This window comes from Streptomyces sp. NPDC051018, assembly GCF_044456085.1.
In the GTDB taxonomy this organism is placed as follows: domain Bacteria; phylum Actinomycetota; class Actinomycetes; order Streptomycetales; family Streptomycetaceae; genus Streptomyces.
Genome location: NZ_JBITFN010000001.1, coordinates 173015 through 288047 on the forward strand (window position 1 = coordinate 173015; position 115033 = coordinate 288047).

At 72.1% G+C, this 115033-nt stretch carries 95 protein-coding genes, 1 tRNA gene, 1 pseudogene and 1 riboswitch (1 of these 98 only partly in view); of the genes and pseudogenes, 42 read left to right on the forward strand and 55 right to left on the reverse strand.

The window, feature by feature from the left end; translation table 11 throughout:
• Positions 1-704: the 3' portion of an ABC transporter ATP-binding protein gene (locus tag ACIBCM_RS00650; protein WP_399238601.1), read on the forward strand. The gene continues 13 nt to the left of window position 1, outside the view; only the last 704 of its 717 coding nucleotides appear in the window; the start codon falls outside the window, past its left edge; the stop codon is at positions 702-704.
• A complete protein-coding gene (locus ACIBCM_RS00655; protein WP_399238603.1) occupies positions 701-3028 on the forward strand; it encodes an FtsX-like permease family protein in 2328 nt (775 codons plus the stop codon). The genes ACIBCM_RS00650 and ACIBCM_RS00655 overlap by 4 nt, the downstream gene beginning before the upstream one ends.
• Positions 3029-3423: 395 nt before the next feature.
• Here the strand turns inward: ACIBCM_RS00655 and fabF are convergent, their stop codons facing one another.
• The 5 genes from fabF to ACIBCM_RS00680 all read right to left on the reverse strand — a co-directional run bounded on the left by fabF (position 3424) and on the right by ACIBCM_RS00680 (position 8338).
• Positions 3424-4692: a beta-ketoacyl-ACP synthase II gene (gene fabF / locus ACIBCM_RS00660; RefSeq protein ID WP_399238605.1), complete on the reverse strand. Its 1269-nt coding sequence runs from the start codon at positions 4690-4692 to the stop codon at positions 3424-3426.
• An 87-nt stretch (positions 4693-4779) separates the two neighbouring features.
• Positions 4780-5034, reverse strand: a complete 255-nt coding sequence (locus ACIBCM_RS00665; RefSeq protein WP_389263962.1) for an acyl carrier protein — start codon at positions 5032-5034, stop codon at positions 4780-4782.
• 76 nt (positions 5035-5110) lie between these two features.
• On the reverse strand, positions 5111-6112 hold the full coding sequence (locus ACIBCM_RS00670) for a ketoacyl-ACP synthase III (protein ID WP_399238607.1): 1002 nt from the start codon (positions 6110-6112) through the stop codon (positions 5111-5113).
• A 28-nt stretch (positions 6113-6140) separates the two neighbouring features.
• The gene (locus tag ACIBCM_RS00675) at positions 6141-7064 is read right to left on the reverse strand and encodes an ACP S-malonyltransferase (RefSeq protein ID WP_399239775.1); all 924 of its coding nucleotides are present in this window, start codon (positions 7062-7064) and stop codon (positions 6141-6143) included.
• A gap of 89 nt (positions 7065-7153) precedes the next feature.
• Positions 7154-8338 carry a PucR family transcriptional regulator gene (locus ACIBCM_RS00680; RefSeq protein ID WP_399238609.1) on the reverse strand — a complete coding sequence of 395 codons (1185 nt, stop codon included), beginning with the start codon at positions 8336-8338 and terminating at the stop codon, positions 7154-7156.
• A gap of 602 nt (positions 8339-8940) precedes the next feature.
• On the opposite strand from ACIBCM_RS00680, the gene ACIBCM_RS00685 reads away from it, so the two are divergent.
• Complete coding sequence (locus ACIBCM_RS00685) at positions 8941-9600, forward strand: pirin family protein (protein WP_399238611.1); 660 nt, start codon at positions 8941-8943, stop codon at positions 9598-9600.
• On the opposite strand, the gene ACIBCM_RS00690 is transcribed toward ACIBCM_RS00685, so the two are convergent.
• Positions 9592-10413, reverse strand: a complete 822-nt coding sequence (locus ACIBCM_RS00690) for a serine hydrolase domain-containing protein (RefSeq protein ID WP_399238613.1) — start codon at positions 10411-10413, stop codon at positions 9592-9594. The genes ACIBCM_RS00685 and ACIBCM_RS00690 overlap by 9 nt on opposite strands.
• A 31-nt stretch (positions 10414-10444) precedes the next feature.
• Positions 10445-10906 carry a GNAT family N-acetyltransferase gene (locus ACIBCM_RS00695; RefSeq protein WP_399238615.1) on the reverse strand — a complete coding sequence of 154 codons (462 nt, stop codon included), beginning with the start codon at positions 10904-10906 and terminating at the stop codon, positions 10445-10447.
• 103 nt (positions 10907-11009) lie between these two features.
• On the opposite strand from ACIBCM_RS00695, the gene ACIBCM_RS00700 reads away from it, so the two are divergent.
• Positions 11010-11450 (forward strand): MerR family transcriptional regulator, encoded by a 441-nt coding sequence (locus ACIBCM_RS00700; RefSeq protein ID WP_399238618.1) that lies wholly within the window; start codon positions 11010-11012, stop codon positions 11448-11450.
• 58 nt (positions 11451-11508) lie between these two features.
• Positions 11509-12519, forward strand: coding sequence for an aldo/keto reductase (locus ACIBCM_RS00705; RefSeq protein ID WP_399238621.1), 1011 nt, complete (start codon positions 11509-11511; stop codon positions 12517-12519).
• A 73-nt stretch (positions 12520-12592) separates the two neighbouring features.
• On the opposite strand, the gene ACIBCM_RS00710 is transcribed toward ACIBCM_RS00705, so the two are convergent.
• From ACIBCM_RS00710 to ACIBCM_RS00740, 7 genes are all read right to left on the reverse strand, one after another.
• The gene (locus ACIBCM_RS00710; RefSeq protein ID WP_399238623.1) at positions 12593-13834 is read right to left on the reverse strand and encodes an acyltransferase; all 1242 of its coding nucleotides are present in this window, start codon (positions 13832-13834) and stop codon (positions 12593-12595) included.
• Positions 13831-14865 (reverse strand): alpha/beta hydrolase, encoded by a 1035-nt coding sequence (locus tag ACIBCM_RS00715; RefSeq protein ID WP_399238626.1) that lies wholly within the window; start codon positions 14863-14865, stop codon positions 13831-13833. Before ACIBCM_RS00715 ends, ACIBCM_RS00710 begins: the two co-directional genes overlap by 4 nt.
• 274 nt (positions 14866-15139) lie before the next feature.
• Positions 15140-15817, reverse strand: coding sequence for a response regulator (locus tag ACIBCM_RS00720; protein WP_399238628.1), 678 nt, complete (start codon positions 15815-15817; stop codon positions 15140-15142).
• Positions 15818-15820: 3 nt separating this feature from the next.
• A complete protein-coding gene (locus tag ACIBCM_RS00725; RefSeq protein ID WP_399238630.1) occupies positions 15821-17161 on the reverse strand; it encodes a sensor histidine kinase in 1341 nt (446 codons plus the stop codon).
• Between the two features lie 295 nt (positions 17162-17456).
• On the reverse strand, positions 17457-18314 hold the full coding sequence (locus ACIBCM_RS00730; RefSeq protein ID WP_399238632.1) for a DUF4429 domain-containing protein: 858 nt from the start codon (positions 18312-18314) through the stop codon (positions 17457-17459).
• Positions 18315-18389: 75 nt separating this feature from the next.
• Positions 18390-19601: an alpha/beta hydrolase gene (locus tag ACIBCM_RS00735; protein ID WP_399238635.1), complete on the reverse strand. Its 1212-nt coding sequence runs from the start codon at positions 19599-19601 to the stop codon at positions 18390-18392.
• A gap of 381 nt (positions 19602-19982) precedes the next feature.
• Positions 19983-20624: a TetR family transcriptional regulator gene (locus ACIBCM_RS00740; protein ID WP_399238637.1), complete on the reverse strand. Its 642-nt coding sequence runs from the start codon at positions 20622-20624 to the stop codon at positions 19983-19985.
• 185 nt (positions 20625-20809) lie between these two features.
• Here ACIBCM_RS00740 and ACIBCM_RS00745 point away from each other — a divergent pair, with 185 nt between their 5' ends.
• The gene (locus ACIBCM_RS00745; RefSeq protein WP_399238639.1) at positions 20810-22417 is read left to right on the forward strand and encodes an MFS transporter; all 1608 of its coding nucleotides are present in this window, start codon (positions 20810-20812) and stop codon (positions 22415-22417) included.
• 62 nt (positions 22418-22479) lie between these two features.
• On the opposite strand, the gene ACIBCM_RS00750 is transcribed toward ACIBCM_RS00745, so the two are convergent.
• The gene (locus tag ACIBCM_RS00750; protein WP_399238642.1) at positions 22480-23442 is read right to left on the reverse strand and encodes a potassium channel family protein; all 963 of its coding nucleotides are present in this window, start codon (positions 23440-23442) and stop codon (positions 22480-22482) included.
• Between the two features lie 82 nt (positions 23443-23524).
• Positions 23525-26269, reverse strand: a complete 2745-nt coding sequence (gene aceE / locus ACIBCM_RS00755) for a pyruvate dehydrogenase (acetyl-transferring), homodimeric type (protein WP_399238645.1) — start codon at positions 26267-26269, stop codon at positions 23525-23527.
• A 470-nt stretch (positions 26270-26739) separates the two neighbouring features.
• On the opposite strand from aceE, the gene ACIBCM_RS00760 reads away from it, so the two are divergent.
• The 6 genes from ACIBCM_RS00760 (at position 26740) to ACIBCM_RS00785 (ending at position 31504) form a co-directional block, all read left to right on the forward strand.
• Positions 26740-27162, forward strand: coding sequence for a DUF3052 domain-containing protein (locus tag ACIBCM_RS00760; protein ID WP_389263996.1), 423 nt, complete (start codon positions 26740-26742; stop codon positions 27160-27162).
• Between the two features lie 165 nt (positions 27163-27327).
• Complete coding sequence (locus tag ACIBCM_RS00765) at positions 27328-27786, forward strand: peroxiredoxin (RefSeq protein ID WP_399238647.1); 459 nt, start codon at positions 27328-27330, stop codon at positions 27784-27786.
• A gap of 243 nt (positions 27787-28029) precedes the next feature.
• Complete coding sequence (locus tag ACIBCM_RS00770; RefSeq protein ID WP_399238649.1) at positions 28030-28605, forward strand: TerD family protein; 576 nt, start codon at positions 28030-28032, stop codon at positions 28603-28605.
• A 214-nt stretch (positions 28606-28819) separates the two neighbouring features.
• Positions 28820-29395: a TerD family protein gene (locus tag ACIBCM_RS00775; RefSeq protein WP_399238652.1), complete on the forward strand. Its 576-nt coding sequence runs from the start codon at positions 28820-28822 to the stop codon at positions 29393-29395.
• 106 nt (positions 29396-29501) lie between these two features.
• Complete coding sequence (locus ACIBCM_RS00780; protein ID WP_399238655.1) at positions 29502-30644, forward strand: DUF475 domain-containing protein; 1143 nt, start codon at positions 29502-29504, stop codon at positions 30642-30644.
• 125 nt (positions 30645-30769) lie between these two features.
• On the forward strand, positions 30770-31504 hold the full coding sequence (locus ACIBCM_RS00785; protein ID WP_399238657.1) for a Tellurium resistance: 735 nt from the start codon (positions 30770-30772) through the stop codon (positions 31502-31504).
• 406 nt (positions 31505-31910) lie between these two features.
• Here ACIBCM_RS00785 and ACIBCM_RS00790 read toward each other — a convergent pair whose 3' ends face one another.
• Positions 31911-32666, reverse strand: coding sequence for a TerD family protein (locus ACIBCM_RS00790; RefSeq protein WP_399238659.1), 756 nt, complete (start codon positions 32664-32666; stop codon positions 31911-31913).
• 179 nt (positions 32667-32845) lie between these two features.
• Between ACIBCM_RS00790 and ACIBCM_RS00795 the strand changes: the two genes are divergently transcribed.
• The 3 genes from ACIBCM_RS00795 to ACIBCM_RS00805 all read left to right on the forward strand — a co-directional run bounded on the left by ACIBCM_RS00795 (position 32846) and on the right by ACIBCM_RS00805 (position 37941).
• Positions 32846-34012 (forward strand): HpcH/HpaI aldolase/citrate lyase family protein, encoded by a 1167-nt coding sequence (locus ACIBCM_RS00795; RefSeq protein ID WP_399238661.1) that lies wholly within the window; start codon positions 32846-32848, stop codon positions 34010-34012.
• A 210-nt stretch (positions 34013-34222) separates the two neighbouring features.
• Positions 34223-37138 carry a phosphoribosyltransferase domain-containing protein gene (locus tag ACIBCM_RS00800; RefSeq protein WP_399238663.1) on the forward strand — a complete coding sequence of 972 codons (2916 nt, stop codon included), beginning with the start codon at positions 34223-34225 and terminating at the stop codon, positions 37136-37138.
• Entirely contained in the window at positions 37135-37941 is an 807-nt protein-coding gene (locus ACIBCM_RS00805; RefSeq protein WP_399238665.1) for an HAD family hydrolase, read from the forward strand. Before ACIBCM_RS00800 ends, ACIBCM_RS00805 begins: the two co-directional genes overlap by 4 nt.
• Before the next feature lie 295 nt (positions 37942-38236).
• Here ACIBCM_RS00805 and ACIBCM_RS00810 read toward each other — a convergent pair whose 3' ends face one another.
• Positions 38237-38884, reverse strand: a complete 648-nt coding sequence (locus tag ACIBCM_RS00810; RefSeq protein ID WP_399239777.1) for a DedA family protein — start codon at positions 38882-38884, stop codon at positions 38237-38239.
• A gap of 348 nt (positions 38885-39232) precedes the next feature.
• Here ACIBCM_RS00810 and ACIBCM_RS00815 point away from each other — a divergent pair, with 348 nt between their 5' ends.
• Both ACIBCM_RS00815 and ACIBCM_RS00820 read left to right on the forward strand, forming a co-directional pair.
• The gene (locus ACIBCM_RS00815) at positions 39233-40375 is read left to right on the forward strand and encodes a sensor histidine kinase (RefSeq protein ID WP_399239779.1); all 1143 of its coding nucleotides are present in this window, start codon (positions 39233-39235) and stop codon (positions 40373-40375) included.
• Positions 40366-41010, forward strand: a complete 645-nt coding sequence (locus ACIBCM_RS00820; RefSeq protein WP_399238667.1) for a response regulator — start codon at positions 40366-40368, stop codon at positions 41008-41010. Before ACIBCM_RS00815 ends, ACIBCM_RS00820 begins: the two co-directional genes overlap by 10 nt.
• Positions 41011-41392: 382 nt before the next feature.
• Here ACIBCM_RS00820 and ACIBCM_RS00825 read toward each other — a convergent pair whose 3' ends face one another.
• The 4 genes from ACIBCM_RS00825 to ACIBCM_RS00840 all read right to left on the reverse strand — a co-directional run bounded on the left by ACIBCM_RS00825 (position 41393) and on the right by ACIBCM_RS00840 (position 45017).
• Positions 41393-41623, reverse strand: coding sequence for a zinc ribbon domain-containing protein (locus ACIBCM_RS00825; RefSeq protein ID WP_399238669.1), 231 nt, complete (start codon positions 41621-41623; stop codon positions 41393-41395).
• 9 nt (positions 41624-41632) lie between these two features.
• Positions 41633-42262: a DUF4383 domain-containing protein gene (locus ACIBCM_RS00830; RefSeq protein ID WP_399238671.1), complete on the reverse strand. Its 630-nt coding sequence runs from the start codon at positions 42260-42262 to the stop codon at positions 41633-41635.
• A gap of 367 nt (positions 42263-42629) precedes the next feature.
• Positions 42630-43997 (reverse strand): hypothetical protein, encoded by a 1368-nt coding sequence (locus ACIBCM_RS00835; RefSeq protein ID WP_399238673.1) that lies wholly within the window; start codon positions 43995-43997, stop codon positions 42630-42632.
• Positions 43998-44183: 186 nt separating this feature from the next.
• Positions 44184-45017: a DUF4097 family beta strand repeat-containing protein gene (locus tag ACIBCM_RS00840; RefSeq protein WP_399238675.1), complete on the reverse strand. Its 834-nt coding sequence runs from the start codon at positions 45015-45017 to the stop codon at positions 44184-44186.
• Positions 45018-45211: 194 nt separating this feature from the next.
• Between ACIBCM_RS00840 and ACIBCM_RS00845 the strand changes: the two genes are divergently transcribed.
• Positions 45212-45286, forward strand: a tRNA-Val gene (locus ACIBCM_RS00845).
• 264 nt (positions 45287-45550) lie between these two features.
• Positions 45551-45775 carry a hypothetical protein gene (locus ACIBCM_RS00850; protein WP_399238677.1) on the forward strand — a complete coding sequence of 75 codons (225 nt, stop codon included), beginning with the start codon at positions 45551-45553 and terminating at the stop codon, positions 45773-45775.
• Between the two features lie 389 nt (positions 45776-46164).
• Here the strand turns inward: ACIBCM_RS00850 and ACIBCM_RS00855 are convergent, their stop codons facing one another.
• Positions 46165-46299 carry a hypothetical protein gene (locus ACIBCM_RS00855; RefSeq protein WP_399238680.1) on the reverse strand — a complete coding sequence of 45 codons (135 nt, stop codon included), beginning with the start codon at positions 46297-46299 and terminating at the stop codon, positions 46165-46167.
• 518 nt (positions 46300-46817) lie between these two features.
• Here ACIBCM_RS00855 and ACIBCM_RS00860 point away from each other — a divergent pair.
• A complete protein-coding gene (locus ACIBCM_RS00860) occupies positions 46818-47735 on the forward strand; it encodes an alpha/beta fold hydrolase (protein ID WP_399238682.1) in 918 nt (305 codons plus the stop codon).
• A gap of 152 nt (positions 47736-47887) precedes the next feature.
• Positions 47888-48298 carry a hypothetical protein gene (locus ACIBCM_RS00865; protein WP_399238684.1) on the forward strand — a complete coding sequence of 137 codons (411 nt, stop codon included), beginning with the start codon at positions 47888-47890 and terminating at the stop codon, positions 48296-48298.
• Between the two features lie 132 nt (positions 48299-48430).
• Here the strand turns inward: ACIBCM_RS00865 and ACIBCM_RS00870 are convergent, their stop codons facing one another.
• Together ACIBCM_RS00870 and ACIBCM_RS00875 are read right to left on the reverse strand one after the other, a co-directional pair.
• Positions 48431-52255 (reverse strand): tetratricopeptide repeat protein, encoded by a 3825-nt coding sequence (locus ACIBCM_RS00870; RefSeq protein ID WP_399238686.1) that lies wholly within the window; start codon positions 52253-52255, stop codon positions 48431-48433.
• A gap of 674 nt (positions 52256-52929) precedes the next feature.
• Positions 52930-53526, reverse strand: coding sequence for a hypothetical protein (locus ACIBCM_RS00875; RefSeq protein WP_399238688.1), 597 nt, complete (start codon positions 53524-53526; stop codon positions 52930-52932).
• Positions 53527-53885: 359 nt separating this feature from the next.
• Between ACIBCM_RS00875 and ACIBCM_RS00880 the strand changes: the two genes are divergently transcribed.
• The 3 genes from ACIBCM_RS00880 (at position 53886) to ACIBCM_RS00890 (ending at position 55853) form a co-directional block, all read left to right on the forward strand.
• Positions 53886-54767: a hypothetical protein gene (locus ACIBCM_RS00880; RefSeq protein ID WP_399238691.1), complete on the forward strand. Its 882-nt coding sequence runs from the start codon at positions 53886-53888 to the stop codon at positions 54765-54767.
• A gap of 179 nt (positions 54768-54946) precedes the next feature.
• Positions 54947-55432 (forward strand): protein-tyrosine phosphatase family protein, encoded by a 486-nt coding sequence (locus ACIBCM_RS00885; protein ID WP_399238693.1) that lies wholly within the window; start codon positions 54947-54949, stop codon positions 55430-55432.
• Positions 55433-55610: 178 nt separating this feature from the next.
• Entirely contained in the window at positions 55611-55853 is a 243-nt protein-coding gene (locus ACIBCM_RS00890; RefSeq protein ID WP_399238695.1) for a DUF2277 domain-containing protein, read from the forward strand.
• Here ACIBCM_RS00890 and ACIBCM_RS00895 read toward each other — a convergent pair.
• From ACIBCM_RS00895 to ACIBCM_RS00910, 4 genes are all read right to left on the reverse strand, one after another.
• On the reverse strand, positions 55834-56652 hold the full coding sequence (locus tag ACIBCM_RS00895) for a DedA family protein (RefSeq protein WP_399238697.1): 819 nt from the start codon (positions 56650-56652) through the stop codon (positions 55834-55836). The two genes, ACIBCM_RS00890 and ACIBCM_RS00895, sit on opposite strands and share 20 nt — an antisense overlap.
• A 484-nt stretch (positions 56653-57136) precedes the next feature.
• On the reverse strand, positions 57137-57601 hold the full coding sequence (locus ACIBCM_RS00900) for a DoxX family protein (protein ID WP_399238700.1): 465 nt from the start codon (positions 57599-57601) through the stop codon (positions 57137-57139).
• Positions 57602-57850: 249 nt separating this feature from the next.
• The gene (locus tag ACIBCM_RS00905; RefSeq protein ID WP_399238702.1) at positions 57851-59539 is read right to left on the reverse strand and encodes an alkaline phosphatase D family protein; all 1689 of its coding nucleotides are present in this window, start codon (positions 59537-59539) and stop codon (positions 57851-57853) included.
• 254 nt (positions 59540-59793) lie between these two features.
• Positions 59794-60537 (reverse strand): HNH endonuclease family protein, encoded by a 744-nt coding sequence (locus tag ACIBCM_RS00910; RefSeq protein WP_399238704.1) that lies wholly within the window; start codon positions 60535-60537, stop codon positions 59794-59796.
• A 177-nt stretch (positions 60538-60714) separates the two neighbouring features.
• On the opposite strand from ACIBCM_RS00910, the gene ACIBCM_RS00915 reads away from it, so the two are divergent.
• Both ACIBCM_RS00915 and ACIBCM_RS00920 read left to right on the forward strand, forming a co-directional pair.
• Positions 60715-61452 carry an ABC transporter permease gene (locus ACIBCM_RS00915; protein ID WP_399238706.1) on the forward strand — a complete coding sequence of 246 codons (738 nt, stop codon included), beginning with the start codon at positions 60715-60717 and terminating at the stop codon, positions 61450-61452.
• Positions 61453-62100: 648 nt separating this feature from the next.
• Positions 62101-62682, forward strand: a complete 582-nt coding sequence (locus ACIBCM_RS00920) for a TMEM165/GDT1 family protein (RefSeq protein ID WP_399238708.1) — start codon at positions 62101-62103, stop codon at positions 62680-62682.
• Positions 62683-62971: 289 nt separating this feature from the next.
• On the opposite strand, the gene ACIBCM_RS00925 is transcribed toward ACIBCM_RS00920, so the two are convergent.
• A complete protein-coding gene (locus ACIBCM_RS00925) occupies positions 62972-63652 on the reverse strand; it encodes an HAD-IA family hydrolase (RefSeq protein WP_399238710.1) in 681 nt (226 codons plus the stop codon).
• A 204-nt stretch (positions 63653-63856) separates the two neighbouring features.
• Here ACIBCM_RS00925 and ACIBCM_RS00930 point away from each other — a divergent pair, with 204 nt between their 5' ends.
• The gene (locus ACIBCM_RS00930) at positions 63857-65920 is read left to right on the forward strand and encodes a DHA2 family efflux MFS transporter permease subunit (RefSeq protein WP_399238712.1); all 2064 of its coding nucleotides are present in this window, start codon (positions 63857-63859) and stop codon (positions 65918-65920) included.
• A gap of 118 nt (positions 65921-66038) precedes the next feature.
• Here the strand turns inward: ACIBCM_RS00930 and ACIBCM_RS00935 are convergent, their stop codons facing one another.
• The 3 genes from ACIBCM_RS00935 to ACIBCM_RS00945 form a co-directional block, all read right to left on the reverse strand.
• A complete protein-coding gene (locus tag ACIBCM_RS00935) occupies positions 66039-66380 on the reverse strand; it encodes an antibiotic biosynthesis monooxygenase family protein (protein WP_399238714.1) in 342 nt (113 codons plus the stop codon).
• A gap of 287 nt (positions 66381-66667) precedes the next feature.
• Positions 66668-67126, reverse strand: coding sequence for a TIGR03618 family F420-dependent PPOX class oxidoreductase (locus ACIBCM_RS00940; protein ID WP_399238717.1), 459 nt, complete (start codon positions 67124-67126; stop codon positions 66668-66670).
• Positions 67127-67206: 80 nt separating this feature from the next.
• Positions 67207-67902: an O-methyltransferase gene (locus ACIBCM_RS00945; RefSeq protein ID WP_399238719.1), complete on the reverse strand. Its 696-nt coding sequence runs from the start codon at positions 67900-67902 to the stop codon at positions 67207-67209.
• Positions 67903-68202: 300 nt separating this feature from the next.
• Here ACIBCM_RS00945 and ACIBCM_RS00950 point away from each other — a divergent pair, with 300 nt between their 5' ends.
• The 3 genes from ACIBCM_RS00950 to ACIBCM_RS00960 all read left to right on the forward strand — a co-directional run bounded on the left by ACIBCM_RS00950 (position 68203) and on the right by ACIBCM_RS00960 (position 72500).
• Entirely contained in the window at positions 68203-70374 is a 2172-nt protein-coding gene (locus tag ACIBCM_RS00950; RefSeq protein WP_399238721.1) for a bifunctional glycosyltransferase 87/phosphatase PAP2 family protein, read from the forward strand.
• Between the two features lie 213 nt (positions 70375-70587).
• Positions 70588-71892, forward strand: coding sequence for a hypothetical protein (locus ACIBCM_RS00955; RefSeq protein ID WP_399238723.1), 1305 nt, complete (start codon positions 70588-70590; stop codon positions 71890-71892).
• Entirely contained in the window at positions 71889-72500 is a 612-nt protein-coding gene (locus tag ACIBCM_RS00960; RefSeq protein WP_399238725.1) for a hypothetical protein, read from the forward strand. The genes ACIBCM_RS00955 and ACIBCM_RS00960 overlap by 4 nt, the downstream gene beginning before the upstream one ends.
• 125 nt (positions 72501-72625) lie before the next feature.
• Here ACIBCM_RS00960 and ACIBCM_RS00965 read toward each other — a convergent pair whose 3' ends face one another.
• Complete coding sequence (locus tag ACIBCM_RS00965; RefSeq protein ID WP_399238727.1) at positions 72626-73873, reverse strand: cytochrome P450; 1248 nt, start codon at positions 73871-73873, stop codon at positions 72626-72628.
• 280 nt (positions 73874-74153) lie between these two features.
• Between ACIBCM_RS00965 and ACIBCM_RS00970 the strand changes: the two genes are divergently transcribed.
• The gene (locus tag ACIBCM_RS00970; RefSeq protein ID WP_399238729.1) at positions 74154-75323 is read left to right on the forward strand and encodes a steroid 3-ketoacyl-CoA thiolase; all 1170 of its coding nucleotides are present in this window, start codon (positions 74154-74156) and stop codon (positions 75321-75323) included.
• 283 nt (positions 75324-75606) lie between these two features.
• Here ACIBCM_RS00970 and ACIBCM_RS00975 read toward each other — a convergent pair whose 3' ends face one another.
• The 10 genes from ACIBCM_RS00975 to ACIBCM_RS01020 form a co-directional block, all read right to left on the reverse strand.
• Positions 75607-76110, reverse strand: coding sequence for a CPCC family cysteine-rich protein (locus ACIBCM_RS00975; protein WP_399238731.1), 504 nt, complete (start codon positions 76108-76110; stop codon positions 75607-75609).
• 127 nt (positions 76111-76237) lie between these two features.
• Positions 76238-76387 (reverse strand): hypothetical protein, encoded by a 150-nt coding sequence (locus ACIBCM_RS00980; RefSeq protein ID WP_399238733.1) that lies wholly within the window; start codon positions 76385-76387, stop codon positions 76238-76240.
• Entirely contained in the window at positions 76387-77136 is a 750-nt protein-coding gene (locus tag ACIBCM_RS00985; protein ID WP_399238735.1) for a hypothetical protein, read from the reverse strand. The genes ACIBCM_RS00980 and ACIBCM_RS00985 overlap by 1 nt, the downstream gene beginning before the upstream one ends.
• Positions 77137-77266: 130 nt before the next feature.
• Positions 77267-78103, reverse strand: coding sequence for an ECF transporter S component (locus ACIBCM_RS00990; RefSeq protein ID WP_399239781.1), 837 nt, complete (start codon positions 78101-78103; stop codon positions 77267-77269).
• Between the two features lie 191 nt (positions 78104-78294).
• Positions 78295-79923 (reverse strand): ABC transporter ATP-binding protein, encoded by a 1629-nt coding sequence (locus ACIBCM_RS00995; protein ID WP_399238737.1) that lies wholly within the window; start codon positions 79921-79923, stop codon positions 78295-78297.
• Positions 79920-81224 (reverse strand): energy-coupling factor transporter transmembrane component T, encoded by a 1305-nt coding sequence (locus ACIBCM_RS01000; RefSeq protein ID WP_399238739.1) that lies wholly within the window; start codon positions 81222-81224, stop codon positions 79920-79922. The genes ACIBCM_RS00995 and ACIBCM_RS01000 overlap by 4 nt, the downstream gene beginning before the upstream one ends.
• Positions 81221-81907: an SCO2322 family protein gene (locus tag ACIBCM_RS01005; RefSeq protein WP_399239783.1), complete on the reverse strand. Its 687-nt coding sequence runs from the start codon at positions 81905-81907 to the stop codon at positions 81221-81223. The genes ACIBCM_RS01000 and ACIBCM_RS01005 overlap by 4 nt, the downstream gene beginning before the upstream one ends.
• 251 nt (positions 81908-82158) lie before the next feature.
• Entirely contained in the window at positions 82159-83409 is a 1251-nt protein-coding gene (locus ACIBCM_RS01010; RefSeq protein WP_399238740.1) for a prenyltransferase/squalene oxidase repeat-containing protein, read from the reverse strand.
• A 108-nt stretch (positions 83410-83517) separates the two neighbouring features.
• Positions 83518-83643, reverse strand: a riboswitch (cobalamin riboswitch).
• Between the two features lie 1348 nt (positions 83644-84991).
• Positions 84992-86026, reverse strand: a complete 1035-nt coding sequence (locus tag ACIBCM_RS01015; protein ID WP_399238742.1) for an MBL fold metallo-hydrolase — start codon at positions 86024-86026, stop codon at positions 84992-84994.
• 204 nt (positions 86027-86230) lie between these two features.
• Positions 86231-86656, reverse strand: a complete 426-nt coding sequence (locus ACIBCM_RS01020) for a hypothetical protein (RefSeq protein ID WP_399238744.1) — start codon at positions 86654-86656, stop codon at positions 86231-86233.
• 198 nt (positions 86657-86854) lie between these two features.
• On the opposite strand from ACIBCM_RS01020, the gene ACIBCM_RS01025 reads away from it, so the two are divergent.
• Together ACIBCM_RS01025 and ACIBCM_RS01030 are read left to right on the forward strand one after the other, a co-directional pair.
• The gene (locus tag ACIBCM_RS01025) at positions 86855-88315 is read left to right on the forward strand and encodes an aldehyde dehydrogenase (RefSeq protein ID WP_399238746.1); all 1461 of its coding nucleotides are present in this window, start codon (positions 86855-86857) and stop codon (positions 88313-88315) included.
• Positions 88315-88548 carry a ferredoxin gene (locus tag ACIBCM_RS01030; RefSeq protein ID WP_399238748.1) on the forward strand — a complete coding sequence of 78 codons (234 nt, stop codon included), beginning with the start codon at positions 88315-88317 and terminating at the stop codon, positions 88546-88548. The genes ACIBCM_RS01025 and ACIBCM_RS01030 overlap by 1 nt, the downstream gene beginning before the upstream one ends.
• Before the next feature lie 341 nt (positions 88549-88889).
• Here the strand turns inward: ACIBCM_RS01030 and ACIBCM_RS01035 are convergent, their stop codons facing one another.
• Positions 88890-89543, reverse strand: a complete 654-nt coding sequence (locus ACIBCM_RS01035) for a TetR family transcriptional regulator (protein WP_399238750.1) — start codon at positions 89541-89543, stop codon at positions 88890-88892.
• A 230-nt stretch (positions 89544-89773) separates the two neighbouring features.
• Between ACIBCM_RS01035 and ACIBCM_RS01040 the strand changes: the two genes are divergently transcribed.
• The 3 genes from ACIBCM_RS01040 (at position 89774) to ACIBCM_RS01050 (ending at position 93071) form a co-directional block, all read left to right on the forward strand.
• Complete coding sequence (locus ACIBCM_RS01040) at positions 89774-91099, forward strand: glycosyltransferase family 4 protein (RefSeq protein WP_399238752.1); 1326 nt, start codon at positions 89774-89776, stop codon at positions 91097-91099.
• A gap of 164 nt (positions 91100-91263) precedes the next feature.
• Positions 91264-91995 carry a class I SAM-dependent methyltransferase gene (locus tag ACIBCM_RS01045; protein ID WP_399238754.1) on the forward strand — a complete coding sequence of 244 codons (732 nt, stop codon included), beginning with the start codon at positions 91264-91266 and terminating at the stop codon, positions 91993-91995.
• Positions 91992-93071, forward strand: coding sequence for a prenyltransferase (locus tag ACIBCM_RS01050; protein WP_399238756.1), 1080 nt, complete (start codon positions 91992-91994; stop codon positions 93069-93071). Before ACIBCM_RS01045 ends, ACIBCM_RS01050 begins: the two co-directional genes overlap by 4 nt.
• Before the next feature lie 35 nt (positions 93072-93106).
• Here ACIBCM_RS01050 and ACIBCM_RS01055 read toward each other — a convergent pair whose 3' ends face one another.
• From ACIBCM_RS01055 to ACIBCM_RS01075, 5 genes are all read right to left on the reverse strand, one after another.
• Positions 93107-93397, reverse strand: coding sequence for a hypothetical protein (locus tag ACIBCM_RS01055; RefSeq protein WP_399238758.1), 291 nt, complete (start codon positions 93395-93397; stop codon positions 93107-93109).
• 264 nt (positions 93398-93661) lie between these two features.
• On the reverse strand, positions 93662-94672 hold the full coding sequence (locus tag ACIBCM_RS01060; RefSeq protein WP_399238760.1) for an LLM class F420-dependent oxidoreductase: 1011 nt from the start codon (positions 94670-94672) through the stop codon (positions 93662-93664).
• Between the two features lie 178 nt (positions 94673-94850).
• Entirely contained in the window at positions 94851-95687 is an 837-nt protein-coding gene (locus tag ACIBCM_RS01065) for a hypothetical protein (RefSeq protein ID WP_399238762.1), read from the reverse strand.
• Between the two features lie 224 nt (positions 95688-95911).
• Positions 95912-96949: an N-acetylmuramoyl-L-alanine amidase gene (locus ACIBCM_RS01070; RefSeq protein ID WP_399238764.1), complete on the reverse strand. Its 1038-nt coding sequence runs from the start codon at positions 96947-96949 to the stop codon at positions 95912-95914.
• A 23-nt stretch (positions 96950-96972) separates the two neighbouring features.
• On the reverse strand, positions 96973-97662 hold the full coding sequence (locus tag ACIBCM_RS01075) for a class I SAM-dependent methyltransferase (protein ID WP_399238766.1): 690 nt from the start codon (positions 97660-97662) through the stop codon (positions 96973-96975).
• A 267-nt stretch (positions 97663-97929) separates the two neighbouring features.
• Here ACIBCM_RS01075 and ACIBCM_RS01080 point away from each other — a divergent pair, with 267 nt between their 5' ends.
• From ACIBCM_RS01080 to ACIBCM_RS01090, 3 genes are all read left to right on the forward strand, one after another.
• The gene (locus tag ACIBCM_RS01080; protein WP_399238768.1) at positions 97930-100356 is read left to right on the forward strand and encodes an acyl-CoA dehydrogenase family protein; all 2427 of its coding nucleotides are present in this window, start codon (positions 97930-97932) and stop codon (positions 100354-100356) included.
• 33 nt (positions 100357-100389) lie between these two features.
• Positions 100390-101592, forward strand: a complete 1203-nt coding sequence (locus ACIBCM_RS01085; RefSeq protein ID WP_399238770.1) for a lipid-transfer protein — start codon at positions 100390-100392, stop codon at positions 101590-101592.
• Positions 101593-101854: 262 nt separating this feature from the next.
• Positions 101855-103354 carry an MFS transporter gene (locus ACIBCM_RS01090; RefSeq protein ID WP_399239785.1) on the forward strand — a complete coding sequence of 500 codons (1500 nt, stop codon included), beginning with the start codon at positions 101855-101857 and terminating at the stop codon, positions 103352-103354.
• 159 nt (positions 103355-103513) lie between these two features.
• Here the strand turns inward: ACIBCM_RS01090 and ACIBCM_RS01095 are convergent.
• Both ACIBCM_RS01095 and ACIBCM_RS01100 read right to left on the reverse strand, forming a co-directional pair.
• Positions 103514-103960, reverse strand: a pseudogene (locus ACIBCM_RS01095) (response regulator); the annotation flags it as partial.
• 83 nt (positions 103961-104043) lie between these two features.
• Complete coding sequence (locus ACIBCM_RS01100; RefSeq protein WP_399238772.1) at positions 104044-105168, reverse strand: ankyrin repeat domain-containing protein; 1125 nt, start codon at positions 105166-105168, stop codon at positions 104044-104046.
• 712 nt (positions 105169-105880) lie between these two features.
• Between ACIBCM_RS01100 and ACIBCM_RS01105 the strand changes: the two genes are divergently transcribed.
• The 3 genes from ACIBCM_RS01105 (at position 105881) to ACIBCM_RS01115 (ending at position 109642) form a co-directional block, all read left to right on the forward strand.
• Positions 105881-106735 (forward strand): MaoC/PaaZ C-terminal domain-containing protein, encoded by an 855-nt coding sequence (locus ACIBCM_RS01105; protein WP_399238774.1) that lies wholly within the window; start codon positions 105881-105883, stop codon positions 106733-106735.
• 260 nt (positions 106736-106995) lie between these two features.
• Positions 106996-108072 (forward strand): Zn-dependent alcohol dehydrogenase, encoded by a 1077-nt coding sequence (locus ACIBCM_RS01110; protein ID WP_399238776.1) that lies wholly within the window; start codon positions 106996-106998, stop codon positions 108070-108072.
• Between the two features lie 619 nt (positions 108073-108691).
• Positions 108692-109642 (forward strand): 3-oxoacyl-ACP reductase, encoded by a 951-nt coding sequence (locus ACIBCM_RS01115; protein WP_399238778.1) that lies wholly within the window; start codon positions 108692-108694, stop codon positions 109640-109642.
• 249 nt (positions 109643-109891) lie between these two features.
• On the opposite strand, the gene ACIBCM_RS01120 is transcribed toward ACIBCM_RS01115, so the two are convergent.
• The 3 genes from ACIBCM_RS01120 to ACIBCM_RS01130 form a co-directional block, all read right to left on the reverse strand.
• Entirely contained in the window at positions 109892-110845 is a 954-nt protein-coding gene (locus ACIBCM_RS01120) for a sigma-70 family RNA polymerase sigma factor (protein WP_399238780.1), read from the reverse strand.
• Positions 110846-110869: 24 nt separating this feature from the next.
• Entirely contained in the window at positions 110870-112069 is a 1200-nt protein-coding gene (locus ACIBCM_RS01125) for an NAD(P)/FAD-dependent oxidoreductase (RefSeq protein WP_399238782.1), read from the reverse strand.
• 1043 nt (positions 112070-113112) lie between these two features.
• Complete coding sequence (locus tag ACIBCM_RS01130) at positions 113113-114618, reverse strand: hypothetical protein (protein WP_399238784.1); 1506 nt, start codon at positions 114616-114618, stop codon at positions 113113-113115.
• Between the last annotated feature and the right edge of the window lie 415 nt (positions 114619-115033).

Below are 115033 nucleotides of genomic sequence, written 5' to 3' on the forward strand. Positions count from 1 at the left end.
ACCGGAACCGGACGACGGAACAGACGGTCGTGCGCCTCGACGGCGTACGGAAGGAGTACGGCGACCAACTCGCGCTCGACGGCGTCACCCTGGAGATCCGGGCGGGTGAGGCGGTCGCCGTGATGGGCCCCTCGGGCTGCGGCAAGTCCACCCTGCTGAACATGATCGCCGGGCTCGACCGGCCCAGCTCGGGCACCGTGACCGTGCACGGTGAGGACCTCGGCGCCCTCAACGAGACCGGGCTCGCCCTCTTCCGGCGCCGCCGGATCGGCATGATCTTCCAGTTCTTCAACCTCATCGACGACCTCACGGCCCTCGACAATGTCGCCCTCGCCGCACAGCTGACCGGTGCCTCGGCCGCCCAGGCCCGGCGCCGCGCCCTCGAACTCCTCGGCGAACTCGGCATCGCCGACCGCCGCAACGCCTACCCCGCCGTCCTCAGCGGCGGCGAACGCCAGCGCGTCGCCGCCGCCCGCGCCCTGATGAACCGCCCCGCCGTACTGCTCGCCGACGAGCCGACCGGCGCTCTCGACAGCCACGCCGGCGAACAGGTCATGGATCTGCTCCTCGACCTCAACCAGATCGGCCAGACACTGCTCCTCGTCACCCACGACGAGCGTATGGCCACCCGGTGCGCCGGCCGGGTCATCAGCCTCGCCGACGGCCGGGTCGCCGGGGAGCGCAGTCTGGAGGGCGCCGCGTGAGCGCCGTCTGGCGGGCCGCACGGGCCACCGTACGACGGCGCAGGGTGCAGACCCTCGTCATCGGCCTCGTCGTGTTCTCCTCCACGATCGCGGTCGTCGTCGCCGTCGGGCTGCTGGAGGCGGTGTCGGCGCCCTTCGACCGCGCCTTCGCCGCCCAGCGCGGTGCGCACTCCGTCGCCGTGTTCGACCCGGCGAGGGCCACCCCCGCGCAACTGGCCCGTACGGCGGACCGCTCCGGTGTCGAGGCCGCCGCCGGGCCCTTCGCCCAGGCGTCGATCACCGTCCCGGAACCCGCGGCCGGGGATACCCGGGTGCCCGGACTGATGCCCGGACCGCTCACCGTGACCGGCCGCGCCGACCCCGGCGGGAAGGTGGACCGGGTCCGTCTGAAGTACGGCCGCTGGGCGACCGCGCCCGGCGAGATCGTGCTGAACCCCCAGGGATTCTTCAGCCGTGAGAGCCTGGGCGAGAAGGTCACCGTTCCGGGCGGCCCCACGTTCACCGTGGTCGGCTTCGCCACCACCCTCAGCCGGTCGGCCGAAGCCTGGGTCACCCCCGCGCAGGCCGAGGCCCTGAAACCGACCGCGCGCGTGATGCTGTACCGCTTCACCGACTCCGCCACCGCGCGGGACGTCCGTGAGGGCCTGGCCACCGCCACGGCGGACCTCCCGGCCCGCTCGCTGACCGGCTCCCAGTCGTATCTCACCGTCAAGAAGGACATCGGCCGCATGGCCACCACCTATCTCCCCTTCCTGACCGGGTTCGGCGTTCTCGGACTGGCCGTGGCGGTCCTCATCGTCGCCAATGTCGTCAGCGGCGCGGTCATCGCGGGCTTCCGCAGGATCGGGGTCCTCAAGGCCCTCGGATTCACCCCCAACCAGGTCGTCGCCGTCCATCTGGTGATGGTCCTCGTGCCGGCGGTCGTCGGCTGCGCGCTCGGTACCGCCGTCGGCGGCATCGCGTCGGTGCCCCTGCTGGATCAGCTCTTCCAGGGGATGGGGAGCGTGGACCTCGCCGTCGCCGTGAGCCCCTGGGTGTACGGCGTCACCCTGCTGGGCATCCCCGGTGTCGTCGCCGTCGCCGCACTCGTTCCGGCCCTGCGCGCCCACGGCCTGTCGGCGGCCCAGGCGATCAGCGCGGGCAGCGCACCGCGTTCCGCGCGGGGCCGCCGGGTCCAGCGCCGGCTCAGCGGAACCCGGCTGCCGCGCTCGGTCAGTCTCGGGCTCGGGATGCCGTTCACCCGTCCCGGGCGCAGCGCCCTGACCCTGTTCGCGGTCGTCCTCGGGGTCACCACGGTGACCCTGGCGACCGGGCTGACCCGCACCGTCTCCGCGTACAACGAGGCGATCCGGGGCGCCGGGAACGCGGACACCGTCGTCCATACCGGCAAGACCGGCTTCGGCGAGAAGGCGCCCCGGCAGGACGACGCCGCGACCGAGGAGCTGCTGCGGTCCCTGCCGGGCGTGGAGGAGGTGATCGCCGACTCCTGGATCGAGCTGCACATCGCCGGGTCCCCGCAGCGCGTCCAGGGGCAGTTCTACCGCGGGGGCACCGAGCTCCTCAGCAGGACGCTGGTGCGGGGCCGCTGGGCGACGGGGCCCGGCGAGATCGTCGCCACCCCGCTCTTCCTGGACAGACGCGGTCTGTCCGTCGGCGACCGCCTCACCCTCACCCTCAAGGGGAAGCGGGCCCCCGTCACCATCGTCGGCAAGACGATCGACGGCGATTCGGACCGCTTCCAGTCGGGGTGGCCCACGCTCGGCCTGCTCGATCCCGGCAACCAGGCCAACCAGTACGAGGTGTGGCTGAAGCCCGGTACGACCACGGGCGCGTTCGGAGCGTCCGTCGCCGCCGCGGATCCCGGGCTCTACCCGCTGGCGACCTCGGAGACGGACTCCAGCACCGTCCTCATCGTCGGGGTCGCCTCCGTCCTGACTCTGCTGCTCGGCAGCGTCGCCGCGCTGGGTGTGTTCAACACGGTCGTCCTCAATACGAGGGAACGCCGCCGGGACCTCGGCATGCTGAAGTCGATCGGTATGACACCACGTCAGGTGGTGGTCATGGTGGTGACGTCCATGGTCGCCCTGGGGGCGGTCGGCGGGGTCCTCGGTGTGCCGCTCGGTATCGCCGTGCACCGGATCGTGGTTCCCGCGATGACGGACGCGGCCGGAGTCGCCCTCCCGGCCTCCATGACCGACGACTGGCCCGTCGCCCTGCTGGGTGTGCTCGTCCTGGCGGGGGTCACCCTCGCGTTCCTCGGCGCGGCGATCCCGGCGAGGTCGGCCGGGCGGCTGACGATCGCGAAGGTCCTCCACAACGAGTAGCCCGGAGGGCCTCCGCCCTGGAGCCACCCCTCCGGCGTCCGGGGCGGGCCCGTGCCGCACGTGACCGCCCGCCGGTGCCTCAGGCCACCTCGTGTTCCCTCAGCACCCGTTTCCCGGCGAACCGTGGTCGTCACCTTCACGGGTCCGGCGGTGTCTTCACGTGTGCCGGGGCGGACGGCCCGGCGGCCGGGGAGGGCTGCCCCGGCCCCCGGTCCCGTACCCGAAGACACCTCCGCGCCCCGGGGATCACCACCGGGGCGCGGGAGGAGGGTTCCGGGCGGTCCTCGGGCCGAAGCCGCGCCGGAGAACGAGAGGTCCGGCCCCTCCCCGGCCCAAGGCGCGCCGGAGGGGCGGGTGCGGCCCCGGGCCGGGACGGGCCCGGGGTCAGGAAACCGTCAGCCGGTCACCGTGCGGAACGCGAGCACCACATTGTGACCGCCGAACCCGAACGAGTTGTTGATCGCCGCGATCGTGCCCTCGGGCAGCGCCCGCGGCTCGTCGCGCACGATGTCCGCGTCGATGTCCGCGTCCAGGTCGTCGACATTGATCGTGGGCGGGGCCACCCGGTGGTACAGCGCCAGCACCGTCGCGACGGTCTCGATCCCGCCCGCGCCACCCAGCAGATGCCCCGTCATCGACTTGGTCGCCGACACCGCGACATGGTCGAGGTCGTCGCCCAGGACCTGACGGAGCGCCTTGACCTCGGCGATGTCCCCCAGAGGGGTGGACGTCGCATGCGCGTTGAGATGGACGACCTCCTCGGGCTTGAGGTCCGTCGTCTCCAGCAGATTGCGCATCGCCGCGGCGATACCGCGTCCCGTCGGCTCGGGCTGCGCGATGTGGTGGCTGTCCGCGGACAGGCCCTGGCCCAGGACCTCGCAGTAGACCTTCGCGCCCCGCCGCTCCGCGTGCTCCGCCGACTCCAGCACCACCACGCCCGCGCCCTCACCGAGGACGAAGCCGTCACGGGCCGTGTCATACGGCCGGGACGCCTTCTCGGGCTCGTCGTTGTTCTTCGACATCGCCATCATGTTGGCGAACGCGGCCACCGGCAGCGGGTGGATCGCCGCCTCGGTCCCGCCCGCGAGAACCACATCGGCACGGCCGGTGCGGATCATCTCGACGGCGTAACCGATCGCCTCGGCGCCCGACGCGCACGCGGAGACCGGAGTGTGCACGCCCGCCTGGGCGTTCACCTCCAGACCCACATTGGCCGACGGGCCGTTCGGCATGAGCATGGGCACCGTGTGCGGGGAGACCCGGCGCGGGCCCTTCTCCTTCAGTACGTCGAACTGGTCGAGGAGAGTCGTTACGCCACCGATGCCGGACGCGATGACCGTGCCCAGCCGCTCCGGCGCGACCGCCGGGTCCTGACCGGCGGGACCGGTGTAACCGGCGTCCGCCCAGGCTTCCTTCGCGGCGATCAGCGCGAACTGGGCCGAACGGTCCAGCTTGCGGGCGACCGGGCGCGGCAGGACCTCGCCCGGGTCGACCGCGGCGGGCGCGGCGATACGGACCGAGAGTTCGGCGAAACGCTCACCTTCGAGGGCCTTGGCTCCCGAACGTCCGGCGAGCAGACCCTCCCAGGTCGATGCGCTGTCGCCACCCAACGGTGTGGTTGCGCCGATACCGGTGACGACCACGGTGCGATTGGTCGAGTTCACAGGAATTCTTTCTCCACGTGTAGGGGGTGCTGAATTGTTCACGGCGCCACCGCCGGGTGGCGACAAGCGCGCCCGGAACCGGGCGTGTTACTTGGCGACCTGGTGCTTCGCGATGTAGTCCGCGGCGTCACCGACGGTCTTGAGGTTCTTGACGTCCTCGTCCGGGATCTTGACGTCGAAGCGCTCTTCGGCGGCGACGACGACCTCGACCATGGACAGGGAGTCGACGTCCAGGTCGTCGGTGAAGGACTTGTCCAGCTGGACGTCCTCGACCGGGATGCCGGCGATCTCGTTCACGATCTCCGCGAGACCTTCGACGATCTCTTCCTGCGTGGCGGCCATGTGGCGCTCCTTCGATTCTGTATCAGAGGGTGTGGCGTCCGGATTGTCCGGCTGCCGGTCCGGAGGATCCGGTTGCCTAGGGGAGGGTAACGACAGTGGCTGCGTAGACGAGACCCGCCCCGAAGCCGATGACGAGCGCCGTGTCGCCGCTCTTGGCCTGCCCGGTCGCCAGAAGCCGCTCCATCGCGAGCGGGATCGAGGCGGCCGAGGTGTTGCCGGTGGTCTCCACGTCCCGGGCGACCGTGACGTGCTCCGGCAGTTTGAGTGTCTTCACCATCGAGTCGATGATCCGCATATTGGCCTGGTGCGGGATGAAGACGTCCAGCTCGTCCGCGGTGATCCCGGCCGCGTCCAGCGCCTGCTGGGCGACCTTCGCCATCTCGAACACGGCCCAGCGGAAGACCGCCTGGCCCTCCTGGGTGATCGCGGGGAACTTCTCCACCGTGCCGTCGCGGTAGTCCGTCCACGGCACGGTCTGCTTGATGGTGTCCGACTTGTCGCCCTCGGAGCCCCAGACGGTCGGGCCGATGTGCGGCTCGCTCGCGGGACCCACGACCACGGCGCCGGCGCCGTCGCCGAACAGGAAGGCCGTCGCCCGGTCCTCCAGATCGGTCAGCTCACTGAGCCGCTCCACGCCGATCACCAGTACGTACTCCGCCGAGCCGTCGACGATCATGCCCTTGGCGAGGGTGAGCGCGTAGCCGAAGCCCGCGCAGCCCGCGGAGATGTCGAACGCCGCCGGCTTGACCGCGCCGATCCTGTCCGCGATCTCGGTGGCCACCGCCGGGGTCTGCTTGAAGTGCGACACGGTGGAGACGATCACACCGCCGATCTGCTGCGGGGTGATCCCCGCGTCGGCGATCGCCTTGCCCGATGCCTCGACGGACATCGCGGCCACGGTCTCCTCGGGGGAGGCCCAGTGACGGGTGGCGATGCCCGAGCGGGAGCGGATCCACTCGTCGGAGGAGTCGATCGTCTCCAGGATGACCTCGTTCGGCACGACCCGGGTGGGCCGGTAGCCGCCGACGCCCTTGATACGAGCGTGCGGAGCGCCCTTGCTGGGCTTGAGTTTCGCCATCTGTACGGCTCTCCTTGTCCGGGCTGCGTCAGGCTGCTGAATGCTCGGCGTACTCGGCGGCGAGGGCGCGGGCCGCGTCGAGATCGTCCGGAGTCTTGAGCGCGAGCGTCCTCACCCCGGGCAGGGCGCGCCGGGCGAGCCCGGTGAGCGTGCCGCCGGGGCAGACCTCGATCAGGGCGGTGACGCCCCGCTCCTGGAACGTCTCCATGCACCGGTCCCAGCGGACCGGGTTCGCCACCTGGCCGACGAGCCGGGCCATGATCTCGTCACCTCCGGTGACAACCGCGCCGTCCTTGTTCGAGATGTACGGCAGTTCGGGGTCGAAGAGCGAGAGCTCCGAGGCCACCTCCGCCAGGGCCCCGATCGCGGGCGCCATGTGGTGGGTGTGGAACGCGCCCGCCACCTTCAGCGCGATGACCCGCGCCTTCTCCGGCCGGTTCGCGTCCAGCGCGGCGAGCTGCTCGGCGGTGCCGGCGGCGACGATCTGGCCGGCGCCGTTCATATTCGCCGCGGTCAGTCCGAGTCCTTCGAGATGCCCCATGACCTGGTCCGGGTCGCCGCCCATCACGGCCGCCATCCCGGTCTCGGTCACGGCCGCCGCCTCGGCCATCGCCAGACCGCGCGTACGGACGAACCTGAGCGCGGCCGTGTCGTCCAGCACACCGGCGAACGCGGCGGCGGTGATCTCACCGACGCTGTGACCGGCGACGGCGCCGGGCTTGAGGTCGCCGAGCGCGGACGCGGACAGCAGACCGGCGGCCACCAGCAGCGGCTGGGCCACGGCCGTGTCCCGGATCTCGTCCGCGTCGGCCTTGGTGCCGTAGTGGGCGAGGTCCAGTCCCACGGCGTCCGACCAGGCCGCGACGCGGTCGGCCGCGCCGGGGAGTTCGAGCCAGGGAGTCAGGAAGCCGGGCGTCTGAGCGCCTTGGCCGGGAGCGACGAGTACGAGCACCCTCACACTCTCTCTTGTATACGGCCCCTGACGCCCGTGGGGACAGGGACGAAGAACCATTGGGGGAATTGTTGGTGTCCGACAAAAGTCTAGGACTGCGGATCTCCGTCGGCCAGGCGCCCGAGGATGAGCGCGATTCGCAGCGTAAAGGCTGAGCGCACATCTGAGGGTGACCAACCGGTGACGTCTGTCACACGTCGCAGCCGGTAGCGCACGGTGTTGGGGTGGACGAAGAGCATGCGCGCCGCGCCTTCGAGACTGCTGGCCTGTTCCAGATAGACACTGAGAGTTTCGAGAAGCGCGGAACCCGCCTCTTCCAGTGGTCTGTAGATCTCCTCCACCAACTGCTCGCGGGCGGCGGGGTCCGCGGCGATGGCGCGCTCCGGGAGGAGATCGTCCGCCAGTACCGGGCGTGGCGCGTCCTGCCAGGCGGAACACGCCTTCAGGCCCGCGGCCGCGGCCCCCGCGGATCTGGTGGCGGCCAGCAGATCGGGCACCACGGGCCCCGCGACGACCGGGCCCGCCGCATACGGGCCGATCAGCGCCTTCGCGACCTGGAGGGGGTTGTCGCTGCCGCCCGCGATGACCACGAGCCGGTCACCGAGGACGCCCGTGAGCACCTGGAGCTTGGCGTGCCGGGCCGCGCGGCGGATCGCCTCCACCGTCAGCTCGCTGTCACCGTCGGGGGCGGTGCCGAGGATGACGCACACATGCTCGGGCGAGTTCCAGCCGAGCGCGGCGGCGCGGGAGACGGCGCCCTCGTCGGCCTCGCCCGACAGCACGGCGTTCACCACCAGTGACTCCAGGCGCGCGTCCCAGGCGCCGCGGGCCTCGGCGGCCTGGGCGTACACCTGGGCGGTCGCGAACGCGATCTCCCGTGCGTACACCAGCAGGGCCTCGCGCAGCACCGCCTCGTCGCCGGGGGCGGCGACCTCCTCGATCGCAGACTCCATGACCTCAATGGTCGTCCGCACCATCTCCACGGTCTGGCGCAGGGTGATCGCACGGGTCAGCTCGCGGGGGGCCGTGCCGAAGACGTCGGTCGAGATGGCCTGCGGGGTTTCCGGATGCCGGAACCACTCCGTGAACGCCGCGATGCCGGCCTGGGCGACCAGACCGATCCACGACCGGTTCTCCGGGGGCATCGCGCGGTACCACGGCAGTGACTCGTCCATGCGCGCGATGGCGTTCGCGGCGAGCCGGCCGGCTGACTGCTCCAGGCGTCGCAGGGTCGCGGGATGCGGGTGGGCGTCGTTCGCTGCAGGTTCGGGCACGGGGACAAGACTGCCTTATCGGGAGGCCGGAACCCATTGGCGGGGTTCCCCCCCACGATCTTCCGTGGGGCGGGGGTGGGGGGTGGGCCCTCGCCCGGGCCGGGGGTTGGGGGGGGGCGGCGGGGCGGGGGGGGGGGGGGGGGGGGGGGGGGGGGGGGGGGCCCGGGGGGGGGGGGCCCCCCCCCCCCCCCCCCCCCCCCCCCGGGCCCCGGGCGCCCCCCCCCCCCCCCGCCCGGGCCGGGGGTTGTCCTCAAGCGCCGGACGGGCTGGGGGGGGCGGTTCGGGGTCCGGTGCCGTGCCCGGTGGCCGTTGCCCCGGCCCGGGGTCCGTCCTCAAACGCCGGACGGGCTGGATTGTGCGGGTCCGTCCTTGGTGTCGGGTGGGGAGGGGTGGGTGGTTTGGGGTGGGGTGTCGTGCCGGGTGGCCGTTGCCCCGGCCCGGGGTTCGTCCTCAAGCGTCGGGTGGGCTGGGTGTGCGGGTTCGTCCTCAAGCGGCGGGCGGGCTGGGTGTGCGGGTTCGTCCTCAAGCGGCGGGCGGGCTGGGGGGTGGGGGTTGGTGGTCGAAGGGCGGGTGGGGGAGAGGGGGAGGGGTAGGTTGGAGGGGTGATCGGGGTGTGGCGGGCAGGGGAGCGGTATCGGGGTGGGGAAGCGCGGGCGGGGGTGGAGACCTGGCACGCCTTCTCCTTCGGGGGGCACTACGACCCGGACAACATTCGCTTCGGCGCCCTGCTCGCCTGCAATGAGGAGCGGCTCGCTCCCGGTGCGGGGTTCGACGAGCATCCGCACAGCCATACGGAGATCGTGACCTGGGTCGTGGAGGGGGAGCTGACGCACCGGGACTCCACCGGGCACGCGACTGTCGTACGGCCGGGGGACGTCCAGCGGCTCAGCTCCGCCGGCGGAGTGCGCCACGCCGAGCGCAACGACGCGCCCGGGCCCCTGGTGTTCGTCCAGATGTGGCTCGCGCCGCTGGAGCCCGGCGGTGAGCCCTCGTACGAGGTCGTCCGGGGGATCGCCGACTCGACCCCGTACGCGCTCCCCGCGGCCGGCGCCGTGCTCCACGTCCGCCGGCTCGCGCCCGGGGAGCGCACCGAGGTTCCGGACGCCGAAGCGGCGTACATCCATGTCGTACGGGGTGAAGTGGCCCTCGCGGGCGAGGAGTTGGGCCCCGGGGACGCCGCGCGGATCACGGACGGCGAGGGGCTGGAGCTGACGGCGGGCCGGGACCGGGCCGAGGTGCTGGTCTGGGAGATGTCAGGCTGAGCCGCGCAGTTCGGCGAGCACCGCGTCCGTGAAGGCGGGCCACGCCTCGATCGCCCACGGCCCGAACGCCCGGTCCGTGAGCGCGACGCACGCAGCCCCCGCGTCCGGGTCGATCCACAGGAACGTGCCCGACTGCCCGAAGTGTCCGAAGGTACGCGGTGAGGACGACGAGCCCGTCCAGTGCGGCGACTTGGCGTCGCGGATCTCGAAGCCGAGGCCCCAGTCGTTCGGGGTCTGGCGGCCGTACCCGGGCAGCAGCCCCGCCAGCCCGGGGTGGACGACCGTCATCGCGTCGAGGACGGTACGCGCGTCCAGCAGCCGGGGCGCCTGCACCTCCGCCGCGAACCGCGCCAGATCGTCCGCGGTCGACACCGCGTCCTTCGCCGGAGAGCCCTCCAGCGAGGTCGCCGTCATCCCCAGCGGCTCCAGCACCGCCTGGTGCAGATACTGCTCGAAGGGGATCTCCGTCGCCTTGGCGACATGGTCGGCGAGCACCTCGAAACCGGCGTTCGAGTAGACCCGGCGGGTACCCGGCGGCGCGCTGACCCGGTGCTCGTCGAAGGCGAGCCCCGAGGTGTGCGCCAGGAGGTGGCGGACCGTGGACCCCTCGGGCCCGGCGGGCTCGTCGAGTTCGACCGCGCCCTCCTCGTACGCCACGAGCACCGCGTACGCCGTCAGAGGCTTGGTCACCGAGGCGAGGGGGAACGGCCGGGAGACCGGTCCCCGGGTGCCGGTGACGGTGCCGTCCGCCCGTACGACGGCCGCCGCGGCGGCCGGCACGGGCCAGTTCTCGATCAGGGCCAGGCTCTGCATGCATCCGAGCCTATGCGACGGACCCGGGCTCTCAGAGGGCGAGGCGCATCGCGGGCTCACGGGTGCGGACGAAGCCGAGCGCCTCGTACAGCGGCTCCCCCTCCGGTGAGGCCCTCAGATCGACCTTGGGCACCTCGCGCTCCCGGAACCAGCCGACCAGCGCCTGCATACAGGCCCGGGAGTACCCCTGACGGCGCATGTCCGGGTCGGTGGCGACGCTGAAGACATGGCCCACCACCCCCCGGGGGTTGCCGGGTCCCGGCAGCGGCCGCTCGATGGAGCCGATGGCACAGGCGGCCAGCCCCCCGGGCCGCTCCACCACGAACGCGGTCAGATTCCCGCCCGGGTCACCGAGCCTCTCCCGCAGCGCCGCGACGGCGAGCGGCTGCCAGCTGACATCGGGGTTCGGGCCGGAGCAGGCGTCCAGCATGATCTTCCGCAGTCGGACCAGTTCTTCGGCGTCCTTCGGGGCGGCTCGGCGTACGAGAGTCATAGCCCGGGAGGTAGTCATAGCCCGGGAGGTTAGGAGCGCCCGGCGGGAGATTCCAGTCCTTTCGCTTGCCTGGAGTGCACTCAAGGGTTTTAGCGTGGAAGACATGACGCTGATCCAGAGCAGCTCCGCGGGGACGGATCTCTGCAAGCCGGTTCCTCCCGCACATCCACGGCCCGAAGGACGGGACCGCTACACGATCAGCGAGGTCGCCGCCTGGACCGGGCTCTCGGCGCACACCCTGCGCTGGTACGAGCGGATCGGGCTGATGCCGCACGTCGACCGGTCGCACACCGGGCAGCGCCGCTTCACCAATCGCGATCTGGACTGGCTCGCGCTCGTCGGCAAGCTCCGGCTGACCGGGATGCCGGTGGCCGACATGGTCCGCTACGCCGAGCTCGTACGGGCCGGCCGGCACACCGCCGGGGAGCGGCGGGAGCTGCTGGAGCGGACCCGGGACGACGTCCTCACCCGTATCGCGGAGCTCCAGGACACCCTGGCCGTACTGGACCACAAGATCGAGCACTACGCGGGCCGCACGCACTGAACGGCCGCACGTCGCACGGCGGCGGCCGGAGAGGGAGCTGACCCTGATGGGACACGGAATGACCACACGTATCGCGGAGGTGCGCCTCGGGGCCGAGGGGCCGCTGGTCGGTGCCCAGGGCCTGGGGTGCATGGGCATGAGCGAGTTCTACGGCGAGACCGACGACCCCGCCGCCCGCGAGACCCTGGAGGCGGCGCTGGAGGCCGGGGTCACCCTGTTCGACACGGCCGACGTGTACGGGCGGGGCGCCAATGAGCGCTTCCTCGCCCCGTTCATCGCACGGCACCGCGACGAGATCACCGTCGCGACGAAGTTCGGCATCGAGCGGACCGACGACGACCACTACCGGGGCGTGCGCAATGACCCGGCGTACATCCGCCGGTCGGTCGACGCGAGCCTCGGGCGGCTCGGCATCGACACCATCGACCTCTACTACATGCACCGCCGCGACCCGGATGTGCCGCTCGCCGAGTCCGTCGGGGCGATGGCCGAACTGGTCACGGCGGGCAAGGTGCGCCATCTCGGGCTGAGCGAGGTCACCGGCCCCGAACTGCGCGAGGCGTACGCGGTGCACCCCATCGCCGCCCTCCAGTCGGAGTGGTCGCTGTTCAGCAGGGACGTGGAGCGCAGCGCGGTGGGCGCGGCGGCCGGGCTGGGCGTCGCCCTCGTCGCGTACTCACCGCTCGGCCGCGGCTTTCTGACCGGGGCGTTCGCCGATGCCGCCAAGGATCTGACGCGGGGCGACTTCCGGGTGTACCAGCCGCGTTTCACCGGCGACAACGCACGGACGAACGCGGCCCTGCTCGACCCGGTGCGCCGGGTCGCGGAGGCGCACGGGGCGACCGTGGGCCAGATCGCCCTGGCGTGGGTGCAGCAGCGGGCCCTGGTCCACTCGCTGACCGTGGTGCCGATCCCGGGTACGCGCAAGGTGAGCCGGCTGAGGGAGAACACCGCAGCCACCCGGCTGACGCTCACCGATGACGAGCTGGCTCTGCTGGAGCCGATCGCCGGGCAGGTGGCGGGGGACCGGTATCCGGACATGTCCTCGACGGCTACGGCGAGGGAGTAGGAGCCCGGGGGCCCGGGACCGGCGGTCGGCCGCCCGGGGACCCTCTCTCGCTGAATGGAACGTTCACTACAATTCATGCCAGCCCCAGAGCGAAGAACGCGAAGGCCGCCGCCAGCACCCCCGCGAGCGCGCGGCGCGCCCTCGCGGCGCCCGTACCCGTCGCCCACGGTGACTCGAAGGCCCGCGTCCGGTGCCCGATCAGCACCAGCAGCCCGGCGAACAGCGGCAGCCACGCGACCCGGGCCGCCACCCAGCCGAGGGTGTCCGGCGCGGTCGTCAGCCCGGGGACCGCGCCCGCGAAGGACGCCGGTACGGCCGCCGCCAGCATCGCGGTCTGGTGCCAGCACAGGATCGTCATCGCGGACAGGTTGATCACCACCACCGGAGCCCACAGCACCGGCCTCGCGAGGAGCTTCGCGAGACGGTCGCGCAGCAGGATCGCCGCGCCGCTCTGCGCGGCGGCGAGGGCCAGCACGAGCAGGGACGGAGGGTGGGAGTTCGTCCGCGCCTCTCCCGGTACGCCCACCATCGACGCCGGGTAGTCGAAGACCGCGAGCAGCAGCGCGAACAGGGCCGTACCGCCGATGAGCAGCGCGAAGCCGTACCGCCTCCAGAGCCTCGCCCGCGCCGGGACGGCCTCCGGGCCGCCGTGCGCGAGGCGGCTCTCGCCCCAGGAGACGCCGAGCTGATACGCGAACAGCCAGCCCGGCAGGATGTTCAGCACACTCAGCCAGGACGGCATGGCGTCAGCGGCGGGCCCGTAGCGGAGCAGGTCGACCAACGCCACCGAACCGAGCAGGGGAGCGGCGGCCCAGACGCCCAGCCGGCGGGCGGCGCGGACGCACCAGGGGGTCAGCGCGGTGACGACCGTGTACACGCCGACGAACCACAGGGGCTGGATGACCAGCGTCGATCCCGTACGCAGAGTGGTGCCCGGTACGCCGAGCGCGTACAGCACGGGGATCAGCACCGCCCACACGGCGGTGACGCCGAGTACGGGCCGGCCGAGGCGGGCGACGCGCTGCCGCAGCCACTGGGCGGTGGATCCCCTGCGGCGGTGGTAGGAGTGGACGGAGGCGTAGCCGCCGACCAGGAAGAAGATCCCCAGCATCTGGAGCACCCAGCTCAGGGGCGCGAAGAAACCGAAGGCGGAGAGCGGGCTGGCGTTGCGCAGCGCGCCGTCCGAGCCCAGTTCGAAGCCGCCGAGCAGCCAGTGCCCGAGGGGCACGGCGAGCAGTGCGAGGGCCCGGAGCCCGTCGATGGCGCGGTCGCGGTGGGCGGGCGTACCCGCTTCGATCCTGTCGGCGAGTTTCACCGGAGGTCCCCCTGGGTGATGGCGGCGAAGGCGTGGAGCGAGTCGGTGCCGGGGGCGAAATAGCCGGTGTGGCCCTCGGCCCGCTCGGCGGGGACCCGCTGGGCGCCGAAGCCCGGCGCGGCGGGGTCGTTGCCGTGACCGAGCCCGAGGAGCCGGACGTTCGGCACCTTGGAGATCCAGTCCGACGGGTCCTTGGCGGCCCAGACCCGGGCGCCCGTCCGCAGGTCGGCGACGGAGCCCGCGCGCATACCGGGGGAGCCGAGGACGACGATGTCGGACGCCTTGACGGCGTCGGCGGCGAGACCGCAGACGACGGAGCCGTAGCTGTGGCAGAACAGGCTCGGCCGGGGTGTTCCCCGTGCCGCGAGGCCCTCGGTGAAGCGGGTGAGCCGCTCGGCGCCCGCCTCCGCGAGCTCCCCCCTGGCCGCGTCCGGGCCGATGCCGACCGGGGTGGTGTACCCGGTCCAGGCGATGACGGCGGTGGCGGACCCGGCGGCGGCCCGCAGGGACTTCGCCATACCGGCCGGGGTGCCGTAGGGGTCGCCGGCGCGGTCGAAGGTCCGGGCGTCGATGTCGGACCCCGGGACGACCACGGCCACATGCCGTGCCCGCTCCAGATCTCCGTACACCTCGACGACCTGGCCCCGGCCGCGGGGGTCGAAGGCCAGGATCTGGCGGCCGGGCCGGGCCAGCCGCTCGTGGGGGGTGCCCCGGAGCGCCAGGGAGTTGGCCTGGTATCGCAGCTTCACGGGGACGCCGTCGAGGTTTCCGACGACCTGGGGGTGCCGGCGGACGAGGTCCTGCCGGGCTCCGGCGCCGAGGCCCGCGAAGAAGGCGGCCACCCGGCCGGGCGCCGCGGTCGCGGGGTCGGGCAGCGCCCGGCCGAGGGAGCGGTCGCCGACCCAGGCGGCCGTGCCGGGCGGCGGACCGGTCACCGGACGCTGGGAGTTGCCCGACGCCCATCCCGTGACCCCGGTGACCACGGTCGTCGTGAACGCGAGCCCGACGACGGTCCTCTTGTACCGGCGCATTCCCGTTCCCCTCCCTCTCGCCCTCGGCGTGACGAGGGGAAGGTAGGGAGCGGGACTGCCCGTGCACGTCACACCGGGGAGCCGTGCCGTATGTGCTACCGGGGTAGGGGGTGGGTGACGGGCGGCGCCTCCGCCGTCCGCGCGCGGGGGGTGCGCGGGGGCCGTGTCCGGGTGGTCATACCGGGTTGGTTACGTCATCGGTGGCGGGCGGACCCGCGGTGAGGGCCCCTCGGCTCCGGCCCGGAGGAACCCCCGGCCGAACCGGGGAGATGCCTTACGCCGTGCCGGGGCGCACCAGCCCCGACTCGTACGCGAAGATCACCGCCTGTGCCCGGTCACGCAGGTCCAGCTTCGCCAGCACCCGCCCGATATGCGTCTTGACGGTCTGCTCGGCGACGATCAGCCGGCCCGCGATCTCCTGGTTCGACAGCCCGCGCGCTATCAGCTCCAGCACCTCCGTCTCCCGTGGGGTGAGCCCCTTCAGCCGGAGGGACGGGTCCTTGCGGGGCGCCGGGCGCTGGGCCGCGAAGTCCGCGATCAGACGGCGTGTCACGGAGGGCGCCAGCAGCGCCTCGCCCGCCGCGACCACCCGGACCGCCGCGATCAGATCCGCCGGGGGCGCGTCCTTCAGCAGAAAGCCCGAGGCGCCCGCGCGCAGCGCCTCGTACACATAGTCGTCCACGTCGAAGGTCGTCAGCATCAGGACCTTCGGGATGTGTACGACTCCCGGCGGCGGGTGCAGGATCGCCCGCGCCGCCGCGAGTCCGTCCATCTCCGGCATCCGGACGTCCATCAGGACCACGTCCGGGTGGGTGGACCGCGCCACCTCCACCCCCGCCCGCCCGTCCGGCGCCTCGCCGACCACATCGATGTCCGTCTGGGCCGAGAGCAGGGCGGCGAATCCGGCCCGGACCATGGCCTGGTCGTCGACGATGATCACGCGGATCGTCACTCGTCATCCTCCGTCGAGGTCGGATTCTGGAACCCGGGGCCGGTTCGGGTCCTCGGGCGTGGTCAGCGGCAGACGCGCGGCCACCCGGAAACCGCCGTCCGGCAGCGGGCCCGTGTCCAGCGTGCCGCCGGTCAACCGTACGCGTTCACGCATCCCGACGAGCCCGTGGCCGGTGCCCGCCGACTCCAGCGGAGGGCCCGGCGGACTCGCCGTGTCCGCCGGGCCGTTGACCACGACCACCGTCAGATGGGTGCCGTCGGAGGTGAGGGAGACCCGTGTCGTCGCGCCCGGGGCGTGCCGCACCACGTTCGCCAGCGCCTCCTGCACGATCCGGTACGCGGACAGGTCCACGGTCTGCGGCACCGGCGCCCCGTCCACGCTCAGCGACAACTCCGCGGGCACCCCCGCCCGTACGGTCGCCTCCACCAACTGCTGCACCCGCGCGATCCCGGGCTGCGGGGCCAGTTCCCCGTCCGTCTCCTCGCTCCTGAGCACCGACAGCAGCCGCCGCATCTCCGTCAGCGACTCGCGCGCGCTCGCCGCGATCGCCCCGAACTCCTCGCGCGCCCCGGCCGGCAGCCCCTGGATCCGGTACGGCGCCGAGTCCGCCTGCACGGTGATCACGGACATGTGGTGGGCGACGACGTCGTGCAGCTCGCGCGCGATCCGCGTCCGCTCCTCCAGCAAGGTGCGCCGGGCCCGCTCCGCCTCGCTGATGGTCTCCTGAGCGTCCAGCCTCCGCTGGACGTCGCCCCGCTCCCGCAAGGCGCCCGTGACGGCCAGGATCGCTCCGGACAGGGTGAACAGCAGAACCCAGACCCCGTCGCTGAGATCCGAACGGATCATCTCGAACAGTACGCTCGCCGCGCCCGTCGCCAGCCAGACGGCCACCAGCGTGCGGCGTGACTCCCGCAGCCCGAGCAGGGCCATCAGCAGCAGGTAGCCGACGACGACCATCGGCGTCCACGGCCAGGACCGCCCGGCGGCCCCCTCCGCACCGTTGATCATCGCGGCCGCGCCGATCACATCCGCGGCGAACACGATCCACCAGGCCTGGAGGGGCCGCGTCAGCGCCAGCAACAACGGTGCGGTCTGGGCGACGGCCAGCCCCCCGGCCGCGGGCCCGGATATCCCGTAATCCTGGGACAGCACGGTCACGGTGACGGGCAGCAGCACGGCGATGGCCGCGAACACCACAACATAGGGCAGCCGCCGGAGCCAGGGGTTCCGTGCAGAGGCCAGAACGGCGGTGGGGGGATGGGACGGCGTACGGAGGGCGTGGGCGAGGAGGCGCAACTGCTCGCGGCCGGACTGCCAGAGGGGAGGCTGGGGTGACTGCGACATAGGACAGCCAGGGTAGGCATCCCCGCGGGGCGGTGGCGTCATCCTCCCGGCAGGGGTGGGGGTGTCATACCTGGGTATGACACCCCGCGCGCCGGCCCGCCCGGACCGGCTCCCGGGCAACGGTCCCGTTCGACGGCTTCCGGACAGCGGCTCCCGGCCAGGCGCCCCGCACGACGGCTTCCGCCCGGGGTGAACCGCGGGCGCGCGCACGACCCTCGTACGGCCCCCGCCGCCGGGCGCCCCGCCGCCGGGCGCCCCGCCGCCGGGCGCCCCGGCGGCGGGGGAGGCGGCGGCGCTACAGCTCCGACAGCAGCTCCGCCTTCTTCGAGCTGAACTCCTCGTCCGTCACCAGTCCCGCCTGATGCAGCTCCCCGAGGTGCCGGATCCGCTCGGCGATGTCCGCGGGGTCCCGCCGCCCGGAGCGCAGGGCCATCACCGGAGCCGCTCCGGACTTCTGTACGGACTCCAGTACGGCCGCCGCGAACGGCAGGGACTCGTGGACGGGACCGTTGCGCAGCCCGAACAGCACCGCGGCCGGGTCCTGATCGGCCTTGGCGGGGCGGGTGTCGTCCCCCGAGCGGCGCAGCAGCCGCAGATATCCGTCGAGCGCCTCAGGGGTACGCCACTCGACACCGCTCAGCTCGGCCACCGCGAAACTCTGGTCGCCCGCCTTCCACTTGGCGGAGGAGGCGCCGGTCCACGACCAGCGGAAGTCCACCCGCCTGCCGTCGAACGACGCCTTGCCGTCGTACGCCTTGAAGTTCAGCGGCGGGCTGGGCGCGGCCACGGTGTACCGCGCGGCCGGCTGGTCCGCGTCCGGGGGGAGCGCTGCCCGCAACTCGTCCCGGTAGTACTCGGCCAGGGTGTCCCGTTCGGCGGGCAGCACCAGCCGGTACGGGTCGCTCTCTTCCCTCAGCTGTCCGGCGGCCGCCTCCATCAGCGGATCCGCGCCGGGTCTGGGTGCCGCGTGCAGCACCACGGTGCCCCGCTTGCCCGGGGTGAGTGTCACCGACGCCAACGCCTCGTGGGGGATGCGGCGTTCGCGGAGCGCCTGGAAGAGCTTCGGCGTGCGGTGCCCCCGTTCAAAGCGGATGAGCACGGAGTCGGACTCGAACTCCCATGTGGCTTGAATTCCCGCCAGTACATCACCCATACGCATCATCGTAGGCGGCGGGCGCCCGCGCGTCGCCCCTTGGCGCTGAGCCCGCCCGGCGAAGTTCTACGCGCGTCAGGCCGCCGCTTCTCCGGAAATATCGCTGCGGCACGTGTCGTCCTCGCCCGCGCAGCTCACGCCGTCGTAGGCCCCGACGCCTATTTCCGCGAGGTTGATGAGGCTCTCCGTTCCTGGCTCGAAGTAGCCGGTGTGGCCGATTGCGCCCGCCGCCGACATCCGGCGCGCGCCGAAGGCGCGGGACATCGGGTCCTCGCCGTGTCCGAGCCCGCCGACCTCCAGATGCGGCACGTCCTCGATCCAGTCGTCGCTGTCGCGCATCGCCCAGACGCGGGCGCGGGCGTCCAGCCCGGCGACGTTCCCGGCGCGCATGCCCGGGCTGCCCGCCACGGCGATATCGGTCACCCGCCCGGTGAGCCGGCGTGCGGCGACTCCGCAGAGAACGGAGCCGTAACTGTGGCATATCAGGGCGATTTCGGATGTTCCCGGCAGTGCGGCGGTGAGCGCGGCCAGCCGCACCGAACCGTTCTCCGCGAGCCGCCCGGTCGCCGAGTCCATACCGAGTCCCACGGGCGCGGTGTAGTCGGCCCAGGCGATGACTGCGGTACGGGTACGGGGGGAGGCGGCCCGCTCGGCGGCGTACAGCGACTGGGCCATGCCGACGGGCGCGGTGTGCTCGCGCGTCGAACGCTCGAAGGTGAGGAGATGGGTGTCCACCCCGGGCACGATCACGGAGACCCGTTCGGCGGTGTCGAGGTCGCCGAGCACCTCGGCGACCTTGCCGGAGCCGGACGGGTCGAACGCGAGGATCTGCCGTCCGGGGCTCATCAGCGCCCGGTACCGGTGTATGCGGCGCACCGCGTCACGCAGGCCGTCCGGGCTGAGCAGGGCGGCGGCAACACGCCCCCGCTCGTGCTTGAGCGCCCGGACGAGGGCGGTGCGGTTGGCGCGGTAACGCAGGGCGACCGGGGCGCCGTTGAGGTTGCCGACCACATGGGGGAAGCGGTCGGCGAGCCGGGTGCGGTGGTACTGGCCGATGGACGCGAAGAACGCGGCCGTGCGGTGCGCGGGTGCGTCGGGGCGGGGGAGCGGCCGGGTGCCGATGTGCGCTTTCCGCCAGCCCGCCAGCTCGGCGTCGAAGACCCCGCGCGGGCCGCCGCCGTGACGTACGGCCGTCCAGCCGGTCGTCGCCAGCATGATGAACACGACCGCCAGGGCGAGCAGAGCGCGCCAGACGGTGATGGTGGGGGAGGGTTCGAAGGAAGTCACTGCGGAACACCCTAGGAGACCTCCCCCCTCCCCCGTGCCCGCCGTGAGCCAACTCACCCCACCCGCCCCCCGGGGGCCGGGCAGCGGCACATTCCAGCCTGTCCGGCGTTTGAGGACGGACTTCGGCCTGGGGTGGGGGTTGCTTGGCGTGGCCGTTGGGTGGGAGCGCGATTCCCGGTCTGTCCGGCGCCCGGGGGCCGGGCAGCGGCACATTCCAGCCTGTCCGGCGTTTGAGGACGGACTTCGGCCCGGGGTGGGGGTTGCTTGGCGTGGCCGGTGGGCGGGAGCGCGAAACCCCAGCCCGTCCGGCGTTTGAGGACGGACCTCGCGGCGGCCACCGGCGCACCCAGAGGGCACCCGCACCCACCGCCCCGCCCCACCTCAACCGTTCCGCCAGTCCCCCGCCAACGCCGCCCCCAGGTGCTCCAGATAGTCCGCCGTGAGATCCCGGATCGCGTCCGCGCTGACGTCCTCGCCCTGACCCCAGACCCGGCCCGCCACCCGCATCACCCCGCTGAACGCGGCCACGGCCACCCGCGGCCGGGGGTCCGTGTCGATGTCGAGGCCCTCGCGGTCGGCGATGAGCCGGGCGATCTTCTCCTCCAGTTCCGTGCTGCGTCGCAGATGCACGGCCAGCAGCGCCGGGGTGGATTCGATCACCAGATAGGCGCGCATATGCAGTTCGAGGGGGATGATCTCCTCGATCGCCTCACCGATCGTGTCCCACGCCGCCAGCACCGCTCGCCGCATCGCCTCGAACGGCGGCTCGTGGGCCGGACGTTCGCGTACCGCCTCCACGAAGTGGGACTCGATCAGCGTCTGGATGGTGAAGGCGACCTCCTCCTTGCTGGCGAAGTACCGGAAGAAGGTCCGCTGCGAGACGTCCGCCGCCTCGGCGATCTCATCGACCGTGGTCTGCTCGTAGCCCTTGCCGATGAACAGCTCCAGCGCCGCGCGCGCCAGATCGTTGCGGGTCCGCTGCTTCTTCCGCTCCCGCAGCCCGGCGGCCGGCTCGACCGTCACTACATGGCCTCACTTCATGAACTACTGGCGCTGTGCGCAGGGCGTGAACCGCCGATGGTGGTGGCACGAAATGTGCGGTGTTCCGGTCACATCGACATGGCCCAGCGTACCTGTGACCCACATGACAGTTACCGACTAGTGAAATGGTTTGTCAACTGTCAGTAGCTGACATTAGCCTCTTGCGCATGACTAGTCAGACCACCATCGAAAAGACGCCGAAGGATCCGCAGGACTCCTTTCAGGCCCCGGCCAAGGGGCTCCGCGGCCACCCATGGCTGACGCTCTTCGCCGTGGCCATCGGCGTGATGATGGTCGCCCTGGACGGCACGATCGTGGCGATCGCGAACCCGGCGATCGCCAGCGACCTCGATGCCACGCTGGCCGATGTCCAGTGGATCAGTCACGGCTACTTCCTCGCGCTCGCCGTCACCCTGATCACCGCGGGGAAGCTGGGTGACCGTTTCGGCCACCGCCAGACCTTCCTCATCGGTGTCGTCGGCTTCGCCGCCACATCCGCCGCCATCGGCCTCTCCGGCAGTATCGCCATGGTCGTCACCTTCCGGGTGGGCCAGGGCCTGTTCGGCGCGCTGCTGATGCCCGCCGCGCTCGGACTGCTGCGCGCGAGCTTCCCGGCCGAGAAGCTGAACATGGCGATCGGCATCTGGGGCATGGTGATCGGTGCCTCGACCGCGGGCGGCCCGATCGTCGGCGGTCTGCTGGTCGAGCACGTCAGCTGGCAGTCCGTGTTCTTCATCAACGTCCCCGTGGGCATCATCGCCCTCACCCTCGGTCTGGTGATCCTCAAGGACCACCGCGCCAAGAACGCGCCCAAGTCCTTCGACATCCCGGGCATCCTGCTTCTTTCGGGCGCCATGTTCTGCCTCGTCTGGGCGCTGATCAAGGCCGCCGAGTGGGGCTGGGGCGACGGGAAGACCCTGGGCTTCATCGGTGCGTCGGTGGTCGCCTTCGCCCTGTTCGCCATCTGGGAGACCAAGGTCGCCGAGCCGCTCATCCCGCTGAAGCTGTTCCGCTCGGTTCCGCTGTCCGCCGGTGTGGTGCTGATGGTGCTCATGGCGATCGGCTTCATGGGCGGTCTGTTCTTCGTCACCTTCTATCTCCAGAACGTGCACGGGCTGAGCCCGGTCGACGCCGGACTCCATCTGCTGCCCCTCACCGGAATGATGATCGTCGGCTCCCCGCTGGCCGGTGCCGTGATCACCAAGATGGGGCCGAGGATTCCCCTGGCGGCCGGCATGACCTTCACCACGGTCGCGCTGTTCGGCATGTCCACCCTGGAGCCCGGCACGGGCAGCCTGACGATGTCGATCTGGTTCGCCCTGCTCGGGCTGGGTCTCGCGCCGGTCATGGTGGGCGCGACCGAGGTCATCGTGGGCAACGCCCCCATGGAACTGTCCGGGGTCGCGGGTGGTCTCCAGCAGGCCGCCATGCAGATCGGCGGCAGCCTGGGAACGGCGGTCCTCGGTGCGGTGATGGCCGCCAAGGTCGACAGCGACCTCGCGGACAACTGGACCCGTGCGGGGCTTCCGCCGCTGCCCCCCGAGCAGTTGGAGGGTGCGACCAAGGCCGTCGAGGTCGGGGTGCCCCCGGTGGCGGAGGGGACTCCGGCCGAGGTCGTCGCCAAGATCACCGATGTCGCGCACGAGACCTTCGTGTCGGGGATGGGCCTGGCCTGTCTCGTCGCCGCGGGCATCTCGGCCGTCGCCATCCTGATCGCCCTGCTGACCAAGCGCGGTGAGAACGCCGAGGCGGGCGCGGGCGCGGCCCATATCTGAGCCCGCACGGAGCCGAGCGGGCCCGTTCAGGGTCCGCGGCTGTGCCGAGGGCCCCACCGGGATCACCCGGTGGGGCCCTCGGCCTGTCGACTGCCGGGATCCGAGCCCTCCACCCCGGCCCCGGCGGCCACCGGAACCGCATCGTCCCCACCGGCCCCGGGAACACGCGCCCCACCGACCTCGGGCACACCCGCCCCGGCGGCCCCCGGGTCACCCGCCCCGGCCGCCACACTCCCCAGCGCCTCCGCCGGAACAGCACCCGCCGGGGCTCCCGCCTCCGCCGGAACAGCACCCGCCGGGGCCAGCGCCGCCATCTGCTCCCGCAGCGCCTTCACCTCCGCCGTGAGGGCCTCCAGGAGGGCCGTCTGCCGCCGCTCCTCCGCGTCGTCGCGCTCGAAGCGGGCGATGAACCAGGCCGCGATGTTCGCGGTCACCACACCCAGCAGCGCAATGCCCGAGATCATCAGCCCGACCGCCAGTATCCGGCCGAGCCCGGTCGTCGGCGCGTGGTCGCCGTAACCGACCGTCGTCATCGTGGTGAAGGACCACCACACCGCGTCGCCGAGCGTCTTGATGTTGCCCCCGGGCGCGTCCCGCTCGACATGGAGCACGGCCAGTGAGCCGAACATCATCAGCCCCACCACCGCGCCCCCGACATACGTCGTGAGCGTGATCTGCGGGGCCATCCGGGCCCGCCGGCCCACCAGCAGCAGCGTGGCGACGATCCTCAGCAGCCGCAGCGGCTGTATCAGCGGCAGGAGCACCGCGAGCAGGTCCAGGGGGTGCTTGCGCACGAACAGCCACCGGGAGGGGGCCAGTGTCAGCCGTACGAGATAGTCCGCCGCGAAGGAGCCCCACACCACCCATTCGGTGAGCGTGCACAGCCGGTGCACCCACGCTTCCGCGTCCGGCGCCACGATGGGGACGGCGTAGGCGGCGCCGAACGCCACGGCGAGCACCAGCAGTGGCGTCTGCATCCGCTCTTCCCACCGGACCTGTGCTGTTCGCTGCTTCATGCCGTGCATCGTAGAGACGCCCGTGCACCGCGAAGACGCCGAAGGGCGGCGGAACCCCGTCGGTCCCACCGCCCCCGTCAACCGTGCGCGGTTACGCGTCGCCGCCCGCGGGCCCCGGGTCGGCCGCCGCCACATCGAGCAGCTGGTACCGGTCCACGGCCTGCTTCAGCGCCGAACGGTCGACCTTGCCCTCCCGCGCCAGCTCGGTCAGCACCGCCAGCACGATCGACTGCGCGTCGATGTGGAACCAGCGGCGGGCCGCACCGCGTGTGTCGGCGAAGCCGAAGCCGTCCGCGCCCAGGGAGCCGTACGTCCCGGGCACCCAGCGCGAGATCTGGTCCGGTACCGAGCGCATCCAGTCGGACACGGCCACGAACGGTCCCTCGGCGCCGCTCAGCTTGCGGGTGACATACGGAACGCGCTGCTCCTCCTCCGGGTGGAGCAGATTGAACTCCTCCACCTCGACGGCCTCACGGCGCAGCTCGTTCCAGGAGGTCGCCGACCAGACGTCGGCCCGTACGTTCCACTCCTCGGCGAGGATCCGCTGGGCCTCCACGGCCCAGGGCACGGCCACGCCGGAGGCCATGATCTGTGCCGGGATCGCGCCCGCCTCGGCCGCCCTGAAGCGGTAAATGCCCTTGAGGATGCCCTCGACGTCCACGTTCTCCGGCTCGGCCGGGTGCTGGATCGGCTCGTTGTAGACGGTCAGGTAGTAGAAGACGTCCGCGCTCTCGCCGGGGCGTGCCTCTCCGTACATCCGGCGCAGACCGTCCTTGACGATATGCGCGATCTCGAAGCCGAAGGCGGGGTCGTACGCGACACAGCCCGGGTTCGTGGAGGCGAGCAGCTGGGAGTGGCCGTCCGCGTGCTGGAGTCCCTCGCCGGTCAGCGTGGTCCGCCCGGCGGTGGCGCCCAGCACGAAGCCGCGCGCGAGCTGGTCCGCCATCTGCCAGAACTGGTCGCCGGTGCGCTGGAAGCCGAACATCGAGTAGAAGACGTACACCGGGATCAGCGGCTCGCCGTGGGTGGCGTACGCCGAGCCCGCGGCGATCAGGGAGGCCGTGCAACCCGCCTCGGAGATGCCGTCGTGGAGCATCTGCCCGGTCGGCGACTCCTTGTAGGCGAGGAGCAGATCGCGGTCCACGGCCTCGTACTGCTGGCCCAGCGGGTTGTAGATCTTCGCGCTCGGGAAGAACGAGTCCATACCGAAGGTGCGGTACTCGTCGGGCGCGATCAGGACGAAGCGCCTGCCGATCTCCTTGTCCCGCATGAGGTCCTTGAGCAGCCGGACGAACGCCATGGTGGTGGCGATCGACTGCTGGCCGGAGCCCTTGCGCACCGCCGCGTACGTCTTGTCCTCCGGCAGCGGCAGCGGCTTGGCGCGCACGACACGGGTGGGCACATAGCCGCCCAGCGCCTTGCGGCGGTCGTGCATGTACTGGATCTCCTCCGAGTCACGGCCCGGGTGGTAGTACGGCGGCAGGCCGCCCTCCAGCTGCGCGTCCGGGATCGGGATGTGGAGGCGGTCGCGGAAGCCCTTGAGGTCGTCGACCGTCAGCTTCTTCATCTGGTGGGTCGCGTTGCGGCCCTCGAAGTTCGGGCCGAGGGTCCAGCCCTTGACGGTCTGGGCGAGCACCACCGTCGGCTGGCCCTTGTGCTGCTTGGCCGCCTGGAAGGCCGCGTACACCTTGCGGTGGTCGTGGCCGCCGCGCCCGAGGTGCAGGATCTGCTCGTCGGTCATCTTCTCGACCATGGCCCGCAGCCGCTGGTCGCCGCCGAAGAAGTGCTCGCGGATGTAGGCGCCGGTCTCGGTGGCGTACGTCTGGAACTGGCCGTCGGGCGTGGTGTTCAGCTTGTTCACCAGCAGGCCGTCGCGGTCCTGGGCGAGCAGCGGGTCCCAGGAGCGGTCCCAGACGAGCTTGATGACATTCCAGCCGGCCCCCCGGAACTGGGACTCCAGCTCCTGGATGATCTTGCCGTTGCCGCGCACCGGGCCGTCGAGGCGCTGGAGGTTGCAGTTGACCACGAAGGTGAGGTTGTCCAGACCCTCACGGGCGGCGATGGAGAGCTGGCCGAGGGACTCGGGCTCGTCCATCTCGCCGTCGCCGAGGAAGGCCCACACATGGGAGGCGGAGGTGTCGGCGATACCGCGCGCCTCCAGATAGCGGTTCATCCGGGCCTGGTAGATCGCGCCGAGGGGGCCGAGGCCCATGGAGACGGTCGGGAACTCCCAGAAGTCCGGCATCAGCCGGGGGTGCGGGTAGCTGGAGAGCCCGTGGGGCGCCTTGGACTTCTCCTGGCGGAAGGCGTCGAGCCGGCTCTCGCTCAGCCGGTCGAGCAGAAAGGCGCGGGCGTAGATTCCGGGCGAGGCATGGCCCTGGAAGAAGATCTGGTCGCCGCCGTCGCCGTGGTCCTTGCCGCGGAAGAAGTGGTTGAAGCCCACGTCGTAGAGGGAGGCGGAGGAGGCGAAGGTGGCGATGTGGCCGCCGACGCCGATACCGGGACGCTGGGCGCGGGAGACCATCACCGCGGCGTTCCAGCGGGTCGCGTTGAGGACCTTGCGCTCGACCTCCTCATTGCCGGGGAAGAAGGGCTCGTCCTTGGTGGCGATGGTGTTCACGTAGTCCGTGCTGCGCATCTCGGGCACGGCCACGCGGCGCTCGCGGGCCCGCTCGATGAGCCTGAGCATCAGATAGCGGGCCCGCTCCCGGCCCCGTGTGTCGACGGCGCCGTCGAGGGAGTCCAGCCACTCCTTGGTCTCTTCGGGATCGAAATCCGGGACCTGGCTGGGAAGGCCGCCAATGATGATCGGGTTGCGATCTGATCCGGAAGCCACGCTGTTCCTTCGCTGTTCGGAGCGTTCGAAATCCGGAGAATCCGATGCGCTCTTGGGGAGTTGCCGGGCGGTGACGCACCGCCTCCATCGTGTACCTCGGGGAGGGAAACGTCATCTCTACCGGGGGGTAACCCGTGATGTCGCAGGCATCCCGGCACCGCCTCGGTGACAGGACGGTCCAAATCGCAACCTTACGCCCATCGCGGCAGGGCGTTCCGTCTGGGTGTTCGGTTCAGAAGGGGGAGGCGAGTGGACGTAAAGTGGCAAACACGGCTTAAAGGTGTGCCACACGGCATGAGCCAGGGCCGAGCGTGTCAGGGGTTGCGTCGAGACGGGCGCAAACGTCACCGTTTCGGCGGTCTGGACGGCCGGGTACTTGCGCGATCCGTCCCGCCCGTGTGGACTACGGCCCAAAGCCGCGCGTACGCGCGCGGCCGCAGCATCTACCGAACATGATCAGGAGGCAAGCCGTGAGCGCGACCGCGGACCACGCGGAGGAGCGGACCAACCCGGCAGCGAGGCTGGGGTTCGAGCCCGGACAGGTGGTCCAGGAGATCGGCTATGACGATGACGCCGACCAGGATCTCCGTGAGGGCATCGAGTCCGTAATCGGCCAGGATCTGGTGGACGAGGACTACGACGATGTCGCAGACGTCGTCGTCCTCTGGTTCCGGGACGAGGACGGCGACCTGACGGACGCACTGGTGGACGCCATCGGCCTCCTCGACGAGGGCGGTGTGATCTGGCTGCTCACCCCGAAGACCGGCCGGGACGGCTACGTCGAGCCGAGCGACATCAGTGAGGCCGCTCAGACCGCCGGGCTCTCCCAGACCAAGAGCATCAACGCGGCCAAGGAGTGGTCGGGCAGCAGACTGGTGGCCCCCAAGCGCTGAGCAGTCGAGGGCGCAGGCCAGGACCCCCTCCGACCGAGGTCGCGGGGGGTCCCTGCGTAGGGTGGACCCATCACCCGGACGGGAACGGCGATCACCGCGCCGCCCTGAGGGAACCGGACGGCACCGCTCGGCACGGCGGCGCACTCTTCGAAGGGAACCACCCGCATGGCGATCGAGGCCGGCACCGAGGCCCCCGCGTTCGAGCTGAAGGACAACCACGGTCGGACCGTGGATCTCGCCGGATTCCGCGGTGAGAAGAACGTGGTGCTCCTCTTCTACCCCTTCGCCTTCACCGGCGTGTGCACGGGCGAGCTGTGCGCCCTGCGCGACGAGCTGCCGAAGTTCGTCAACGACGACACCCAGCTCCTCGCCGTCTCCAACGACTCCATCCACACCCTGCGCGTCTTCGCCGAGCAGGAGGGACTGGAGTACCCGCTGCTCTCCGACTTCTGGCCGCACGGCGAGGTCTCGCGCGCCTACGGCGTCTTCGACGAGGACAAGGGCTGCGCGGTGCGCGGCACCTTCGTCATCGACAAGAAGGGCATTGTGCGCTGGAGCGTCGTCAACGCCCTCCCGGACGCCCGCGACCTCAACGACTACGTCAAGGCCCTGGAAACTCTCTGACGTACGGGCCGGATACGGGCAAACTGTCCGCCGTGGATCCGGTGAACGGTCCGCCGCGGTACGGGCGAACTGTCCGTCGTGTCCGGACCGCCCCCGGAATGCGGCGGGCGGCCCCGCGCGACCCGTCGCGCCGGGGGGCGCCCGAGGGTGTATCGATCGGGAACCGGTCACTAGGATCCACTCGTTGATCCGATTACGAACGCACGACGGGGGCACTGCCCCTGAAAACCAATGGAGGGACTCGTGGGAGTCAGCCTCAGCAAGGGCGGCAACGTCTCGCTGACCAAGGCCGCGCCCGGTTTGACCGCGGTGCTCGTGGGCCTGGGCTGGGATGTCCGTACCACCACCGGTTCGGATTTCGACCTGGACGCCAGCGCTCTGCTGACCAACGCCGAGGGCAAGGTCACCAACGACGGCAACTTCGTCTTCTTCAACAACCTCAAGAGCCCCGACGGATCCGTCGAGCACACCGGTGACAACCTCACCGGTGAGGGCGAGGGCGACGACGAGGCGATCAAGGTCAATCTGGCCGCGGTCCCGGCCGACGTCGACAAGATCGTGTTCCCGGTCTCGATCTACGAGGCCGAGAGCCGCCAGCAGTCCTTCGGACAGGTGCGGAACGCGTTCATCCGCGTCGTCAACCAGGCCGACAACAACGAACTCGCCCGTTACGACCTGAGCGAGGACGCCTCGACCGAGACCGCCATGGTCTTCGGCGAGCTGTACCGCAACGGCGCGGAGTGGAAGTTCCGCGCCATCGGCCAGGGCTACGCCTCGGGCCTGCGCGGCATCGCGCAGGACTTCGGCGTGAACGTCTGAGAAGGCACCATCCCGTCCGGCGCCGCACTCCCGAGTGCGGCGCCGGACGTGCCTGCGTGGTTCACGGGGCATGCCGGGCAGGGCATGCGGCCGCGCGGGCGATTCTGTCCGGAGGCATGGGTCGTGCCGGGCAGGGCAGTCTGTGCAAGCGCACCGGGCGCGCCGAGCCGGGCACCCGCTTGCGATCACACCGTCTTTTGGGGAGGACCACATCATGGGCGTCACGCTCGCCAAGGGGGGCAATGTCTCCCTCTCGAAGGCCGCACCGAATCTCACTCAGGTGCTCGTAGGACTCGGCTGGGACGCGCGCTCCACCACCGGAGCCGACTTCGACCTCGACGCGAGCGCGCTGCTCTGCAACAGCGGCCGCGTGCTCGGGGACCCGTACTTCGTCTTCTACAACAACCTCAAGAGCCCCGAGGGCTCCGTCGAGCACACCGGTGACAACCTCACGGGCGAGGGCGACGGCGACGACGAGTCGCTGATCGTGGACCTGCCCCTGGTTCCGGCGAACGTCGACAAGATCGTGTTCCCGGTCTCCATCCATGACGCCGACAACCGGGGACAGACGTTCGGCCAGGTCAGCAACGCGTTCATCCGCGTGGTCAATCAGGCCGACGGCCAGGAGCTGGCCCGTTACGACCTGAGTGAGGATGCCTCGACCGAGACCGCGATGATCTTCGGCGAGCTGTACCGGTACGGCGGCGAGTGGAAGTTCCGTGCAGTAGGCCAGGGGTACGCGTCGGGCCTGCGGGGCATCGCTCTAGACTTTGGGGTCAATGTTTCGTAAAGCCGCGCACTGAGCGGGGAAAACCCGTCATCGATGCGCGGGGTGAACCTCCCCACGGTCTGCCCGGGGGGATTCGGGGGACCCCCACTTACACGATTGGGTACCAGTGGTTCTGAAAACCTTCGGCTGGTCGTTCGCGGTCACCGCGCTCGGCTTGGTCGCGGCGGTGTTCTACGGGGGATGGGCGGCTTTCGGGCTCGTGGCGATCCTGTCCGTCCTGGAGATCTCGCTGTCCTTCGACAACGCGGTGGTCAACGCCGGAATCCTGAAGAAGATGAATGCCTTCTGGCAGAAGATCTTCCTCACGATCGGCATCCTCATCGCCGTCTTCGGTATGCGGCTGGTCTTCCCGGTGGTCATCGTCGCCGTGAGCGCCAGTCTCGGCCCCATCGAGGCCGTCGAGCTGGCACTCAACGACAAGGACAGGTACGAGGCGCTCGTCACCGACGCCCATGCCTCGATCGCCGCGTTCGGTGGCATGTTCCTGCTCATGATCTTCCTCGACTTCATCTTCGAGGACAGGGAGATCAAGTGGCTCGCCTGGCTGGAGCGCCCGCTCGCCAAGCTGGGCAAGGTCGACATGCTGTCCGTGTGCGTCGCTCTGATCGTGCTGCTGATCAGTGCGGTCTACCTCGCCCCCGAGGCGCACACCCACAGCGGTGCGCAGGACAAGGCCGAGACGGTTCTGCTCTCCGGTATCGCCGGTCTGATCACCTACCTCATCGTCGGTGGTCTGTCCGGCTACTTCGAGAACAAGCTGGAGGAAGACGAGGAGCGGGAACACGAGGAGGAGGAAGCAGCCAGGAAGAGCGGCAAGCAGGTCTCCGCCGTCGCCCTCGCCGGCAAGGCCGCCTTCTTCATGTTCCTCTACCTGGAGGTTCTGGACGCGTCCTTCTCCTTCGACGGCGTCATCGGCGCCTTCGCCATCACCAACGACATCGTGCTCATGGCCCTCGGCCTCGGTATCGGCGCGATGTACGTCCGGTCGCTCACCGTCTACCTGGTCCGTGAGGGCACCCTGGACGACTACGTCTATCTGGAGCACGGCGCCCACTACGCGATCGGCGCGCTGGCCGCGATCCTGCTGGTCACGATCCGCTTCGAGATCAACGAGTTCATCACGGGCTCCGTCGGTGTGCTGCTGATCGGCTGGTCCTTCTGGTCCTCGGTCAGGCGGAACAGGGCTCTTGAGGCGCAGGGGAACTCCCCGGGCGAGAAGTCCGAGTCACACTCCTCGGCCGGGGTGTGACGCGGCGCGTATTGCGGAACGCTCTCTGCGGGGCGGTGCCGGGGCCGGTGCCTCGGCGCCGCCCCGCGCGCGGTGCGGGGAGAGCGGGGTGATGGATCCGACGACACCACTGGGGGTGGCACGGCATGGCCTTCTGGGACGGTCTGCTGCGGAGCAGGTCCGCGCAGTTCGACACGGGCAGCGCCGCGACGAACTCGATAGCCCTGACGAAACGGCGCCCGACGGTCTCCCTCACCAAGCAGGGCGCGGCCACCGGTCATCTGCGGGTCAACCTCTCCTGGCGGATGCGCACCTCCGACATCGAGGGGCGGTCCCGGCAGAGCGGTCTGCTGCGCCACCCCTTCAAGCTCTTCCAGCCCGATGTGGTCCAGGCGCACACCCAGGGCATGGTCAACGTCGACCTCGACCTCGGCTGCCTCTATGAGCTGGCGGACGGCGCCAAGGGGGTCGTACAGCCCCTCGGCGGCTTCCTCGGTTCGACGAACGAGCCGCCGTACGTCAGGCTCAGCGGCGACGACCGCTTCGGCTCCGGCTCCGGTGAGACGATCTACGTCAATCTCGATCACCACGCCGAGATCAAGCGGATGCTGTTCTTCGTCTACATCTACGACCAGACACCCGCGTTCGACCGTACGCACGCGCTGGTGACCCTGTTCCCGAGCAGCGGCCCCCGGGTGGAGATCGAACTGGACGAGCGCGCCCCTCAGGCGCGCTCCTGCGCGGTCTTCACCATGGAGAACGTCAAGGGGGAGCTGACCGTCCGCCGTGAGGTGAAGTTCGTGTACGGCTTCCAGGCGGAGCTGGACCGGCTGTACGGATGGGGCCTCCAGTGGGGCCGCGGTTACAAGAGCAAGCTCTAGGGGCGAGCGGGAGGCGGTCGGGCGCGGTCACGTGCACGGTCATGGGCGCGGGCGCCCACGGGGGCCCGCTTCCCCGTGCGGGCCCCCGTGCGGGTCCCCGGAGCGCGCCGCCGGCCCGGGCTGCCGTAGCCCGGGGCCAGGGCGGTCCCGGAGCCCGGAGAGGTGCCGGGGTCCCGGGAGGGGCCGGGGCGGGGGGTGGTGCCGGGCTCCCGGGAGGGCCCGGGGCGGGTACCCGGAGGCGGGTCGGTGCCGGAGCCCGGGTGGGCCGGGGTGCCCGTGCGGGTACCCGGGGCGCGGGCCCGGTCTGCGGACACCCTCGGCCGGAGCGCCCGCGGTCGTCCGGTCGGCCCGGCCGGAGCCGGGCACGCGTCGGGACCCGGGCCTCACCCTGGCCGGGATGAGGCGCTCAGGGGCGTACGAACTGGGGACCCATCGGCGGCAGCCGGAAGTCCGGGTCGGGGACGAAGGCGGCCGCGGGCTGCGGATACCCGTACCCGGACCGGGCCGGGGGAGAGGCCGGCTGGGGGTATCCGTAGGCGGGAGCGTCCGGGGACTGCGGATAGCCGTACGCGGGGGGTTCCGAAGGGGGCGCGGGGGCCGCTTCGGGCTCGGTCTCGTCGACCGAGATCCCGAACGCCGTGGCCAGCCCGACCAGCCCGGTCGGATAGCCCTGTGCCACCGCGCGGAACTTCCAGCCCTCCCCGCGCCGGTACAGCTCGCCGCAGATGATCGCCGTCTCCTCGCCCGTCTCGGGCCTCACATCGAAGAGCGCCAGCGGCTCGCCGTCGGCCAGGGTCGCGTCGTAGAGCAGTATCCGCAGATCACGTACATGCTGGAAGGTGTCGCCGTCGGACGAGGCGGCGAGCACGACCTGGTCGACGGAGGCGTCGAGCGCGGCGAGATCCGCCTCGACGGTGTCCGTCAGATGCTCCGCGACGCGCTTCTTCGGCAGCCGCCGTACCAGTCCGGAGGGATGGCGCGGCTGGTTGTAGAAGACGAAGTCCTCGTCGGAGCGCACCCGGGCGTCGGTACCCAGCAGCAGGGCCGACGCGTCCACATCGGGGACGCCCGCGCCCGGCGTCCAGCGCAGCACGGCCCGTACGGCCGTGGCATCCAGCGGGACGTTCGAGCCCTTCACCATCGCGTGCGTCATGCCCGTCATCCTGCCCTTTCGGAGGTCGCCCGGACAACGGGGGGCACTTGTTCTCGGGGCGAGACACATGCATGGTGCAAGCGGGTCACCTCGAATTCATCACCTTGGGGAACCCTTGGCACACTTGCGTACGTACTAATACCGGCCATGCCATTCAGGCCGGACCGTCCCACAGCACGGGGGATTTTATGCGTCATTTCGGGCATCTCTCGCCCGCTGTCCGTGAACGTGTGTTCCATCAGGAGCCGTGTGAGTTCAGCGCGGCCTCCTCCGCACGGGTACTCGCGGCAGCTCTCGGGGCCACGCTCTACAGCCCCGCCACCCGCCCGAAACTCGCCGACGACATCCTCAAGCAGGTCGGCCGCGGAGTCGTCTCGATGGTGCTCTGCCTGGAGGATTCCATCGACGACGCGGATGTGCCCGCGGCCGAGGAGAATCTGGTCCGCCAGTTCACCGATCTCCACTCCCGGGGCCGGGAGGTGCCCCTGCTGTTCATCCGTGTGCGTGAACCGGGCCAGATCCCGGATCTCGCGGAGCGCCTCGGCGACTCCGTTCGGATGCTGACCGGATTTGTACTCCCCAAATTCACGGAGGAGCGTGGCGTCCCCTTCCTCGAAGCGCTTGTGGCGGCGGAGGCCGCGACCGGACAGCGGCTCTTCGCGATGCCCGTTCTGGAGTCCCCCGAACTGCTTCATCTGGAGACCCGCGGCCAGACGCTCAGCGGAATCTGCCATACGGTCGAGAAGTACCGCGACCGGGTTCTCGCGCTGAGGCTCGGCGTCACCGACTTCTGCTCGGCGTACGGGCTGCGCCGGAGCCCCGACATGACGGCGTACGACGTCCAGCTCATCGCCGCCGTCATCGCCGATGTGGTCAATGTCCTCGGCCGCGCGGACGGTACCGGCTTCACCGTGACGGGCCCCGTCTGGGAGTACTTCCGCCTCCAGGAGCGCATGTTCAAGCCCCAGCTGCGGCGGAGCCCGTTCATGGAGGTCCGCGCCGAGGAACTGCGCACCAACCTCATCGAGCACGACCTCGACGGTCTCCTCCGCGAGATCGAGCTGGACCGGGCCAACGGGCTGACGGGCAAGACCTGTATCCACCCCTCGCACGTACTGCCCGTGCACGCGCTGTCCGTCGTCAGCCACGAGGAGTTCAGCGACGCACAGGACATCCTGAGCCCCGGGCGGAACGGCGGCGGAGTGATGCGCTCCGCCTATACGAACAAGATGAACGAGGTGAAGCCGCACCGGGCCTGGGCCGAGCGCACCCTGCTCCGCGCGGAGGTCTTCGGTGTGGCCCGGGAGGAGATCGGCTTCGTGGAGCTGCTCACGGCGGGGCTCTCCGGCGAGTGAGCCCCCGGATACCCGGCGCCGGGATACCTGGCGCCGGGACACACGCCCCCGGACACACGGCGCCGGGATGCGCGGCCCCCGGAACCGGAACCCGCGTCCCGCGGTCCCACCGGAAGGGGCACGGCCCCACGGAGACGGCACCGCGAACGCACGGAGAAGGCAGAGAAGGCAGAGAAGGCAGAGAAGGTACGGAGAAGGGATGACACACCTGTGACGGTCTGGTCGGGAACATGGGTCACCGAGCGGCTGGGCGTCGGCCTCGAAGGGGACGAGCGGCTGCGCTCGCTCCTCGGCCTCGCCCTGCGCCGCAACCCCCGGCGGGCCCATCTGCTCGTCTCGAACGTGCTGGGCAAGCACGTCCCCCAGTCGCCCGCGGTGGTGTACGGGGCCGGGCACGGCCTCGGCGCCCGGGTCCGCGCGCTCCTCGGCGACGAGGAAGCGGCCCGCGCCGTCGTCGTCGGGTACGCGGAGACCGCGACCGGCCTCGGTCACTCGGTCGCCGACGGGGTGTCCCTCGCGCCCTACCTCCACTCCACCCGCCGTCCCGTCGAGGGCGTACCCCGCGCGGGCGGCTTCGAGGAGTCCCACTCCCATGCCACCTCGCACCTTCTGCTCCCGGAGAACCCGGACCTGCTGGCCGGACCGGGCCCGCTGATCCTCGTGGACGACGAGTTCTCCACGGGGAACACCGTGCTGAACACCATCCGTGACCTGCATGAGCGCTACCCCAGGGACCGCTATGTGATCGTCGCCCTGGTCGATATGCGCTCTCCCGGGGACCGCGGGCGTCTCGACTCCTTCGCCGCGGAGATCGGCGCGCGGGTGGATCTGATCGCCCTGGCCTCGGGGACGCTCCGGCTGCCCGACGGCGTCCTCGCGAAGGGCCGGGCGCTCGTCGCCGCCCATGAGCCGTCCGCGCAGCCGTCCGCATCCGGGCGGGGCGCCGCCGTGGTGGGCCCGGGAGCCCCTGCGGCGGACCCGGGCCCGGGGGGCGCGGCTCCGGCAGGGGCTCCGTCCGGCGGGGAGACGGCTTCCGGTTCCCGGCCGGCCGTCGCCACCGCCTCGGACGAGGGAGGCCGGGGACCCCTCACGGATGCCGGGTCCGGACCTGGGCCTCTCCCGGATCCGGGTTCCTCCCCGGGTGGGGAGCGCCTTCCCGCTTCCGGGTCCGGCCCTCTTCCCGATGCCGGGTCCCTCCCGGACCCGGACCCCCGTCCGGTCGCCCCGGACACCCGCGCCGCGGCCGCGACCGGCCCCGGCCCCGTAACGGCGGACGTCCGGGCCGGTGCGCCCGCCGTGCCGCCCCGCGCGGCGAAGGTGCGCCCGGCGGAGGTGCGCCGGGTCGAGCTGGAATGGCCGGACGGAGTGCCCGACGGCGGGCGCCACGGCTTCCTGCCGGGGCACCGGCAGCGGCTGGAGGACGCGCTGCCCGCCATGGCCCGGCGGCTCGCCGACGCCGTCGGCCGGGGGGCCGGGCGGGTGCTCGTCCTCGGGTTCGAGGAACTGATGTACGCCCCCCTGCGCCTCGGCACCGCCCTGGAGCAGGTTCTCGACGCCGATGTGCGGTACTCCACGACCACCCGTTCGCCCGTTCTCGCCGTCGACGACCCCGGCTACGCCATCCGTACCAGGATCGCCTTCCCCGCCCACGACGACCCCGCGGACGGCCCGGGCGAGCGCTACGCCTACAACGTCGCCGACGCCGGGTTCGACGTCGTCGTGGCCGTCGTCGACTCCGTCGCCGACACCCCCGGCCTGCACGCCCCCGGCGGCCTGCTCGACCGGCTCGCCGCCCACACCCCCCATCTGGTGCTGGCGGTCGTGCCCAGCCACGTCCCCGGCCCCGCGCGGACACGCCCGGCGCCGGCACCGCGCACCGCGCCCGCACCGGGCCGCGCGCGGACGACGTCCCCCGCGCCCGCACACACGACGTCCCCCGCGCCCGCACCGCGCCCCGTACCGGAAAAGGTCCCCATGCTGCCCGAGCCCCTGCGCGGCCCCGCGTTCTCCTCGTACGCCCCCGAGCAGGTCGGCTGGCTGCTCCAGGATCTCTCGGACGTCGAGCTGGAGGCCCCCACGGAGGAGCGCGAGGAGGCGATCCAGAGCGGCGGCGCGCACTACGCGGAGTCGCTGCCGGTGGAGTACCAGCCGAGCGACGAGTACCAGGCGCTGTTCCGGCGGGCGCTGGACGAGTCCGCCGGCCGGATCGCCCGTGCCGTCGGCGTGGTCACCGAGACCGTTCTCGCCGAGCGGTCCCCGCGCCCGGTCCTGGTGTCGCTGGCCCGCGCCGGCACCCCCGTCGGCGTGCTGATGCGCCGCTGGGCCCGCGACCGGCACGGTCTGGACCTGCCCCACTACGCCGTGTCCATCGTCCGCGGCCGGGGCATCGACGCCAACGCCCTGCGCTGGCTCCAGCGGCACCACGACCCGGCCGACGTGGTGTTCGTCGACGGCTGGACCGGCAAGGGCGCGATCACCCGCGAGCTGGCCGCCGCCCTCGACGCCTGCGAGGACCTTCAGGGGTTCGACCCCTCGATCGCCGTGCTCGCCGACCCCGGCGGCTGCGTCAGCACCTACGGCACCCGCGAGGACTTCCTCATCCCGTCCGCGTGCCTCAACTCCACGGTCTCCGGCCTGATATCGCGTACGGTCCTGCGCGCCGACCTCGTCGGCCCGCACGACTTCCACGGCGCCAAGTTCTACCGCGAACTCGCCGGGTCCGATGTGTCGAACGACTTCCTCGACACCGTCGCCGCCCGCTTCGACGAGGTCGCCGCCGCCGTGGACACGGAGGTCAAGGAACTGCTCGCCGCGGATCGCGCACCCACCTGGGAGGGCTGGGCCGCCGTCGAACGGATCAGTGAGGAGTACGGCATCCACGATGTGAACCTGGTCAAACCGGGTGTCGGGGAGACCACCCGCGTACTGCTGCGCCGCGTCCCCTGGAAGATCCTCGCCCGCACCGGCGCCGGAGCGGATCTGGACCATGTGCGACTGCTGGCCGCACAGCGCGGTGTCCCCGTGGAGGAGGTCGGCGAACTCCCGTACAGCTGCGTCGGGCTGATCCACCCCCGCTACACCCGGGGCGCGACCGGCGCCGACGGCACGGCGGTGACCGCGCCGTGAACCCGTCCACGACGCTGGTCGCCAGCGATCTCGACCGTACGCTCATCTACTCCGCCGGGGCCCTCGGGCTGACCGTCCCCGACGCTCAGGCCCCCCGGCTGCTCTGTGTCGAGGTCTACCAGGGCAAGCCCCTGTCGTATGTCACCGAGACCGCGGCCGGGCTGCTGCCCCGGCTGGCCGCGGAGACCGTGTTCGTGCCGGCGACCACCCGCACCCGTGAGCAGTACGGACGCATCCACCTGCCCGGCCCGACTCCCCGGTACGCCATCTGCGCCAACGGCGGTCACATCCTCGTCGACGGCGTCTCCGACCCCGACTGGCAGCGCCGGGTGGCCGCGCGGATGGCCGGTGAGTGCGCCTCCCTCGACGAGGTCCGCGCCCATCTGCTCGCCGTCGCCGATCCCGCGTGGCTGCTCAAGGAGCGGGTCGCCGAGGACCTCTTCGCCTATCTCGTCGTCGAGCGGGCGCTGCTGCCCGAGGGCTGGGTCAAGGAACTCGCCGCCTGGGCAGACGGCCGTGGCTGGGGCGTCTCCCTCCAGGGCCGCAAGGTGTACGCCGTACCGAAGCCGCTCACCAAGAGCGCGGCGGTCCAGGAGATCGCCCGGCGCGTCGGCCCGGCCCGGATCCTCGCGGCGGGGGACTCCCTGCTCGACGCCGATCTGCTGCTGGCGGCGGACCGCGCCTGGCGCCCCTCCCACGGCGAACTCGCGGACACGGGCTGGAGCGCACCGCGGGTGGATGTGGTGCCGGAGCGCGGTGTGGCGGCGGGGGAGGAGATCCTGCGGCGTTTCCTGGAGGGGTAGCACGCCGCGATCCGGAGCGGTGGCGCACCGCGATCCGGGGCGGTGGCGTGAGGCTTCCCGTGGCGGTGCGGGGCTGGTCGGAGCCCCGGTCCCGTCGGCGCGGGTGCGGCCCTGGACCTGCCCGGATTCGGCTCCGGGCGGGGCCCGCCGGGATCCGCTCGGGCGGGGAACCGTCGACGGGTGGCGGGTCACCGCCGACGGGTGGCGGGTCACCGGCGCCGTGCCCTGGGGCATCGCGCCTCAGCGCCCTTGTGCCTTCAGCCCCGAGCCTCCGCGACATGGCCCTTCCTGTGCCTCACCGCCGCCGCGCCCCCGTGCCCGCCTTCCGCAGCCGTACGGCGACGAACCCCAGCACCGCGAGCAGCGCCGCCACCAGGACCGCCTTCGAGTAGGTGGAGACATACCCGGACACGGACTCCCAGTTCTCGCCGAGTGCGTACCCGGCGAGCACGAACACCGTGTTCCAGATCGCGCTGCCCAGCGTCGTCAGCGCCAGGAACAGCGGCAGCGGCATCCGCTCCACGCCCGCCGGTACGGAGATCAGCGAGCGGAAGATCGGGATCATCCGCCCGAAGAACACCGCCTTCGGGCCGTGCTTGGCGAACCACGCCTCCGTGCGCTCGATGTCCGAGACCTTCAGCAGCGGAATCCTCGCGGCGATGGCGACCGTACGGTCCCGGCCGAGCAGCGCCCCCACCCCGTACAGCGCGAGCGCGCCGACCACCGAGCCGATGGTCGTCCACACCAGCGCCGCGAGGAGATCCATCCGGCCCGTGCTCGACGCGAAGCCCGCCAGCGGCAGGATCACCTCGCTGGGCAGCGGCGGGAAGAGGTTCTCCAGGGCGATGGCGATACCCGCTCCCGGAGCGCCGAGGGTGTCCATCAGGCTGTTGATCCAGCCCGGAGCACTGCTCTCGATCTGCGCCGCGCTGCTCACGATCATGGGTTCCATGCGTTCTACGCTAGGAAATCGCGCCTGAAGGGAAACTGAAGTCCGCCCCACGGAATCGTGCGGTCTACCGCAGTGTGCACCCCGTACCGACCGGGTTAGCGTGCGGGCATGCGGGCGGAATCAGCGGAATCAGGGGAGACGACCGGGACCGCCGGGACCGCCGGGACCGCCAGGACGGCGGAGACCGCCCGGAGAGCCGACACGGCCGGGACCGCAGGGACCGCCTGGGCACCCGGGACAGCCAGCGCCCCCCAGGCACCTGGGACAGCCGGCACGCCCGAGGCGCCCGGGACAGCCGGTGCACCCGGGGCACCCGCGACAGCGGACATACGCGGCTCACTGAAGGCGGCAGCCGTACGCGGGGCGTGGTACGCGGCGGGCCTGGCCGTCGGGGCCCTCACCGCGGCCGTCGAACTGCTCCTCGCCCTCCTCGGTGGCCTGGCGCTGCTCTGTGTCCTCGCCTGGCCGCGCGGCCGGCGCGCGGTGCTGCGCCCGCTGGCCGCGCTCACGGTCCGGGTCACGGACGGTGAGCTGCGCCGTCTGGACCGCTTCTTCCTGATGCGGCCGCCTCCCGTCCCGTACGCACCCGGGCGGGCCGCCCGCTATGCCGCGGCCCGGGTGCCGCTGGGCCTGCTCGGCGGGATGATCCTGGGCTGTCTGCTCACCGGTCTGGCGTGGGTGCTGTTCGCCCTGTTCGGCTGGTTCCTGGTGCGGATCGACTATCCCGTTGAGGTCGCCGCGACCGGATTCCTCGGTGTCTTCGTGATGATCCTCGCAGCTCAGGGGGTGTACGGGACGACGCTGCTGGAGGGCCGGGTGGCCCGTCACTTCCTCGGCCCCAGCCACCAGGACGTACTGGAGCGGCGTATCGCCGAGCTGTCCACCACGCGTTCCGAAGTACTGGACGCGGTCGACGACGAGCGCCGCCGGATCGAACGCGATCTCCACGACGGAGTCCAGCAGCGGCTGGTCGCCCTCGGCATGCTGCTGGGCCGCGCCCGCCGCAGCCGCGACCCCGGGCACGCCGATCAGCTGCTCCTCCAGGCCCATGAGGAGAGCCGCCGCGCCCTGAACGAGTTGCGCGAGGTCGCCTGGCGGGTCTATCCGACCGTGCTGGACGAGGCGGGCCTGCGGGTCGCCCTGGAGACGGTCGCCGAACGCACGACACTCCCCGTCCGCCTGGAGTACGCCGTCGAGCCCGCGGCCGGGCGGCAGGTGGAGACCGTGGCGTACTTCGTCGTCACCGAGGCGGTCACCAATGTGGTGAAGCACTCGGGAGCCACCCGGATCGAGGTGACCCTGCGCCGGGACGGCCCGACCCTGTATGTGAGTGTGGCGGACGACGGCTCGGGCGGCGCCGACCCCGCCGGCGGCGGACTCACCGGGCTGGCGAGCAGGGTAGCCGCCCTCGACGGCCGCTTCGGGGTGCACAGCCCGTCCGGCGGACCCACGACGATCACCGCGGAGCTGCCGTGCGCGTAGTCCTGGCCGAGGACTCGACCCTGCTGCGGGAGGGACTCGTACGCCTTCTCGTGGAGGAGGGCCATGAGGTCCTGGCGGCCGTCGGCGACGGCGAGAGCCTGCTGACGGCTGTCGGGGAGCGGCGGCCGGATGTGGTGGTCGCCGATGTCCGGATGCCCCCGACCCACACCGACGAGGGGCTGCGGGCCGCCCTGGAGATCCGCCGCCGCTGGCCGGGCGTCGGGGTGCTGGTCCTGTCCCAGTACGTGGAGAAGCGGTACGCCACCGAGCTGCTGACCGGCGAGTCGGAGGGCATGGGCTATCTCCTCAAGGACCGGGTGGTCCAGGTCGACGAGTTCCTCGACGCGCTGGAGCGGGTGGGGCAGGGGCGGGCCGCCTTCGATCCGGAGGTCGTACGCCAGCTCCTCGCCCGCAGCACGCGTACGCATCCGCTCGCCGGTCTGACCCCGCGCGAGCGGGACGTCCTCGCGGAGATGGCCCAGGGGCATGGGAACGGGGCGATCGCCGCACGGCTGTACATCTCGCAGAGCGCGGTCGAGAAGCACATCAACGCGATCTTCGACAAGCTCGGGCTGACGAGGACGCCGGGTTACTCGCGGCGGGTGGTCGCGGTGCTCAGATATCTGGGTTCCTGACACCGGGGAGCCCGGCCCCGGTGACGCGGGGCCGCTGTCGCCGGGCGGCGAGGGCCCGGTCGGTCGGCGCTCCGGTGGTTGCTCGGCGGTCCGGTGGTTGTTCGGCGGTCCGGTGGTTGTTCGGCGGTCCGGCAGTGGGGCGGGCTCGGGGCTGGTCGGGCCCGGAGTACGGTCGCCTGCGGTGGCCGCGCGACTCGGGCCGGTCCGCCCCGAGGGGTGCCTGGCTCGCCGGAGGCTCGGCTCTCCGGGTGCGGGCCCCGGCACGGAGCTGCCCGGCGCACCGGCCCTGGCACGGACGTGGCACCGGGCGCCGTCGCACGGGGCAGCCGGCACCGACGGGTGTTCCCACGGAGCTTTTCCCGCGTGTGCGGGTCAGCCGGGGTCAGCCGCAGCAGCCGCCACCGCAGCAGCCCCCACCGCCTCCACCCCCGCCGCCGGGTGCGGGCTGGGCGCTCCTCCCGGCGCTCGAACCACCCACGGCGACGGCGGAGAGCAGCTTGACGGTGTCGTCATGACCGGCCGGGCAGTCCGCCGGGTCGGACGACCGGGCCATCGGCCGGTCCACCTCGAAGGTGTCGTCGCAGGTGCGGCAGCGGTACTCGTAACGGGGCATGGACCAAGGCTACGGGCTCCCCTGCGGTTCACGCTGCTGCCCCTGCCCCTCGGCCCGCTCCCGCGCCGTCCGCTGCTCCCGCTCCTGGAGCTCGCGGCGCCGCCGGTCCTCCAGCTCCGCCTCCTCCGGATGCCGGGCCCGCCAGTACGGGTTGTCGTGCGGGAGCGTCGAACTGACTCTCCCGTACATTCCGAAGAACATCAGCAGCAGGCCCACGACAAAGCTGAACAGGACGTTCTCGATATGGAAGGCCAGCGGGTTGAAGCTGGTGCCCAGCAGGGCGAGGTTGATGAAGCCGCTGCCGATGAAGGCGATGCCGAGCACCATGTTCAGCGTCGACGCGAAGTTGCCGCCGATGACCATCCCGGCGAGCAGCAGCGCACCGACACAGATGGACAGCACGCTCAGCGTGCCGTTGGTGTTGAGGCCGATGACCGTGTCGCCCGCCGTGCTGAAGAAGCCGATCTTGTTGATCAGCCCCAGGATGCCGAAGACGACCAGGAAGAGGCCCATGAGCCCGGCGCCCACGCGGTAGAAACGGCTGAGGCGGTGATCGACGGGGAGATGCTCGTTCAGCCTCGTCGGCTGCTTGCGGGGGCTCTTGCGGGAGCCCTTGTGAGGCAGTACGTGTGCGGCCATGTCCGGCCTCCTCGGGTACGTACGCGTACCTGTACTCGTCGTACTCCCAGCATCCGCCCGGCACGCTTCCCGTACAAATCAGGTCGTACCGGGCCCGTCGGGGTCGCCGGAGAGGTGTGTGCCGGCCGGTTCCCCCGGGGCTGTGGCGCCCCTCCTCCTCCGCGACCCCGTTCCTAGGTGCTGTGGCCGGAAGGGTTTGCCGGTGGCCCGCGGTGTCCGGTGCGGTGCAGCGCAAGGCGGAGGTCCGCAGCTCGTACTCGCCGTACTCGCGCGGTCCGACAACGCGGCTGGGGGTACCTCCGGGCCGCCGGGCCCAGGGGGAGCCGTGCAGGGCGTCGCGGGCCGGTGAACGTTTCCGGTCACAGCACTAGGGAACCCCGCCGCCGCGTTCCTCCCTGATCTGCTCGACGACACGGGCGGCGGTGCGGCGGACGGCCTCGGTCTCGGTCAGGAAGTGCCAGTAGTCGGGGTGCCGGCCTTCGAGGGCGGTGACCGCGCGCGCCAGCCGGGCCACCGCGTCGTCCAGTGGCCGGGCGTGACGGGGATCGGGGGTGTTGCGCCCGGCCATGGCGAGCCGCTGGGCATCCCGGACGGCGAACCGGGTGCGCTCGATCTCCTGCTGCGGGTCCTTGGCGACCGCGTTCAGCCGCTGGAGGCGGTCACCGGCGGCGGACACGGCCTCGTCGGTGTTGTTCAGCAGGGCGCGTACGGTGCCGAGGAGCGCGGTCGCGTCCGCCCAGCGCTGTTCGTCGCGGGCCGCCCCCGCCTCCTTCAGCTTCTCCTCGGCCTGCCGGACGCTGAGAGCGGCCTGCTCCGGCACGGGCTGGAGATCCTGCCAGCAGGCGGCGGAGAAACGGCGCCGCAGCTCGCTCAGCACGGGCTCGACCGATCCGGCACGGGTGGTGAGGGCCTGTGCCCGGGTACGGAGGGAGACCAGGCGCTTGTCGATCTCGGCGGCACGCTCGGGGAGCCGCTCGGCCTCCGCGCGCACCGCCTCGGCGTCACGCAGAACATGGTCGGCGCGGTGCAGGGTCTCCGTGACCCCGTGCTGACCGGCACCCTGGTTGAGTTTGGTCAGCTCGGGCCCGAGGGCGGCGAGGCGGGCGGCGAGATCGTCCGCTCTCATTCCGGAGGCGCGTACGGAATCGAGGGCATTGCTCGCGGCGAGGAGGGCTGCTCTCGCGCGCTCGACGGCGGGTGCGAGCCGGGCCAGCTGCGTCTCGGCCTTGTCGAGCAGAGGCCCGAGCCCCTCCCCGAACCGGTCCAGCTCCGCCTTCACCCGTACCAGCTCGTCCTTGGCCCGGTTCAGCTCACCGCGCGCCTGGGAGGCGGCCGACGCCTCCAGATCGACCCGGTCGAGATCATGGGTGTCGACGGCCGTGATGTAGCGCTGACTGGCCTCGTCGATCCGGCGCCCGAGAGCCGCGAACCCCTCCACGGCCCGGCGCGCCTCGGGCGAACTGTCCACGGCCGTGATCGTCTCGATCGAGATCCGCAGATCCCGCTGCGCGGTGTCCAGCTCGTAGAACGCGGCCGCCGCGGCGTCCTTCGCGGCCTGCGCCTCGGCCCGCTGCCCCTCCCCGCGCCCCCCGAACCAGCGCCGGGTCCCCCCTCCGGTGAAAGTCCCCGGCAGCACGGCGGCCAGCAGCGGCACGGGCAGCAGCACCAGTGCGAGAACATTCCGGACGGCACTCGCTTTCGCGCTTGCGTGCGGCCGCGTGTGTGTCGCCGTCACATCCCTCTCCCGTGCTGCGTCGCCGTACCCGGTTATTCTCCCACCAGGTATCGACGAACACACGGGCCGGATGGTTCGCGCTTCACCGATTTCCTGCCGAAGCCGGCACAAAGAGGGCACGGCCCGCGGGGCGGCGCTCGGGTCCGGCGCGAGGCGGTGGACCTCGTCCCCGGCCCGTTCCGCCGGCTACCCCGCGTTGCGGATGTCCACATCGCCGTTGTCGCTGCGGGCGGTCACCACATGCTTGCTGGTCCTGTCGTTGGCCACGTCCACCTGGGCCGACCCGTTGTCCGTCGCCGCGGTGACGGCGTACGTCTTCCCGCGCGCCAGCTCGATGGTGATGCCTCCGTTGCCGTTGACGGTCTCGATCCGGTCGGCAGCGGTCCCCGCCTTCAGCGCGACCCTGATGTCCCCGTTGTCCGTCTGCGCCTTCACGGTCCTGGCGGTTACGCCATCGGTGACGAGATCGCCGTGGTCGGTCGCCAGATCGAGGGGCCCGTCCGTTCCCCGTACCGTCACATTCCCGTTGTCCGCCCGGATCTTCATCGGCGTCGCGAACCCGGAGGCCGTGACATCCCCGTGCCCGCTCTTCACCGTGACCGCGACTCCCCGGGGCACCTTCACGACGTGCCGCGCCTCGCACTCACTGGCGACGCCGTCACAGGAGAGCCGCAGCTTGAGCGTGCCCCCTTCGAGCCGCCACGACTTCTCGGGCCCGCTCCCGAGCATCACCCACCCGTCCACCTGCCGGGTCACCTCCACGGCCTTCACATCCGCGGGAACGATCTCCAGCGCGGAGTTGTCCGAGTCGATGTGCAGGCTCTTCGCGTCCAGCGCGAACGACTTCCGCTCCTCGGGGGCCTCCTGCGCGTCCGCGCTCCCGCACCCGGTCAGCGCGAACACCAGCGCACCCCCTCCGCCGACCGCGACGGCGACGCGCCCCGCCCGGCCACGAACGGTTCGCCCGCGTACGGGGTGGCGCCCCTCGGGACGCGCGTCTGTGGAAAGGATGCCGGTCATGGTGTTCGTTCCCCCCTGGTCGGGACTCGGTGTGCTCTCACGGTACGAGCCCGCCCGCCCCGCCCACGATCCTGTCGCCCACCGTCTCCGAGGTGGGGCTATCCCCCCTGAGCCTGCCGCAATCACCCTCTTCCCGCCCGCCTACTCGTTTGCGGGCCGGGGCCATCCGCCATGTAGGCTGTGCTCTCATCCACGGGTGCGTAGCTCAGGGGTAGAGCGCTGCTCTTACAAAGCAGATGTCGGCGGTTCGAAACCGTCCGCGCCCACCACGAGGAAGCATGATCAAGGCCCAGGTCACCGGCGGAATGCCGGGAGCCTGGGTCTTGGTCGTTTCGGCGGGCGGCGGGGCCGCCGACAGGCCTGCCGGGCCGGTCAGGGGGCCGGCGTGCGCGGTGCGCGCAGGGGCTTGCCTTTGAGCCTGGCGTTGGCATCGGGCGCCCGCTGGGCTGTCGGTGTCGGGAGCCTGTAGCGTCGGCGGGGCCGCGGTCCCGAGGGGTGTCGGGGCCGGGGGTGGCCGGGGGAGTGGAGGATCGGTGGCTGAACGGGTGCGGTGCGATCGCTGCCACAACGTGACCGGGCTGTCCGGGCCCGAGGGCGGCTATGTGTGCGGACTGTGCGCGCATGTCGTGGAGCCGAGCGGGTACGCCCAGGTGCGCGCGGACGGGCTGAAGGCGGTGGCCAAGGCCCGGCGGGCCAAAGCGCGCGCCCGGAAAGCGGCGCAGCAGTCGGCGGGGGTGCGTCGGCGACGCCGGACATGACGAATGCCTCCTCGCCGGGCTGGCGAGGAGGCATTCCGGGGCCGGTCAGGAGGTGTGGTTCCGGGTCAGTGAACCGGTCCGCAGCCGCTCACCACACCGTTGTGGATGTTGCAGACGCGGAATTGGACGTCGCGTACGTCGTTGATGGCCACGTCGTACTCCCAGTTGCTCGGGTTGTTGAGCGCCGGGGGACGAACCCAGCCGAAGTGGTGTCAGGCCCCTGAGCGCCACCGGTAGCCGGACCACTGGAGCACACCCGAGTCGATCCAGGAGGAGCAGTTGGTGTGCACGGACTCCCTGCCGTGGCCAGAGGCGTCGAAGTTGGCGTGGCCGCCGTGGAAACCGTCACTGGTGAGGGAGATATCGGCCTCGCCCCGATAGCAGTTGCCTTAGCTCAGCCCGCTGCGATACCCGAGGGCACCGGCTTCGCCCGCGCTCGCGGGCGCCTGGGCGACCCCGACGGCGAGGGCCGTCGCGGCGAGTGTGACGGCGAGGCGGGTGCATGTCCCAAGGCGCCCGAGCATGGCGTCCTCCTGAATCCGGTGGGCGGTGCGTGAGTGACAGAGTGCGGGGGTGGCCCGTGGATTGCCATGGGAATCCCTGCGGGGCACTGGGACATATGTGCACAGCAGGCTCAGGAAGGTCGGGGCGCGACGGATGGGGCAGGTGTTGGCGCGCGGTGCATCCTGCGCCAGGGGGAGTGGATTGGAGTGAGCGTTCCATTCAGCGCGCACGGTCCTCGGCGCGCGGTTCCGGTAGGGGCGTGTTCCTCAGGGCGAGGCCGTGGCGGAGGCCGGGTGTGCCGAGCGGCGCAGGTGTGGCCAGACGGTCCCCGACCCGGAACGGCCGTGCTCCCGCTCGTACTTCACCGATGTGGCCACCGGCCGTTCCATGAAACAGGTCAACGCGGTGGGTCGGTATGCGGGCCGGGGCGCACCTGCTGGGGGAACCGTCGGCGTGGGCAGGTGACCGGGGCGGCGGGGCGTCGTTGGTAGCGCGCGGGGGCAATCGCCTCCCCCAACCCCTCACGTCTGGATCGCGTATGGCTGCCGAGTACATTCACCGGACCTCGTACCAGGGCTTCGGCTTCGCCTGTCGTGTCGTGGAGAATCCGCGTCCGCGCACCGAGCCGATCGTGGTGCTGGGCGGCGCGTACCAGAACATGCACTCCAACCGCCGTTCGGAGAGGCCGTGGGCCGCCGCCGGAACGCTGGTGAACGTCGAACTCCCGGGACAGGGCACGGCCGATGCCCTGCCGTGCGAGTACGGCTTCGACTTCATGGGCGACGCGCTCGGCCGACTGCTGGACGAACTCGGCATCCCCCGTGTCAACATCATCGCCGTGTCGTACGGCACGGCCATCGCCTACCGCTACACCCACCGCAATCCCGGCAGGGTGGCCCGGCTCGCGCTGCTGGGGTCGACTCCGTTCCTGACGGACGAGGTGCGCGGGGCCATGGAGAGCATCAGCGGCCTCCTGTACGCCGGGCGGACCGCGGAATTCGCCCGGCTGGCCTCGCAGTTCCTGGCCTGCTCGGAGCCGGCCTGTCTGCGCGAGAACCCCAACAACGCGGCCGAGGTGCTGCGCAGGGTGCTGTCAGCGGCCGGAACGCAGGACACCGGGCGCTTCGCGGCGGCCAATGAACGGCTGCTGCGGCATCCTTTCGACCACCCCGACGGCATCCGGGGCGTGCCGACGCTGTGTGTCAGCGGTGAGCACGACCTGTTGTGCCCGCCCGATCAGGCCCGGCTGCTGGCGGCGACCGTCCCCGGCGCGGTGTTCGCCGAGATGAAGTCCGTGGGGCATGTGATGCACCTGGAACGGCCCCGGGACTTCAGTGACATCCTCGCCCGATTCATGACCGACCTCACCCTGGACGGCCACCGCAGCCTCGGCCCTCTGGAGCGTACGCCGATCAGCGTCGACGCCCCCGGACTGATGGCGGCCGCGGTCCGCTGACCGGGGCGCGCCGGGCGGTCACGCCGTGCGGGACGCCGGATGGACCGCCGAGTTTTGACGATTTCCTGTCAAGGGCGGGCGTCGGCGGGCATCCTGTAGAGCCTCCGGGAACTACCGGAATCCGACTTTGTCGCTCCGTGGGGGGATGCTTCATGTCCGGAACGCAACGCGGTGCTCTGGGACGGTTGGTGAGAGCGCTCAGCCTGGGGACGCTGGCGGTCGTCTACGCCGGAAGCCTGCTCATCACCTATCGACAACTCCATGCCAAACCGGTCCTGGAAGGCATCATCGGCGCACCCGACTGGACCCGTGCGGTCCTGGTCATGGGGCTGGTCATCGGCGGCGGCCTCGGTACGGCGGCGGCGATCGTGGACGGGCGGGCGGAGCTGTCGTCCTGGATCCTGACCGTCGTAGGGGTACTGGCGGCTCTCGCGTGGAGTCTGTGGGCGTCGAGCAGTGCGGGCGAGGACGCGGTGAACATGCTGTTCGCGGCGGCGGCGCCGTTGATCATTCTGCTGGTGTGGGCCGAACTGATGCGGCAGTTCCGCAACCGGCTTCCTTAGGGTCCCTCCCGGTCTCCGACTGCCCCGGTGACCGGGACCGAAGACCGGGACCGGTGACCGGGTGACCGATGACCGGGACCGGTAGCGGTCGGCACCGGCACCATGGGGCACCGCTACCGGCCGGCACCGGTTCTAGCCCTGGGCCGCCAGCGAATCGCGGAGCTTCACCGCCGCCTCCAACGCCGGCAGATACCGGCCCGGATCGGCCCCCGCCAGTTCCCGGTACAGCGTCACCGCCTGGTCGGCTGGCTCTTTCGCCTCGGCGCGGCGCCCGGCGGCGACCAGCAGTGTGGACTGACGGTAGGCGCTGTTCGCGAGCAGCGGCCGATAGGCCGGGTCCGAGGCGGCCAGGGCCTGGTAGACGGCCCGTGCCTCGCCCCAGACGTCGGCGCCCTCGCCCGGCCTGCCCGCGGCCTGGAGACAGGGAGCGAGGTTGCCCAGCGCCCAGGCCAGGCCGGGCCGGTCGGCGAGCTCGCGGTAGCCGGCCACCGCCTCGCGCGCGGCCGACTCCGCGTCGGAGGCCCGCCCCGCGCGGAGGAGGTAGTTGCTCAGGAACACCCGGGCCTTCGCCAACGCGCCCCGGAAGGCGGGCCTTTCGGCGGTCAGGGTCCGATAGGCGGTGACCGCCTCCTGCTGCGTCGCCGCCGCGTCCGCGTACCGTCGGGCCTGGTCGTAGACCCATGCGAGATTGCCCAGCGCCCAGGCCACCTGTTCCGCGTCCCGTGCCGTGCGGTACTCGGCCACGCCCTGCCGGCCTGCCGTGATCGCCTCGTCGGTCCGCTTGGCCTTCGCCAGATACAGCCCGAGGACCACCAGGGTCTGAGCGAGGCTCCGCCGGTAGCGCTCGGACACCCCGGTGAGCTGCTCGTACGCGGCACGGGCCTGCTGCTGCGCCTCGACGGCCTCGGTGTGCCGGCCGGCGGCGGTCAAGTCGGCGGCGCGGGTCCGGAAGGCGTTCGCCAGCAGGTCCATCCCCCGGATCTCGGCCGGCGCCGGCTCATAGCCCGCCGTACGCCACAGGTAGCCGGCGGGCGGGCCCGCGACCGGACGGGCGTACAACTTGCCGTTGGAGGGGCGGAACACGGCCGGTTCGGCCTTGCCGTCGCCGTCGTAGTCGGCGGGCACCGGGATGTCCCCCGGCAGGCCCCAGGCCACGGTGACGGCCTCGCCCCCCGAGGCCGGTTCGATGCGCCAGGTTCCATCGGCGGGTTGCCAGACGGCTGTATCGGGCTTGCCGTCGCCGCTGAAGTCGGCCCGCAGTGCCATGGGCTCGACCACCGGCTGGGCGGGGGACGATTCCGGGGGCCGGTAGAACCAGCACGGGACGGTCAGGAACAGTTCCTTCAGCCCGCTCAGGTCGAGCGCGCCCTGCTCCGCGGACAGCTTCTCCACGGTGACCCGCCAGGTTCCCACCGGGCTCCGGCCCCAGAACGCGGGCTGGGTGCGGGGCGGGTCCTGCGGCTCGCGGCCGAAGGTGGCCGGGACCGTGCTCGACCGGGCCGGCGCGAACAGCTTGACCGCTTTCGTGCCGTCCTCGTGCCGCTTGTTCTCCGCCCGGCCGGAGTGTTCGAGGATCAGGGAAACGGTCGGTGTCCGGGCGGTCGCGCCGAGCAGGCCGATACGTACGTAGTCCGCCTTCAGTTCGGTCCACTTCGCCGGGAAGGCGGACCAGCCGAGGGTGAAGGCGGCCGTTCGGCCCGCGCGCAGCGCGTCCAGCACCGCCGGCTCCTTGACGCTGATGTAGCGGACGTCGTAGTCGAGATGGAGGCGGGTGTACTCCTCGTGCTTCTTGGCGAGGAGGGCCAGTTCGGGAATCCGGGCCCAGGACAGCTCGTAGCCCCGCAGCAGCGCGGCCACCGGGGCGTCGCGGTCCTGGTCGCCGCGGGTGACCGGCTGGTAGGTGTCCGCGATGACGTCCGGGTGCAGATGGCCGATGTCGAAGCCGAAGGCGGCGTCCGGCTCCCGGAACATCCACAGGTTCAGCGCCCGGTGGGCGTAGAAGGAGTACGTGATCAGTACGTCGACGTAGCTCTGCGTCTGCTTGATCAGGGTGCGTGCGGTCCGGCCGAGGGTGCCGATGTCGTTCGCCCAGTCCCCGGCGAGGTTCTCCAGGTGCTCGATGTCCGCCTTGTTGGAGGCGATACGCGTGTCGGCGGCCGCCTTGAGCAGGGTGGCGCGCTGGACTTCCAGTTTCTGGATCGCCGCCTCCCTGGTCAGTTCGACCTGTTTGATGATCAGGGCCTTCGCCTTGTTCTCCAGCTCACCGTCGACCTTGGCCGCGAAGAGCTCGAAGACCGTGCGGGTGGCGTCGATGACGGTCCCGGTCTGCGCGGCCAGCCCCTTCAGCGAGACGACCCGCTCCCGCATCTTCGGGTCGATCTTCGGGTTGTCCGGATCGCTCTTGTCCTGCCACCAGGTGTCCGGGAAGGTGCCGTCCGCGGTGTACCGCCCGGTCGTCGCCGAGAACTGCGACATCGACGACGTGGAGGCCGCCAGCATTCCGGCCACGGCCAGGGACGCGATGATGGTCGCGCCCCCGGTGGCGACCGCCGCGGCGACCTGTGCGGCCGCGATGGCGACGTTGACCACCAGGCCGAGATCGTTGCCGGGCGGGAACTCCATGCGCTTGGTGGCGATCTGCTCCTGGATGGCGGCGAACTCCGCCTGGGTCTCCCCGATCTGTGTGAGGAGCACCTTCGCCCGGCTGTCGGCGGCCTCCAGCGCCGTCTCGGCCGCCTCGGATTCGAGCTGGAGCGCGGCGCCCATCCGGACGAGCCCCGCCACGTCCGCCTCCAGCCTCTCCTTCGCCTGCTCCGCGATCAGCGTGGTCGTCAGCAGGTTCGCCGCGTTGCCGAGCAGTTGCAGTACGGCGGTCTGGTAGTTGGCCACCAGCCCTTCGAACCGGGGGAAGTCGGGGAGGATGTCGAGATCGTACGCGTGCCCGACGGGGGCCAGTCCGGCGGCCAGGTAGCGCGACAGCCGGGCCGCCTCCTCGTGATCCGGAGCCAGGACGAGCGCCCGGCCGAACTCGTGGTCCGCCGTGTCCCGGTGGCCCTTGCGCTGCGGGTCACCGGGGTAGTGGAGACGGAAGAAGTACTCCCCGACGGAGGCGCGGTAGTCCGCCCACTCCCGTGCGCGGGCGCCGAGGCGGGTGCGGACCAGGGCCCACCAGTCGTCGGCGGTGTGTGTGATGAGCGTGAAGCCGACGGAGGCGCCCGGTGCGGGGCCGGGGGAGCCGGGTGGGCCTTCGGGGCCGATCGGCTCGCCGGCTCCGCCGTGCTTGCCGCCCCCGCCGCCGCGGCCGGCTTCTCCGGCCGCGCCGCCGGAGCTGTCGAAGGTGAGTCCGGAGTGGGTGACCGTCTCCACTCTGAGGGCCGCCGCCGGGCCGCCTGCGGCGCCGTTGCCGCCCGGGCCGCCCGCACCGCCCGGGCCGGGGTCCCCGAAAGGAACGTCCGGCTTGTTGGGCTTGGGCCGCGGTTTGTGGCCGGGCCCGCCGGGGCCGCCCCGGCCTCCGGCGCCGCCGGGACCTCCGTCGGCGACCAGGCGCAGGTCGGAGAGGGTATGGGCGAGCACGGTGATCTCAGAGGCGGGCCCGCCCGGCTGCCCGGGGCCCCCGGGGCCGCCCGGACCGCCCGCCCGTCCCGACTGCCCCTGTCCCGACTTCCCGGCCGTACCCGACGGCCCCGTCGATCCGGACCGGCCACGGGAGTCCACGGCGCCGCCGTTGCCACGGTAGGTCTCGGCGACCAGGAGGAGGGGGTGGTCGGTCAGGCCGGTGAGCGCATAGCCGGTGTCATGGGTGATCTCGCGGGCGACGAGCGCCAGACGGGCGGTCGGTGAGATGTCGTAGTGATCCAGTTCTCGCTGGATTTCCGCCCGCAGCGCGTCGTTGACCTGAATGGTGTCGCGGATACAGATCCAGTCGACCGGGATCTCCGCCCCGATGGGTGTCGTCATGGTGCGCTCACCCTCATCCTCATCGCTGAGTTCGTCATCGCCGAGTTCGTCGGCCCATCATCGAGGTGGAGAACTTCGCGTCGAATGCGCCAATGCGCAATCACCACATATCAACCGCGAAATCCACCACTTGGCTCATATGTCCGGTATTCACTCGGCTGTGTGGAAAGAGGCGGCTGCCTGGGGTGACAGGTCACGGCGGCGGGCGTCGGCCCCTTTCGGTGGCGCTGCTCCGGGTCGGGGCACGGTGACCCGGTCCGGGGGAATCCACCCGGCCGGGGCCGTGCGGCGCCGGGCGCGCCCGGTCGTACGCTGCCACGGCCGGGCGCGAGCGCGCGTCAACGGGCGTGAACGGGGCGGCGGTGGTTGAACCGACGGAGACACTCGACGCGCGGGCCGGTCACCGGGGATGGCGCCGTACACCGGCGGACCGCCCAACCGGCCGCCGCCTCGACCGAGCGGGCGCCGATCCGGGCGGGGATGCCATGACTGCCCGGCCATCCGGAAGGCTGCCCGGACAGCCGGACAGCCGGACAGCCGGACAGCCGGAAGCTCGGATGCCCGGGCCCGGTGGGCCCGTCAGCTGTTCGGCCGGGCTCGGGCGGTCGCCTGGCGCACGCGGTCGGCCAGGCTGCTCCCGGGGCTCGCCCGCGGCGGCCGGTGCGGTGGGCCGCTCACCCTTGGAGCAGCTTCTCCACCGCCTCCTCCAGGATGGCGGCCCGCTGGGCCGCGGGGCTCTTCCGGATCAGCGCCGCCAGGTGCTGGGCCTGCTGGTTCGTCGGCAGCGCGCCCGCCAGGATCGCGGGCAGCATCATGCGGCGGACGAGGAGTTCGTTGGGCGAGGTGACATGGGGGCGGCGGACCACGGACACATTGACCCGTACCGCGTGCTCGTTGCCCGGCGGGACGCCCGGCCGGTCGGTCTCGATCGCCGTATAGCGGAAGCCGTGGGCGAGATCGCAGGGCGCGCAGCCGACCGGGCCCCGGCCGAGGCGTTCTCCGCAGTCGCCGCAGACCAGCCGGTCCAGGGCCGCGTCCACGACGCGCCAGTCGTGGCGGTCGGGTTCCTCGGTGACCATCGCGGCGATTTCGGCGGCCTGGCGGTGGTCGTCCGGGCCCACGCCCCAGCGGCGCAGGAACACCCCCCACTCCTCCTCCACGACACCGTCGACCAGTTCCCGGCAGGTGACGCAGTCCGGCGCACCGCTCGTGGCGTACCCGCCGCACTCGGCACACCGGTGCGGGGTGCTCCCCACCGCGGGCCTCGTCATGACCGCGCCGGTTCGGGAGACAGGCCCGGGCGGTCCAGGGCCGGCGGAGGGCCCGGGAACGGCGGGCGGCCGGGGTCCCGGGAGCTGCGCGGGAAGCAGGGGAAGCGCGCTACGGGAGCTGTGTCACCGGGTATCACCGGGCCGGGGTCCTTTCGGAAGGGTGCTCGGGGTGCTGACGGCCGGGAGGGCGACCGGGCACCGAAGCGCCGAGGGGGGCCGTGCCATGCCGTGCCGTCGCCGAGGGGTCCGGCGCCATCGTCGCACCTCCGGCCGCCGCACCGCCCGCGGATTTTCTCCCCTTACCGTCCGCTCCTCCCTCGCCTACTGTTCGATGATCGGATACGTCACAGGGGGAGCGGATGAGTACGGTGGATCCGGCCGCCGGGCGGCGTCACACGGAACGGACGGCGGGCGGGCCCGGACGGGCGGGGCTCGGGGCGATCGTGGGGCCGGGGCTGTACGCGGCGGCCTGGTGGCTGTTCGGGTTCGGGCTCGCCGACGCGGTGGCCTACCCCGTCGGTACGGTGTATCTCACCGCCGATACGGAGCCCGCGAACGACACCCCGGGGTTCCTCTGGGCCCTCTTCACCGGCGCCATCGCGGGGTCGGTGCTGGGGGTCGGGCTGCGGGCGGGGACGGTCCGCCGGCTCGGACTCGGAGTGCAGTCGGCGATCTCGTCGGCCGTCGCCACGTCGAGTGCCGCGTTGGGGCTGTTCCTCGGCGCCCGTTCCCTGTGGGTGACCGCCCCCGAGCCGGGGACCTTCGTGGACGCCGCCGGGCAGCGAGGCGCGACCTGGGGCGCGGGGGCCTGGGCTGCGTGGACGTCGCAGTACTGGGTGCCCGGGCTGCTGGCGCTGTACATCGTGTTCCGTATCGCCTCCGCGATCCGTGCCGACCGCGCGGCAGGGCGTCGCGCGGCTCGCCTACGGGCGGTGGTCGAGAGGGGGGTTCGGGCCGCGGGCGTGGTGACCGAGGCGGCCGGGACCGGTGCGGAGATCATGAACCTGCCGCGTATCCGGTTCGTGGTGCGGTTCACGGACCACGAGGGCACGGACCGCTGGGTCACCAGGACCGGGCTCTTCGACCGGGGGAGTGTCCCGCGCGAGGGGGACGGTGCGGTCGTCTGGTTCGACCCGGCCGACCCCGGGGACGAGGACGCGATCCCCATCGTCTTCGGCACGCTCGCGGAGCTGGACGCCGGGGACGCAACGGGCGGAGCCGGGGACCGTACGATCCACTGAGGGCAGGACCGGGCGCAGACGGCTTCGTGTGCTCGGCCCCGGGGCCGGGCCCGGCAGATGTCCGGCGACACCGGTACCGTCCGGGCCCATGGCCGTCGGCACCCGCACCGGGCGCCCGATTCCCGGGGATTCCGCCGATGTCCGATGCCGCCCGTGCCGCCCGGTCTACCGTCTCGACCATGGGCGGAACGACATGGGATCCGGACGCTGCGGGCGTACTGCGGCTGCCTTCTGGGCGGCTCATCCGGGGACGCGGGCTCAGACGGCCGCTGCCGGAGGGACCGGTGCCCGCGCTCGGCGTCTATCTGCTGGGCAAGGAGCCTCCGGAGGTTCCCTGGGACAGCCACTGGGTGCGGTGGCCCGACTTCCGGCTCCCGGCGGACCCGGCGCGTGCCGCCGGGATTCTGCGCGGTGCGTGGGACCGGGCCGCTCATGAGCGGGTGGAGATCGCCTGCGGGGGCGGCCGGGGGCGTACCGGAACGGCTCTGGCCTGCGTCGCCGTGCTCGACGGAGTACCGGCCGACCGGGCGGTGGAGTACGTACGGCGGGGCTATCACCGCGGGGCGGTCGAGACTCCCTGGCAGCGGCGGTTCGTCCGCCGGTTCACCGGACCGCCGGGCACCGCGCGCACCGGCCCCGGCCGGCCCCCGGCTGACACCGGCTGACCCCGGCCGGCCCACGGCTGACACCGGCTGACATCGGCAACGGGCGGCCTGAACGCGCCCCGCTCCCGGCCCTCCGCAGGGACACCGGGCCCGGCACCGCCCCGGCCACGCACCACACGGTCACACGGTCCGGCCGATTCCTGAGCCCCTGGCGCGACCGCGAGGCACACTGGAACACATGTGCCGCAGCATCAAGACCCTCCGCCCGCCCGTACTCCCCGAAGAGGCCACCGAGGAGGACATCCGGGCCGCCGCTCTCCAGTACGTGCGCAAGGTGTCCGGGTTCCGGGCGCCCGCCGCGCACAATCAGGAGGTGTTCGACCGGGCCGTGGACGAAATCGCCGAGGCCACCCACAAGCTGCTCGACGGCCTGGAGATCAGGGGAGCCGCACGGACGGCGGTCAGATCCGCTCGGCCGTAGAAGCCGTAGAAACTGTGGAAGCCGCAGAAGCCGAAGAGACCGCGGACGCTGAAGGGGCCCCGGACGCCGAGCGGGCCGAAGGCGCCGTGGCCGAGGCGGTGGCGCCCGTCGAAGCGGCGGCGACGGCCGAGGCCGGGGAGAGCGGAGCATGGCGGCGGCGCATCACATACGCCGCCAGCGCGCCCGCGCCGAACAGCGCCAGAACGGAGACGGCCGCGCCGATCCAGGTCGCGCCCAGCCACTGGCCGCCGAAGTAGCCGAGGCCGACGCTGTAGCCCGCCCAGACCAGGCCCGCCACCGCGGACCACGGCAGGAACTCCTTCACCTTGCGCTGGGACGCACCCGCGCCCAGGGAGACCACCGAACGGCCGGCCGGGGCGAAACGGGCGATCACGACGAGCGCGCCGCCGCCACGGCTCAGCGCCGTGCCGAGACGGTCCTGCGCCCTGGTGAGCCGGCGGGAGCGGGCGATTGCGCGGTCGAAACGGTCGCCGCCGCGCCGGGCCAGCCGGTAGGCGACCAGATCGCCGAGCACGGACGCGGTGGCCGCGCAGAGAATGAGGACCAGCAGTGAGGGCACCTCGCGGGGCACCTGGCCCGCGACGGTGGTGGCGGTGGTCGTACCGGCCGCCGCGGCGGTCGCCGCCGTGATCACCAGGACCCCGCTCGGCAGCACGGGCAGAAAGACGTCGAGGAGGACGGAGAGCGCCACCACCGCGTAGATCCAAGGGCTGCCGGTCAGCGACCCCAGACTCTCCAGCACCTTGAACTCTCCCCGTTGCCCCGTTGAACGAACCATGCCGTGACGGTGAAGTCGGTCGGTAAGCGGTGAACACGGCACTGTCAGCTGTACAGCGTACGCGTGAGGTTTGCCGTGAGATCACCGGGGGGTCGCCGATGGTGTGATCATCACCTGTGTCCCCAATGGCGGCACTCCGTCCGGCCGTCACCCGCCCGGGCGCTCCCATCGCCCGGTCGGGCCGACGTTACTCGGGCCGGGCGGCCGGGTGAAGCGAATAGAGGGCATGGGGGAGTTACGGCGACGACCTTGGTAAGTGCCCGGACCTCGTGGGAAGAAGTGCCCGGACCTCGTGGGGAGATCCGGGCACTGCGCCTGGCACCCGGCATTTCCGGGCGCTGCCCGATGCCGGGGATTCCGGGATTCCGGGATTCCGGACACGGTGGAACGCGTTCCGGGCACGGTGGGACGCCCGGCGTCCCGGGCACGGTGGGCGCCCGGGACGGGGAGCGGGCGGTGTTCCCGGGCGCCTGGGGGACGGGGGTTACGCGGTGAGCGCCGAAGCCGGGCGCTCCTGCTCCTCCACGGTGCTCTCGTCCCGCGCGAACACCCGGTCCAGCGCGAGCGCGCCCGGCCCGGTGAAGACCAGCAGCAGGAAGGCCCAGCAGAAGAACGCGGACGGCTCACCACCGTTCTGAAGGGGGAACAGGCCCTCGGTCTGGTGGACCTTGAAGTACGCGTACGCCATCGAGCCGGAGGCCACGAAGGCCGCGGTGCGGGTGCCGATGCCCAGCAGCACCAGACCGCCGCCGATGAGCTGGATCATCGCGGCGTACCAGTCGGGCCAGGTGCCGGTCTCGACGGTGCCGCCGCCGTGCGCGCCGCCGAGGACGCCGAACAGGGAGGCCGCTCCGTGACAGGCGAAGAGCAGTCCGACGACGATGCGGAACAGGCTGAGTACGTATGGCTGAGAGCGGTTCAGCCGGGAGGTCAACGAGGTGTTGGCCATGGGGGGACTCCTACGTGTGGGGACGTGGATGTGCGTGGGGATGTGGAGGCGCGGGGACGTGATGGCCCCCAAGTTAGGTACCCCTCATTTTGCTTGCAAGTTCAACATCCAACGATGGTCGGATTCTCATCCGACTCTCATTCCGGATCCGCATTCCGGTTACTGGGCTCCGTTGACCAGGTTCCGGAACTCGCACCCGTACCCATCGGCCCGTTTTTGGTTGCACCCGATCGGCCCCGGTCGGGGACCTCACTCCGGTTCGGACCGTGCGGGTGTCCGTGGAGCGGTCAGTTCCCGTTCGTCCGCGGTCACCAGACGCACCCCCTCCGCCTCCGCCCGCGCCTGGTCCAGCCGCAGGGACGCCGAGCGCCCGCGCAGGGACAGGGTCATCAGATGGTTGCCGAACCAGGGGCCGCCCGTCCGGTCCCAGTGCACGGGCGGTCTGCCCGCGCGGCCGTGGCGCGCCAGCAGATGGCCCAGCCGGCGCCCTGCGGGGCTCCAGCCGAAGCGGAAGCCCCACTGGATCGAGCGCGGAATCGAGTTGTGCACGGGGGAGCAGGTCAGTTGCAGCACGCGGGAGTCCGGCTCCCCGGCGCCGCGCCAGTCCGGCTCGGCGACGTAGGCGTGATGGACGTCCCCCGACAGGACGCAGATCGTCGCCGGAGCGCCGTCGCCGGTGCCGGCCTCCGCGATCAGCCGGGTCAGAGCCTCGAAGGAGTCGGGGAAGGCCGCCCAGTGCTCCAGATCGGCGCGTCTGCGCACGTTCTCCCCGAAACGGGCCCAGCGCGGGCCGCGCTCGCCCCGGCTCAGCGCCGCGTTCCAGCTCTCCGCGTCATGGATCAGGGGCGGCAGCAGCCAGGGCAGCGAGGTGCCGATGAGGAGGTGGTCGTACGTCCCCGGGGCGTCCAGGGTCTGTTCGCGCACCCAGCGCGCCTCCGTGGCGTCCAGCATCGAGCGGTGCTGCTCGTCGAGCACCCGGGCGGCGCGGGTGTCGACCATCAGCAGGCGGGTCCGGCCGAAGTCACGGCGGTAGCTCCAGCGGGTGAAGCCGGGGTCGGCGTCCGCGCGTGCGGCGAAGTCGCGGAGCGCGCCGGTGCCGTCGGGGGAGGTCAGCACGGCGGTGAAGACGGGGTCCGCCGCCAGTTCGGCGGGGGAGAGGTTTCCCAGATGCTGATGGACCCAGTACGACATCAGCCCGCTGAGGACCCGCTCCTCCCACCAGGGCAGGGCGCGCATCTCGGCCAGCCAGGACTCGCTGGTGTTCCAGTCGTCGATCAGATCGTGGTCGTCGAAGATCATGCAGCTGGGGACGGTGGAAAGCAGCCAGCGCACCTCGGGGTCGAGCCAGGACTCGTAGTAGAGCCGGGTGTACTCCTCGTAGTCCGCCACGTGCGGGCCGGGCGGCTCGTTCAGATCGCGGCGCGCCGCGATCCACGCCCGGGTCGCCTTGGACGTCTCGTCCGCGTACACCTGGTCGCCGAGGAGGAGAAGGACGTCGGGGCGGGCGGCGGCCGGGTCGGCGGCGAGCCGCGCGGCGAGGGTGTCGAGGGCGTCAGGACCGATCGGGTCGTGCTCGTCGAGGGGCGGGGCGGCCCAGCGGCAGGAGCCGAAGGAGACGGTGACCGCGTCCGAGGGGACCTCGGGCGCGGAGATCGTGGACGCGGGGAAGCGGGAGCCCTCGATCGGCCACACCCGGTCGGCGCCGAGCAGCACCTCGTACGCGGTGGTCGTGCCGGGGGTCAGTCCGGTCACCGTCACCAGGGCGTAGTGGTGTCCGGCGACGGTGAAGGTGGGCGCGGAACCCCCGGCTCCGTCCGCGCACCGGACCTCGGCCGTACAGGGCCGGTCGGCCTCGACCCAGACGGTCGCGGTGCCGCCCGTCTCCCAGTCCACGTACCGCAGCAGCGGTCCCAGGCGAAGCCGTGCCGTGGCGGCCATAGTCCGTCCTCCTCAAGGGGGCCCTCGCCGGGGTGTCGGGCGCCGGTCGCCCCGTACGGTACGGAACGACCGGGGGGTACGGACAGGTTCCGGCGCGCGTCCGCCGGAACCCGTCCTGCCGGTACGGGCCGCCCTCCCGGACGATCCGGCCGGGAGAGCGGCCCAACAGCCGCCGCGCACGGTCCGGAGGGCTCAGCAGCCGGCGAGTACTGCTCGGAGGGGCTCGGCAGCCGTCGAGCACGCTCCGGACGGGCTCAGCAGCCGGCGAGTACGGAGGTGAGCGCGTTCTTCTCCGCGGTGTCGACGGTCAGGCCGTAGTGGTGCTTCACCTGGACCCACATCCGGGCGTAGACGCAGCGGTACGCCTGGCGCGGCGGCAGCCACTCGGCCGGGTCGAGATCGCTCTTGGCCTGATTCACCCGGTCGGTGACGGCGATCAGCTGCGGTCGGGTGAGGTCGTTGGCGAACGCCTGGCGCCGGGCCGTGGTCCAGCCGCTCGCGCCGGAGCGCCATGCCTCGGCGAGTGCGACGACATGGTCGATGTCCACATCGGACGCCGAGGACCAGGTCGCGCCGTCGTACTCCGAGTACCAGGTACCGGAGGTCGCGGCGCAGGAGGTGTTCTGCACGACGTTCCTGCCGTCGCGCCGGAGGACGACCTCCCGGGTGTTGCACGCCCCGTACTGGGTGGCCCAGTGCGGGAAGAGATCGCGGCTGTAACCGCTGGAGGAGCCCTCGGCGCGCACGGTGAGCTGTCCGAGGTGGATCCGGGCGGTGGCGGCGTTGACCGGGGTGGGAGGGGCGGCCTGTGCGGCGGGCGCGGTGGCGAGGAATCCGGTCTGGGCGACGGCGGCGGCCAGGGCGAGGACGGTGAGACGCCGGAAGCGAGTGATCCGGCGGCCAGGGCCGAAGCCGGGGATACGGCTGAAGCCGCGGGGGCGGCGTTTGCGGCGGGTGCGGGGTATTCGGTGGCTGCGACGCGCATAGAACGTGGGCATGACAATTCCTTCGTTCCAGGGGTCCGGCTATCAGGGCATGTTCATGCTGGGCGCGTGAGGTGATGCGGGGGTGAGCGCCGGGTAACAGCGTGACGACATGGACACGTCATATCAAGGGCTGGGGATGGCCGGTTCTGACGGATCGGCACCGGCCGCCGGGCGTCGTAGGGTTGGCGGGTGCTGCTGACCGTCAATGTCACGTTCGGGGCGGTCCTGGCCGTGCTGCTGGCCGTCGCGGCGGGCGTGGCCGCCGTCGCCCGGCTGGGGCGCGCCCGCGAGATCGTCGTCGCGGGCGTACGGGCCGCCGTCCAGCTCGCCGCCGTCTCCCTGGTCATCGGCTGGGTGGTCCACGCACTGCCGCTGCTGCTCGGCTTCGTGCTGCTCATGTACGCGGTGGCAGTACGTACCGCGGGGCGCCGTATCACCCGCAACCGGACCTGGTGGTGGGCCTCCGTACCCATCGCCGCAGGAGTGTTCCCCGTCCTCGCCGCGCTGCTGCTCACCGGGCTCGTACCGCTCAAGGGCATCGCGCTCGTCCCCGTCGCCGGGATCCTCATCGGCGGCGCGCTCACCGCGACCGTGCTCGCCGGGCGGCGGGCCCTGGACGAACTGAAGCTGCGGCACGGGGAGGTGGAGGCGGGTATGGCTCTCGGGCTCCTCGACCGCGACGCCCGGCTGGAGGTCGCTCGGGACTCGGCGGCCGATGCGCTGCTCCCGGGGCTCGACCAGACCCGGACGGTGGGCCTGGTCACGCTGCCGGGCGCCTTCGTCGGCATGCTCCTCGGCGGGGCGTCACCGCTGCTGGCCGGGGCGGTGCAGCTGTTCGTCCTGGTCGCGCTGATGGCCGTACAGGCGGTGGCGGTCGCGGTGGTGCTGGAGCTGGTGGCGCGGGGGCGGCTGTACCGGGAGCCCTGAGGGGTGCGGGGCGAGCGCGGGGGCCCCGGGCGCCCGGGGCGGGGGCGGTGGGCGGCCCGGGCTCTCCGGGCTTAGGGATGCGATGGGTGCCGGGTGGGTGGCGGTCGCGGGTTGCCCGGGGTGCGGGCGCCGTCTGCGGGCGGGCAGCTGGCGGCGCGGGCTCTCCGGGCGAGGGACGAGGGGCACGGCGCCTCGGTGCTCCGGGCGGGGCCCGCGCTCACGTGTGGCTCGGGTGCGCCCGGGTGGGCCCGCGTCCGCCCCGGTGCGCCCCGGGTGGCCCCGCCTCCGGCCCGGGTGGGCCCCGGGTAGGGCCCCGCGTCCACCCCGGGTAGGGCACCCGCCTCCGGCCCCGGGTGTGGCGTACGCCGCAGAGCGCCGGGCCGGGTGTCGCGTACCCTGGACGGAGCAGAAGGGGAGTAGCTCTTCGCCGGACCGTCGACATACTGCTGGGCCTCGTGCCCGGCCGGCGCCCGGAGGCGGAGTTCCGGCCCATGAGCCGTCGAGGCCCATGAGCCGGGTGTCCGCCAGCGAGACCTTCGGCCGCAGTGTCCTGTTGTCATGACTGACGCTGCCGTGCCGAAGCGACCCCTTTCTCAGTCTCCACGGTCTCTCGGTACGGACAGCCCGACCGATTGAGGAATCCCACCCGTGATCAGCTTCACCATCATGGCGATCACCTTCGGCGTCGTCTTTCTCGCCGAACTCCCCGACAAGACAGCGCTCGCCGGTCTGATGCTCGGCACGCGCTACCGCGCCTCCTATGTCTTCGTGGGCGTCGCGGCGGCCTTCGCGGTGCATGTGGCGCTCGCGATCGCGGCCGGCAGCGTTCTGACCCTGCTGCCGCACCGGCTGGTGCAGGCGGTGGTGGGCGTGCTGTTCCTAGCGGGCGCGCTGGTGCTGCTCCTGCGGAAGAGCGACGACGACGAGGAGAACATCAAGGCGCCCGCCGACCAGTCCTTCTGGAAGGTCTCCGGGGCCGGTTTCATGCTCATCCTGGTCGCGGAGTTCGGCGATCTCACCCAGATCATGACGGCGAACCTCGCGGCCCGGTACGACAATCCCGTCTCGGTCGGCATCGGCGCGGTGCTGGCGCTCTGGGCGGTCGCGGGCATCGGCATCATCGGCGGCCGGACGCTGATGAAGTACGTACCGCTGAAGCTGATCACCAAGGTGGCGGCGGCGCTGATGCTGGTCCTGGCGGGATTCAGCCTGTACGAGGCGCTGGGGTAAGGGCGGGCAGCCGCCCGTCTGCGGGGAGACCCGGGGGCGGGAGACCCGGGCCCCGGGAAACCCCGATCCGGGAAGCGTGCGAGGCCCCGGCGCGAGGAGGCCCCCGGCCCCGGAGCCCCGATCCGGGAAGCCCTGGGTGCGAGGCCCCGCCCGGGAGACCCCGGAGACCCCGCCCAGGGAGAGGCCTCCCCGCGAGACCTCCGCCCGGAGACCCCGATCGGGAACCTCACCCCGGGAACCCCGGGACCCCGGCAGCCCGCGCCCCGGCCCGGGGTTCAGCGAGTCCGGCTCACGGGGTACGGACCCGGAGCCGCACCCCCGCCCCGGAGACCGTCAGCTCCAGCGAGGTGAGGTCCTCGACATGGAGGTCCGGTCCGAGGCGCCCGGCGCGGGGGCCGACGCCGACCACCCGCATCCCCGCGGCCCGCGCCGCCGCGATCCCCGCCTCGGAGTCCTCGAAGGCCACACAGTCCGCCGGGTCGACCCCCAGCTCCGCCGCCCCCTTCAGAAAACCCTCCGGGTCGGGCTTGCTCGCGCCCACGGACTCCGCCGTGACGCGGACGGCCGGCATCGGCAGTCCCGCGGCCTCCATCCGGGCCCGGGCGAGCGCCGCGTCCGCCGAGGTCACCAGCGCGTGCGGCAGCTCCGCCAGCGCGGCCATGAAGGCGGGCGCCCCGGCCACCGGGACCACGCCCTCCATATCGGCCGTCTCCCGCGCGAGCATCACCGCGTTCTCCGTGTGGTTCTGCTCCATCGGCCGGTCCGGCAGCAAGTGCGCCATCGTCATGTGCCCCTGCCGGCCGTGGACGACCTTGAGCGTCTCCACGGGGTCGAGGCCGTGCTCCAGCGCCCACTCCCGCCAGCAGCGCTCGACCACCGCGTCCGAGTTGACGATCGTGCCGTCCATGTCGAGCAGGAGGGCCCGGGCGGTCAGGGTGCTTCCGGGCGTCGTCAGGGTGCTTTCCGGCATCGGCGTACTCCAGGGCTCTGGCGCGGGAAGAAGCACAAGAGCGGCTCCGCCCGCCGGTCAGGGAGACGGGCGGAGCCACTTTGTTCAAGAATGATACAAAGCACCTCCCGGGAAGGCCACCCCTCGCGCCCCCAGCAGGACGTAACCGGACAAACACACCAGGATGGAGGGGTTGGAGAGGGTTCCGGAGGCGAGGAGTTCCGTATGGCCCAAGAAGTGCGCACCCAGCCCGTGAGTCCGGCCCCGGGTGAAGGGCAGAGCCGGCGGACCGTGCTCGTCGCCATCGGCGCACTGCTGCTCGGCATGCTGCTCGCCGCACTCGACCAGACGATCGTCTCCACCGCGCTGCCCACCATCGTCAGCGACCTCGGCGGACTGGAACATCTGTCCTGGGTCGTCACGGCCTATCTGCTGGCGTCGACGGCGGCGACCCCGCTGTGGGGCAAGCTCGGTGACCAGTACGGCCGGAAGAAACTCTTCCAGACCGCCATCGTGATCTTCCTCATCGGCTCCGCACTCTGCGGTCTGTCCCAGAACATGCCCCAGCTCATCGCCTTCCGCGCCCTCCAGGGCCTCGGCGGCGGCGGGCTGATGGTCCTGTCGATGGCGATCGTCGGCGATATCGTCCCGCCCCGTGAACGCGGCCGCTACCAGGGCTTCTTCGGCGTGGTCTTCGGCGCCAGCAGCGTCCTCGGCCCCCTGCTCGGCGGATTCTTCACCGAACACCTCTCCTGGCGCTGGGTCTTCTACATCAATCTGCCCATCGGCGCGGTCGCGCTCGCCGTCATCGCCGCCGTGCTGCACATCCCCTCGCGCCCCACCCGGCACACCATCGACTACCTCGGCACCTTCCTCATCGCCTCCGTCGCCACCTGTCTGGTCCTGGTGGCCTCACTCGGCGGCACCACCTGGGGCTGGGCATCGCCCCAGATCATCGGGCTCGCCGTGCTCGGCGCGGTGCTGCTCGTCGTCTTCATCGGCGTCGAGCGCCGGGCCGCCGAACCGGTGCTCCCGCTTCCCCTCTTCCGTATCCGCACCTTCACCCTCGTCGCCGTCATCAGCTTCATCATCGGCTTCGCGATGTTCGGCGCGATGACCTTCCTGCCGACATTCCTCCAGGTCGTCCAGGGCATCAGCCCCACCGTGTCCGGTATCCATATGCTGCCGATGGTGATCGGCCTGCTCGTCACCTCCACCGTGTCCGGGCACATCGTCAGCTACACCGGCCGCTGGAAGATCTTCCCGATCACCGGCACCGCCATCACCGCCCTCGGGCTTCTGCTGCTCCACCGGCTCACGGAGTCCAGCCCCACCTGGGAGATGAGCCTCTACTTCTTCGTCTTCGGCGCCGGACTCGGCCTGGTCATGCAGGTACTGGTGCTGGTGGTGCAGAACTCGGTCCGTTACGAGGACCTCGGCGTCGCCACCTCGGGCGCCACCTTCTTCCGCTCCATCGGGGCCTCCTTCGGCGTCGCCATCTTCGGCACGATCTTCAGCAACGGACTTCAGGACCGGATCTCCGCCGCGCTGGCGGGCCGGCCGGTCCCGCCGGGCACCGGAGCGGGGGAGCTGGCGGCGGACCCCCACTCCATCTCACGGCTGCCGCCGGCCCTGCGGGAGCCCGTGATCCACGCCTACGCCTCGGCCATCACCAATGTCTTCCTGTATGCCGTGCCCGTCGTGCTCCTGGCGTTCGCCGTCTCCTGGTTCCTCAGGGAGGACCCGCTCCGTGCCTCCGTCACCGCGCCCGACCCCAGCCAGACGCTCGCCTCCAACCCGGTCGAACGCTCGTCCCACGAGGAGGTCGCGCGGGCACTGTCCCTTCTCGGCTCGCGCGAGGGCAGACGCCATGTCTACGAGAAGATCATCGCCCGGGCGGGTTACGACCTGCTGCCCGCGGCCGGCTGGCTCCTGCTGCGCATCCGCCGGCACGGGACGGTGGAACCGGGGCTGCTCGCCGACACCACGCCCGTGCCGCTGCGGGTGATCACGGACGCCGCCGTGCAGCTGGAGACCCGCGGACTCGCCCACCGCGAGGGGGTGCAGCTGGTCCTCACCGAGCCGGGGCTCGACATCGCCGTACATCTCGCCAAGGCCCGGGAGGACTCGCTCGCCGAGCTGCTCGGCGACTGGTGGGGCCCCGACCGGCCGACCGATCTGGTGCAGCTGGTGGAGGAGCTGAACGCGGAGCTGTGCGGATCGGACGAGGAACGCCCGACCGGGCCCGGGCCCCGGCGCGACCACGCGCCCCCGGAACACGGCCGCTGATGACGCGGTGAAGCCGGGTCGCGTCGGGCGAGCCGCAGGACTCGGGCGCGAGGGTTCAGACGGTCATGAACGACGGTCATGACCTCGGGAACTCGGGTTCCGGTCTCACTCCCCTGTCTCACTCCCCGGACTTGGGGCCCGCCGACTGGACGACCTCGAACGACCAGAGCGTGGACCCGGTCGCCGCGGGCTTGGCTGCCTGCTCGCCGCCCTGGGCACCGCCCTGCGGGGCGTGCGCGCCGCGCATGGAACCGGCCATCCACGCCTCGAAGTCGGCCTCGCTGCGCCAGCGGGTGTAGACGAGGTACTGGTCCGTGCCCTCCAGCGGGCGCAGCAGTTCGAACCACTCGAACCCGTCGGAGCTCTCCACGCTTCCCGCGCGTGCGGCGAACCGCTTCTCCAGTACCTCGCGCTGCTCCGCGGGGACCGTCAGAACGTTGATCTTCACCACGCTGGCCACAAGGACATCCTTCGCCTAGGAGGGATCTCGACCGTACCCCCCGACGGAGTCCGCGCTCGGCCCGGGTCACCCGTCCGCCGGACCCGGACCTGGTTCCGGACCCGGCGAATGGACCCGGACTTGGTCCCGGACCCGGACCTGGTCCCGGCGGACGGAACCGGACCCGGACTTGGTCCCGGACCGGCGGACCGGCGCCGGGACCCGGGGAGCGGGGGCGCCCCGGCACACCGGCGGCGGCGTACGCGCAGGGCCGAGGCCACCCCCGCCCCAGCGGCCGGCACGCCGTGTCAGCCGCTGACGTCCAGCGCCGTCCCGTACAGCCGTCCCACCTTCAGCCGGATCACGACACGCCGCTCGGCCACCATCTGCTCCAGGAAGGCTCCCTCGTCGTCGGGCCGGGCGACCTCGGGCACCATCGCCAGCAGCTCGCGCCCGACCGCGTCCCCGGCGACCGACGAGGCGTCGGAGACCTCCGCCTCCCCCTCGGCCACCGCGAAGGACCACACGTCGTCCCCCCTCACATGCAGGGCCGCGCGCGGGTCCCGCCTCAGCTGTCTGACCTTGACCCGCTCGTCGGTGGTGGAGAACCGTACGATCCGGTCCTCGGGGTCCCACCGGTAGATCATCGTCGTCAGATGCGGATGACCGCTGCGCTTGTTGGTGGCGAGCGTCCCGAACATCTGGGAGCCCAGCAGCTCGGACAGGGCGTCGTCGGTCATGGCACGGGGTGCGGGTCCATTGCTCATGCCAGGCCAACTCCCGGAGTGAAGCACAGGTTCCGGAAATTCCGGATCACGTGTCACCGGATGTCCCGGACCCTGGTACCTCAGGAGACCACGCGTGCCAGCAGGAAGCCGTCGTACCCCTTCGAGCCCACGGTCTGCACCGCCGTCGCGTCCAGCCTGGGCTCCCGCGCCACCAGCTCGTACATCTCGCGCGTGCCCCGCACGGAGGGATCGCCGGTGTCCGCGTCCAGAATCGATCCGCCGCGTACGACGTTGTCGACGACGATCAGGCTGCCGGGGCGCGAGAGCTTGAGTGCCCACTGAACGTAGTGCGGGTTGTTCACCTTGTCCGCGTCGATGAAGAACAGGTCGAACGGTCCGGCGCCCGGCTCCGCCGCCAGCATCGGCAGGGTCTGGAGCGCGGGGCCCGTCCGGATCTCCGCGATCGAGTCCAGACCGGCACGCTCCAGATTGATACGGGCGACCTCCGCGTGATCGGGGCTGTACTCCAGTGAGATCAGCCTGCCGGACTCCGGAAGCGCCCTGGCCAGCCAGATGGTGCTGTAACCACCCAGGGTTCCGATCTCCAGCACCGTCCGCGCGCCCATCGTCCGCGCCAGCAGATGCAGGAACTTTCCCTGGTTGGCCGCGACCGCGATCGAGGGCAGCCCGGCCGCGTCACTGTCCGCGAGCGCCTGGGTGAGCGCCTCGTCCGCGGGGGCCAGCAGCCCGGTCACATAGCGGTCGACCGCTTCCCATCGTCTGTGCCACTGGTCCGTTGTCAGCTCCTGAGTCATGGTTCCAACCTATGCCGAGAGATGGCCGGACGCGCCTTTCGCGGGGAGAACCCGCAGGTGCGGGGCGCTCCGTTCTTGTATCTTCCCCGGGATGCCCTCCGCGCGGCCGGGCCGGCGACCACACCGGTCCGTCCCGGGGCGGGCCTGCCGGACATCCGAACAAAACCGGGTGACTGTCAGGCAAAGAGGGGGTTGCCCGAGTCTTTTTGATCGGGCAATGGGAGGCTTCTCCGGGGCAGCGACCGGTCCCGGGGGCCGGAACAACTCGGACATACGGACGTAGGGGAGGCGCGGCGCGACGTGGCGAACGCGGAGCACAGCGTGCGCGGAAGTGTGACGACGGACACGAGGATGGGCGCGGCGAGGGCCGCGCTGTGGCTCGTGGCCGCCGTCCTCGCCGTACGGCAGACGGCGGCGGTTCTGCGCCAGCCACCCGGTGAACGGCTGATGGACCTGGAGACCTGGATCGGCCCCAACGGCGTGCTGCATGTGAACGGCTCGCTGTACGACGCCGACAGGTTCACCGGTACCCCCTTCGCCGGGCTGGTACTCAAACCGCTCACGCGTTCCGCCGAGCAGAGCCTCGGCGTCGCCTGGACCTTCGGCACCCTTCTGCTGGTCGCCGGTATCGGCCTGCTGGTCGCACGCGCCCTGCCGGGGCCCGTATCGCGCCGCAGCCGGCTCCTCGCCGCGCCCATCGCGATCAGCCTGCTGATGCTCTCCCTGCCGGTGCGCAACAGCTTCTACCTCGGCCAGACCAGCATCATCCCGGTACTGCTCGTCCTCCTCGGCTGCTTCGCCGCCCGCGGTGAGCGGGCCTCCGGACTGCTGATCGGCATCGGGGCGGCCCTCCAGCCGACCGTCCTGCTGTTCGCTCCGCTGCTGTGGTTCACCGGGCGCAGACACGCGGCCGTCACCACGGCCGCCACCTTCACCGGCGCCACGGCGCTCGCCTGGGCCGCCATGCCGAGCGACTCCTGGACGTACTGGGTCCACCATGTGGCCGGAGCCGGGCTCGGCAGCCGCCCCGACGGGCTCGCCAACCAGTCGCTCCACGGCGCACTTCTGCGCCTGGGCCTCGAAGGCCCGCTGGAGATCGTGCTCTATCTCTCCCTCGCCGCCGTCGTCGCCTGGTTCGGGCTGCGCCGCGCCATCCGGTACGCGAAGGACGGCCAGCTCCTGCTCGCCGTCGCCGTCACCGGCTGTGTCGCCGTCGCCGTCTCGCCCACCACCTGGCAGCACCAGCTGCTGTGGGTGCTCCTCGCCGTCGTCGGCCGGGTCGGCAAGCGGGCCGCCGACCGCATGCTCTGGCCGGTGCTGGTCGTCCTCACGATGACCCTGCCCAACAAGATGCTGCTGCCGAACATGGAGGTGCTCCACCCCGTACGCGACAACGCCGTGCTCATCGCGGCGCTCGCCGCCGCCTGTGTGGTGCCGTTCCTCTCGCGCACCGCACCGCAGTTCCGGCGCCCCGTGCCGACCGAGTACGCCACACCCGTCGCGTCCCGCTGGAGCCGTATCCCGCTGCTGCCGTTCTGGCGGCGTGCCCTGAGCCGGCCCAATCTGCTGCTCGAACTCCTGGCGATCCGCGTCGGGTACTCCATCTACTCGAAGATCCGCCTGGCCGCGACGTCGAGTACCGCCACGGCCGAGGAGCACGGACGGCAGATCGCCTCCATCGAGCAGGCCCTGGGTATCGACATCGAGCACTGGGTCAACCAGGCCACGGTGAAGGTCCAGTGGCTGGAGGACTTCCTCGGCTTCTACTACACGTCGTTCCACTTCCCGGTGCCGCTGGTGATTCTGGCGATCCTCTACATCCGGCGCCCCACCGAGTACCGCTGGGCCCGCTCCGCCCTCGCCTTCGCCACGCTCCTCGCGCTGGTGGGCTTCTGGCTCTACCCGCTCGCCCCGCCGCGTCTGATGCCGGGCATGGGCTTCGTCGACACCGTCCACGGCACCAAGGACCTCGCCAACCCGGAGTTCGGCGCGATGACCGCCGTCACCAACCAGTACGCGGCGATGCCGTCGCTGCACTTCGGCTGGTCGCTGTGGTGCGGTGTGGTCGTCGTTGTCCTCGCGCCGAAGCTGTGGATGAAGGCGCTGGGCCTGATCCACCCGCTCATCACGCTCTATGTCATCGTCGCCTCCGCCAATCACTGGGTGCTGGACGCGGTGGGCGGCGCGGCCGTCGTCGGTGCGGGCTTCGGCCTGACCTACGTCCTGTCGGGGCGGCGGAAGCTGCTGCCACGGGCGGGTACGGACGGCGGCGACAGCGGTACGGGCAGGGAGTCCGCAACCGGCGGCGATTCGGATACGGCGGATACGGCCACCGTCGGCGGCGCGGGTGCCGTGCCGGCGGCGCGGACATCCGGGGAGCCGGGCCGGGGAGCGCGCACCGGGACGGGTTCCGGGACGAAGACCGTGCCGGGCAGCCGGGAGGAGTCCGCGGTCCCGGCCGCGCCCAAGTAGCCGCCGTAGCGCCCCGGGCGTACAACGGCCCCTGGGGGGTACGGACAGGGACTGCCCGTACCCCCCAGGGGTGGATCGCCGCGTTCAGCCAGGATCCGCCAACTCGCGCGGCTCCGCCACTCGGGAGCGCCGCCGTGCCGAACGATCCGGGATATCACGGGCTTCCGCGCGCGTGATAGCCCCGGGGCCGGGCGCCGGCTCTAGGGTCGCGCCATGACTTCGATACCCGGGTGGTGGGGGCGGCTCACCACGTCGTCCGCGAGTCGGGATCTGGGCATCTCCTGGCGAGAGCCCGGAGAGTGGGAGCCCTCGCGGCGGGACAACGCCGACTCGACCATGCGGACACTGGCCGACTCCGAGCTGGACGAGAGTGTCTCGGGGGGAAAACTGCTTGTGGGAAGCGGCCCCGGAGTCACCACACGACTCTTCGGCGCGGACGTTCCCGTCGAGTGGTACCTCGACCCCTCCGAACAGCCGTCCCGGCTCTGGTGCGCGCTCGGTGACTTCTACGGACCACGGCTGTGGATTCCCGTGGCGCCCGAACCCGCAGCGCTCGCCGAGGTGATCGGGCGGAGCCACCCCAAGCCCGCGCTGCGGCGTACCGACATGCCGCGCTTCACCCGGGGCTTTCTCGGCTTGCGCGGTGACGTGAAGGTGCCGCATATCTACTCTGGTGACCTCGTCGAGATCAACGGCCACGACCTGGACCGCTACTTCACCCTCGTCCAGTACGTGGAGCACGAAGCCTGGGGGAGTTCCCTGCTGGACGACCCTCTGGCCGACGACATCGAGTTCGTGAACCCCCTCGTCATGGCCGCGAGCCTGGCGTCGGACACCTCGCAGGCGCAGTTGCGGGGCCGTATCCCGTCCAAGACCTGGCGCACCCTCCACTCACGCTCCTATCTCTCGTTCGAGATCCAGTCCCAGCACTCCGTCTACGTGTCCGTGCGCTACCGGCCCTCGCCGCCGTCCCATCACCAGGTGGTCGAGAGGATCAACGCCGAGACCTCGAACGACTTCCCGCCCGACCTGCCTCTGGACGTCATCGGGGCGGTGAGCGGGTTCACGTATCACAGCGAGAGGGAGCTGGAGGAGATGCTGAAGGCTCCGGAATCGCCCGGCCAACTGGCTGACGCACTGCGGATCTTCGCGGGGTTCTGGGCCGGTGACCTGCGGCGCAGCAGGCTGCTGGGGGAGTTCGCCGACCACCCGGCGCCCGAGGTGCGGACACGACTCGCCCGGATCGCGTACTGGTACGGATACCGTTGGCTGGCGGACGAACTCGCTCTGACGGAGACCGAACCCTCCGTACGGCTCCAGATGGAGAACATCGCCCTCGGCCAGGTCGACGACCACACCTACAACGCCTTCGACGACTATTACAGCGGCCGTCCGGTCATGATCGACGACACTGGCGCGCCGGTCGAGACCTGGAACGATCTGAACGACGACGCCGACGACGAAGACGACGAAGACGACGAAGACGACGACGCGGGCGTGGACGGGGAGGGGGCATGACCGGCACCGATGACGCAGTGTTCGAGCGGACCCTGCTGCTCGCGGAGGACGCCGACTCGTCCGCGATCAGCGCTCTCGCCGCGGAACGGGGCTGGCCGCTGACGGTCGACAGCGGCTTTCGGTGCGGCGCTCCGACCCACCGGAGCCACGATGCGGGCGACGGCACGCTCGTCCACGAGGTGCAGCAGTCCGACTACGGCGTATCCTCCGTCACCGTCGTCAGCAGGCGGAGCCCGGAGGCGGCGGACGAGATCGCGGCACTGCTGGCGGACGCTTTGGAGACCGTGCCGCTGGAGGCGGTGGTGGACCGGCTGCTCGACGAGAGCACATCCGCGTCCGGTCTGCTGCGGGCCCTCCGTCAGCTCGCGGCCGCGTACACGTTCTCCCTGTCCTACGGCACCGTGGGTCCCGACCCGGATCCCCGGACCGGCGCCGCGGCGGAGCGGCTGTTGAGGCATCCCCACCGTTCGGTGCGGCTGATCACGATAAGCGTCTTCGACGAACTGCGTTCCGCTCTGCCGGTACTGGAGAAGGCGGTGCTGGCGCGGCGGGGCGTCGAGGAGGAACTGGCGGAGGCCGTGGAGATTTTCGCGGCGTCCGCCGGGTGACACCGGGGGTACCACGGGAGTGAACCCGGGGCACCGCGGGAGGGGAGGCGATGGCGCACCCCCTCCCCGGCACGGAGGCGCCGGCCCGAGTCCCGCTCGGAGTGGCCGTCCGGCTGCCGGAACGCTCAGGCGCCCGCGGTGACCTGGAGTTCCTTGATGCCGTTCAGCCAGGCCGAGCGCAGCCGCCGGGGGTCGCCCGCGAGACGCAGATCCGGGAGGGCGTCGGCTATCGCGTTGAACATCAGATCGATCTCCATCACCGCGAGTGACTTGCCCAGGCAGAAGTGCGGGCCCCCGCCCCCGAAGCCGAGGTGCGGATTCGGGTCCCGGGTGATGTCGAAGACCTCGGGGGAGTCGAAGACTTCGGGATCGTTGTTGGCGGAGGAGTAGAACAGCCCGACCCGGTCCCCCTTCTTGATCTCCTGCCCGCCGAGTACCAGATCCTCGGTCGCGGTCCGCTGGAAGGAGACGATGGGCGAGGCCCAGCGCACGATCTCCTCGGCGGCCGTCTCCGGGCGCTCGCGTTTGTACAGCTCCCACTGCTCGGGGTGGGTGAGGAAGGCGTGCATCCCGTGCGTGATGGCGTTACGGGTCGTCTCGTTGCCCGCGACCGCCAGCAGGATGACGAAGAACCCGAACTCGTCCGACGACAGATTGCCCGAACCCTCCGCCGCCACCAGCTTGGTGACGATGTCCTGGGCCGGGCACTGCTTGCGGGCGGCGGCGAGGTTCATCGAGTACGCCATGAACTCCATGGTCGCCTCGACGCCCGCCTCCTCGGTAATCGCGAACTCGGGATCGTCGTACGAGGCCATGGTGTTGGACCACTCGAAGATCCTGGCCCGGTCCTCCTGGGGGACCCCGATCAGCTCGGCGATGGCCTGGAGCGGGAGTTCGACGGCGATGTTCGACACGAAGTCGAAGGAACCTCCGGCGCGTGAGCGCTCGACGGCCGCGGCCACGATCTTGTGCGCGCGGTCCCGGAGCGCGGTCTGGAGGGAGTTGACCGAGCGAGGGGTGAAACCCCGCTGCACGATCTGCCGTACGCGGGTGTGCTCCGGCGGGTCCATGTTCAGCATGATCAGCCGCTGGACGTCGATCTGGTCCCGCTTGATGGACTCGTTGAAACGGATCACGGCGGTGTTCGTCCAGGAGGAGAACAGCTCGGGGTGCGTGGAGACGTACTTGACGTCGGCGTGCCGGGTCACGGCCCAGTAGCCCTCGTCGTCGAAGCCGGAGACACCGCGCCGCTGGGCGCACCACGCCACCGGTGCGGTCCTTCTCATCAGGGCGAACTCGGGGTGCGGCACCCGGGTTCGCAGCAGATCGGGATCGGTGAAGTCGAATCCTTCGGGCAGGTGGGGGCAGGACATCGGCAACTCCAGGTCCGGCGGCGGTGTCAAGGTCTCTGGGTGCGGCTGGGTGACACGAGTATCTCTGACGACCCATCAGAAGTTGACCGAAAGCTAATAACGAGTTCTACAAGTAGCAAGGGGTGTGGCGGCATCTGTTGCGCACCGTGCACGCAGTAAGGACGTGCAAGACCCTTGCGTACCGAAGGTAACTCTCATAAGACTGGCAGTGGAACTAGAACGCGTACTAGTTCTCGCGCTGGGTGCCGGGACACCCGCGCAGTTGAGGAGAGGACGAGCCATGGCCGCCGAACCCGTCATCGTCGAAGCCGTACGCACTCCGATCGGCAAGCGCCAGGGCGCGCTCGCCAATCTTCATCCCGCCTACCTTCTGGGCGAGACCTACCGTGAACTGCTGGGCCGTACGGGCATCCAGCCCGACTGCGTCGAACAGATCGTCGGCGGTACGGTCACCCATGCCGGCGAGCAGTCCATGAACCCCGCGCGCAACGCCTGGCTCGCGGTGGGGCTTCCGTACGAGACGGCCGCGACCACGGTGGACTGCCAGTGCGGGTCCTCGCAGCAAGCCTCGCACATGGTCGCGAACATGATCTCCGCCGGTGTCATCGACATCGGCATCAGCTGCGGTGTGGAGGCGATGTCCCGGGTGCCGCTGGGCAGCGGCTCCAAGCACGGGCCCGGAAAGCCGTTCCCCGACGAGTGGAACGTCGATCTGCCCAACCAGTTCGAGGCGGCGGAGCGCATCGCCCGCCATCGCGGGCTGTCCCGGGAACGGGTCGACTCGCTCGGGCTCCTGTCCCAGGAGCGGGCCGCGATCGCCTGGGCCGAGGAGCGCTTCAAACGCGAGACCTTCGCCGTACAGGTCCCGACGACGGAGGACGAGCAGGCGGCGGGCCAGGGCATGTGGCGGCTCGTCGACCGGGACGAGGGGCTCCGGGACACCAGTATGGAGGCGCTGGGCAGGCTGAAGCCCGTACTGCCGACCGCCCTGCACACCGCGGGCACCTCCTCGCAGATCTCCGACGGCGCGGCCGCGATCATGTGGGCGTCGAAGCGGATGGCCCGGGCGCTGAAGCTCAAGCCCCGTGCGCGGATCGTCGCCCAGGCCCTGGTCGGCGCGGACCCGCGCTTCCATCTGGACGGCCCGATCGACGCGACCCGGACGGTGCTGGGGAAAGCGGGGATGTCCCTCAAGGACATCGACCTCGTCGAGATCAACGAGGCGTTCGCCTCCGTGGTGCTGAGCTGGGCGCAGGTCTTCGAGCAGGACCTGGAGAAGGTGAATGTGAACGGCGGCGCGATCGCCCTGGGCCACCCCGTCGGAGCCACCGGGGCGCGGCTGATCACCACGGCCCTGCATGAACTGGAGCGCCTCGACAAGGAGTTCGCCCTGGTGACGATGTGCGCGGGCGGGGCGCTGGCGACGGCGACGATTCTCCAGCGCCTGTAACGGGGTGCAGGGGGGCGCCGGACGGGCGCGGCGGGCATCCGTGGGCGGTTGTCTCGTCCGCATCCCCGTCGGAGGAAGGACGGGGGTCCGGGCGGCGGGGTGGGCTGAGCGTTTGTAGTGAACGTTCTATTCAAACGGTTTCTCTCGTCGGTCGGCTCCACCGGAGGTGCGGACGCCCGGCCGGTGGAAGCCGCCCGACCTCCCCGGAGCATCGCCGCTCCGGGGAGGTCGGGCGCCTCGATCGCCGTGCGGGGCCGGAGTGCCCGGGCGATCGGGAGTCCGGTCAGCTCGTGGACCCTTCCGGCCGTTCGTCGCGCCGCCAGAAGGTCGGCCGCCACCAGTAGAGCACCGTCAGGTCGTCGGGCCATGGTGTATTGCTGCCCGGGCCCTCGAAGGAGTCCCGGGTGAGGTCGACGGGCCGCCAGCCCGGATCCAGCGGTTCGTCGCTCTTCGGCGGCCTCACCTTGCTCCGGAAGCGTTCTTCCATGGCGCCGAACCGCTCGTAGTTCCGCTGCGCCTCCACCAGCGAGACGCCATTGGGCCCGAAGGGCATCTCCGGCTTGCGCAGCTGGCTCAGATCGTCCTCCCAGAAGCAGACGGAGCAGATCTCGTACTGCCCCATCTCGCCGAACATCTGGTGCCCGCAGCAGGGGCAGGGGAACCAGCCCTCCGGGGGCGGGGCCACGTAGTTCACCGGTTCCGGGAGGGGTTCTCCCCGTGCGTCCGCCGCTTCCAGAGCTGCCAGCTCGGCGAGTTCGGCACGTATCGTTTCGTCTGCGTTGTCCACCGGAGGATCGTATTCCACCCGATTGGCGCTGGGCAGGCCATTTATGAGCGGTGGGCGGCACGGCCCTCGCCGCGGTCCTGCCGCCCGGAGCCGTGAAGCGGAGGCGCGGCAGGCGAGGGCTCGGGGCCTACCCGGTATGCCGTGCCGGCTCCCAGGGGTCGTGGGCGCTGAAGACGCTGATCTCGTCCCCGTGCAGCCGGACGAGTGCGCGCAGGCGGGCGTGGTTGCCCAGGCGCAGGGGCCGGTCCACTTCGGTGATCTGCCGAAGGACGTCCATCACAGGGACCGGTGCCAGCCCTTCAGGGCGAGACGGTCCAGGGCGGTGAGCAGTCTCGTGTGTTGCGGGGTGCCCGGCTGCGCCCAGGGGCGCCACGATGCCTTGATGTGCGCGAACAGTGCCTCGTCGTCCAGCATCACGGTCAGGGAGAGGGGCGGCGGTCCGCCGAGGCCGGGTGCCGGGCCCGAGACCCAGAAGTCTCCCTCGTGGCTGACGGCCGTGACCTCGGTGCGGTCCGGGTCGAGTCCGTCGGTGAGGATTCCCCGGGGCGGCGGGCGCCCGGGATCGGCGGGACCGAGCCATGCCGAGCCGTACCAGCACGCCAACTGGTCGAGGACGATCACGGCATTGTCGTCCGGCGGGGTCTGGCACAGCGTCCCGGCCAGCCAGGCGCGCAGGGGCTCTCCCGTGGTATCCCGGGCGCTGGTGCACGGAGCGGCGCCGGAGGCGAACCCGCTCCGGTCGGCGGAAGCGATCGCGCCCGGGTCGTAGGCGGGGCCGCCGGTTCTCCGGAAGTGGAACAGGTCTACCGGGGGACCGTCGCCCCGCAGGAACTCCGGTGTCTCCCGGTCGCGGCAGCCCAGGGAGAGCAGCGGCACACTGGGCCGGAAGACCGCCCGCATACCGTCGAGCACCTCCAGCGCGGCCAGGCTGTTGACGGCGGCCGTACCCTCCGGGCCGTCCCAGGAGATGTCCCGCACCAACGTGACCCTGAAAGGCTCCCGGAGGTACTCGAAGGAGTAGTCCATCGGGCCGTCCTCCCTCTCTTCCCCGGTGACTTCCCTCGCTTCCCCGGCACCCGGTGAAGTGCGGGCCAACGTCACCGGCGTTGAGCCCGGCCGCCAGTATGCAGGACAGGGGTTTGCCAAGGGCTGTCCCTTAGCGGACCGCCTGGTCCCGGTGCGCCTCTTTCCTCAGTTCGGTGGCTCCCGGTGCCTCGAACGCGACCGGTGCCTCGAACGCGGCCCGCCGGGTCGCCCGTCGCAGCGCCTTGAGTACGGTCGGGCCGAGGGTGACGGTCAGGACGATGGTGATCACCGCCCGGCCGAGGTCCCAACCGAGCGAAGTCGCCACGACGTACGCCAGGAAACGGGTCAGATTCTCGTGCAGCGGGTCGCCGGGATGGAAGGAGATCCCGGACGCGCCGCCGAGCAGGTACGTCCACCCCTGGAGGTTCATGACCGTGCCGTACGCGAAGGCCGCGACCGCGCCGTACAGCGTCAGCATCAGCACCTCCGCCCGGCCCCGCATCCGCTCCGGGCCCGGCAGCAGACCCGCGCCCATGGTGAACCAGCCCATCGACAGCATCTGGAACGGCATCCACGGACCGACCCCGCCCGTGAGCAGCGCGGAGGCGAACATCGTGATCGAGCCGAGGACGAAGCCGAAGCCGGGCCCCAGCACCCGGCCGCTCAGCACCATCAGGAAGAACATGGGCTCCAGCCCGGCGGTGCCCGCGCCGAGCGGGCGCAGCGCCGCCCCCACGGCGGCGAGGACCCCGAGCATCGCGACCGGTTTGGCGCCCAGCCCGGTATCGGCGATCGTCGCCACGACGACGGCCACCAGCAGGGGGAGCAGCAGGGCGAAGAGCCAGGGGGCGTCCCCGGAATGGGCGAGGCCGGAGTTCTCCGCGGCCAGCAGGGGCCAGCCGAAGGCGACCACCCCGACCGCCGTGACCAGCACGAGCGCCGCCGTGGAACGCGGTCCCAGCCGGATCGGCCGCGCGGCCCCGCCCGACGGAAGGCCGTCGCCTCCGACGACCTGCTCGGACCCGGTGGCCGGGAGCCGTCCGGGGTCTTCCGCCGGCACGGGCTCGGTGGCCGGGGCCCGTCCGGAGTCTTCCGCTCGCTCGGGCCCGATGGCCGGGACCTTCCCGGACTCCTCGGCCGACCCGGACCCGGGCCCGTTCACAGCGCGTCCCCGACCTGTGCGACGGTCAGCCAGCGCCCGGGCGCGAGGATCTTGGCGACCTGGGGCGCGAACGCGGGAGAGGACATGACGACCTCGGGCGTCGGACCGTCCGCGACGACCTCGCCGTCCGCGAGGATCACCACCCGGTGCGCGAGTTCGGCCGCCAGCTCCACATCGTGCGTGGCCAGCACGATGGCGTGCCCGTCGGCCGCGAGCCCCCTCAGCACCCCCACCAGCCGGGCCTTCGCCGCGTAGTCCAGACCCCGCGTCGGCTCGTCGAGCAGCAGCAGCGGGGGCCGGGCGGTGAGCACGATCGCCAGGGCCAGCGCCAGCCGCTGCCCCTCGGACAGATCGCGGGGATGCGTCTCGTCCCGTACGCCCGGAAGCAACTCGCCGACCAGGGCCCGGCAGGAACCGGGTTCGGCCCCCGCGTCAGCGTCGGCCGCGGCGCACTCGGCGGCCACGGTGTCCGCGAACAGCAGATCCCGTGGCTCCTGCGGTACGAGACCGACCTGGCGGATCAGTTCCCGGGGATGCGCACGGTGGGGTGTCAGCCCGCCGGCGGAGACCGTGCCGGAGGTCGGCCGGACCATGCCGACCACCGCGGACAGCAGGGTGGACTTGCCCGCTCCGTTACGGCCCATCAGCGCCACGGTCTCCCCGGCGGCCACCGTCAGTCCGATCCCGCGGAGCGCGTCGACCCGCCCCCGCCGGACCGCGAGCCGGTCGACGCTCAGCAGCGGATCCCCGGCCGGCCGGGCGGGCGGGACGGGCGGGACGGGCGGCTCGGGCAGCCGTTCGCGCAGGCCGGAGGCCCGCCGCCGGGCGTCCCGTACCGACAGCGGCAGCGGATCCCAGCCGGCCAGCCGTCCCAGCGCCACCACCGGCGGGTGTACGGGGGAGAGGGCCATGATCCCGGCGGGATCGCCCATCACGGGGGCCTCACCGGGGGCGGGCAGCAGGATCACCTGGTCCGCGTACTGGACGACCCGCTCCAGCCGGTGCTCGGCCAGCAGGACCGTCGTACCGAGATCGTGCACCAGCCGTTGCAGGACGGCCAGTACCTCCTCGGCCGCGCCCGGGTCCAGGGCGGACGTGGGCTCGTCGAGGACGAGCACCTTGGGGTGCGTGGTGAGCACCGAGCCGATCGCGACCCGCTGCTGCTGACCGCCGGACAGGGTCGCGATGGGCCGGTCGCGCAGCTCCGCCATCCCCAGCAGATCGAGCGTCTCCTCCACGCGTCGGCGCATCACCGCCGGTGCGAGGCCCAGCGACTCCATGCCGTAGGCGAGTTCGTCCTCGACCGTGTCGGTGACGAAGTGGGCGAGGGGGTCCTGGCCCACCGTGCCGACCACATCGGCGAGTTCACGGGGCTTGTGGGTCCTGGTGTCCCGGCCGTCGACCGTCACCCGCCCCCGCAGGGTGCCGCCGGTGAAGTGCGGCACGAGTCCGGAGACGGTACCGAGCAGAGTCGACTTGCCGACTCCCGACGGGCCCACCAGCAGCACCAGTTCTCCCTCGGGGACGGTGAGGTCGACTCCCCGGACCGTCGGGCGGGCGCCCGCACCGGTCCGCGCACCGCCGGACCGGTCATAGGTGACCGACACGTTCTCGAAGCGGATCACGGGGCCTCCTTGGAAGGGCCGGCGGCACGGGGTGGCGGCAGGGGCGCGACGAACGCCGGGAGCAGCCCGACGAGGACCGAGAGCGCGGGCCACAGGGGCAGCTCGGGAGCGGTCAGCGGTACGACCCCGGGGGCGAGGGCGGTGGGGTCATGAGCGCCCGCCCGGATCATCAGCGCGGCGACCGCCGCACCGGACCCGGCGACCAGCCAGGAACGCGGGCCGAAGCGGTCCGGGCGGTACCGGGTGCGCACGGTGCGGCGCCCGCCCAGCCGCAGCCCCGCGAGAGCCGCGGCGAGTCCGGCGGCGAGGACCGGCACCCCGTACCCGGCGCCCTCGGAGGCCAGCAGGGCGTACGAACCGGCGCACACCCCGAGCAGCCCGCCGAGGGTGAGCGCGGTCGTGGTGTGCCGTACGGCGGGCGGGACCTCGGCGCTGCGGCCGTAGCCGCGGGCGTCCATCGACGCGGCGACGGCGACCGAGCGCTCCAGCGCGCCCTCCAGCACCGGCAGTCCGATCTGCGCGATCGCCCTGATCCCGCCCGTGGACCGGCCGCGCAGCCGGCGGGCGGTCCGCAGCCGGGCCACATCGGCGACCATGTTCGGCGCGAAGGTCATCGCGACGACGACGGCGACCCCGGCCTCGTACAGCGCCCCGGGCAGGGACTTCAGGAGCCGGGCCGGGTTGGCGAGGGCGTTGGCCGCGCCGACGCAGATGAGCAGCGCGGCGAGCTTCGCGCCCTCGTACAGGGCGAAGACCACCTGCTCCGCGTAGACCCTCCCGCCGATCCTGATGCCCTTGGCCCAGTCGGGGAGGGGGACCTCGGGAAGGTCGAAGAGCAGATGCGTACCGGGGATCGGCGAGCCGAGCACCATCGCGAACAGCGCGCGCACGGCGAGGACGATCAGCCCGAGCTTCACGAAAGCGGTGTACGAACGGGCCCAGGGCGCGTCGGTCCGGCGGGCCGCCACCACATATCCGGCGACGCCGACGATCAGGCCGAGAAGGAGGGGATTGGTCGTCCGGGACGCGGCGACGGCCAGCCCGAGGGCCCACAGCCACCAGGCGCCCGCGTGGAGGGCGTTGGAGCGGTCAGCCTCGGGCGCCCGGAACCGCGAGCGGGCGCGCGGGGGCCGCCCTGTGGCGCGGCGGGGCGCGGGCTCTCCGGGCGCGGGGGCGTCGGCCGGGACCGGCGGACGGCCCGGCTGTCCGGGCTCTCCGGGCGGGGGAGCGGGGCGCTGCCGCCCGGCTGTCCCGGGAGGCGGGAGCGCAGGGTCCGGGCCCGGAGCGGAACGGGATGTCATCGGTCGCGGCGGCGGCGGGACTGCCAGACGGTGGCCGCGCCCAGGGAGAGGAGCACCGCGGCACCCGCGACGACACCCACCGACGGGCCGCCGTCGTCCGCGCCGTCCGAACTTGCGCCGGAGCCGTCGGAGCCGGAGCTCCTCGCGGTGGTGGTGAGCGGGCCGGGCGCGTCGGTGGCGGTGGGGCGCGGGCCCGAGACCTGTTCGCCGCAGCCCGACACGGGATAGCCGGTGATCGCGCACAGCAGCGCCTCGTTGTTGTAGCGCAGCGGCTTGGCCACCAGCGCCAGGGCCTCGGCGGTCGTCGCGTCCTCGGGGACCCGGGCGCAGGCGCCCCGCGCCGCGGGCGGAGTCTCCCCGGCGGGGGCGTCGGCGGCGGTGCCGGGGTCGATGACCAGGGCGACGCGCTTCTGACCGGCCTTCGGGGGCGTACCGTCGCAGATCGCGCCGAAGTCCGGGGCGGTACGGGGCCGGGCCGAGTCGGAGCTGTCCTCGCTGACGGCGAACCGGAAGCCGTTCACCGAACCGTCCGCCGGGCGGGCCACGGCCGGGCCCTCGGTGGCGTAACGCCAGGTCGTGCCGTCGGCCTGCCAGAACGACCAGTAGCGGTAGCCCGCGGCCTGCGCCGGGCCCGCGCCCAGCACGGTCAGCCCGACCCCGAGGACGAGCAGCAGGGGGAGCAGACGTGAGTACCGGGGGCTGCGGGGGAGCGGTCGCGGGTGCCGCCGGGTGCGGGCCGGGGCGTGGGGGAGCAGCGGCGCGCGACGCGGGGAGCGGGCCGGGCCCAGAGGGAGCGGGCGTGAGTGCCGGGGGGTGCGGGGGAGCGGTCGCGGGTGCCGCCGGGTGCGGGGCAGGGCCTGGGCGAGCAGCCGCGTACGCCGCCGGGCGCGGGTCACGGCCCGGGGAAGCAGCCGTGCGTACCGCCGGGCGCGGGTCACGGCTGGGACTTGCGGCGGCCGCTGAGCAGGATGCCCGCGCCGACGCTCGCCGCGAAGAACGCGCCGACGATCCACCAGACACCGACCCCGGAGTCGTCCTTCTTCCCGTCCTGCTCCCGCTGCTCCTTCTCCCGTGCCGTGTCCGTCACGACCGTCCGCGGGGCCGGGCCCGTCGCGCCCAGGGCCGCCACCAGATCGGTGCCGCCGAAGTCCTTCGGGTCCGTGCCCGTCGCATGGGCCGCGAAGATCAGCTGCGCGTACGCCGCCGGGCCGGACTCCTTCGCCCAGGCCGCCGCGTTCTGCTTCAGCCAGCCGAGGGGCTTGCCGGCCTGCTCGGTCAGGCCCTGCGCGGCCAGGGCGACGACAGCGTCGGCGGTGTTCCCGACGTCGGGCTTGGCGGTGGTGTCGGCGGCGCCCGGCATCGGCGGCGCGTTGAGATGGCCGGTCGCGGCGAGGGCGCTCGTGAGATAGGCGCCGCCGTTGTGGGCGGCGCCCTCGACCGTGGTCGCGGGCTTGCAGGCGGCGCCACCCGCGTCCTTCGCGCCCGCCGTCACCACCAGGCCCTTCCCGTGCGCGCCGATCACCGCGGCGGCGGTGGAGTCGGCGACGACACCGGGCTGCTTCGGCTGGAAGACGAACGCGCCGCCGTCCTTGCCGCCACAGGGCCGCGCGAAGGTCAGCAGGGCGTCGTACGGCGACTTCCCGCCCTTCGACACGACGGCGTCCGGCTTCTCGCCCGCCGCGGCGAGCGCGCCGATCACGACGGAGGTGGAGTTCGCGTCGCTGGCCCCGCCCGGGTTGTAGCCCCAGCCGCCGTCCGTGTTCTGTACGGACTTCAGCCAGGCCACCGACTTCTTCACCGCCGGGTCCTGCCCGCCGAGCGCGGCGAGGGCCTGCACCGCGGCGGCCGTGGCATTGGAGTCAAGCGGCAGCTTGGCGTCGCAGGGACCGGTCACGTCCGCGCGGTACGAGGGGAACGCGCCGCTGTCGCACTGCTGGCCGACCAGCCAGTCCACCGCCTTCACGGCGGGCAGCACACCGACCGTGTCCTGCGCGAGCAGGGCCAGGGACTGGCGCCAGACGCCGTCGTACGCCGGGTCGCTCGTCCCGTACAGACCCGACGGCGTGGCGGCCGGCGGCGGGGGGCTCGTCGCCGCGAAGGCGGCCGGTACGGACGCGGGGAGGACGGCCGCGGTCAGCACGGCGGATGCGGCGAGCACGGCGGCGCGGCGGCGGGCGGTGGTCATGACGGGCGGTGCCTTCCCTGCGGTGGCCGGGCACGGGCACGGTCAGGCGCCAGGGCTCCGGACCGTATTCCTCGACGGTGCCGGTCACCGGCGGCTGCCGGTGGCACGAGCCGGTCACGTCCCCGTCCAGGGCATTCCGACTCGCCGCCGGGTGGGCGGCTCACGGCTGCGGGTCAGCGCCGGATTCGCACCGGCTTCCCCCTGTACAGGTGTGAAACGACCCGCTCACTCTACCGGCCGGTGTTTCCGTGGGTGAGGGCGCGTTCCGCCAGGCTCTCCCACCCACACCAGCGGCCGGTTCCGGGCTCCTCCGGCCTCGGACGCCCGGGACCTGTGCGCTGGGCCGCTCCCTTCGCGCAAGTTCCGGGGGCTCACACCGGGCACACCGACCCGGCCCCAACCCCGGGACCGTCCTCAACCACCGGGCCCGGCACCATGCAGCCGGGCTGGACGGGCTGGAAGCACCCACCCCGGGACCCCTCGTCGAAGGCCGGGCTGGCACAATCCAGTCGGGCCAGAGGGGTGGGAAGCACCCGCCCCGGGACCCCTCGTCGAACACCCGGCTGGCACAAGCCAGCCTCGCTGGACGGGCTGGAAGCACCCACCCCGAGATCCCTCGTCGACCACCGGGGCCGGCACAATCCAGCCCCGCTGGACGGGTGCGAAGCACGCGGCCCGAGGCCTCTTGTCGAACACCCGGCTGGCACCATGCAGCCGCGCTCAAAGCACCTGCCCTGGGGCCTCTTCGCCGAAGGCCGGGCTGGCACAATCCAGCCGGGCTGGACGGTTGGGAAGCACGCGGCCCGAGGCTCTTCGTCAAAAGCCGGGCCCGGCACAATGCAGCCGCGATGGAAAGGCTGGAAACACCCACCCCGGGACCCCTCGTCAAAAGCCGGGCCCGGCACAATCCAGCCCCGCCGGACTAGCTGGAAACACGCGGCCCGAGGCCTCTTCGCCGAAGGCCGGGCTGGCACAATCCAGCCGGGCTGGACGGTTGGGAAGCACGCGGCCCGAGGCCCTTCGCCGAACACCGGGCCCGGCACAATCCGGCTGCTGGGCGGGTTGGAAGCACCTGCCCCGAGGTCCCTTCGTCGACCACCGGCCCGGCACAATCCAGCCCCGCCGGACGGGCTGGAAGCACCCGCCCCGGGACCCCTCGTCAAACGCCGGGCCAGCACAAACCAGCCCCGCCGGCGATTGAGGCGCGGGGTCCGGGGCAGAGCCCCGCAAGCAACCCCGGACCCCGGACGGCACGGGTTCCGCCGGGCGCCGCCCGCGCCACCCGGCGGCCCTGGGCGGCCGGCCCGCCCGCCCCCAGGGCAGGACCCGGAAGCGCCGGACCGGGCTCACGAATCAGCACGCTCACTCGCGCGCCGGACCGGGCTCACGAATCAGCACGCTCACTCGCGCGCCGGACCGGGCTCACGGATCAGCACGCTCACTCGCGCGCCGGACCGGGCTCACGGATCAGCACGCTCACTCGCGCGCCGGACCGGCACGCTCACCCGCCCCCGGGCCCACCCGGGCCCACCCGCGCCCGCGGGCCAAGGCCCCGTCCGCCCCGCCAGGTGGCCGGCTTCGTTCACACGGCCACAAACCTCGTCGGGCGCCCCTGAAGCGCCTCGGCCAAACCCAGTTTCACCAGCCTGCGGATATGGGCCTCGGCCTCGGAGACGGCGATATTGCGGGAGTCGTAGGGGATCAGTTCCCAGGGGCGGTTCCACTCCATGCGCTCGGCGAGCTGCCAGGGCGTGAGGGGCTCCGCCAGGAGGGCGAGCAGGCCGTCGAGGCGTTCCTGATGGTGCCGCAGCAACTCGCGGACCCGTTCCCCGGCCGTGGTGAACGCGTACTGGTGCGCGGGCAGCACCTCCGCCGCACCGAGGCGGCCGATGCGTTCGAGGGAGTCGAGATAGTCGCCGAGGGGGTCGGCGGCGCTCTCGTCGGCGGGGTCCTCGTAGAGGCCGATGTGCGGACTGATCCCCGGCAGCAGATGGTCGCCGGAGAAGAGCCTGCCGCGGCCGGGCAGCTTCGCGGGGTGGTCCTCCTCCAGATGCAGGCACACATGGCCGGGCGTGTGCCCCGGCGTCCAGATCGCGCGGAGCCGGCGCCCCGCCAGGCCGAGCAGTTCCCCGGGGACGATCTCCCGGTCGGGCAGGGCCGCGCGCAGCCCGGGCAGCGTCCGCATCCGCCCCGAGGCACGCGCCTCCAGCAAGGGAGCCGTGTGCTCCTCGGGTGCGCCCGCGCGGCTGAGTTTCTCGGCCAGAAAGTCCAGCCAGACGGCGGGTTCGGACGCCCGGGTGCGGCGTACGACGTCCGTATCGGCGGCGTGCATCGCGATCCACGCGCCGGACGCCTCACGGACCTGGCCGGAGAGCCCGTGGTGATCGGGGTGGTGGTGGGTGATGACCACTCCGTGGATGTCGGCGACGGACACCCCGAGGGTGCCGAGCCCGTCGGTGAGGGTGGACCAGGACGTGGGGTCGTCCCAGCCGGTGTCGACGAGGACCGGCCCCCGGTCGGTGTCGAGGAGATGGACGAGGGTGTGGCCGAGGGGGTTGTCCGGGATCGGCACCTTGATGGACCAGACGCCTCCGCCGTGGTCGGTCACCTGCGTCATGACGCCCTCCTCTCTTCTCGTTCGGCCGGTCGCCCCGCTGACTCGTGACAACACGGCAGTGCTCACTATAACGAGAACTGATGAACTGTCAGATGCGGAGACGGGATACCCGAGGGGGGCGCTCCGGCCGGCTCGGAAGCGGTCGCCGCAGGCCGTCGTCGAACGTCTTCGGCGGCCCGGACGGCCACCTCCGGGAGCACCGGCCTACAGATACGAGCCACCCGAGTCGATCGGGCCTATCGACGTACGGCGCCGGCGAAGCCGCTCCGACGTAAGCTCCCAGGACAGGACGTCTCCCACGCCGTATGCCTCCGCCGCAAGGGCGTTGATACGAATTTCCAGTCCGCGCACATGCCGGCCCAGCTCCGCCATGTCGCGAGCCCCCTTCCGGCTCCATGCCAGCGCGAAGAGCACCACGCCGAAGGCCGCGTACAGGTGCGGTTTGCCGAAGGAGAATCCGCCCGCGGCGGTGAGGATCACGGCGCCCACGCCGGCGGCTGCGACGATCTGCACGCGTTCGGTCACGCGCTGCGTGATCTCGGCGCGCAATGCCCGGTACTCCTCCAGGAGGAGCTGGATGACTTCCGCCTCTTTGCCTGTTGTGCCGGGGGTCTGACCCTCTGTTGTCATCTTTTCACCATGTCAGAGGCGGGTGTGGGTCGCCAGGGCCGGTGCCGGGGGCCGGAGAAGTGGACCCGGCGGAACGGAGGGCGCGTACGGGCGGGGCATCCGGGGGCTGTTCGGTGCCGGGGCCTGGCTTAGTTCAACTAGAACTGGTATCAGTTCTGAGGCAGTGTCAGGTACGGCCCGGCGCAGGAGGCACCAGCCATGACCGAGGTTGTGGAACACGGAAAGCTGTTCATCGGCGGGGAGTGGGGCGACCCTCTCGGCACCGAGACCATCGAGGTCGTGTCGCCCCACACCGAGCAGGTCATAGGACGGGTCCCGGGCGCCTCCCGGGCCGATGTGGACCGCGCGGTGGCCGCCGCGCGCACGGCCTTCGACGAGGGGCCCTGGCCTCGGATGACGCTCGACGAGCGCATCGAGGTGGTCGGCAGGATCAAGGACGCGATCGCGGTACGGCACGAGGAGCTGGCCCGCTCGATCAGCGCGCAGAACGGCTCCCCGTACTCGTGGAGCGTGCTGGCGCAGGCGCTCGGCGCGATGATGGTGTGGGACTCGGCCATCACGGTCGCCCGGGGCTTCGCGCACGAGGAGCGGCGGGCGGGGGTGCTCGGGCCGATCCTCGTGCGGCGGGAGCCGGTCGGTGTGGTCGCGGCCGTGGTGCCGTGGAACGTGCCCCAGTTCACGGCCGCCGCCAAGCTCGGACCCGCGCTGCTCGCAGGCTGCACGGTGGTCCTCAAACCGTCGCCGGAGACACCTCTCGACGCCTGTCTTCTCGCCGATATGGCGCGGGAGGCGGGGCTGCCGGAGGGGGTGCTGTCGATCCTGCCCGCCGGACGCGAGGTCAGCGAGTATCTGGTCGGGCACCCGGATGTGGACAAGGTGTCGTTCACGGGCTCGGTCGCGGCGGGCAGGCGGGTCATGGAGGTCGCCTCCCGCCATCTCACCCGGGTCACCCTGGAGCTGGGCGGCAAGTCGGCCGCGGTGATCCTGCCGGACGCGGACCTGGAGACCACGATCGCCGGGATCGTGCCCGCGGCCTGGATGAACAACGGTCAGGCGTGTGTGGCCCAGACGAGGATCCTCGCCCCCCGCGGCCGGTACGACGAGATCGCGGAGGCCCTGGCGGCTGCGGCCTCCGCGCTGGTGGTCGGCGACCCGCTGGACGCGGCCACCCAGGTCGGCCCGCTGGTCGCCCGGCGCCAGCAGCAGCGCTCGTTCGACTACATCGCGATCGGGCAGGAGGAGGGCGCCAAGGTTCTCGCCGGCGGCGGTCGCCCGGACGGCCTGGAGCAGGGCTGGTACGTCGAGCCGACGCTCTTCGGGGATGTCGACAACTCGATGCGCATCGCCCGTGAGGAGATCTTCGGGCCGGTGATCTGTCTGCTGCCCTACGGGGACGAGCGCGAGGCCGCGAGGATCGCGAACGACTCCGAGTACGGGCTCAGCGGCAGCGTCTGGACCGGGGACGTGGAGCACGGCATCGACTTCGCGCGCCGTGTCAGGACGGGGACGTACAACGTCAACACGTTCAGCCTGGACATGCTCGGACCGTTCGGCGGCTACAAGAACTCCGGTGTCGGGCGGGAGTTCGGGCCCGAGGGGTACGGGGAGTATCTGGAGCACAAGATGATCCATCTGCCCGCCGGATACGGAGGCAACTGATGGGGGACCGCTGGCTGATCGAGGTCGACCGGGGGCTCTGTATCGGCTCCGGTATGTGTGTCGGGCACGCGCCGGGCGGGTTCCGGCTGGACTCGGCCCGCCAGTCGAGGCCCCTGGATCCCGAGGCGGACGCGAGCGAGGTGGTGCTGGCGGCGGCGGAGAACTGTCCCGTGGAGGCGATCACGCTCACGCTGCTGGGGAGCGGGGAGCCGGTGTTCCCGCCGGAGGAGTGAACGCCGGGCGCGGGTCGGGGCATTGTCCGGCGGACGGCCGCGCGAGGGCGCGACTGTCCGGGGTGCTCCGGTCGGACGATACGCGGGTCGGAGGGTACACCGGTCGGAGAGCAAGCGGGTCGGACGATACGCCGGTATCGGAGAGTACTCGGGTCGGGCGGTACGCGGGGCGGACGATAACCCGGTCATTCGGAGAAGTCGTCCGTACACGAGGTGCGGCGGCCCACCCGGGACGCCGCCCGCCGAAGGTCCGGCCGCCGGGGCCGCCGCCCCGAACCCCCGGGCCCGGCGGCGCACCCGGGAGCCGCCTCCTCCGGCGCCGCGGCCGCGGGCCCGGGTCCTCAGGAGGCGGTGGGGCCGGAGCGCGGGCGCGCGGGGCGGGGGTCCGGGGAGGTCAGATCGATCAGCCGGCAGACCGTCTCGATGTCGATCTTCACCTGGGCGATCGACGCCCGGCCGGAGAGCCAGGTGATCAGGGCGGAGTGCCAGGTGTGCTCGATCACCCGGACCGCCGAGAGCTGTTCGGGCGTCGGGTTCTCCTGGCCCATGGCGTCCAGGATGATCGCCGTGGTCTGCCGGGAGACCGTGTCCACCTCGGGGCTGACGCTGCGGTCGGCGAAGGTCAGCGCGCGGACCATCGCGTCCGCGAGATGCGGCTCGCGCTGGAGCGCGCGGAACGCCCGCATCAGCGTCTCGGCGACCCGGTCCGCGGCGCTCTCCCCGCCCGGGGGCCGTTTGCGGAGGGTGGTGTGCATGTGCTGGAGCTGGTCCTGCATGGTGGCGACCAGGAGGTGGATCTTGGACGGGAAGTACCGGTACAGGGTCCCGAGGGCGACACCGGCGGCCTCGGCGACCTCACGCATCTGCACCGCGTCGAAGCCGCCCCGGCCGGCCAACTGCGCGCTGGCGTGCAGAATGCGCCGTCGGCGGGCCTCCTGGCGTTCCGTCAGGGGCGGTGACGACCCTGGTCCGGAGGGCTTGGCTTCCGCTGTCATGGCTCCCGTTCCACTGCTGCGCTCCGTCCTCGTACCGCTGCTCCGTACTTCTGCCGACCGCACAGCATGGCAGGGGGGCCGTCGTGGCGCGAATCACCTGATCCGGCCCTTACGGCCGCGCTACCAGCCGGTAGATTCGAAGCCTCTTGAACGATGAAGTCTGAAACTTGTTCTAGATTAGCGCGAGCGGTTACGCTCCGGCGAAAACGCAGTTGAGAAGGGGGCCGTGAGTGACCGCTGAGGCCATCGAGGCCGGCCCTCAGGGGGGTCGTACGGGCTCGCGCTCCGGCAGCGGACCATCCGGCGACGACGGCCGTCCGCTGCGTATCGCCCTCCTGACCTACAAGGGCAATCCGTTCTGCGGCGGCCAGGGAGTCTACGTCCGCCATCTCTCGCGCGAGCTGGCCCGGCTCGGCCACAGCGTCGAGGTCATCGGCGCCCAGCCCTACCCCGTACTCGACGAGGGCGTGCCGCTGACCGAGCTGTCGAGCCTCGATCTGTACCGCAGCCCCGACCCCTTCCGTACGCCCGCCCGGAGCGAGTACCGCGACTGGATCGACGCCGTCGAGGTCGCCACGATGTGGACGGGCGGCTTTCCCGAACCGCTGACCTTCTCGCTGCGGGCGCGCCGTCATCTGGCAGCGCGGCGGGGCCGGTTCGACGTCGTCCACGACAACCAGACGCTCGGGTACGGGCTGCTGGGAGACCTCGGCGCGCCGCTGGTCACCACCATCCACCACCCCATCACGGTGGACCGGCGGCTGGAGCTGGACGCGGCCGGGACCCGGCGCCGGCGGGCCTCCGTACGCCGCTGGTACGGCTTCACCCGGATGCAGAAGCGCGTGGCGCAGCGCCTCCCGTCCGTCCTGACGGTCTCCGGCTCCTCCCGGCGGGAGATCGTGGAGCATCTGGGCGTACGGCCCGAGCTCGTTCATGTGGTCCACATCGGCGCCGACACCGGCCTCTTCTCGCCGGATCCGGCGGTCGCCGAGGTGCCCGGGAGGATCGTCACCACCTCCAGCGCCGATGTGCCCCTCAAGGGGCTGGTCCATCTCGTGGAGGCGCTCGCCAAGATCCGTACCGAGTATCCCGGGGCGCATCTCGTCGTCGTCGGCAAGCGCGCCGAGGACGGGCCGGTCGCCCGGCTGATCGAGCGTTACGGGCTGGGGGGCGCGGTCGAGTTCGTCAAGGGCGTGGCGGACGAGGAGCTGGTCGACCTGGTGCGCGGCGCCCAAGTCGCGTGTGTGCCCTCGCTGTACGAGGGGTTCTCGCTGCCCGCGGCGGAGGCGATGGCCACGGGCACCCCGCTGGTCGCCACCACCGGGGGAGCGATCCCCGAGGTCACGGGCGCCGACGGGGAGACCTGTCTGGCCGTGCCGCCCGGCGACGCGGGCGCGCTGGCGTCGGCGATCGGACGGCTGCTCGGCGACCCGGAGCTCAGAGCGCGGCTGGGGGCGGCGGGGCGGCAGCGCGTACTGGACCGGTTCACCTGGGCGAAGGCGGCGCAGGGGACGGTGGAGCTGTACCGGGCGGCCGTCGCCGGGGCAGCCCGGTGACGGCCGCCCGGGTCCGCCGACGCTCGCCCCCGTGCCCGTGCCGCGCACCCCGCCCCGGACCGGCCCCGCGGGAACGACCGCGGAGTGCGCACACGCGGTGATCGCGTACACCACGGGACCGCCACCCGTACCACCCCTCGACTCGACCGTGAAGGCAGGACCGCGTGCTGACCGTCGACTTCTCCCGATTCCCGCTCGCCGCGGGCGACCGTGTCCTGGACCTCGGATGCGGCGCCGGACGGCATGCGTTCGAGTGCTACCGGCGCGGCGCGCAGGTCGTGGCGCTCGACCGCGACGGCGCGGAGATCCGCGAGGTCGCCAAGTGGTTCGCCGCCATGAGGGAGGCGGGCGAGGCCCCCGAGGGAGCGACCGCCGCCGCGATGGAGGGCGACGCGCTCAACCTCCCCTTCCCCGACGCCTCCTTCGATGTCGTGATCATCTCCGAGGTCATGGAGCACATCCACGACGACAAGGGCGTACTCGCCGAGATGGTGCGCGTCCTGCGGCCCGGCGGCCGGATCGCGATCACCGTCCCCCGGTACGGCCCCGAGAAGGTCTGCTGGGCGCTCAGCGACGCCTACCACGAGGTCGAGGGCGGGCACATCCGTATCTACAGGGCCGACGAGCTGCTGGGCAGGATCGAGGAGGCGGGGCTCGTGCCGTACGGAACCCATCACGCCCATGGTCTGCACAGCCCCTACTGGTGGCTCAAATGCGCCTTCGGCGTGGACAACGACCAGGCCCTCCCGGTGAAGGCGTACCAGCGGCTCCTGGTCTGGGACATCATGAAGAAGCCCCTGGCCACCCGGCTGGCGGAGCAGGTGCTCAACCCGCTGATCGGCAAGAGTTTCGTGGCGTACGCGACCAAGCCGCAGCTGCCCCGGGCCCGGGCGTGACGACCCCCCGGACCGAACACCTCGTCCTGCCGGGGGTGCTGACGGCCGATCAGGCCGCCGAGACCGTGGCGGGGATCCTGGCGGCCCAGCGCGACGACGGCGCGATCCCGTGGTTCCGCGGCCACCATCTCGACCCCTGGGACCACACCGAGGCGGCGATGGCGCTGGACGCGGCCGGTGAGCACGAGGCCGCGGCCCGCGCGTACGCCTGGCTGCGGCGCCACCAGAACGACGACGGGTCCTGGTACGCGGCCTACGACGACGGTGACGCGCTGCGGCCCACCGACCTCGGCCGGGAGACGAACTTCGTCGCCTATGTGGCCGTCGGGGTCTGGCACCACTACGTGGCCACCGGCGACGAGCCGTTCCTCGACCGGATGTGGCCCGTCGTCCGCGCGGCGATCGCGTTCGTGCTGCGGCTCCAGCAGCCGGGCGGCCAGATCGGCTGGAAGCGCGAGGCCGACGGTCGGGCCGTGAACGACGCGCTGCTGACCGGGAGTTCGTCGATCCACCACGCGCTGCGGTGCGCCCTCGCGCTCGCCGACGAGCGGGAGGAGCCCCAGCCGGACTGGGAGCTGGCCGCGGGCGCGCTCGCGCACGCCGTCGCCGGCCACCCCGAGCGCTTTCTCGACAAGAGCCACTACTCCATGGACTGGTACTACCCGGTGCTGGGCGGCGCGGTGACCGGGGCGGCGGCCACCTCCAGGATCGCGGAGCGCTGGGACGAGTTCGTCGTACCGGGGCTGGGTGTGCGGTGTGTCCTGCCCAACCCCTGGGTCACCGGCGGCGAGAGCTGTGAACTCGCCCTGGCCCTCTGGGTGATGGGCGAGTCCGACCGGGCGCTGGAGATCCTCCAGTCCCTCGGGCATCTGCGTGCCGACGGCGGGATGTACTGGACGGGGTACGTCTACGACGACCGGGCAATGTGGCCCGAGGAACTGACCACCTGGACGGCCGGATCGCTGCTGCTGGCGGTGGCCGCGCTCGGGGGGGACGAGGCGACCACCGCCGTCTTCGGCGGTGAGCGGCTGCCACGCGGACTCGCGCCCGACTGCTGCGCGCAGGCCCGGGGCTGACGCCCACCGCGGTCCTGGGGGCCGGAACCGGTCGGTCAGTGGCGGCGCAGCCGGCCCGCCACGGCGTGGCCGACGAAGAGATAGACCACGGCGGCGAGACCGTACCCGGCGACGACGCGCGCCCACGCCTCGTCGAAGGTGAACAGGTCGTACGACCAGCCCGCCAGCCAGCGAGCGACGTCCTGGACGAAGGAGACCAGGTCGTTGGCCCGGTTGGCGTCCAGCAGATACATGAGAATCCACAGGCCGATGATCACGGCCATGACATCCGCGACGATCGCGATGACGGTCGCGGCCCGATGCATTCCGCTTCTACGAGGACTCATGTCCGGCGGGTTGCCGCTCCTGCCCGTGTGAAACCTCCGCGGATTCGGAGGGTTTGGCGCGGCCGGGGACGGTGTGCCAGTGGCGGGTGGACCGGCCGGGGGCTTGGCGCGCGGTGGGGAGCGGTCGGGGACGAGACAACGGAGAGCGCGTGGACCGACCGGGTGGCGGGGTGCCGGCCGAAGGGTGACGGGGGCCGGCCGCCGGTGTCCCGACGGCCCGGCCGCCGGCACACCGGGAGCCCGGCCGGCCCCCAACCCCCGCCCCTACAGCGCCAGTTCCGCCAGCACCCGCAGCGTCGGACGGTCCGGCGAGGTCACCAGCAGATCGGTGACCGGGCCCGCGCGCCACGACTCCAGCCGCTCGGCTATCCGTTCGCGCGGTCCGACCAGCGAGATCTCGTCGGCGAAGGCGTCCGGCACGGCGAGCACGGCCTCCTCCCGGCGGCCCTCGGCGAACAGCCCCTGAATGTGCCGGGCCTGACCCTCGTACCCCATCCGGGCCATCAGATCCGCGTGGAAGTTGCGCGCCGAGTGCCCCATCCCCCCGATGTAGAAGCCGAGCATCGCCTTGACCCGCAGCAGGCCCTCCGCGATGTCGTCACAGAGCTGCGCCCGCACCAGCGGGGCGATCAGAAAGCCGTCCCCCAGTTCCGTCAGCGACGCCCGGTAGACGTCGGTGCGCAGCGGGGACCAGTACAGCGGGAGCCAGCCGTCGGCGATCCGGGTCGTCTGCGCGATGTTCTTCGGGCCCTCCGCCCCGAGGAGCAGCGGCAGATGGGCCCGCAGCGGGTGGGTGATGGGTTTGAGCGGTTTGCCGAGGCCGGTCGCGTCCTCGCCCGCGTACGGATGGGAGTGGAAGCGGCCGGTCAGTTCGACGGGCCCTTCGCGCCGCAGGACCTGGCGGATGACCTCGACGTACTCACGGGTCGCGGTGAGCGGGGAGGCGGGGAACGGGCGGCCGTACCAGCCCTCCACCACCTGTGGTCCCGAGAGCCCGAGGCCCAGCATCATGCGCCCGCCCGAGAGATGGTCCAGCGTCAGCGCGTGCATCGCGGTGGCGGTGGGGGTGCGAGCGGCCATCTGCGCCACGGCCGTGCCGAGCCGGATCCGCGAGGTGCCGGCGGCGATCCAGGTCAGCGGGGTGAAGGCGTCGGAACCCCAGGCCTCGGACGTCCACACCGAGTCGTAGCCGAGCCGCTCGGCCTCCTGGGCGAGTTCGAGGTGGCCGGGGGAGGGACCGCGGCCCCAGTAGCCGAGAGCGAGTCCCAGTCGCATGCAGCCGCCTCTCCTCCAACAAGATCTGATGATGTGTCAGATCATGGTGTCGGCAGGGTAGACGAACGGCCCCTCGCCCGGAAGGGAGAGGGGCCGTTCGCCGGAAAGGTGCGTCTTCCCCGGAAGGACGTCGCACGGCTGTCCGTACGGGGAGGTGTGCGTGTGCCGTCAGCCGTCGTCAGCCGCGCTGGATGCCCGAGGTGTCCTGGAGCACGCCCCGGCGGCCGTCCTGCGTCTGGGCGATCAGACCGGAGCCGCGCTGCTCGACCGCCAGGTACCAGGTGCCGGGCGCGAGTTCGGCGATCGGGGCGGACGAGCCGTCCTCGCCGTACAGCGGGCGGGCCACCGGCACGGCGAACCAGAACGGCGAGAAGTCCGGGGCCCCGCCGGGCGCGCCCGCACTCGGGGCGGCCGGACCGGGCTGGCCCGGCTGCTGTCCGCCGAACTGCTGCTGGGGGGGCTGCCCTCCGCCGAACGGGGGCTGCTGCTGACCGCCGCCCGGGTAGCCGTAACCGCCCTGCTGCTGGCCGCCCGGGTAGGGGGCCGGGGAGGGGGAGGCGGGGCGCGGGGCCCCGACGAGCGGAGCCTTGAACGCGGGCACGAGCTGGCCGCAGACCGCGCCCGCCGCGAGCAGCAGCGCGGCGATGAATCCGAGGATGAGGCCGGTACCGGAGTCCGGGCTGAAGCCCTCGGCGTTCAGCGACCCCCCGGGGTCGAAGATCGCTCCGAGCGCGGACCACGCGGTGAAGACCGCGGCGACGAGGCCGATGTGGCCCAGCTCGACACCCAGGACCTTCGGCGCCTGCGGCAGCAGATGTGACAGCGCGATCAGTGCGGCGGCGATGATTCCGCCGAGGTAGACACCCAGAAGCAGGGACCCGTTGTCCCAGGCGTTCGGCACGTTGTCGCAGCCGCTTCCGGAGCAGTCGAACGTGTCGAGGAACGAGGCGATGAACAGCAACACCGCTGCTCCGATCACCACGCCATCGCCTCGAGTGAGGGAGCGGATGTTCACGTAAAAATCCTTCGTCGGTCGTCTCGGGTCGTCTCATCGGGGCGGTCGTCGCTGCCGCCGTGCGAGCGGTGCGCGCGGCGCGGACTTCGGGGGTGACTCCCCGGCGTAGGGGTGAATCTATCGTCTGCCCGAACCGATCGTCTGCCCGGTATCGGGAGTTCCCTCTGTTCGGAGGCCCGAACGGGGTCCGGAGGGAACCCGGCCGGGCTCGGATCGGGATCCTGTCATCCCTGCCCCAGAAGATGGGCGCGGACACCTCTGGCGATTCCCCGGGCCGCGCTCTGCCGCCAGCCCGAGTTCGTCAGGAGGGCGGCGTCCGCCGGGTCACGCATATTGCCGCATTCGATGAACACTTTGGGCACGGTGGACAGATTGAGTCCGCCCAGATCCTTGCGTACGTCGAGCCCGGTGCCGCCTCCGACATAGTTGGACGGCGCGGTCCCGGTGGTGCGGCTGAACGCCTTCGCGATGCTTTCGCCCAGGTCACGGGAGGGGTCGACGATGGCCGATGTGTCGGCGGAGCCCTGACGGACCAGGCCGGGCAGGATCACGTGGAATCCCCGGTTGCCCTTGGCCGAGCCGTCGGCGTGCACGGAGACGACGGCGTCGGCGCGCGCGTTGTTGCCGATACGCGCCCGCTCGTCGATACAGGGGCCGAACGCACGATCGCCGTCATGGGTGAATTCGACCGTCGCGCCCTCTTTTTCGAGCAGCTTGCGCAGACGTTCGGATACATCGCGGGTGAATGCGGCCTCGGTGTAACCGTCATCGGTGGACGTACCCGTTGTGTCGCATTCCTTGCGGTTGGTTCCGATGTCCACGAGCTTATTGATCTCGACCGTATGCCGGAAATTACCGGGATTGTGTCCCGGGTCGATCACCACGACCTTGCCGGAGAGACGGCCCTTCCCCGCGGACGGGGAAGACGACCGCCCGTCGGACGGTGGGGCGGCGGGGCCGGGTTTGGCGTCGCCGTCGTCGGGGTCGCCGGTTCCGCCGGCGGAACCGCCCTCGGGGTCCACGCCCGCTCCCGTGCTGGGAAGCGCCTTCGGCGGACTCGGCTCGTCCGGGCCGTCCATCGCCTGCCAGACCAGCCAGCCGACCAGGGCGCTCGGCACCAGGGCGCCGATCGCGACGGCGAGGGTACCGCGCCTGCGCGGGCGTCCGGGTTCCTCGTCGTGGAGCCCGCCGCGAGGTCCGCCGTGGTCCCCGTTCTGGTGGTACCGGTGCTGGTCGTCTGGCTGGTTCTGGTCGTACGACACGTCCGCGATGCTAGCCCGGAGGGTCAGCTTCCCGGTGCCGTACGCCGAAGGACGCGCAGCGAGTCCGTCGCGGACACCTCGGTGAACGCGCCCGACGCGAGCGCCCGCAGATAGACGCGGTACGGCGCCCGGCCCCCGTCGGCCGGGTCCGGGAACACATCGTGGATCACCAGCAGCCCGCCGTCGGCGAGATGCGGCGCCCAGCCCTCGTAGTCGCCGCCCGCGTGCTCGTCGGTGTGGCCGCCGTCGATGAACACCAGCCCGAGCGGTGTCCCCCACACCCGCGCCACCTGCGGGGACCGGCCGACGACGGCGATCACATGGTCCTCGAGCCCGGCCCGGTGCAGGGTGCGGCGGAAGTCCGGCAGGGTGTCCATCCGGCCGACCTCGGGATCGACCAGGGACGGATCGTGGTACTCCCAGCCGGGCTGCTGCTCCTCGCTGCCCCGGTGGTGGTCGACGGTCACGGCCGTCGTCCCCGCCGCGCGGGCCGCGTCGGCGAGCAGGATCGTCGAGCGCCCGCAGTACGTCCCCACCTCCAGCAGCGGCAGCCCCAGCGCGCCCGCCCCGGCCGCGGCGGCGTAGAGGGCGAGCCCTTCGCGGAGGGGCATGAACCCCTTGGCGGCCTCGAACGCGGCGAGGACCTCCGGACCGGGCACCACCCGCCCGGTGGTCACCCGCCCGGACGGCTGTGGTGGGGGCGCGGTGCTCATGGGCGGGTTCCTCCTGGTCGTACGGGCGTCAGGGCCGGGGCGGCCCGGCCGCAGCCCATGGTGCCGTACCCGTCCCGCCGGCGGTCGCCCGTGGGACGTACCCTCCTGCCGGCGGCCGGCCGTTGCCGTACCCCGCCGGCGGACGGCCGACGCGGGAGCGGCCCGGTGTGCGCGGCGGTGGGCGAAGTCCCCCGGGACCGGTCGGCGGTCCGGAAACATCGGCATCTGACCTACCGTCAGATTGTAACGTGTTCTACTCTGCGGCTCATGGGCATCGGAATCACGCACGAACACCGGGAGTTGGCCGGCGCCGTCCGCGGCTGGCTGGCGCGCGCCGCGCCGCCCGAGGAGGTGCGCAAGCTCCTCGATGTGCCGTCCGCCGGGCTCGGCCGGCCCGGACACTGGGACGGGGCCGCCGGACAGGGGCTTCTCGGGGTCCATCTTCCCGAGGAGTACGGAGGCGGGGGCGGCACCCTGCTCGATCTGGCCGTCGTGCTGGAGGAGACGGGCCGGGCGGGGCTCCCGGGACCGTACCCGATGAGCGCGCTCGCCGCCGCACTGCTGTGCCGCGCGGGCCGGTACGGCCTGGTCGCCGAGTTGGCGGAGGGCCGCAGGATCGGGTCCGTGGCCCTCGGCCCGGGGACGCTCACCGCGGTACGGGACGCGGACGGCGGTCTGCTGCTGGACGGCACTGCCCCTCCCGTACTGGCGGGCGCGCAGGCCGATCTGCTGCTGCTCGCCGCGGAGTCCGCGGACGGCACGGTGTGGGCGGCCGTCGACGCGGACGCCCTCGCCGTCCGCGCCCAGGAGAGCGCGGACCCCACCCGTCCGACCGCCGAGGTCACCGCCCACGGTGTCGCCGTGCCGCCCGCCCGCGTCCTGGCGATCGGCACTCCCCTCGTACGGGACCTGGCGTCCGTGGTCCTCGCGGCCGAGGCGTGCGGGGTGGCGGCCCGCGCCCTGGAGACAGCGGTGTCCCACGCCAAGGTCCGGGAGCAGTTCGGGCGTCCCATCGGCCGGTTCCAGGCGGTCAAGCATCTGTGCGCGGAGATGCTGATCCGGCTGGAGCAGGCACGCGCCCTCACCTGGGACGCGGCCAGGGCGGCGGGGGCCGTGGAGGGCAGTCGGGCGGCCTCCACCGCATCCGGCCGGCACACCGGCCCCACCGCGGGCGCCGACCGGGCCCCGGACACCGGCCCCGGCCGGCTCACCGGCCGCACACCACACGCCACCCCCGACCGGCACGCCGACCCCACCGCAGGCGCCGACCGCGCCCCAGGCGCACACGCCAACCCGACCCCGGGCGCCGACCAGACCCCCCAGGCGGGGCGCCTTCCGTATACGTCCCCCGGAGCCGGGCCGGGGGACGGGGACCCCTCACGCGCCTTCTCCCTCGTCGCCGCCCTCGCCGCCGGAACCGCCCTGGACACCGCCTACGGCTGTGCGAAGGACTGCATCCAGATCCTCGGCGGCATCGGCTTCACCTGGGAGCACGACGCCCATCTCGGGCTGCGCCGCGCCCTGGTCGCCCGGCAGCTCCTCGGCCCGGGGGACACCCATCGCCTGCGGGCCGTACGCCTCGCCGCCGAGGGGGTGCGGCGGGAACTGCGGATGGAACCGCCCCCCGGGGCACCGGCCCTCCGTGAGCGGATACGGGAGGCCGTGGCCGCGGCCCGAGGGCTCGGCCCCGCCGACGCCCGCCGCGCGCTCGCCCCCGCCGGGCTCGCCGCCCCCCATCTCCCGCCACCGTACGGGCTCGGCGCCGGCCCCGTCGAGCAGCTCGCCGTCGAACGGGAACTGAGCGACGCCGGTGTCACGATCAGCGCCCTCGGCATCGCCACCTGGGTCGTCCCCTCACTCCTCGCGTACGGCACCGACGAGCAGAAGGAGCGCTTTCTGCCGCCGACCCTGCGCGGTGACCTCCTGTGGTGCCAGCTCTTCAGCGAACCCGGCGCCGGTTCCGACCTCGCCTCCCTGCGCACCCGGGCCGAACACACGCCCGACGGCTGGCGGATCAACGGCCAGAAGGTGTGGACGAGCGCCGCTCTCTGGGCGGACCACGGCATCCTGCTCGCCCGTACCGGATCCGGCACCTCCCGGCACGAGGGGCTGACCTACTTCATCGTCGACATGAAGAACACCGACGGCATCGACATCCGCCCCCTGAAGGAGATCACCGGCGACTCCCTCTTCAACGAGGTGTACTTCGAGGACGCGCTCCTCCCGCACGACGCCGTCGTCGGAGAGGTGCACGACGGCTGGAAGGTCGCCCGCAACACCCTCGGCAACGAGCGGGTCCACATGGCCGACCAGATGGCCTTCGACTCCGGACTCGAAGCGCTCATCGAACGGGCGCCCGCCCTGGACGGCGCGTACCGCGCCCGGATCGGCGCGCTGGCCGCCGAGGCCCACGCCCTCGGCTGTATCGGACTGCGGACGACGATGCTCCAGGTGTCGGGGCTCGAACCCGGCGCGGGCGCCTCCGTGCGCAAGCTCGTCCAGACCCTCCACCAGCAGCGGACCGCCGAACTCACCCTCGAACTCCTCGGCCCCGAGGGCGCGGTGTGCGAGGGCGCGGGGGAGGGGGCCGTCCGGGGGCTGCTGATGTCACGGTGTCTGACCATCGCGGGCGGCACCACCCAGGTCCAGCTCAATGTCGTCGCCGAGCGCATCCTCGGCCTTCCCCGGGACTGACCCGGGGACCGACCGACCCAAGGAGAACCAGCCGTGAAGAGCTATGTCGTCGGCGTCGGAATGACGGCGTTCGAGAAGCCCGAGTCCCGGGACCGGCAGTACTGGGACCTCGCCGAGGAGGCGGGTTCCCGCGCGCTCGCCGATGCCGGGATCGCCTACGGGGACGTCCAGCAGGTCACCGTCGGCTACTGCTTCCAGCCCTCGACGGCCGGACAGCGCGCGGTCTACGGACTGGGGCTGACCGGGGTGCCCGTCTACAACGTCAACAACAACTGCGCCACCGGCTCGACCGCCCTGATGATGGCCCGTCAGTTCGTGGAGGGCGGTGTCAGCGACTGTGTGCTCGCGCTCGGCTTCGAGAAGATGAAGAGGGGTTCGCTGGGCGGGGCCGATGCGGGCGGGGAGGGCGGCGCGGACTTCGCAGCCTCGCCCGTCGCCCGGCACTACGGGGTGATGGCGGCGGCCCACGGCTTCGAGATGACCCCGCCGACCGCGCAGATCTTCGGGAACGCCGCCCGTGAGCACATGGACCGCTACGGCACCACCGAGGCGCAGCTCGCCGCCGTCGCCGCCAAGAACCACCGGCACTCGGCGAACAATCCGCTCGCCCAGTTCCGGGATGTGTACTCCGTCGACGAGATCCTCGCCGCCCGGACCGTCCACCGGCCGCTGACCAAGCTCCAGTGCTCCCCGACCTCGGACGGATCGGCCGCCGCCGTCGTCGTCTCCGAGCGGTTCGCCGAGGAGCACGGGCTCCGCGAGCGGGCCGTGGAGATCGCCGCCCAGGTCATGACGACCGACACGGAGGAGTCCTTCGCCTCCGGCTCCTGTATCGACGTCGTCGGCCGGCCGATGTCGCGGGCCGCCGCGCGCCGGGCGTACGAGATCTCGGGGCTCGGTATCGAGGACGTCGATGTGATCGAGCTGCACGACTGCTTCTCCGTGAACGAGCTGCTGACCTACGAGGCGCTCGGCCTGTGCGCGGACGGCGAGTCGGGGAAGCTGGTGGAGAGCGGTGCGACGACCTACGGCGGGCGGTGGGTGGTCAATCCGTCCGGCGGGCTGATCTCCAAGGGCCATCCGCTGGGCGCGACCGGTCTTGCCCAGGCGGCCGAGCTGGTCTGGCAGCTGCGCGGTGAGGCGGGCGAACGCCAGGTGACGGACGCGCGGGTGGGCCTCGCCCACAACATCGGTCTCGGCGGGGCGGCGGTCGTCACGGTGCTGCGCAGGGACTGACGGCCTCCCGGGGCGGGGGCGGGCACGGGGTCCGGGCGGGTGCAGGTGCAGGGTGCAGGCGCCTCCGCCTGCCCTGTGCGGACCGGCGCCCTTGTACGGATCGGCGGCGCCCCGGCCGTCGCTCGCGGCACGGGCCGCCGCCGGGACCGTCGGGGGCCGGTGGGTGGTGTACGCCTCGCCGGGGAGACGAAGCGGCCTACGACTCCGGGCCCTGTCTCGTACACCGATATACCGATGTGCCGAGCCCGGGGCGGCTGAGACCATCACGGTCATGGCCCACGCTCCCACAGACCCAGAAGCAGACACGGAAACGAACGAAGACAACAGAGACTCAGCCCTGGACGCGGAGGCCCGGCGGACCGGGACGGCCGAGCGCGCGGGACGGCCCCCGCGTACCTGGCTGGTGCTGCTGGCCGCCTGCGCGGGGCAGTTCCTCGTCGTCCTCGATGTGTCCGTGGTCAATGTCGCCCTGCCGTCGATGCGCGCCGACCTCGGGCTCTCCACCCATGGGCTCCAGTGGGTGCTGAACACCTACGCGATCGCGTTCGCCGGGTTCATGCTGCTCGGCGGGCGGGCGGCGGACATCTTCGGCCGGAAGCGGACCTTCCTGGTGGGACTGGGGCTGTTCACGGCCGCGTCCCTCGCGGGCGGGCTGGCCCAGGAGGGCTGGCAGCTCCTCGCGGCACGCACGGTACAGGGGCTGGGCGCGGCGGTGCTCGCCCCGGCGACCCTCACCATCGTGACCTCCGCCGTGGCGCCGGGCGCCGCGCGCACCCGGGCGATCGGGACCTGGTCGGCGGTGGGCGCGGCGGGCGGTGCGGCCGGGGGACTCGTCGGCGGAGTCCTCACCGATCTGCTGTCCTGGCGCTGGGTGCTGCTGATCAATGTGCCGGTCGGCGCGCTGGTGCTGCTGGGCGCCGCGTTCTGGCTCACCGAGAGCCGGGGCGGCACGGGCCGGCGGCTGGATCTGCCGGGCGCGATGCTCGTCACCGCCGGGCTCGCGGCCGTCGCGTACGGCATCGTCCAGACGGAGGCGTCCGGCTGGACCGCCCCCGCGACGCTGCTGCCGCTGCTCGGCGGGCTGGTGGTGCTGGGGGCGTTCGTGGCGGTCGAGGCGAGGACGCCGGTTCCGCTGATGCCCCTGAAGGTGTTCCGCTCCCGGGCGGTCACCGCGGCCAACGTCACCATGATGGTGATCGGGTCGGCCTCCTTCTCCATGTGGTTCTTTATGACGGTCTACGCGCAGAACGTGCTCGGGTACTCGCCTCTGAAGGCGGGTCTGGCGCTGATCCCCAGCTCGGTGAGCGTCGTCCTCGGCTCCACACTCGCGCCCCGTCTGATGGCACGGGCCGGAGCCACGACCACCGCCGTCATCGGCGCGCTGACCGGCGCGACCGGCTTCGGCTGGCAGTCGATGATGACGGCCGACGGCAGCTATCCGACCACCATCCTCGGCCCCGGCGTGCTGATGATGCTGGGTATCGGGCTCGCCGCCACCCCGCTCGCCGCCCTCGCCACCACGGGCGCGGAACCGGAGGACGCGGGACTGGTCTCGGGCCTGATCAACACCTCACGCACGATGGGCGGCGCCCTCGGCCTCGCCGTCCTCTCCACGGTCGCGGCGTCCCGTACGGCCGGCGGCTCCGCCCCGGCGGACCTCGCGGCGGGATACGCCCTCTCGTTCCGCTGCGGTGCGGGGGCGCTCCTGATCGGTGCGGTGCTGATGCTGTTCTGGCTGCCACGCCGGACGGCGGAGCAGTAGCAGCGGGGGCGTTCGAGGGGGCCGGAGGAGGGCGTACGTACCGCCTTCGTACGGGTGTGAGAGGCGGCCCGGCCGATCGCGGACGCCGGGCGGGCGGCTGGGCCTCGGAAGGGGCGGTACGGCGGGCCCGGCGTGCGGTCAGAGCGCCGGGCCGCCCCCGCCGCCCGGTCCGGCGGCGGCGGTGAGGGCCGGATCCACCACGGTCTCCCCGGTGGTCACCCGCCGGATCGACCGGGCGAGGTCCTCGACGGGGCCGTCCTTGACGAGCAGCCCCGTCGCCCCCGCCTCCAACGCCCGCAGCAGATATCCGGGCGGCCCGGACGTGGCCATGATCACGACCCGGCAGTCCGGTACCTCCTCCCGCAGCAGGGTGGCGGCTTCCAGCCCGCTGCACCCGGGCAACTCGGTGTCCAGCAGGGCGACATCGGGCCGCCGCTCCAGTGCCGTCCGTACGATCTCGTCCCCCCGGTCCACCTGGGCGACGACCTCGATGTCCGGTTCCATCCCGAGCAGCAGCGCCAGCGCGCCCCGCGTCACGGCCGGTCCCTCCGCCAGAAGAACCCGTACCGAAGTGGCCGGGCGGTGATCCCGGGGCATCTCTTCCATGGGGTCAGGTTATGGCCGAGCCCCGCCGAAGCAGCGGAAACGCGGCCCGGGCACGGCGAGTCCACCGGGACCCGCGTGCGCTGCTACGGCGTCCGTTTCGCGTTGCTCAGCAGCTCGGCTGCTTCGGTGCGGCCGAGTTCCCGGGCAAGGGTCAGGGGCGTATGTGAGGTGAGCCGCAGGCCCTGGTGCGTTGGGTCGTCCGGACGCGCGTCGGGGTCGCCGCCGGCTTCCACGAGAAGCCGCAAGGCTTTGAGCGCGTTCGGGTAGTAGGAGGCGGCCGCGTCGTGGAGCGGTGTGCGGCCGTCCTCATCGGCCGCGTTGGGGTCGGCTCCCACGGCGAGGAGGGCCTCGACGACGTCGGGCGCGATGTCGGGTCCGGGGATGACGTGCAGGTTGTGGTTGAGAGCCAGATGCAGGGGTGTGGTGCCGGCGCTCAGTTCGCGGAAACTGTCACAGTGCCGTTGAGGGTGGCGGTATTTCCAGGGAATCTCGCAGGTCTCGTGGAGTGCCGCGCTCGGGGCGGCGCCGGCTTCGGCCAGGGCTCGTACGACGGTGGGGGAACGGCCGATGACGGCCAGGTGCATAGGGGTGAGCCCCGAGTCGTCGAGCGGGCCGAGCGTCGGTTCGCCGGCCAGGGCTTCCCGGACGGCGGCGAGGTCTCCGAGCGCGCAGGCTCGCGGGAAGAGGTCCTCCGGGGACGGCGGTGGCACGGCCTCCAGGGTCGCGAGCATGCTCGACAGGGGATCCGGTTCGGGGATCCCGTCCTCGTCCATCCAGTCGTGGTCGATCTCGTAGACGGGCGGGTCGCCCGTTCCGGCCTCATCGAGATCGATCAGCCAGTAGAACTGGGTGCTCGTCATGCCTATGAAGAGCCACGCCCGCCCGCCTGGCCCTTCCTCGTTCTCGATTTCGAGCAGCATCGGGAACTCGATCGGTCCGCTGTCGTCCTCGTCGAGGAGGACGTGAGCCTCGGGCCAGTCGATCGACAGCAGGGCCTGAATCCCGGCCGGGACCTGCCGGTCGCCCACGGGGGTCGTGACCGTCCACCCGTCCCGTGGCACGGTGCCTCGCAGGCACCGTGGTGCGAAGTCTTCAGGCACGGTGCCTCGTAGGCGCTCCAGTTGGCGCAGTACTTCGGGGTGCAGCCCCCCGGCCGATCGCCCCGGTGACGCGGCGGGGGCGGAACGCTCGGGTGTCGTGTCGTTCACGGGTTCTTTCCTTCCCGGGCTTGCCCGGATTCCTCACCGGGGCTTGCCCGGACTCTCTGCGGTCCCGGGCCGGGAGCGCAGGCTTGAGCCGGATCCGGCTGAACGGGGCCGTTCTCGGCGGCGGGCACCGCTGGGGGCGGTGGTCAGGGCCGCGATGCCGTCACCGGCGGGTGGAGGTTGATCCGCACGCGCGGAGTTGCCGCAGATGATAGGGGATCGTCCGTGGGACGGCTTCAGACAGCTCCGGCGTCGTCGCTCCGTCGGCCGCCCACCCAGGCCCGAGATCGGCTGGGCGCACGATCCGGCATGGATGTTCCCCGGCTCCCGGGCGCCCGGGACCTCCCGGCGGGTCCTGACCGTCCGGAGCCGGCGGGTCGCGGGGCCGGAGGATTCGCGGGGTTCCGCACGTCCGGCTCCGGCCGGGCCCGCCGGGAGCCACTGAACAGTGCCCACGATCCCCCGCCTCACCCTCCTCTGCTTCTGACTGGTCGTCATGCCAATTTCTGACACGACGTCAGCTCTCTTCCCAAGTGTTGGGGCCTGCGTTATACATAGGCCAACCGGCCCTAGAACGCGTTCTAGAACGGGCGCCGGAGCCGGTCCCGTACGACCTCGGTGCGGCCGACGGTGCGGACGGCCGCGCCGAGGTCTTCCACAGCACGAGCGCACGACAGCACGACCGTCCGCCGGAGCAGCAAGGAGCAGCATCGTCATGCCCATTGATCCCGAGAGGGCCCTCGCCGCCGAACCCCGCAGCGCCGAGATCAGCTGGGACCACAAGGACGTCCAGCTCTACCATCTCGGCCTCGGCGCGGGCGTCCCCGCCACCGATCCCGACGAACTGCGCTACACCTTCGAGTCGCGGCTCCATGTGCTGCCCAGCTTCGCGACCGTCGCCGGAGCGGGCAAAGGCATCGCGGGCGGCCTCACCGGCCCCGGCCTCGACATCGACCTCACCTCCGTGCTCCACGGCGGTCAGACCGTACGGCTGCACCGGCCCATCCCGCCCGTCGGGACCGCCGTGTCGGCCACCCGGGTCGTGGGCGCCTACGACAAGGGGAAGGCAGCCGTCCTGGTCCTGCGCACCGAGGCGTCCGACCCCGACGGCCCGCTGTGGACGAACGAGTCCCAGATCTTCGTCCGGGGCGAGGGCGGCTTCGGCGGCGACCGGGGACCCTCCGTCCGCACCGGACTTCCCGACCGTGACCCCGACAAGACCGTGGAGAAACCGGTCCGCGAGGACCAGGCCCTGCTCTACCGGCTCTCCGGCGACCTCAACCCCCTGCACGCGGACCCCGGGTTCGCCGCGCTCGCCGGATTCGACCGGCCCATCCTGCACGGCCTCTGCTCGTACGGAATGACGCTCAAGGCGGTCGTCGACACCCTGCTCGGCGGGGAGGTCGCCCGGGTCCGCTCGTACACCACGCGCTTCGCCGGGATCGTCTTCCCCGGCGAGACCCTGCGCATCCGGATGTGGGCCGGTGACGGCCGCGTCCAGGTCGCCGTCACCGCGGCTGAGAGGGACGACGCGCCCGTGCTCGCGGACACCGTCGTCGAGCATGCCTGACAGCGTTCGTCCGAACGGCGCGTTCGTCCGTAGGGGAGCATCCGCCCGTACAGCGCGTCCGGCCGTACGGGGCGTTCCGCCGTACGAAGGCTTCGACCGTACGAGGGGCGACCGTACGGGAAGGGGCCCGTACACCGCTCCGGCCCCGCGCGCCCGGCCTACACCACGACCGGACGGCGACCACGGACGGGTGTGCGGGCAGCAGCCGGCAGCCAGGGGCAGTCCGACGTACCGACAGTCCAACGAAGAGGAGCCGCACCGTGCGCGCAGCCGTACTGCACGAGACCGGGCAGGACAAACTCGAAGTCCTCGACGATGTGGAGGCCGTGGGCTTCGGCCCGGGGAAGGTCAGGATCCGGATCCGGGCCACGGGTCTGTGCCACTCCGACGTCTCCGCGATGAGCGGGGTACTGCCCCAGCCCGTGCCCTTCGTCCCGGGCCACGAGGGCGCGGGGGAGATCCTCGACGTGGGCGACGGTGTGACCCGGGTGAAGCCGGGGGACCGGGTGCTGCTGTGCTGGCTGCCGTCCTGCGGTGAGTGTCCGTCCTGCCGGCGCGGCCAGACCCATCTGTGCCTCGCCGGCTTCATGAACGCCGGCACCCCCAACTTCCGGCGCCCCGCCGGTGATGTCTTCGGCTTCGCCGGTACCGGCACCTTCGCCGAGGAGGTCGTCGTCGACGCCGCGTGCGCCGTGCCGATCCCCGACGACGTTCCGTACGACATCGCCGCCCTGATCGGCTGCGGAGTGACCACCGGACTCGGCGCGGCCGTCAACACCGCCGATGTCGCGGCCGGTTCGTCGGTCGCCGTGATCGGCTGCGGCGGCGTCGGGATCTCCGCCGTCCAGGGCGCCCGGCTCAAGGGCGCCGCCCAGGTCGTCGCGGTCGACCCGGTCGCCTCCCGGCGTGAGTCCGCGCTCCGTTTCGGCGCGACCGAAGCCGTCTCGCCCGAGGAACTGGGCGACGCCAAACAGCGTGTCACCGGCGGCGAGGGCTTCGACTACGTCTTCGAGGTCGTCGGCAAGTCCGCCACGGCGCGGACCGCGTACGAGGCGACGCGGCGCGGTGGCACCCTCTGCATCGTGGGCGCGGGCGCGATGGACGACTTCCTCCAGTTCAACATGTTCGAGCTGTTCTTCGACGAGAAGCGGATCCTGCCGTCGATGTACGGAGGCGGGGACGTGCTCGCCTCCTACGAGCGGGCCATCGCGCTCTGGCGCGCGGGCCGTATCGACCTGGAGGGCCTGATCACCCACCGGGTGCCGCTCGCGCGGGTCAACGACGCGCTGGACCAGATGCGGACGGGGGAGGCCCTGCGCACCTGCATCGAGATCTGAGCCCTGTTCCGGGTCCGGGTCCGGGTCCGCGTACGGGCGGTGCCGAAGCCGGTGCCGGTGCTGGTCGCGGTGTGCGGTGCCGGTCCCGGTGTGGTGCCCGTCGTGGTCCGGTGCCGGAGCCGTGGGTCCCGTCCCCGGGCCGGTGATCTGCCGTCACGGGCCGTCGGTTCATGGGACCGGCGCCCGGCCGTCGGGCCCGGAGCTGCGGTACGGACCACCGCGCCGGTACCGGGGCCGGTGACCGGGAGGCCCGGTCCGTCCGGCCGGGGCATCTGGTAACGGGACCGACCGTCCGGGAACCGGCCCGGGCCGCTTGACGCCCGTACTCCCGGGCCCCGGGCCCCGGGCCCCGGGAGTACGGGAACCAGGACCGGGGGCGCCCGCCGTACATACGCCGTCCGTCCGGGACCCCGGGACCGCTCCGGGCACCCGGGACCGCCCGGACCCGTGGAACCGGTCCTGCGGTGGGAGTCCCGGGACTCCCACCGAGCCGCCCGGCTCCCGCCGGACGCGACAACCCCGCGCCGGGCCCCGGGCCGGGCGACAGACCCTTCCGTCCGGTCGTCCGACCGTGCGCCAGGCCGCCGGACTCCCTGCCCGGCAAGGTGAAAGGAACCCGATGTCACTGCCGAATCTGCCGCTCGACGGACTGTCCGCGATCGTCACGGGAGCGGGCCGCGGCCTCGGGCGCGCGGAGGCGCTCGAACTGGCCCGCCTCGGTGCGAGCGTCGTTGTCAACGACTACGGACAGCCGGGCCGCGACGGCACGGGCGAGTCCTCGGCGACTCCCGCTGAAGAGGTCGCCGAGGAGATCCGCGCGGCCGGGGGCTCGGCCGTCGCACACCACGGCGACGTCTCCGACTTCGAACGGGCCCGTGAACTGATCGGCCTCGCCGTCTCCGCCCACGGGCGGCTCGACATCCTCGTCAACAACGCGGGCATCCTCCGCGACCGGATGATCTTCTCCATGAGCGAGAGCGAGTGGGACTCGGTGATCCGCGTCCATCTCAAGGGGCACTTCAATACGACCCACTTCGCGTCCGTGCACTGGCGGGAGCGCTCCAAGGCGGCCGGAGGCCCGGTCTACGGCCGGATCGTGAACACCTCCTCGGAGGCGTTCCTCGCGGGCTCGGCGGGCCAGCCGAACTACTCGGCGGCGAAGGGCGGCATCGTGGGCCTGACGACCTCCACGGCGCTCGCCCTCGCCAAGTACGGTGTCACGGCGAACGTGATCTGCCCCCGGGCCCGTACGCGTATGACGGAGGACGTCTTCGCGGGCTTCCAGGAGCCGGAGGCGGGCTCGCTCGACCCGCTGGCGCCCGAGCATGTGTCCCCGCTGGTGGGATACCTCGCCTCGCCCGCCGCGGGCGGGGTGAACGGGCAGTTGTTCGTCGTCCACGGCGGCATGGTGGCGATCGTCGAACGCCCCAGGGTGTCCGCCACGTTCGACACCGCCAAGGAGTCCTTCGGCTACGACGAACTGGACGCGCTGCTGACCCCCCACTACGCCTCCCGCCCGCCCGGCGAGACCTTCGCGGCGGCGGAGGTGCTGACCCTGAAGAAGGGCTGAGCCCCGAGCGCGCCGTCCCACGGCACCGGGATGGCCGCGGGGACGTCGCCGGGCCTCAGGCGGTCCGCCGGGAGGGGCCGGGGCCTCGGCCCGGGGCCGGGTGCCGGGTTACTGCCCACGGCACCGGACGGGAGCCCGGCCCACTCGGCTCCGGCCTCTTCCCGGCGCCGGCGGCAGGCTGGCGCCGATGGCGGGCCGGTGCCGATGGCGGGCCGGTGCCGCGCCCGGCCGCGGTTCCCGCCCGCCGGTTCACCACCGGGTGACGAGCGGTGTGGCCGGTTGGTGCCGCTGCCAGACCTCGACGAGGCGGGCGAGGCGCGTGGGGGCGGCGATGCCGCGCACGGTCGCGATCCTTCCGTCGGCGATGTCGAAGGTCACGGCACCGATGACCTGGTCGCCGACCACGAAGAGGACGGCGGGGCCGCCGTTGACGAGCGCGTAGTACACGGCGGGTGTGCCGCCGGCGAAACGCCGTTTCGCGGGTGTGGGCTTGAAGCCGGCGCGGGCGATGGCGGCGATGCGCCGCGGAGTGTCGTACCGCAGCAGCGTCGCGGTCAGGCCGGCGCCGTCGGAGATCGCGGTCGCGTCGTCGGTGAGCAGTGCCACCAGCCGTTCCGTGTGACCCGAGGAGGCGGCGGCGAAGAACTCCTCGACGATCTTGCGGGCGGACGCGGGGTCGGCTTCGCCGCCGCCGCGGCGCGCGGCGGTGATGCGGCGCCGGGCCCGGTGGAGGTGCTGCTGGCTCGCGGAATCGGTGAGGTCGAGGAGTTCGGCGATCTCGGCGTGGCTGTAGGCGAACGCTTCGCGCAGGACGTAGACCGCCCGCTCGGGGGGTGACAGGCGCTCCATGAGGGTCAGTACGGCCAGGGAGACCGATTCGCGCTGCTCGAACGTGTCGGCCGGGCCGAGCATCGGGTCGCCGTCGAGGAGCGGTTCGGGCAGCCAGGCGCCGACGGTGCGTTCTCGGCGGGTCTGTGCCGAGCGGAGCCGGTCGAGGCAGAGATGGGTGACGACTTTGGTCAGCCATGCTTCCGGCGCTCTGATCCGCTGCCGGTCGGCGGCCTGCCAGCGCAGGAACGCGTCCTGTACGGCGTCCTCGGCGTCGGCGGCGGAGCCCAGCAGCCGGTACGCCAGCGAGGCCAGCCGGTTGCGGCTGGCCTCGAACCGGCCGGTGCCGAAGCGATCGGTGTCGGTGCTGTCCACACGGACCACCCTGGGGTCGCGTTCCTACGCCGGGGCCTTGGCGGGGGAGCCGTCCGGTACGGCGGCCAGGCGGTGCTTGCGCCGGGGCATGCAGAAAGTGGGGTGCGAGGTGGCCCACAGCGACATCTTGAGGATGCCCGCCTTGATCCGCGCGGCCTTCCGCCCGCCCACGTACGTCGGTTTGGCCCGCGCCTCGCCGTCGACCGCCTGCAGCATTCCGTCCCGCCGCCCGAGGCTGATGTGGTTGAACGTATAGACCAGTTTGATGTGGGGGACCTTACGGCCGGTCAGGCGTCCCACGATCGCGGCCGTGGCCTGCCTGCCGGTCGAGCCGGCCGAACCGCAGGACATCGGCAGCGGCAGGCCGTTGTCACCGATCGCGTGGACGCTGTCGCCGACGGCGTACACCTCCGGGTGCGAGAGGGACCGCAGGGTGCGGTCGACGACGATCCGGCCGTTCTCGGTGACCTCCAGCCCGCCGGCGGCGGCGATGGGGTTGACCTCGAACCCCGCGGTCCACACGGTCGCGTCGGACGCCACGGCGGTGCCGTCGGCGCACAGCACCCGTGTCGCCTCGACGGTTTCGACGGTGGTGTGCTCCAGGACGGTGATGCCCAGCCGCTCGCAGGCCCGGCGCAGATGGCCGCGGGCTCCGGGGGACAGCCTGGCGCCCAGCTCCCCGTGGGCGATCAGTGTCACCGACAGGCCGGGCCGGGACTCGGCGAACTCGGTGGCGGTCTCGATGCCGGTCAGCCCGTCGCCGACGACCAGCACACTCCCGCCGTCGCCCCGCCTGCCCAGGCTGTCCAGGCGCTCGCGCAGACGCAGGGCCGAGGGCCGCCCGGTGACGTCGAAGGCGTGCTCGGCCACACCGGGGACACCGTGGTCGGCGACGTGGCTGCCGAGCGCGTAGACAAGTGTGTCGTAGCCGAGTTCGCCGCCGCCCTCGTCGTCGGCCAGGGCGACGACCCGGCGCTCGGGGTCGACGGCGGTGACACGGGCCAGGCGCAGCCGTATCGCCGTGCCGGCGAAGACGTCGGCGAGCTTCGGAGCCCGGATCTGCCGGCCGGCGGCGAGTTGATGCAGCCGCAGCCGCTGGATGAAGTCCGGTTCGCCGTTGACCACGGTGATCTCGGTGTCCGCCGGGGACAGCCGGCGGGCCAGGTTCCCGGCCACGTAGGCCCCGGCGTAGCCGGCGCCGAGGATGACGATGCGGTGCTTCATGTGCCGCTCCTGTCTGTTCGCTCGCTCCCGGTGATTGAGCGGAACAGCGCCCCGATTGCTGACAGAAGCTCCCTGTGATGTGGGTCACAGGCGGTGGGGTGGGGGTGCGGGCCGAACCGTACGAGGTGACCTGATGCGATCACCGTCGGCGGTGACGTCATGCTCGCCGGGCGGGACGCGTCCGTGCGACGCGCGGGACGCGTCGGCTTCATACGCGTCGGCTTCGTACGCGTCGGCCGGGGCGCCGCCGGAGAACGGCCGAGCCGGGCCGTCCACGGGTCGGGCCGGACTCCTCCGCGCCGCGCTCAGCCGCCGTACGGAGTGGCTCGCGCCGCTCCGCGCGGGCGCCGTGGTCGCCCTGCGCCCCGAAACCCGCGCCCGCCGGTGCCGCGTTACCGGGCGGAAAGGGGGCCGTACGCCGTCACGTCCTCCGCCGCCCACCCCGGATCGGCCGCATCGGGGCTGTCCCGCCCGCCGGGTCCGCCCCGACGGATCGGCGCGGTGCCGGACGCGGAGGTACTGCCCACGCCGAAGGCGGTGGGGGAGCACCGCGGGAGGGAGGACGTCATCGCGGCCCGGCCGTCCGCAGCCGCCGACGCTCCTGTCTGTCTGCGGCGCTCCGGTCTGCGTGGGACCTTTGCGCGCCGAACCGTCCCGGGCTTCGCGGTGGGCCGGACCGGTCCTGTCCAAATGACGGACCGGTCCTGTCCGCCGGCGGGCCGGCCGTCAGCGGATTCAGGCGCTCCGGCGTCCGGCCCCGGAGTGGGGAGCGGACCGGAGGCGGGAAGCCCGGGAGGGCCCGCGCGGGGTGATACGGATCAGGCCGCCGACCCGGGCCTGCGGTGCTTGCCGTGCGGCTCCTCCTGAGTGTCGTCCCTGGCCGCCCCACCCCTGTGCCTGCCCGCCCCTCCGGCGTCGGGCTCCTCCGTCGACGCCTGCCCCCGCGGGCGTGTCCGGGGTGTGTCGGTCTGTATCTGAGACATGTGGGAGGTTCCCCCGTCGTGGTCGCCGGCCATCGGTGAACTATGTGCAGGCCGGAGAGTTTAGCGAGGCACCGTCCGGCCCCTGAGGGGTGCCTGCTGCAACGGGATCGGTTTGTACATGACCAGCACTTTCGCCGCTCCCGGCGGGAGTTGCGCCGAGGGGGCCACGGCTGCGGGCACTTCGTCGCGGAACACCTCCGCCGCGTCCACCCGCGCGACCCCGCACTCCACCGCCGGTGTGGTGTACGGCAGTCGCAGAACGCCCTCCCGGCTCCAGTGGCCCGCTCCCGGGAACCACCCCTCGGGCGGGGCGAGTCGGTGCAGCCGCCGTCCCGAGGGCCGCCACACGCCCAGGGCGGAGCCACCCGCCCCGGTGTCGATCCGCAGGGCCACCGCGCAGCTCTCGGGCAGGAGCGCCTGGCCCGGCTGGACGGCGAACGGGGTCACCTCGCAGCCGGGCGGCCGCAGACAACCGGGGAAGCGGACCGGACGCCTGCTGCCGAGCACACCCCAGCCCAGGCGGTCCTGGCCCGGCGCGTTCGACCGGATCAGAAGGAGACCGCTGTCGGGCGCGGCCAGCACCAGCCGGTCGTCGCTGTCCTCCGTGATCTGAAGGAGCGGGGTCACCTCGCCGCCGCGCTCCAGGTCGACAGCCACCGCCTTCACCGGGCCGCCGGCCGACCGCCGGTCCAGCGCCAGCATCCGGCCCGTACGGTCCAGCCACACTCCGCCTGAGCAGTACCCCGGCACCTCGGCGACGTGTTCCGGGCCGAACGCGCCTCCCGCCACCAGCCAGATCGCCGTCGACCTCTCCCCGGGCGCCAAGGCGTACACGCGGACGCCGTCCGGCGCGGGCGGGAGGAGCGCGAGTTCCGCCGACTCCACGCCGCCGAGGGGAAGTTCGCCCGTCCCCGGGCCCGTCGGATACAGCAGCGAGAAGAGATGGCGCCCGTCCGCCCGCCGGCGGATCAGGACCCGCCCGTCGGCGAGCGGCAGTACCTCGGTGCCGTGGTCCTCGGGCCGGCCCAGCGGCAGCGGTACGGCGTAGGGCTCCGGCCCGTCGAGCGTCCAGCGCTCGGGGAACAGCGCCTCGCCGTCCCCGGCCAGCAGGGCGGCGTACGCGCCGTCGGCGGAGACCGAGAACCCCCGGCGTACCGTGGCCGGTTGCGCTACGGCGACGGCCGCGGTCATGACGCTTCCGGCCGCCCCGCCGTCCCCGGCGAGGGGGGACCCGCCGTCCTCCGGTACCTCGCCGGTCTCCGGGGCCGAGCCGCCTTCCGCGGTGCCGGAGGGCTCCTCACCGGCGCCGTACGGTGTGCTTCCGGCGATCCCGAAGGTCTCGGCGCCTTCCGCGCCCCCGTCGGTCTCGGTGTCTTCCAGGGGCAGGCCGGTCTCGGCGGCCTCCGGGACCCCGGCGGCCTCGGCAGCCTCCAGGACCCCGGCGGCCTCGACGGCTTCCGCGATCCCGGTGCCTGCCACGGCTTCGACGTGCGGGCCGGTCCCGTCCGGACCGTCGTGCTCGGGGGACCGGACGGTCCCGGTGGTCTCGATGGCACAGGCTGTCATCGGCTCGTCACCTCCGGCCACGAAGCTAGGTTTCGTACTTCCTGCCGAACAACACAAGCCATTCCACTTCACACATAAGGGTGGCGATGCCCGGATTCACCTGAGGAATCGGGAACAAATGTGCTCACCGGGGCCCGATACGCACCGGGGAGCCGCAGTGCGGTGCCTGCCGAGTTCGGGCATTCCCCCGGCCGCGACCGGTGATCCCACGACCGGTCGAGCCGTGGTTCACGACCCGATCCGGCTGCCGCGTCATGGCGGTGCCCATCGGCCCCGGGAGCCGGATCGGAAGCACGGCACGGTCCGTCCACCACTGCGATCCCGCCACGCCGTGCCCGTCGCGAGGTGCACCCTCCCCGCGAACGGCCTTGTCGGCCGCCGGGGCTCGTCCGGTGCCCGGTGCGGGGTCCCAGGG

What these genes read in the sequence shown, in the direction of transcription:
- ACIBCM_RS00930 (WP_399238712.1), top strand. Translation starts at nt 63,857, where the DNA reads ATGGCCCAAGAAGTGCGCACCCAGCCCGTGAGTCCGGCCCCGGGTGAA.
- ACIBCM_RS00900 (WP_399238700.1), bottom strand. Translation starts at nt 57,601, where the DNA reads ATGGCCAACACCTCGTTGACCTCCCGGCTGAACCGCTCTCAGCCATAC.
- ACIBCM_RS01000 (WP_399238739.1), bottom strand. Translation starts at nt 81,224, where the DNA reads ATGACATCCCGTTCCGCTCCGGGCCCGGACCCTGCGCTCCCGCCTCCC.
- ACIBCM_RS00985 (WP_399238735.1), bottom strand. Translation starts at nt 77,136, where the DNA reads ATGGACTACTCCTTCGAGTACCTCCGGGAGCCTTTCAGGGTCACGTTG.
- ACIBCM_RS00690 (WP_399238613.1), bottom strand. Translation starts at nt 10,413, where the DNA reads ATGCAGAGCCTGGCCCTGATCGAGAACTGGCCCGTGCCGGCCGCCGCG.
- ACIBCM_RS00970 (WP_399238729.1), top strand. Translation starts at nt 74,154, where the DNA reads ATGGCCGCCGAACCCGTCATCGTCGAAGCCGTACGCACTCCGATCGGC.
- ACIBCM_RS00925 (WP_399238710.1), bottom strand. Translation starts at nt 63,652, where the DNA reads ATGCCGGAAAGCACCCTGACGACGCCCGGAAGCACCCTGACCGCCCGG.
- ACIBCM_RS01030 (WP_399238748.1), top strand. Translation starts at nt 88,315, where the DNA reads ATGGGGGACCGCTGGCTGATCGAGGTCGACCGGGGGCTCTGTATCGGC.
- ACIBCM_RS00775 (WP_399238652.1), top strand. Translation starts at nt 28,820, where the DNA reads ATGGGCGTCACGCTCGCCAAGGGGGGCAATGTCTCCCTCTCGAAGGCC.
- ACIBCM_RS00880 (WP_399238691.1), top strand. Translation starts at nt 53,886, where the DNA reads ATGAGTACGGTGGATCCGGCCGCCGGGCGGCGTCACACGGAACGGACG.
- ACIBCM_RS01055 (WP_399238758.1), bottom strand. Translation starts at nt 93,397, where the DNA reads ATGAGTCCTCGTAGAAGCGGAATGCATCGGGCCGCGACCGTCATCGCG.
- ACIBCM_RS01015 (WP_399238742.1), bottom strand. Translation starts at nt 86,026, where the DNA reads ATGACGCAGGTGACCGACCACGGCGGAGGCGTCTGGTCCATCAAGGTG.
- ACIBCM_RS00750 (WP_399238642.1), bottom strand. Translation starts at nt 23,442, where the DNA reads ATGCACGGCATGAAGCAGCGAACAGCACAGGTCCGGTGGGAAGAGCGG.
- ACIBCM_RS00785 (WP_399238657.1), top strand. Translation starts at nt 30,770, where the DNA reads ATGGCCTTCTGGGACGGTCTGCTGCGGAGCAGGTCCGCGCAGTTCGAC.
- ACIBCM_RS00715 (WP_399238626.1), bottom strand. Translation starts at nt 14,865, where the DNA reads ATGCGCCGGTACAAGAGGACCGTCGTCGGGCTCGCGTTCACGACGACC.
- ACIBCM_RS00860 (WP_399238682.1), top strand. Translation starts at nt 46,818, where the DNA reads ATGGCTGCCGAGTACATTCACCGGACCTCGTACCAGGGCTTCGGCTTC.
- ACIBCM_RS00810 (WP_399239777.1), bottom strand. Translation starts at nt 38,884, where the DNA reads ATGATCGTGAGCAGCGCGGCGCAGATCGAGAGCAGTGCTCCGGGCTGG.
- ACIBCM_RS01115 (WP_399238778.1), top strand. Translation starts at nt 108,692, where the DNA reads ATGTCACTGCCGAATCTGCCGCTCGACGGACTGTCCGCGATCGTCACG.
- ACIBCM_RS00830 (WP_399238671.1), bottom strand. Translation starts at nt 42,262, where the DNA reads ATGGCCGCACACGTACTGCCTCACAAGGGCTCCCGCAAGAGCCCCCGC.
- ACIBCM_RS01010 (WP_399238740.1), bottom strand. Translation starts at nt 83,409, where the DNA reads ATGACCACCGCCCGCCGCCGCGCCGCCGTGCTCGCCGCATCCGCCGTG.
- ACIBCM_RS00825 (WP_399238669.1), bottom strand. Translation starts at nt 41,623, where the DNA reads ATGCCCCGTTACGAGTACCGCTGCCGCACCTGCGACGACACCTTCGAG.
- ACIBCM_RS01035 (WP_399238750.1), bottom strand. Translation starts at nt 89,543, where the DNA reads ATGACAGCGGAAGCCAAGCCCTCCGGACCAGGGTCGTCACCGCCCCTG.
- ACIBCM_RS00765 (WP_399238647.1), top strand. Translation starts at nt 27,328, where the DNA reads ATGGCGATCGAGGCCGGCACCGAGGCCCCCGCGTTCGAGCTGAAGGAC.
- ACIBCM_RS00885 (WP_399238693.1), top strand. Translation starts at nt 54,947, where the DNA reads ATGGGCGGAACGACATGGGATCCGGACGCTGCGGGCGTACTGCGGCTG.
- ACIBCM_RS00905 (WP_399238702.1), bottom strand. Translation starts at nt 59,539, where the DNA reads ATGGCCGCCACGGCACGGCTTCGCCTGGGACCGCTGCTGCGGTACGTG.
- ACIBCM_RS00870 (WP_399238686.1), bottom strand. Translation starts at nt 52,255, where the DNA reads ATGACGACACCCATCGGGGCGGAGATCCCGGTCGACTGGATCTGTATC.
- ACIBCM_RS01020 (WP_399238744.1), bottom strand. Translation starts at nt 86,656, where the DNA reads ATGACAACAGAGGGTCAGACCCCCGGCACAACAGGCAAAGAGGCGGAA.
- ACIBCM_RS01060 (WP_399238760.1), bottom strand. Translation starts at nt 94,672, where the DNA reads ATGCGACTGGGACTCGCTCTCGGCTACTGGGGCCGCGGTCCCTCCCCC.
- ACIBCM_RS00665 (WP_389263962.1), bottom strand. Translation starts at nt 5,034, where the DNA reads ATGGCCGCCACGCAGGAAGAGATCGTCGAAGGTCTCGCGGAGATCGTG.
- ACIBCM_RS00865 (WP_399238684.1), top strand. Translation starts at nt 47,888, where the DNA reads ATGTCCGGAACGCAACGCGGTGCTCTGGGACGGTTGGTGAGAGCGCTC.
- ACIBCM_RS00940 (WP_399238717.1), bottom strand. Translation starts at nt 67,126, where the DNA reads ATGAGCAATGGACCCGCACCCCGTGCCATGACCGACGACGCCCTGTCC.
- ACIBCM_RS00955 (WP_399238723.1), top strand. Translation starts at nt 70,588, where the DNA reads ATGACTTCGATACCCGGGTGGTGGGGGCGGCTCACCACGTCGTCCGCG.
- ACIBCM_RS00960 (WP_399238725.1), top strand. Translation starts at nt 71,889, where the DNA reads ATGACCGGCACCGATGACGCAGTGTTCGAGCGGACCCTGCTGCTCGCG.
- ACIBCM_RS01075 (WP_399238766.1), bottom strand. Translation starts at nt 97,662, where the DNA reads ATGAGCACCGCGCCCCCACCACAGCCGTCCGGGCGGGTGACCACCGGG.
- ACIBCM_RS01105 (WP_399238774.1), top strand. Translation starts at nt 105,881, where the DNA reads ATGCCCATTGATCCCGAGAGGGCCCTCGCCGCCGAACCCCGCAGCGCC.
- ACIBCM_RS00855 (WP_399238680.1), bottom strand. Translation starts at nt 46,299, where the DNA reads ATGCTCGGGCGCCTTGGGACATGCACCCGCCTCGCCGTCACACTCGCC.
- ACIBCM_RS01125 (WP_399238782.1), bottom strand. Translation starts at nt 112,069, where the DNA reads ATGAAGCACCGCATCGTCATCCTCGGCGCCGGCTACGCCGGGGCCTAC.
- ACIBCM_RS00725 (WP_399238630.1), bottom strand. Translation starts at nt 17,161, where the DNA reads ATGTCGCAGTCACCCCAGCCTCCCCTCTGGCAGTCCGGCCGCGAGCAG.
- ACIBCM_RS00795 (WP_399238661.1), top strand. Translation starts at nt 32,846, where the DNA reads ATGCGTCATTTCGGGCATCTCTCGCCCGCTGTCCGTGAACGTGTGTTC.
- ACIBCM_RS00875 (WP_399238688.1), bottom strand. Translation starts at nt 53,526, where the DNA reads ATGACGAGGCCCGCGGTGGGGAGCACCCCGCACCGGTGTGCCGAGTGC.
- ACIBCM_RS01130 (WP_399238784.1), bottom strand. Translation starts at nt 114,618, where the DNA reads ATGACAGCCTGTGCCATCGAGACCACCGGGACCGTCCGGTCCCCCGAG.
- ACIBCM_RS00670 (WP_399238607.1), bottom strand. Translation starts at nt 6,112, where the DNA reads ATGGCGAAACTCAAGCCCAGCAAGGGCGCTCCGCACGCTCGTATCAAG.
- ACIBCM_RS00980 (WP_399238733.1), bottom strand. Translation starts at nt 76,387, where the DNA reads ATGGACGTCCTTCGGCAGATCACCGAAGTGGACCGGCCCCTGCGCCTG.
- ACIBCM_RS00705 (WP_399238621.1), top strand. Translation starts at nt 11,509, where the DNA reads ATGACCACACGTATCGCGGAGGTGCGCCTCGGGGCCGAGGGGCCGCTG.
- ACIBCM_RS00745 (WP_399238639.1), top strand. Translation starts at nt 20,810, where the DNA reads ATGACTAGTCAGACCACCATCGAAAAGACGCCGAAGGATCCGCAGGAC.
- ACIBCM_RS01080 (WP_399238768.1), top strand. Translation starts at nt 97,930, where the DNA reads ATGGGCATCGGAATCACGCACGAACACCGGGAGTTGGCCGGCGCCGTC.
- ACIBCM_RS00730 (WP_399238632.1), bottom strand. Translation starts at nt 18,314, where the DNA reads ATGGGTGATGTACTGGCGGGAATTCAAGCCACATGGGAGTTCGAGTCC.
- ACIBCM_RS00890 (WP_399238695.1), top strand. Translation starts at nt 55,611, where the DNA reads ATGTGCCGCAGCATCAAGACCCTCCGCCCGCCCGTACTCCCCGAAGAG.
- ACIBCM_RS00965 (WP_399238727.1), bottom strand. Translation starts at nt 73,873, where the DNA reads ATGTCCTGCCCCCACCTGCCCGAAGGATTCGACTTCACCGATCCCGAT.
- ACIBCM_RS00895 (WP_399238697.1), bottom strand. Translation starts at nt 56,652, where the DNA reads ATGGTTCGTTCAACGGGGCAACGGGGAGAGTTCAAGGTGCTGGAGAGT.
- ACIBCM_RS00700 (WP_399238618.1), top strand. Translation starts at nt 11,010, where the DNA reads ATGACGCTGATCCAGAGCAGCTCCGCGGGGACGGATCTCTGCAAGCCG.
- ACIBCM_RS00910 (WP_399238704.1), bottom strand. Translation starts at nt 60,537, where the DNA reads ATGCCCACGTTCTATGCGCGTCGCAGCCACCGAATACCCCGCACCCGC.
- ACIBCM_RS00695 (WP_399238615.1), bottom strand. Translation starts at nt 10,906, where the DNA reads ATGACTCTCGTACGCCGAGCCGCCCCGAAGGACGCCGAAGAACTGGTC.
- ACIBCM_RS00790 (WP_399238659.1), bottom strand. Translation starts at nt 32,666, where the DNA reads ATGACGGGCATGACGCACGCGATGGTGAAGGGCTCGAACGTCCCGCTG.
- ACIBCM_RS01025 (WP_399238746.1), top strand. Translation starts at nt 86,855, where the DNA reads ATGACCGAGGTTGTGGAACACGGAAAGCTGTTCATCGGCGGGGAGTGG.
- ACIBCM_RS00840 (WP_399238675.1), bottom strand. Translation starts at nt 45,017, where the DNA reads ATGACCGGCATCCTTTCCACAGACGCGCGTCCCGAGGGGCGCCACCCC.
- ACIBCM_RS00945 (WP_399238719.1), bottom strand. Translation starts at nt 67,902, where the DNA reads ATGACTCAGGAGCTGACAACGGACCAGTGGCACAGACGATGGGAAGCG.